Origin of the sequence: Catellatospora sp. NPDC049133 (assembly GCF_040648455.1) — a bacterium.
GTDB classification, from domain to species: domain Bacteria; phylum Actinomycetota; class Actinomycetes; order Mycobacteriales; family Micromonosporaceae; genus Catellatospora; species Catellatospora aurea.
Genome location: NZ_JBEZDT010000002.1, coordinates 1 through 115,343 on the forward strand (window position 1 = coordinate 1; position 115,343 = coordinate 115,343).

Annotated in this window: 90 protein-coding genes, 2 tRNA genes, 5 pseudogenes and 3 riboswitches; of the genes and pseudogenes, 36 read left to right on the forward strand and 61 right to left on the reverse strand. The window is 72.8% G+C overall.

The features are described from left to right. Window positions 1-208 (forward strand): annotated as a pseudogene (locus AB0B35_RS02290) (aminoacyl-tRNA hydrolase); the annotation flags it as partial. Window positions 209-210: 2 nt separating this feature from the next. Here AB0B35_RS02290 and AB0B35_RS02295 read toward each other — a convergent pair. The 4 genes and pseudogenes from AB0B35_RS02295 to AB0B35_RS02310 form a co-directional block, all read right to left on the reverse strand. After that, complete coding sequence (locus AB0B35_RS02295; RefSeq protein WP_361039685.1) at window positions 211-558, reverse strand: hypothetical protein; 348 nt, start codon at window positions 556-558, stop codon at window positions 211-213. Between the two features lie 107 nt (window positions 559-665). Further along, a complete protein-coding gene (locus tag AB0B35_RS02300) occupies window positions 666-1,631 on the reverse strand; it encodes a 2-oxoglutarate and iron-dependent oxygenase domain-containing protein (protein WP_361039688.1) in 966 nt (321 codons plus the stop codon). Window positions 1,632-2,814: 1,183 nt separating this feature from the next. Then, a pseudogene (locus tag AB0B35_RS02305) lies at window positions 2,815-3,273 on the reverse strand (SigE family RNA polymerase sigma factor); the annotation flags it as partial. 1,177 nt (window positions 3,274-4,450) lie between these two features. Next, window positions 4,451-4,909, reverse strand: a pseudogene (locus tag AB0B35_RS02310) (SigE family RNA polymerase sigma factor); the annotation flags it as partial. Between the two features lie 151 nt (window positions 4,910-5,060). Between AB0B35_RS02310 and AB0B35_RS02315 the strand changes: the two are divergent. Beyond that, window positions 5,061-6,707, forward strand: coding sequence for an FAD-binding dehydrogenase (locus AB0B35_RS02315; RefSeq protein WP_361039690.1), 1,647 nt, complete (start codon window positions 5,061-5,063; stop codon window positions 6,705-6,707). A gap of 213 nt (window positions 6,708-6,920) precedes the next feature. Further along, window positions 6,921-8,360: a carboxylesterase family protein gene (locus tag AB0B35_RS02320; RefSeq protein WP_361039692.1), complete on the forward strand. Its 1,440-nt coding sequence runs from the start codon at window positions 6,921-6,923 to the stop codon at window positions 8,358-8,360. Here the strand turns inward: AB0B35_RS02320 and AB0B35_RS02325 are convergent. Next, window positions 8,357-9,076: a helical backbone metal receptor gene (locus AB0B35_RS02325; RefSeq protein WP_361039694.1), complete on the reverse strand. Its 720-nt coding sequence runs from the start codon at window positions 9,074-9,076 to the stop codon at window positions 8,357-8,359. The genes AB0B35_RS02320 and AB0B35_RS02325 overlap by 4 nt on opposite strands. Before the next feature lie 10 nt (window positions 9,077-9,086). Next, window positions 9,087-12,095, reverse strand: coding sequence for an EAL domain-containing protein (locus AB0B35_RS02330; protein ID WP_361039697.1), 3,009 nt, complete (start codon window positions 12,093-12,095; stop codon window positions 9,087-9,089). A gap of 328 nt (window positions 12,096-12,423) precedes the next feature. Here AB0B35_RS02330 and AB0B35_RS02335 point away from each other — a divergent pair, with 328 nt between their 5' ends. Beyond that, a complete protein-coding gene (locus tag AB0B35_RS02335) occupies window positions 12,424-13,470 on the forward strand; it encodes a hypothetical protein (protein WP_361039700.1) in 1,047 nt (348 codons plus the stop codon). A gap of 108 nt (window positions 13,471-13,578) precedes the next feature. Further along, window positions 13,579-13,782, forward strand: coding sequence for a hypothetical protein (locus tag AB0B35_RS02340; protein WP_203694153.1), 204 nt, complete (start codon window positions 13,579-13,581; stop codon window positions 13,780-13,782). An 8-nt stretch (window positions 13,783-13,790) separates the two neighbouring features. Here the strand turns inward: AB0B35_RS02340 and AB0B35_RS02345 are convergent, their stop codons facing one another. Then, window positions 13,791-14,273 carry a MaoC family dehydratase gene (locus AB0B35_RS02345; protein ID WP_361039703.1) on the reverse strand — a complete coding sequence of 161 codons (483 nt, stop codon included), beginning with the start codon at window positions 14,271-14,273 and terminating at the stop codon, window positions 13,791-13,793. Window positions 14,274-14,459: 186 nt separating this feature from the next. On the opposite strand from AB0B35_RS02345, the gene AB0B35_RS02350 reads away from it, so the two are divergent. After that, the gene (locus AB0B35_RS02350) at window positions 14,460-15,233 is read left to right on the forward strand and encodes a helix-hairpin-helix domain-containing protein (RefSeq protein WP_361039706.1); all 774 of its coding nucleotides are present in this window, start codon (window positions 14,460-14,462) and stop codon (window positions 15,231-15,233) included. A gap of 2 nt (window positions 15,234-15,235) precedes the next feature. Further along, the gene (locus AB0B35_RS02355; protein ID WP_361039709.1) at window positions 15,236-16,273 is read left to right on the forward strand and encodes an OmpA family protein; all 1,038 of its coding nucleotides are present in this window, start codon (window positions 15,236-15,238) and stop codon (window positions 16,271-16,273) included. Window positions 16,274-16,353: 80 nt separating this feature from the next. Here AB0B35_RS02355 and AB0B35_RS02360 read toward each other — a convergent pair whose 3' ends face one another. Both AB0B35_RS02360 and AB0B35_RS02365 read right to left on the reverse strand, forming a co-directional pair. Then, window positions 16,354-18,021: a PQQ-dependent sugar dehydrogenase gene (locus tag AB0B35_RS02360; protein ID WP_361039712.1), complete on the reverse strand. Its 1,668-nt coding sequence runs from the start codon at window positions 18,019-18,021 to the stop codon at window positions 16,354-16,356. A gap of 125 nt (window positions 18,022-18,146) precedes the next feature. After that, window positions 18,147-18,635: a hypothetical protein gene (locus AB0B35_RS02365; RefSeq protein ID WP_361039714.1), complete on the reverse strand. Its 489-nt coding sequence runs from the start codon at window positions 18,633-18,635 to the stop codon at window positions 18,147-18,149. A gap of 350 nt (window positions 18,636-18,985) precedes the next feature. Between AB0B35_RS02365 and AB0B35_RS02370 the strand changes: the two genes are divergently transcribed. From AB0B35_RS02370 to AB0B35_RS02385, 4 genes are all read left to right on the forward strand, one after another. Continuing rightward, complete coding sequence (locus AB0B35_RS02370; protein WP_361039716.1) at window positions 18,986-21,499, forward strand: nitrate- and nitrite sensing domain-containing protein; 2,514 nt, start codon at window positions 18,986-18,988, stop codon at window positions 21,497-21,499. Continuing rightward, a complete protein-coding gene (locus tag AB0B35_RS02375; RefSeq protein WP_166382903.1) occupies window positions 21,496-21,924 on the forward strand; it encodes a roadblock/LC7 domain-containing protein in 429 nt (142 codons plus the stop codon). Before AB0B35_RS02370 ends, AB0B35_RS02375 begins: the two co-directional genes overlap by 4 nt. After that, complete coding sequence (locus AB0B35_RS02380) at window positions 21,918-22,892, forward strand: TAXI family TRAP transporter solute-binding subunit (protein WP_361039718.1); 975 nt, start codon at window positions 21,918-21,920, stop codon at window positions 22,890-22,892. Before AB0B35_RS02375 ends, AB0B35_RS02380 begins: the two co-directional genes overlap by 7 nt. Before the next feature lie 78 nt (window positions 22,893-22,970). Next, window positions 22,971-23,501: a DUF6790 family protein gene (locus AB0B35_RS02385; protein WP_361039721.1), complete on the forward strand. Its 531-nt coding sequence runs from the start codon at window positions 22,971-22,973 to the stop codon at window positions 23,499-23,501. 175 nt (window positions 23,502-23,676) lie between these two features. On the opposite strand, the gene AB0B35_RS02390 is transcribed toward AB0B35_RS02385, so the two are convergent. The 14 genes and pseudogenes from AB0B35_RS02390 to AB0B35_RS02455 form a co-directional block, all read right to left on the reverse strand. Continuing rightward, entirely contained in the window at window positions 23,677-24,012 is a 336-nt protein-coding gene (locus AB0B35_RS02390) for a (2Fe-2S) ferredoxin domain-containing protein (RefSeq protein WP_361039723.1), read from the reverse strand. Beyond that, a complete protein-coding gene (locus AB0B35_RS02395; RefSeq protein ID WP_361039725.1) occupies window positions 24,009-24,734 on the reverse strand; it encodes a CbtA family protein in 726 nt (241 codons plus the stop codon). Before AB0B35_RS02395 ends, AB0B35_RS02390 begins: the two co-directional genes overlap by 4 nt. 11 nt (window positions 24,735-24,745) lie before the next feature. After that, the gene (locus AB0B35_RS02400) at window positions 24,746-24,985 is read right to left on the reverse strand and encodes a CbtB-domain containing protein (protein WP_144125036.1); all 240 of its coding nucleotides are present in this window, start codon (window positions 24,983-24,985) and stop codon (window positions 24,746-24,748) included. A gap of 30 nt (window positions 24,986-25,015) precedes the next feature. Further along, window positions 25,016-25,212: riboswitch (cobalamin riboswitch) on the reverse strand. Window positions 25,213-25,279: 67 nt separating this feature from the next. Further along, window positions 25,280-26,176, reverse strand: a pseudogene (locus AB0B35_RS02405) (sirohydrochlorin chelatase); the annotation flags it as partial. A gap of 92 nt (window positions 26,177-26,268) precedes the next feature. Then, a pseudogene (locus AB0B35_RS02410) lies at window positions 26,269-26,862 on the reverse strand (precorrin-8X methylmutase); the annotation flags it as partial. Then, window positions 26,859-27,068, reverse strand: a complete 210-nt coding sequence (locus tag AB0B35_RS02415) for a 4Fe-4S binding protein (RefSeq protein WP_360522698.1) — start codon at window positions 27,066-27,068, stop codon at window positions 26,859-26,861. The pseudogene AB0B35_RS02410 and the gene AB0B35_RS02415, both read right to left, overlap by 4 nt. Then, window positions 27,053-28,774, reverse strand: coding sequence for a precorrin-3B C(17)-methyltransferase (cobJ, locus tag AB0B35_RS02420; RefSeq protein WP_361039728.1), 1,722 nt, complete (start codon window positions 28,772-28,774; stop codon window positions 27,053-27,055). The genes AB0B35_RS02415 and cobJ overlap by 16 nt, the downstream gene beginning before the upstream one ends. Next, window positions 28,771-30,162, reverse strand: a complete 1,392-nt coding sequence (gene cbiE / locus AB0B35_RS02425) for a precorrin-6y C5,15-methyltransferase (decarboxylating) subunit CbiE (RefSeq protein WP_361040258.1) — start codon at window positions 30,160-30,162, stop codon at window positions 28,771-28,773. Before cbiE ends, cobJ begins: the two co-directional genes overlap by 4 nt. Then, on the reverse strand, window positions 30,155-31,315 hold the full coding sequence (locus AB0B35_RS02430) for a cobalt-precorrin-5B (C(1))-methyltransferase (RefSeq protein ID WP_361039730.1): 1,161 nt from the start codon (window positions 31,313-31,315) through the stop codon (window positions 30,155-30,157). Before AB0B35_RS02430 ends, cbiE begins: the two co-directional genes overlap by 8 nt. A gap of 196 nt (window positions 31,316-31,511) precedes the next feature. Continuing rightward, window positions 31,512-32,309 (reverse strand): precorrin-4 C(11)-methyltransferase, encoded by a 798-nt coding sequence (gene cobM / locus AB0B35_RS02435; RefSeq protein ID WP_361039733.1) that lies wholly within the window; start codon window positions 32,307-32,309, stop codon window positions 31,512-31,514. Beyond that, the gene (gene cobI / locus AB0B35_RS02440; protein ID WP_361039736.1) at window positions 32,306-33,031 is read right to left on the reverse strand and encodes a precorrin-2 C(20)-methyltransferase; all 726 of its coding nucleotides are present in this window, start codon (window positions 33,029-33,031) and stop codon (window positions 32,306-32,308) included. The genes cobM and cobI overlap by 4 nt, the downstream gene beginning before the upstream one ends. Next, the gene (locus AB0B35_RS02445; protein ID WP_361039739.1) at window positions 33,022-34,425 is read right to left on the reverse strand and encodes a cobyrinate a,c-diamide synthase; all 1,404 of its coding nucleotides are present in this window, start codon (window positions 34,423-34,425) and stop codon (window positions 33,022-33,024) included. The genes cobI and AB0B35_RS02445 overlap by 10 nt, the downstream gene beginning before the upstream one ends. Window positions 34,426-34,456: 31 nt before the next feature. Then, entirely contained in the window at window positions 34,457-35,071 is a 615-nt protein-coding gene (cobO, locus tag AB0B35_RS02450; protein ID WP_361039742.1) for a cob(I)yrinic acid a,c-diamide adenosyltransferase, read from the reverse strand. Between the two features lie 22 nt (window positions 35,072-35,093). After that, window positions 35,094-37,277: a putative cobaltochelatase gene (locus tag AB0B35_RS02455; RefSeq protein ID WP_361039744.1), complete on the reverse strand. Its 2,184-nt coding sequence runs from the start codon at window positions 37,275-37,277 to the stop codon at window positions 35,094-35,096. A gap of 83 nt (window positions 37,278-37,360) precedes the next feature. Then, window positions 37,361-37,523: riboswitch (cobalamin riboswitch) on the reverse strand. 219 nt (window positions 37,524-37,742) lie between these two features. On the opposite strand from AB0B35_RS02455, the gene AB0B35_RS02460 reads away from it, so the two are divergent. The 3 genes from AB0B35_RS02460 (at window position 37,743) to AB0B35_RS02470 (ending at window position 42,308) form a co-directional block, all read left to right on the forward strand. Further along, a complete protein-coding gene (locus AB0B35_RS02460) occupies window positions 37,743-39,176 on the forward strand; it encodes a trypsin-like serine protease (RefSeq protein ID WP_361039747.1) in 1,434 nt (477 codons plus the stop codon). Between the two features lie 145 nt (window positions 39,177-39,321). Further along, complete coding sequence (locus AB0B35_RS02465; protein WP_361040261.1) at window positions 39,322-41,220, forward strand: M14 family zinc carboxypeptidase; 1,899 nt, start codon at window positions 39,322-39,324, stop codon at window positions 41,218-41,220. A 167-nt stretch (window positions 41,221-41,387) separates the two neighbouring features. Continuing rightward, complete coding sequence (locus AB0B35_RS02470) at window positions 41,388-42,308, forward strand: GNAT family N-acetyltransferase (protein ID WP_361039750.1); 921 nt, start codon at window positions 41,388-41,390, stop codon at window positions 42,306-42,308. 9 nt (window positions 42,309-42,317) lie between these two features. Here AB0B35_RS02470 and AB0B35_RS02475 read toward each other — a convergent pair whose 3' ends face one another. The 5 genes from AB0B35_RS02475 to cobN form a co-directional block, all read right to left on the reverse strand. Next, window positions 42,318-43,148, reverse strand: a complete 831-nt coding sequence (locus tag AB0B35_RS02475; protein ID WP_361039753.1) for a DUF6585 family protein — start codon at window positions 43,146-43,148, stop codon at window positions 42,318-42,320. Between the two features lies 1 nt (window position 43,149). Beyond that, window positions 43,150-43,506, reverse strand: a complete 357-nt coding sequence (locus AB0B35_RS02480) for a hypothetical protein (RefSeq protein ID WP_361039755.1) — start codon at window positions 43,504-43,506, stop codon at window positions 43,150-43,152. A gap of 17 nt (window positions 43,507-43,523) precedes the next feature. Then, window positions 43,524-44,324, reverse strand: coding sequence for a DUF6585 family protein (locus AB0B35_RS02485; RefSeq protein WP_361039758.1), 801 nt, complete (start codon window positions 44,322-44,324; stop codon window positions 43,524-43,526). 30 nt (window positions 44,325-44,354) lie between these two features. Next, a complete protein-coding gene (locus tag AB0B35_RS02490) occupies window positions 44,355-44,693 on the reverse strand; it encodes a hypothetical protein (RefSeq protein WP_361039761.1) in 339 nt (112 codons plus the stop codon). Window positions 44,694-44,792: 99 nt separating this feature from the next. Continuing rightward, window positions 44,793-48,464 (reverse strand): cobaltochelatase subunit CobN, encoded by a 3,672-nt coding sequence (gene cobN / locus AB0B35_RS02495; RefSeq protein ID WP_361039763.1) that lies wholly within the window; start codon window positions 48,462-48,464, stop codon window positions 44,793-44,795. Window positions 48,465-48,502: 38 nt separating this feature from the next. Further along, a riboswitch (cobalamin riboswitch) is annotated at window positions 48,503-48,692 on the reverse strand. A gap of 1 nt (window position 48,693) precedes the next feature. On the opposite strand from cobN, the gene AB0B35_RS02500 reads away from it, so the two are divergent. Beyond that, entirely contained in the window at window positions 48,694-49,080 is a 387-nt protein-coding gene (locus tag AB0B35_RS02500; RefSeq protein WP_361039766.1) for a DUF2784 domain-containing protein, read from the forward strand. Window positions 49,081-49,187: 107 nt separating this feature from the next. After that, on the forward strand, window positions 49,188-50,537 hold the full coding sequence (locus tag AB0B35_RS02505; RefSeq protein WP_361039768.1) for a DUF222 domain-containing protein: 1,350 nt from the start codon (window positions 49,188-49,190) through the stop codon (window positions 50,535-50,537). A gap of 163 nt (window positions 50,538-50,700) precedes the next feature. On the opposite strand, the gene AB0B35_RS02510 is transcribed toward AB0B35_RS02505, so the two are convergent. From AB0B35_RS02510 to AB0B35_RS02550, 9 genes are all read right to left on the reverse strand, one after another. Further along, window positions 50,701-51,261: a hypothetical protein gene (locus AB0B35_RS02510; protein WP_361039771.1), complete on the reverse strand. Its 561-nt coding sequence runs from the start codon at window positions 51,259-51,261 to the stop codon at window positions 50,701-50,703. Window positions 51,262-51,325: 64 nt separating this feature from the next. Beyond that, on the reverse strand, window positions 51,326-53,032 hold the full coding sequence (locus AB0B35_RS02515) for a sulfite exporter TauE/SafE family protein (protein ID WP_361039774.1): 1,707 nt from the start codon (window positions 53,030-53,032) through the stop codon (window positions 51,326-51,328). Further along, window positions 53,032-54,378, reverse strand: coding sequence for a hypothetical protein (locus AB0B35_RS02520; protein ID WP_361039776.1), 1,347 nt, complete (start codon window positions 54,376-54,378; stop codon window positions 53,032-53,034). Before AB0B35_RS02520 ends, AB0B35_RS02515 begins: the two co-directional genes overlap by 1 nt. Before the next feature lie 114 nt (window positions 54,379-54,492). Next, window positions 54,493-56,160 (reverse strand): DUF4331 domain-containing protein, encoded by a 1,668-nt coding sequence (locus tag AB0B35_RS02525; protein WP_361039778.1) that lies wholly within the window; start codon window positions 56,158-56,160, stop codon window positions 54,493-54,495. 235 nt (window positions 56,161-56,395) lie between these two features. Beyond that, on the reverse strand, window positions 56,396-56,788 hold the full coding sequence (locus AB0B35_RS02530) for a PPOX class F420-dependent oxidoreductase (protein ID WP_361039780.1): 393 nt from the start codon (window positions 56,786-56,788) through the stop codon (window positions 56,396-56,398). Window positions 56,789-56,825: 37 nt separating this feature from the next. Beyond that, window positions 56,826-57,104 (reverse strand): DUF6510 family protein, encoded by a 279-nt coding sequence (locus AB0B35_RS02535; RefSeq protein WP_361039782.1) that lies wholly within the window; start codon window positions 57,102-57,104, stop codon window positions 56,826-56,828. A gap of 11 nt (window positions 57,105-57,115) precedes the next feature. Continuing rightward, window positions 57,116-57,880 carry a ferredoxin reductase gene (locus AB0B35_RS02540; protein WP_361039785.1) on the reverse strand — a complete coding sequence of 255 codons (765 nt, stop codon included), beginning with the start codon at window positions 57,878-57,880 and terminating at the stop codon, window positions 57,116-57,118. After that, window positions 57,850-58,446: a sulfite oxidase-like oxidoreductase gene (locus tag AB0B35_RS02545; RefSeq protein WP_361040264.1), complete on the reverse strand. Its 597-nt coding sequence runs from the start codon at window positions 58,444-58,446 to the stop codon at window positions 57,850-57,852. The genes AB0B35_RS02540 and AB0B35_RS02545 overlap by 31 nt, the downstream gene beginning before the upstream one ends. Before the next feature lie 195 nt (window positions 58,447-58,641). Then, on the reverse strand, window positions 58,642-59,925 hold the full coding sequence (locus AB0B35_RS02550; RefSeq protein WP_361039787.1) for a citrate synthase: 1,284 nt from the start codon (window positions 59,923-59,925) through the stop codon (window positions 58,642-58,644). A gap of 210 nt (window positions 59,926-60,135) precedes the next feature. Between AB0B35_RS02550 and AB0B35_RS02555 the strand changes: the two genes are divergently transcribed. Further along, window positions 60,136-60,657, forward strand: a complete 522-nt coding sequence (locus AB0B35_RS02555; RefSeq protein WP_361039789.1) for a nucleoside deaminase — start codon at window positions 60,136-60,138, stop codon at window positions 60,655-60,657. A gap of 132 nt (window positions 60,658-60,789) precedes the next feature. Here AB0B35_RS02555 and AB0B35_RS02560 read toward each other — a convergent pair whose 3' ends face one another. The 5 genes from AB0B35_RS02560 to AB0B35_RS02580 form a co-directional block, all read right to left on the reverse strand. Next, on the reverse strand, window positions 60,790-61,791 hold the full coding sequence (locus AB0B35_RS02560) for an NAD-dependent epimerase/dehydratase family protein (RefSeq protein WP_361039792.1): 1,002 nt from the start codon (window positions 61,789-61,791) through the stop codon (window positions 60,790-60,792). 240 nt (window positions 61,792-62,031) lie between these two features. After that, window positions 62,032-64,299 carry an ATP-dependent RecD-like DNA helicase gene (locus AB0B35_RS02565; RefSeq protein WP_361039794.1) on the reverse strand — a complete coding sequence of 756 codons (2,268 nt, stop codon included), beginning with the start codon at window positions 64,297-64,299 and terminating at the stop codon, window positions 62,032-62,034. A gap of 186 nt (window positions 64,300-64,485) precedes the next feature. Beyond that, window positions 64,486-65,865, reverse strand: coding sequence for an FAD-binding oxidoreductase (locus AB0B35_RS02570; RefSeq protein ID WP_361039797.1), 1,380 nt, complete (start codon window positions 65,863-65,865; stop codon window positions 64,486-64,488). A 146-nt stretch (window positions 65,866-66,011) separates the two neighbouring features. Continuing rightward, the gene (locus tag AB0B35_RS02575) at window positions 66,012-66,296 is read right to left on the reverse strand and encodes a hypothetical protein (RefSeq protein WP_361039800.1); all 285 of its coding nucleotides are present in this window, start codon (window positions 66,294-66,296) and stop codon (window positions 66,012-66,014) included. Beyond that, window positions 66,290-66,598, reverse strand: coding sequence for a hypothetical protein (locus tag AB0B35_RS02580; protein WP_361039802.1), 309 nt, complete (start codon window positions 66,596-66,598; stop codon window positions 66,290-66,292). The genes AB0B35_RS02575 and AB0B35_RS02580 overlap by 7 nt, the downstream gene beginning before the upstream one ends. 150 nt (window positions 66,599-66,748) lie before the next feature. On the opposite strand from AB0B35_RS02580, the gene AB0B35_RS02585 reads away from it, so the two are divergent. Further along, the gene (locus AB0B35_RS02585) at window positions 66,749-69,559 is read left to right on the forward strand and encodes an AAA family ATPase (protein WP_361039804.1); all 2,811 of its coding nucleotides are present in this window, start codon (window positions 66,749-66,751) and stop codon (window positions 69,557-69,559) included. 12 nt (window positions 69,560-69,571) lie between these two features. On the opposite strand, the gene AB0B35_RS02590 is transcribed toward AB0B35_RS02585, so the two are convergent. Then, window positions 69,572-70,768, reverse strand: a complete 1,197-nt coding sequence (locus AB0B35_RS02590) for an LCP family protein (RefSeq protein ID WP_361039806.1) — start codon at window positions 70,766-70,768, stop codon at window positions 69,572-69,574. 158 nt (window positions 70,769-70,926) lie between these two features. Between AB0B35_RS02590 and AB0B35_RS02595 the strand changes: the two genes are divergently transcribed. Then, window positions 70,927-71,133, forward strand: coding sequence for a CsbD family protein (locus AB0B35_RS02595; protein ID WP_361039808.1), 207 nt, complete (start codon window positions 70,927-70,929; stop codon window positions 71,131-71,133). A 66-nt stretch (window positions 71,134-71,199) separates the two neighbouring features. On the opposite strand, the gene AB0B35_RS02600 is transcribed toward AB0B35_RS02595, so the two are convergent. Beyond that, window positions 71,200-71,382, reverse strand: coding sequence for a hypothetical protein (locus tag AB0B35_RS02600; RefSeq protein WP_360522599.1), 183 nt, complete (start codon window positions 71,380-71,382; stop codon window positions 71,200-71,202). A 130-nt stretch (window positions 71,383-71,512) separates the two neighbouring features. Here AB0B35_RS02600 and AB0B35_RS02605 point away from each other — a divergent pair, with 130 nt between their 5' ends. Both AB0B35_RS02605 and AB0B35_RS02610 read left to right on the forward strand, forming a co-directional pair. Then, a complete protein-coding gene (locus AB0B35_RS02605) occupies window positions 71,513-71,902 on the forward strand; it encodes a hypothetical protein (protein ID WP_361039811.1) in 390 nt (129 codons plus the stop codon). A gap of 75 nt (window positions 71,903-71,977) precedes the next feature. Continuing rightward, window positions 71,978-72,133 carry a DUF6131 family protein gene (locus AB0B35_RS02610; protein WP_166382865.1) on the forward strand — a complete coding sequence of 52 codons (156 nt, stop codon included), beginning with the start codon at window positions 71,978-71,980 and terminating at the stop codon, window positions 72,131-72,133. Window positions 72,134-72,191: 58 nt separating this feature from the next. On the opposite strand, the gene AB0B35_RS02615 is transcribed toward AB0B35_RS02610, so the two are convergent. Then, the gene (locus tag AB0B35_RS02615) at window positions 72,192-73,289 is read right to left on the reverse strand and encodes a hypothetical protein (RefSeq protein WP_361039814.1); all 1,098 of its coding nucleotides are present in this window, start codon (window positions 73,287-73,289) and stop codon (window positions 72,192-72,194) included. A gap of 166 nt (window positions 73,290-73,455) precedes the next feature. Beyond that, on the reverse strand, window positions 73,456-73,902 hold the full coding sequence (locus AB0B35_RS02620) for a hypothetical protein (RefSeq protein ID WP_361039816.1): 447 nt from the start codon (window positions 73,900-73,902) through the stop codon (window positions 73,456-73,458). Between the two features lie 94 nt (window positions 73,903-73,996). On the opposite strand from AB0B35_RS02620, the gene AB0B35_RS02625 reads away from it, so the two are divergent. Continuing rightward, complete coding sequence (locus tag AB0B35_RS02625) at window positions 73,997-74,677, forward strand: TetR/AcrR family transcriptional regulator (protein ID WP_361039819.1); 681 nt, start codon at window positions 73,997-73,999, stop codon at window positions 74,675-74,677. Here the strand turns inward: AB0B35_RS02625 and AB0B35_RS02630 are convergent. Together AB0B35_RS02630 and AB0B35_RS02635 are read right to left on the reverse strand one after the other, a co-directional pair. Further along, window positions 74,578-75,459, reverse strand: a complete 882-nt coding sequence (locus tag AB0B35_RS02630) for a diacylglycerol kinase family protein (RefSeq protein WP_361039822.1) — start codon at window positions 75,457-75,459, stop codon at window positions 74,578-74,580. The genes AB0B35_RS02625 and AB0B35_RS02630 overlap by 100 nt on opposite strands. Next, the gene (locus tag AB0B35_RS02635) at window positions 75,459-77,015 is read right to left on the reverse strand and encodes an FAD-binding oxidoreductase (protein WP_361040266.1); all 1,557 of its coding nucleotides are present in this window, start codon (window positions 77,013-77,015) and stop codon (window positions 75,459-75,461) included. The genes AB0B35_RS02630 and AB0B35_RS02635 overlap by 1 nt, the downstream gene beginning before the upstream one ends. A 56-nt stretch (window positions 77,016-77,071) precedes the next feature. Here AB0B35_RS02635 and AB0B35_RS02640 point away from each other — a divergent pair, with 56 nt between their 5' ends. From AB0B35_RS02640 to AB0B35_RS02655, 4 genes are all read left to right on the forward strand, one after another. Beyond that, window positions 77,072-78,658: a glycerol-3-phosphate dehydrogenase/oxidase gene (locus AB0B35_RS02640; protein WP_361039824.1), complete on the forward strand. Its 1,587-nt coding sequence runs from the start codon at window positions 77,072-77,074 to the stop codon at window positions 78,656-78,658. 59 nt (window positions 78,659-78,717) lie between these two features. After that, the gene (locus AB0B35_RS02645; RefSeq protein ID WP_361039827.1) at window positions 78,718-80,283 is read left to right on the forward strand and encodes an FAD-binding oxidoreductase; all 1,566 of its coding nucleotides are present in this window, start codon (window positions 78,718-78,720) and stop codon (window positions 80,281-80,283) included. Between the two features lie 156 nt (window positions 80,284-80,439). Next, entirely contained in the window at window positions 80,440-81,318 is an 879-nt protein-coding gene (locus tag AB0B35_RS02650; protein ID WP_361039829.1) for a DUF4132 domain-containing protein, read from the forward strand. Next, window positions 81,315-86,324, forward strand: coding sequence for a hypothetical protein (locus AB0B35_RS02655; protein ID WP_361039832.1), 5,010 nt, complete (start codon window positions 81,315-81,317; stop codon window positions 86,322-86,324). Before AB0B35_RS02650 ends, AB0B35_RS02655 begins: the two co-directional genes overlap by 4 nt. A 69-nt stretch (window positions 86,325-86,393) precedes the next feature. Here AB0B35_RS02655 and AB0B35_RS02660 read toward each other — a convergent pair whose 3' ends face one another. After that, window positions 86,394-88,073 carry an AbgT family transporter gene (locus AB0B35_RS02660; protein ID WP_361039834.1) on the reverse strand — a complete coding sequence of 560 codons (1,680 nt, stop codon included), beginning with the start codon at window positions 88,071-88,073 and terminating at the stop codon, window positions 86,394-86,396. Between the two features lie 96 nt (window positions 88,074-88,169). Continuing rightward, complete coding sequence (locus tag AB0B35_RS02665; protein ID WP_361039837.1) at window positions 88,170-89,705, reverse strand: leucyl aminopeptidase; 1,536 nt, start codon at window positions 89,703-89,705, stop codon at window positions 88,170-88,172. A gap of 138 nt (window positions 89,706-89,843) precedes the next feature. On the opposite strand from AB0B35_RS02665, the gene speB reads away from it, so the two are divergent. From speB to AB0B35_RS02685, 4 genes are all read left to right on the forward strand, one after another. Then, complete coding sequence (speB, locus tag AB0B35_RS02670) at window positions 89,844-90,878, forward strand: agmatinase (RefSeq protein ID WP_361039840.1); 1,035 nt, start codon at window positions 89,844-89,846, stop codon at window positions 90,876-90,878. Between the two features lie 195 nt (window positions 90,879-91,073). Next, window positions 91,074-91,691 (forward strand): class I SAM-dependent methyltransferase, encoded by a 618-nt coding sequence (locus AB0B35_RS02675; RefSeq protein WP_361039843.1) that lies wholly within the window; start codon window positions 91,074-91,076, stop codon window positions 91,689-91,691. Between the two features lie 338 nt (window positions 91,692-92,029). Further along, window positions 92,030-94,399 carry a glycoside hydrolase family 6 protein gene (locus AB0B35_RS02680; protein WP_361039845.1) on the forward strand — a complete coding sequence of 790 codons (2,370 nt, stop codon included), beginning with the start codon at window positions 92,030-92,032 and terminating at the stop codon, window positions 94,397-94,399. Between the two features lie 368 nt (window positions 94,400-94,767). Beyond that, window positions 94,768-95,676, forward strand: a complete 909-nt coding sequence (locus tag AB0B35_RS02685) for an MEDS domain-containing protein (RefSeq protein ID WP_361039847.1) — start codon at window positions 94,768-94,770, stop codon at window positions 95,674-95,676. Between the two features lie 38 nt (window positions 95,677-95,714). On the opposite strand, the gene AB0B35_RS02690 is transcribed toward AB0B35_RS02685, so the two are convergent. Further along, on the reverse strand, window positions 95,715-96,746 hold the full coding sequence (locus AB0B35_RS02690; protein ID WP_361039849.1) for a LacI family DNA-binding transcriptional regulator: 1,032 nt from the start codon (window positions 96,744-96,746) through the stop codon (window positions 95,715-95,717). A gap of 80 nt (window positions 96,747-96,826) precedes the next feature. Beyond that, on the reverse strand, window positions 96,827-97,327 hold the full coding sequence (locus AB0B35_RS02695) for a hypothetical protein (protein WP_361039852.1): 501 nt from the start codon (window positions 97,325-97,327) through the stop codon (window positions 96,827-96,829). A gap of 201 nt (window positions 97,328-97,528) precedes the next feature. Here AB0B35_RS02695 and AB0B35_RS02700 point away from each other — a divergent pair, with 201 nt between their 5' ends. Next, entirely contained in the window at window positions 97,529-98,788 is a 1,260-nt protein-coding gene (locus AB0B35_RS02700; protein WP_361039855.1) for an MFS transporter, read from the forward strand. A 79-nt stretch (window positions 98,789-98,867) separates the two neighbouring features. Continuing rightward, a complete protein-coding gene (locus AB0B35_RS02705; RefSeq protein WP_361039858.1) occupies window positions 98,868-99,167 on the forward strand; it encodes a DUF2795 domain-containing protein in 300 nt (99 codons plus the stop codon). Window positions 99,168-99,208: 41 nt separating this feature from the next. Here the strand turns inward: AB0B35_RS02705 and AB0B35_RS02710 are convergent, their stop codons facing one another. Next, window positions 99,209-101,248 (reverse strand): carboxypeptidase regulatory-like domain-containing protein, encoded by a 2,040-nt coding sequence (locus AB0B35_RS02710; RefSeq protein WP_361039860.1) that lies wholly within the window; start codon window positions 101,246-101,248, stop codon window positions 99,209-99,211. Window positions 101,249-101,479: 231 nt separating this feature from the next. Between AB0B35_RS02710 and thpR the strand changes: the two genes are divergently transcribed. Further along, window positions 101,480-102,064: an RNA 2',3'-cyclic phosphodiesterase gene (gene thpR / locus AB0B35_RS02715; protein ID WP_361039862.1), complete on the forward strand. Its 585-nt coding sequence runs from the start codon at window positions 101,480-101,482 to the stop codon at window positions 102,062-102,064. Window positions 102,065-102,077: 13 nt separating this feature from the next. Further along, the gene (locus tag AB0B35_RS02720; protein ID WP_361039864.1) at window positions 102,078-102,800 is read left to right on the forward strand and encodes a class I SAM-dependent methyltransferase; all 723 of its coding nucleotides are present in this window, start codon (window positions 102,078-102,080) and stop codon (window positions 102,798-102,800) included. A 48-nt stretch (window positions 102,801-102,848) separates the two neighbouring features. On the opposite strand, the gene AB0B35_RS02725 is transcribed toward AB0B35_RS02720, so the two are convergent. From AB0B35_RS02725 to AB0B35_RS02755, 7 genes are all read right to left on the reverse strand, one after another. After that, entirely contained in the window at window positions 102,849-107,828 is a 4,980-nt protein-coding gene (locus AB0B35_RS02725) for a carbohydrate-binding protein (RefSeq protein ID WP_361039867.1), read from the reverse strand. A gap of 13 nt (window positions 107,829-107,841) precedes the next feature. Continuing rightward, on the reverse strand, window positions 107,842-108,750 hold the full coding sequence (locus tag AB0B35_RS02730; RefSeq protein ID WP_361039870.1) for a cobalt transporter: 909 nt from the start codon (window positions 108,748-108,750) through the stop codon (window positions 107,842-107,844). Further along, window positions 108,747-109,457 (reverse strand): hypothetical protein, encoded by a 711-nt coding sequence (locus AB0B35_RS02735; protein WP_361039872.1) that lies wholly within the window; start codon window positions 109,455-109,457, stop codon window positions 108,747-108,749. Before AB0B35_RS02735 ends, AB0B35_RS02730 begins: the two co-directional genes overlap by 4 nt. A gap of 229 nt (window positions 109,458-109,686) precedes the next feature. Beyond that, a tRNA-OTHER gene (locus AB0B35_RS02740) sits at window positions 109,687-109,814 on the reverse strand. Between the two features lie 541 nt (window positions 109,815-110,355). Then, window positions 110,356-110,670, reverse strand: coding sequence for a helix-turn-helix transcriptional regulator (locus AB0B35_RS02745; protein WP_360522516.1), 315 nt, complete (start codon window positions 110,668-110,670; stop codon window positions 110,356-110,358). Further along, on the reverse strand, window positions 110,667-110,942 hold the full coding sequence (locus AB0B35_RS02750; RefSeq protein WP_361040270.1) for a type II toxin-antitoxin system RelE/ParE family toxin: 276 nt from the start codon (window positions 110,940-110,942) through the stop codon (window positions 110,667-110,669). The genes AB0B35_RS02745 and AB0B35_RS02750 overlap by 4 nt, the downstream gene beginning before the upstream one ends. A gap of 323 nt (window positions 110,943-111,265) precedes the next feature. Then, window positions 111,266-112,495: a radical SAM protein gene (locus AB0B35_RS02755; protein WP_361039875.1), complete on the reverse strand. Its 1,230-nt coding sequence runs from the start codon at window positions 112,493-112,495 to the stop codon at window positions 111,266-111,268. A gap of 360 nt (window positions 112,496-112,855) precedes the next feature. Here AB0B35_RS02755 and AB0B35_RS02760 point away from each other — a divergent pair, with 360 nt between their 5' ends. Both AB0B35_RS02760 and AB0B35_RS02765 read left to right on the forward strand, forming a co-directional pair. Beyond that, entirely contained in the window at window positions 112,856-113,506 is a 651-nt protein-coding gene (locus AB0B35_RS02760) for a helix-turn-helix domain-containing protein (protein WP_361039878.1), read from the forward strand. Between the two features lie 20 nt (window positions 113,507-113,526). Next, the gene (locus tag AB0B35_RS02765) at window positions 113,527-114,807 is read left to right on the forward strand and encodes an MFS transporter (RefSeq protein ID WP_361039880.1); all 1,281 of its coding nucleotides are present in this window, start codon (window positions 113,527-113,529) and stop codon (window positions 114,805-114,807) included. Window positions 114,808-114,963: 156 nt separating this feature from the next. Here the strand turns inward: AB0B35_RS02765 and AB0B35_RS02770 are convergent. Then, window positions 114,964-115,036: transfer RNA gene (locus AB0B35_RS02770), tRNA-Lys, on the reverse strand. Window positions 115,037-115,343: the final 307 nt, after the last annotated feature.

The window sequence follows — 115,343 nt, forward strand, 5'->3', positions numbered from 1 at the left end:
CACCATCGCCGCCAGCGAGCACCGCGCCCAGCTCGCCAACCGCGAAGCGGCCCGCGAACGCCTCGCCGCCCTGCTCCGCGAGGCCCTGGCTCCCCCGCCCCCACCCCGCCGCCCCACCAAGATGAGCAAGGGCGCCAAACAACGCCGCCTACAGGCGAAGAAACACCGCTCCGCCATCAAACAACTCCGCCGCGGCGCCCACGACTGAGGTCAGGCGCGGGTTTGGCGGACGTCGGTGTTGACGGGGGCTTCGACGGCGAGGCGGAGGAAGAGGTCGCAGGCCGTCTGGGCCTGGACGCGGCGCTGGTAGGCGCGGCTGGCCACGGCCACCGAACCGGGGCCGGTCTCCAGTCGCCAGGCCCAGGCCAGCCGGCTCACCCGGTGGATCACCGGTTCGGCCTCGGTCGCGGCCGCGCGGACCTCGTCCACGGCGCGTAGGCAGGCGTCGACGTCGGGGAAACCCACACCCGACCGGCCCAGGTCACGGTTGTTGCTGGACAGCAGCCGCCAGGTGACGCCGGCACACGCCCGCTCGTAGAACTCGAACCGAGCGGTCAACGTCATCTCCAGCGGTCGGTGAGCCGATCACTCGACCTTTTCCCGGCAAGATGGACGGATGCTGACTTTCCCGTGAACAGCACGTCCCCTTCTGGGCGAAGAGACGGTCACAGGACCTCGCCGCGCAGTTGCGGGAACACCTTGCCCACCTTGCCCAGCAGGTAGGCGCCGTACGTGCCGGTGAAAGCGCGCAGGTCCTGGCCGTCCCAGCGGGGGTGGCCGTCCGCGCCCGCCCGCGCCCGGCCCGGCAGCGGCGGCACCTCGGCCGAGAAGTCGGGGTCGAAGAAGAACGGGAACGACAGCCGCTCGTTGCCGCTGACGTTGCGCACCCGGTGCGGCGTCGAGCGGTACCAGCCGCCGGTCAGCCGGTCCAGCATGTCGCCGATGTTGCAGACGAACGTGCCGGGCACCGGCGGCGCGTCGACCCAGCCGGCCGGCGTACGCACCTGCAGGCCGCCGTTGCCGTCCTGGGCCAGCAGGGTGAGCAGCCCGTAGTCGGTGTGCTCGCCGACGCCCCAGCCGTCGTCCCCGGCGGGCGACGGCGGGTAGTGGAAGACCCGGAACAGGATCGTCGGGTCGGCCGTGTACCCGCTCGCGAAGTAGTCCTCGGGCAGGTCCAGGCTCACCGCCACACCGCGCATCACCTCCTGCGCGACCGCGGTCAGCGCCGCCAGGTACGCCGGCACCACCTCGGCCAGCTCCGGCACCTGCCGGGGGTACAGGTTGGACCCGTGCAGCGGCAGCCCGGCGACCACACGGGGGTCGTCGGCGGACAGCTCCGCGCCGAAGTACAGGCCCTCCTTCAGGTCCGGCCGCCCTGAGGTCAGCTCGCCGCCGACGGGGAAGAAGCCGCGCCAGGCCCGGCCGCCCCGGGCCATGGCGATCTCCGTCTTGACGTCCTCGGGCAGCGCGAAGAACGCCCGCGACGCCGCGTCGAGCCGCCGCAGCAGCTCGTCCGGCACGCCGTGCCCGGTCAGGTAGAAGAACCCGCTGTCACGGCAGGCCGCGCGGATCCCGGCGGCCACGGCGGCGCGGTCGGCGGACAGGTCGATGATCGGCAGAGAACCACCCATCCGATCATTCTGGCAGCCCGCCGCGGAACCGCGCCGCCGCTGCTCAGCCCTGCCGAATCGCGGTCTGGTCGCAGCCGGGCGGCCGGTAGCCGTACACCGGGTCGAGCGGCAGCCGGTAGCCCTCGCCGAACACGGCCTCGCCGTCGGTCCACAGCAGATTCGTGCCCCGGAAGCACAGCGCCTGGGCGTACCCGTCCGGCGACAGGTCGATCCGGTTCAGCACGCGGCCGTCCCCGGGCGAGAACCTGACCACGGCGACCACCGTGTAGTCGGGGGCCGCGGGGGACTGCACGATCTCGATTCCGGCCGTGCCGTCCGCGGCGGGCAGGACGAAGGGGATGAGGTCACGCTCACCGGTGTCGCCATAGGTGATCTCAAGGGAAACGGCGCTCTCGCCCGCCCGGAGCACACTTCCCAGCTCCACGGTGAACCTGCGGGTTGCCCAGGTCATCGGATCGACCCGGTCGAGGGTGACCGTGGTGTCGGTGATCCGGTCACCGAGCCGCAGCAGCTCCCCGCTGTCGAGCACCGCCGCGACGGGCCTGGCCCGCTCGGAGGTGGGCAGCACGTAGACGGTCCAGTCGGCGGTCCGGACGAGCACCTCGGCGCGATCGGTGAACCGTGAGACGAGCAGCCAGGTCCCGGACGGCGACCAGCGGGCCTCGCCGACGGGGTACGGCAGCTCCCGCACGGTGGTCGCGGTCAGGTCCCGGACCACCGTGCCCTGCGGCGACGACCAGGCTACCCACCGGCTGTCCGGCGACAGCACGGGTTCCATGGTGAAGCCACCGGTCGGCCGGGGCGGCAGCCGGTAGCGGACACCGTCGCCGCCGAGCAGCTCGTACACGGGGTCGTCCGAGACCCGCTTCGCCAGCAGCAGCGCGCCGCCCTGGACACCCCGGTCGGCGGGCAGATCGACCCGGGCCTCACCGGGCGGCACCCGGGTCGGCAGCGGCGTCACCGGCGAGCGCGACGGGGCCGGGGCCGACGGGCTCGGTGAGCTCGTCACCGGTGGTGGCAGGGCGGCGGGGCCGAGCAGGGCGAACCAGCTCACGGCCAGCAGCGGCACGGCCACGAGCGCCGTCGCCGCGCCCGCCAGCCGGGTCCGTCGACGGCGTGCCGTCGCCAGGGCGGCCGGCGCGTCGGCGTACTGCCCGGCCTCCTCGGCGACCAGCGGCAGCGAGCGCCGCAGGTTGGTCAGCGCGAGGTTGGTCTGGCTCTTCACGGTGCCGACCGAGCAGCCCATGAGCGCGGCGGTGTCCGCCTCGGACAGGTCCTCGTAGAAGCGCAGCACCAGCACGGCCCGCTGGCGTGGGGCGAGCGTCGCCAGCGCCCTGGTGAGCGCGACCCGCTCCACGACCCGGCCCGGCTCGTCGGGACCGGCCCGCTCGGGCAGTTCGGCCATCGGCCGCGCGGGCCGCCTGCGCCACCACGAGATCTGCTCGTTGACCATGATGCGCCGGACGTACGCCTCCGGCTGGCCGTACTCCCTGATCTGCCGCCACCGCGTCGCGGCCTTGGCCAGCGCGGTCTGCACCAGATCCTCGGCCGCGTGGTGCTCGCCGGTGAGCAGGTACGCCGTGCGCGACAGCGCCCCGCCCCGCGCGACGACGAACTCGTGGAAGCCGTCGTATCGGCTCATCCGTCACCTCCACCTCCCCCTACGTGGCAGCGGGCCGGAAGGTTGGGATCATCTCGCACGGCCGCGGTCACGGCACCATCGAGCTGAGCTGGGTGGAACGGCGGCAGCCCGCGGGCTCCGCGACGCGGTCGAGTTCCATCAGCACCGCCATGCTCTCGGGCACCTGGGCCCGGCGGATGCTCACGAAGTCCGTCCACAGCAGCTCCCCGCCGCGGAAGCACAGCGGGAACGCGATCCGGTCCGGCGGCAGCGAAATCCGGCGCAGCACCCGGCCATCGACCGTGGAGAACTGCAGCACCGCCACCACCTGGGCAGATCCATGCGGGGCAACGCCGACCACCTCCACCGCCGCCGAACTTCCGGGTGCCGAGAGGACCGACCACCTGTAGATCCATTCCTTGGCCCCGAGCCGGTCGGCCACCTCGACGGTGATCGGGCGCACCGCCCCCGCCCCGAGATCGACCACCTCCAGCGGCGCGGCCGTCGCGGTAGGATCGCCGGCGGGGCGCAGCAGCTCGCCGCTGTCCAGCACGACCTGCGCCGCCCTGCCCCGCAAGCCGGGCGGGACCTCACGAGCCGTCCAGTCGGGCAGGTGGTAGAGCGTCTCGCCACCGAGATACGCGGGCAGCAGGAACCACTCACCGCCAGGGGACCAGAGCGGGGCGCTCGACGTCGGCGACAGCTCACGCACCTCCGTCCCGGTGAGGTCGCGGACCATCGTCGCCGCGGTCGTCGACCAGGTCAGCCAGCGCCCGTCCGGCGACAGCGTGGGCGTGCTCACGTAACCCGCTTCCGGCGCCGGCACCGTGTAGTGGCGGCCGTCGACCGTGACCAGCACCGTCCAAGTGCTCGACGACGTCTGGTCGTGGTACACCTGCAGCACCGCCGGTCCGGTGCCGCGGTCGGCGGGCAGCGGCTCGGTCGCGGCCTTCGGGTCGAGCCGGGACGGCAGCGCCGGCAACGGCTTGGCCGGGGTCGGGACGCCGGACGGCGGGTTGGTCACCGGGGGCGGCACGGTGTCGGGGCCGCGCACCGCGTACCACATCAGGCCGGCCAGCAGCGGCACCACGAGCAGCGCGGCCGCCACCGTCCGGCCGGTCCGGCGGCGGCGGGCCAGGGCCAGGGCCGCCGAGCTGTCGGCGTACTCACCCGCCTGCTCGGCGTAGTGGGGCAGCGCCCGGCGCAGGCGGCCCAGCGCCAGGTGGGTCTGGCTCTTCACAGTGCCGACCGAGCAGCCCATCAGCGCGGCGGTGTCCGCCTCGGACAGGTCCTCGTAGAAACGCAGCACCACCACGGCGCGCTGCCGCGGGGTCAGCGTGGCCAGGGCCTGGCCGAGGGCGACGCGCTCCACGACCCGGCCCGGCTCGTCGGGACCGGCCCGCTCGGGCACCTCCGCGACCGGTCGCGCGGGCCGCCTGCGCCACCACGAGATCTGCTCGTTGATCATGGTGCGCCGGATGTACGCCTCCGGCTGGCCGTACTCCCTGATCTGCCGCCACCTGGTCGCCGCCTTGGCCAGCGCCGACTGCACGAGATCCTCGGCCGCGTGGTGCTCACCGGTCAGCAGGAACGCCGTGCGCGACAGCGCCCCGCCGCGCTCGACGACGAACTCGTGGAACCCGTCGTACCTGTCCATCCGCCACCTCCGCCCCCAATACGCGGCAGTGTGGCCGGGGGTTGGAGGTCATCATCCGGCAGTGCGGCGCGCCCCGGTGCCGAGCGAGGCGAAAGAGTTTCGCGTTCGCTATGCTGCCGGTCACATCGCCGTGAATCCAGGGAGTGGCAGCGTGGACGCAGACGTCATCGTGGTCGGAGCCGGGCTGGCCGGGCTCGTGGCCACCGCCGAGCTGGCCGACGCCGGCAAGCGCGTCATCCTGCTCGACCAGGAGCCGGAGGCCTCGCTGGGCGGGCAGGCGTTCTGGTCGTTCGGCGGCCTGTTCCTGGTCGACACCCCCGAGCAGCGGCGCATGGGCATCAAGGACTCCCCCGAGCTGGCCTTGCAGGACTGGCTGGGCAGTGCCGGGTTCGACCGCGAGTGCGACGCCTGGCCGCGCAGATGGGCGCAGGCGTACGTGGACTTCGCCGCCGGGGAGAAGCGGTCCTGGCTGCACGCGCAGGGGGTGCGTTTCTTCCCCGTGGTCGGCTGGGCCGAGCGGGGCGGGTACCTCGCCGACGGGCACGGCAACTCGGTGCCACGGTTCCACATCACCTGGGGCACCGGGCCGGGCGTGCTCGCTCCGTTCATCCGCCGGGTCCGTGCCGCGGTGGACATGGGCCTGGTCACGCTCGCGTTCCGGCACCGGGTCGACGAGCTGACGATGACCGCCGGAGCGGTCGACGGCGTACGCGGCGCGGTGCTGGAGCCCAGCGCGGCCGCCAGGGGCGAGGCCAGCTCGCGTACCGAGGTGGGTGAGTTCTCCTACCGCGCGCAGGCGGTGGTCGTGACCTCCGGCGGCATCGGCGGCAACCACGACCTGGTGCGGCGCAACTGGCCGCAGCGGCTGGGCACCCCGCCGCAGCGGCTGCTGTCCGGCGTGCCCGCGCACGTCGACGGCCGGATGCTCGGCATCACCGAGGACGCGGGCGGCAACCTGATCAACCGCGACCGGATGTGGCACTACACCGAGGGCATCGAGAACTGGGCCCCGATCTGGGACAGGCACGGCATCCGGATCCTGCCGGGCCCGTCGTCGCTGTGGCTGGACGCGACCGGCAAACGGCTGCCGGTGCCGCTGTTCCCGGGCTTCGACACGCTCGGCACGCTGGAGCACATCATGGGCACCGGGCACGAGTACACGTGGTTCGTGCTCACTCAGAAGATCATCGAGAAGGAGTTCGCGCTGTCGGGCTCCGAGCAGAACCCCGACCTGACCGGCAAGAGCGTGCGGCAGGTGCTCAAGCGGGCGCTGCCCGGCGCGCCCGGCCCGGTCGAGGCGTTCAAGCGCAACGGGGCCGACTTCGTCGTCGCCGACACCCTGGACGAGCTGGTCGCGGGCATGAACAAGCTGACCGGGCAGGGTCTGCTCGACCTCGCCGAGGTGCGCTGGCAGATCGAGGCGCGCGACCGCGAGTTGACCAACACCTTCACCAAGGACCTGCAGATCACCGCGATCCGCGGGGCGCGCAACTACCGCGGGGACAAGCTGATCCGGGTGGCGACGCCGCACCGGCTGCTGGACCCGAAGGCGGGGCCGCTGATCGCGGTCCGGCTCAACATCCTCACCCGCAAGACCCTGGGCGGGCTGGAGACCGACCTGTCCGGCCGGGTGCTGCGGGCCGACGGCACGCCCCTGCCCGGGGTGTACGCGGCCGGCGAGGTGGCCGGGTTCGGCGGTGGCGGCGTGCACGGCTACCGCTCGCTGGAGGGCACCTTCCTCGGCGGCTGCATCTTCTCCGGCCGCCAGGCGGGCCGCGCCGCCGCCGCGGCCGTGTGACCGGGCCGTGGCCGACCACACCCGGCCACGGCCCTCCTCCCCCGAACGCCGCGCCCGGCCGCCCCGCGGGCTCCGCTGCCCCGGCGACCCGGCACCCGGCGCGGCTAGCTCCGCCCCCGCGTAGCGCACCTGCTGCGTTAAGAAGGGCACCTTCTTCTACGCAAAGCGATAAGAATGTGCCCTTCCTTTCGTGCGGGGCGGGAGAATGCGGGGGTGACGGAGACAGCGGTGGGGGTCGTCGTGGCGACCCGGAGCGGGCGGGTGCGGGGGCGGGTCGACGACGGGGTCGCGGTGTTCCTGGGTATTCCGTACGCGGCTGCGCCGTTCGGGGAGCACCGGTTCACGGCTCCCGCGCCCGTGACGGCGTGGACGGGGGTGCGCGACGCGCTGGCGTACGGGCCGACCGCGCCGAAAGCGCCGTTCCCGCCGCCGATGGACCGGCTGCTGGCCGACCCGTCGATCCCCGGTGACGAGTGCCTGAACCTGAACGTGTGGGCCCCCGCGGGCGCGGCCGGGCGGCCCGTCATGGTGTGGATCCACGGCGGCTCGCTGCGCAACGGGTCGAGCTGCCTGCCCGCGTACGACGGCCGCAACTTCGCCCGCGACGGCGTGGTGCTCGTGTCGATCAACTACCGGCTGGGCATCGAGGGCTTCGGCGTCTTCCCCGACGCCCCCGCCAACCTCGGCCTGCGCGACCAGATCGCGGCGCTGACCTGGGTGCGTGACAACATCGCGGCGTTCGGCGGCGACCCCGGCAACGTGACCGTGTTCGGCGAGTCGGCGGGCTCGATCTCCATCGGGGCGCTGCTGACCAGTCCCCACGCGCAGGGCCTGTTCCATCGGGCGGTGCTGCAGAGCGGGGCCCCGGCCGCGCAGCCGCCCGAGGCCGCGGGCCGGTCCACCCGGCTCATCGCCAAGCGGCTGAAGATCCCGGCGACCGCCGAGGCGTTCGCGCAGGTGGACCGGGCCCGGCTGCTCGCCGCGCAGGTCTCGATCACCCGGGGCGGGCCGCCGATCGGCAACGGCAACGGCTTCACGCTGACCGTCGACGGCGACGTGCTGCCCCGCGACCCGATGGTCGCGCTGCACGGCGGCGCGGCCGCCGACATCCCGGTGCTGCTGGGCTACAACGCCGAGGAGTACCGGCTGTGGTTCGTGCCGACCGGCCTGGTCGACCGGATCAACCGGCTCACGCTGCGGCTGGCCCTGGCCAAGTTCCGGGTGCGGGCGCGCACCGCACGGGCCTACCGGGCGGCCCGGCCCGAGGCCACGCCGGGCGAACTGCTCGGCGTCATCGCCACCGACCGGCTGCTGCGCCGCCCGCTCAACCTGCTGGCCGACGCCCGACCGGGCGACACCTGGCTGTACGAGTTCGCCTGGCCGTCGCCGGTGGAACGGCTGGGCGCGTGCCACGCCCTGGAGATCGGCTTCGTCTTCGACACCCTGGGCACGCCCGACGGGCTCCCGCTGTCCGGCCCGAACCCGCCGCAGGAGCTGGCCGACGCCATGCACCGGGCCTGGGTGGACTTCGCGACCACCGGCGACCCTGGCTGGTCCCGCTGGGACCCTTCCCGCCCCGTGATGCGCTTCGACGCGCCCACCCCGCTGCTCGTCCGCGCCCCCAACGACGACGAGCTGCGTTCCTGGTCCTAGCGGCGGGTCCGGGCGAGCTGCGCGGCGAGCAGGGCGGGGGCCTCGGCGAGGGAGGGTCCGTACCAGGTGAGGTGGCGGCCGGAGACGAGGGCGCAGGGGGTGCCGGGGAAGGCCTCGGGGCCGTCGTCGCCGGTGAAGGCATAGGGCTCGTCGGGCAGCACGATCAGGTCGGCGGCCTGCGCATGCAGGTCGGCGACAGACGGCCGGGGGTAGCGCTCGGGGTCGTCGGCGTAGACGTTGGCCACGCCGAGGCGGCGCAGCACGTCACCGGCGAAGGTGCCGCCGCCCAGCACGATCCACGGCCGCCGCCACACCGGGACGACCGCCCGCCGGGTCGCGGTCGGGGCGGGCAGGGCCGCCCAGGCGGCGCGGGCCGCGGTCAGCCAGTCGGGCTCGCCGGGCGCGCCGAGGGCGGCGAGCAAACGGCCCAGCTCGTCGAGGGCCTCGTCGACGGTGCGCGGGTAGGTGACGTACAGCTCGACGCCCGCGGCGCGCAGCGCGTCGGCGTCCTGCTCGCGGTTCTCCTCGACGTTGACCAGCACCACGTCCGGGCGCAGCGCCAGGACCCGGTCGAGGTCGGGATACTTGCTGCCGCCCACCCGGGCCACGTCGAGCCCGGCCGGATGTGTGCACCAGTCCGTGGCCCCCACCAGGGCCCCGGGCAGCGTCGCCGCGACGGCCTCGGTCAGCGACGGCACCAGGGAGACGATCCGCATCCGCCCGACCCTAGTGCGCCGCCGGGTGCTCGAGGTCGTCGACCAGCCACGGGAACGTCTCCCCGCCGGGCAGCGGCTTGCTGAACAGGTAGCCCTGGCCGTAGGGGCAGCCGATGTCGGCGAGGATGTCGCGCTGCTCCTGCGTCTCGATGCCCTCGGCGATGACCTCCAGGCCGAGCGTGTTGGCCAGCTGCACGATGCCCTCCACCAGCGCGCGCTGCTGGGCCGAGAGGGCGATCTCGCCGACGAACGACTTGTCCAGCTTCACCACGTCCAGCGCCATCTGCCGCAGGTAGCTCAGCGACGAGTAGCCGGTGCCGAAGTCGTCGATGGCCACGCGCACGCCCGCCTCCCGCAGCTCGGCCAGGTCGGCCCAGACCTCCTCGTCCTCGTGCAGCAGCAGCGTCTCGACGATCTCCAGCATCATCCGGTGCGCGGGCAGGCCCGCCTCGTCCAGCTCGCGCAGCAGATCGGCGACCACGCCCGGGGTGCGGAACTGGCGGGCCGAGATGTTGATGCTGACGTACGGGCTCAGCCCGGCCCGGGTGGGCCAGCGGGCGGCCGTGGCCAGCGCCTGGCGCACCACCTGGGTGCCGATCGGCACGATCAGCCCGGACTCCTCGGCCAGCCCGATGAACTCGCCGGGGGCCAGGGTGCCGCGGCTGGGATGTTCCCAGCGCACCAGCGCCTCGAAGCCGACCGTGCCGCCGCCGGTCAGCCCGACGACCGGCTGGAAGCGCAGGCTGAACTCCTCCTCGGCGACGGCCCGGTCCAGGTCCGCCTTCAGCTGGAGCCGTTCGACCAGTGCCTCGTGCAGGGCCGGCTGGTACCGGCGCCACTGCCCCTTGCCCTCACCCTTGGCCGAGTACAGCGCCAGATCGGCGTGGCGCAGCAGCTCGTCGCCGTCGTGGGCGTGTTTGGTGGTGGCCACGCCGATGCTGGCCCCGGCGGGCACCCGCTGGTCGCCCACCGGCACGGGAACCGACAGCACCCGTACCACCCGTTCGGCCACCGCCTCGATCGCCCCGGTGCCGGCGGAGTCCTCGATCAGCGCCGCGAACTCGTCGCCGCCCAGGCGGGCGGCGGTGTCGTGCGGGCGCAGCACTCCTTTGAGGCGTTCGGCGACCGCGGTCAGCAACTCGTCCCCGACCGGGTGGCCCATCGTGTCGTTGACATCCTTGAAGTCGTCGAGGTCGATGAAGAGCACCCCCGCGATGGACCCGTTGCGGCGGGCCCGGTCCACCGCGAGCGTCACCCGGTCGATGAACAGGGCGCGGTTGGCCAGCCCGGTCAGCGAGTCGTGGAACGCCCGGTGGGTCAGCTCCCGCTCCAGCCGCCGGCGCTGCGTCACGTCCCGCAGGGTGATCACCAGCCCGGCGACGGCGGGGTCCTCGCGCAGGTCCCGGCTGGAGACCTCGACCTGCAACCGCCGGTCCCCGAAGCCCCAGACGGTCCAGTCCGTGGTCTCGCCGCGCCGCTCCTGGCGGGCCCGCATGAGGAAGCCCGCGCTGCGCTCGCGCTCCTCCGGGACGACGAGGTCGAGCAGGTGGTTGCCTTCAAGGGCCTCCCGGCCGAACATCGCCGCCGCGGACGGGCTGCAGTAGCGGATCTCGTCGTCACCGCCCACGATCATGATCACGTCGGCGGTGTTGTGCACCAGCGCCCGGAAGTAGGCCTCGCTGTCACGCCGGTTGACCTCGTCGTTCAGCATGATCCGGGACAGCGCCAGCGCCGCCTGCAGGGCGAGCACCTCCATCGTGCCCTGCAGCGTGTGCAGCACGTCCTCATCGGCCGCGATCAGCAGCGTGCCGATGCTGTGCCCACCCGAGGTGCCGTCGGCCGGCGCGAGCGGGCAGCTCAGCACGGTGTCGAAGCCAGCCAGCTCGTCGGCGTGCTCCGCGGGCAGCTCACCGGTGCGGCACAGCACCGCAGGCCGGGGGCCGTCGCGCGGCGGCTGCGCGACCGGGGCCTGCTCGTTCTCCTCGACGGCAAGGATCACCCGATGCTCGGCGTGGCTGGGCATCAGGTTGGTGGCGGTGTCGCGTACGACGTCGGAGACCTGGGCGATCTCGGTGGCCGCCACCATGCTCACACCGGCCTCGCGCAGCAGGCGCTCACGGGCCAGCGCCTGCCGGTGGATGCGCATGGCGTCCAGCAGCCGGATCAGCACCAGCACGAACATCGCGATGCAGAGCAGCGCGATGCCCTCGGCGTTGCGCACCGGCCCGCGCAGCGCCTGGAAGAGCAGCACCATCGGCGGGATGAACGAGGACAGCCCCAGCACCACCACGCGCCTGCCGCTGAGCTCGGCGGTCGGCGCGGGCCGGGGCTCGGTCAGCCAGACCATCGAGGGCAGCAGCGCGGCCAGCCCCCAGCCCCAGTAGAGCAGCATCCAGCCGACGTCGAGCGAGCCGCCGATGTGCCAGAAGCCGTCGAGGCGGGCGAACAGGTGCAGGTTGTCGCTGACGAACATGCCGATGCCGCCCGCGGCCAGCAGCGCCACCGGCGCGCTCCAGCGCGCGACCAGCACGATCCGCACCACCATGGCCAGCAGCAGCAGGTCGGCCAGCGGGTACGCGACCGCGGCGATCTGGTCCAGCGCCGTCAATCCGGGCGTACGGAAGCGAGGCTCGATGATGAACATCCAGGCGAGCAGGCCCAGGCCCAGGATCAGGGTCACCGCGTCGAGCACTCCGGCCCGGTCGCGCATCGCCCAGCCGGACCTGGCCAGACCCATCAGGCCCAGGCTCATCACGACGAACATAACCAGGTAGATCATGTCGACTATGAGGGGCACGTCGTAGGGCGCCATGTAGTCGCTGTTGAGCACGGCGGAGAACAGGTCCCCGACGGCGAACAGCACCAGCGCCGCGGAGAGCAGGTACCACGGGCGGGGCCGACGGGGCCGGTTGCGGCGCACGCCGTAGGCGATCGCGGCCGCGCCGCTCAGCCCGAGCGCGGCCCACAATCCCACCTGCCACGGCCTGATGACGTAATAAAGCACGCCAAACAGCACCATCCAGGCTGTGAAGAGCACTGAAACGGCGCGAGACGACACAATTCCCTCCGGATAACACTATTACGCGGCTGGTTCCCTGACGTGGCAACGCGAAAACCAACGATTCGGGCAAAGCGGCGCACGATCGTCGATCGTTTTGAGCGGCCCCCGCGAGACCGGGTACTCTGACCGCCTGCCCCCACGGCACCGAGGCTGTCTCACATAAAGATCTGCCGAAGCCACCGTCGCGCATCCCCGACGACGGCACGGCCGCCCGGCCCGCTGCTCCCCCAGCAGCGCCGCGGCACGCCGGTCCGTCCGCGCGGCAACGACGGAAGGAAGCACCTCCGTGACCCCCACCGCGCCCCGACAACGACGGCGACGCGCCGCCCACCTCACGCTGCTGCTGGCCGCCGTGTTCCTGGTGGTGAGCGGGCTGTCGCCGGCGGCGCCCGCGTTCGCGGAGCCCAACGAGGGCAGCTCCCAGTCGCTCAAGCAGCTGCGCGAGAACCTGGAGGTCGCGGCCAAGGGTTACCTGGAGGCGCAGGCGGCGCTCGACGCGGCCGAAGCCTCGCAGAAGGCGCTGACCACCGAGCTGCTCACCGCCGAGGCCGACCTGGAGCGGTTGCGGGTGTTCGTCGGCCAGTACGCGTCGGAGGCCTACAAGACCGGCCGGCTCGGCATGGTCAGCCTCATGGTCAACGGAACCGACCCGGGCTCCCTGCTGGCCAAGGCCAACGCCATGGACCGGATGACCCAGCGCGACGAGGCCCGCATGCGCGACTTCCGCACGCGCAAGCAGGAGGTCACCGCGAAGAAGGCCGCGATCGACATCCAGCTCAAGCTGCAGCAGGACGCGGTCAAGGAGATGGAGAAACGCAAGAAGGCCGCCGACCAGGCCCTGCGCGCGGTCGACGGGCGCAGCTCCAGCGGCTACATCAACCCGAACTCGCCGCTGGCCAAGCCCGCCCCGCGCAACTCCGACGGATCCTGGCCCAGCGAGGGCTGCACGATCAAGGACCCGACCACCAGCGGCTGTATCACCCCGCGCACCCTGTGGGCGATGAACCAGGCCAAGGCCAACGGCTTCAAGCGCTATGTCTCCTGCCACCGCTCCGGCGGCGGCGGCGAGCATCCCAAGGGCCGCGCCTGCGACTTCGCCTCGGCCACCGGCGGCTTCACCAACTACTCCGCCAGCGGCGGCGACCGCACCTACGGCAACAACCTGGCCTCGTTCTTCATCAAGAACGCCAGCCGGCTCGGGGTCATGTACGTGATCTGGTACTGCAAGATCTGGATCAACGGCGCCTGGAAGACCTACGACTCGGCCGGCTCCAACTGCGGGGACAACCCCGCCGGGGACCATACCAACCACGTGCATCTGTCCATGCTGTGATCGGCGCACAGGGGGCGCTTCTCGAAAGAGGAGCGCCCCCTGTCGTATGTCCGGCGGCTTGTCGCGGATCGGTGGCGTAGCCGGCCCGCGAACGGGCACAGTGATGACATGACGAACGTCGGAGATCCGCCGCAGTACTTCTGGTGCATCAAGCACAACCGGGTCGAGAGCGGCGACGGCAAGTGCGCGGCCAAGTTCCTGCTCGGGCCGTACCCCTCCCCCGCCGACGCCGAGCAGGCGCTGGCCAAGGTCAAGGAGCGCAACGAGGAGTGGGAGGAGGAGGACGCCCGCTGGCAGGGCGACCCCTCCTGAGGCGCTGATCAGCGCGGGACGGCCGCCGCCTCGCGGAGCAGGATGGTCAGGTCGGCGGTGGCCGCGCGCTGCCGCCGTCCGGCGTGCTCCAGCTCGAAGGTCAGCCGCACCACCACCTCGGCGAAGCCCTTCGGCCGGGAGCGCGTGGACAGCAGGTCGGCCCCCATCCGCACCAGCGCGCCCACCGGCACCGGGGCCCGCAGCCGCAGGTTGTCCAGACCCTGGTTGACGGTCATGTCCACGCCCTCGACCCGCCAGATCTCGGCCAGCAGGGTCGGCGTCAGCGACATGGTGAGGAAGCCGTGCGCGATGGTGCCGCCGTACGGCCCGGCCGCGGCCCGCTCGGGGTCGGTGTGGATCCACTGGTCGTCCCAGGTCGCCTCGGCGAACAGGTCCACCTGGCGCTGGGTGATCTCGTGCCAGGCGCTGTGGCCCAGGAAGCTGCCGACCACGTCGGCTAGGTCGCGCACATGCGTCACGGTCTCCGGCACGCCCGCGATCCTATGCGGACATCCCGCCTTTTGTGACCGGTGCAGGAGGCACAACCGGCCGATGCGCTGAGTCGGATGTCCGGGACGTGTGCGAAGCTGCCTCGGACTCGTCGGCTCGCGTCAGCGAGACGAGCAGCAATCCTTCCGACAGCGCGTTTCCCTCGCGCGTTCTTTTTGGAGGTCTTCGTGGCCTGGTTCATCGGCCAGTCGCTCCTCATGATCCTGACAGCGTTCCTGCTCGGCCTGCTGGTGGGCTGGCTGCTGTTCAGCAGGCGCGGCAAGTCCACCCCGGCGGAGCAGCCGGCCGCGGCCGGCGCGCCGTCCACCCCGGTCGTCGCGGAGACTCCCGCGCCGGTCGCCGCGGCCCCCGTGGCCGCCGAAGCCAAGGCGGAGAAGGCCAAGCCCGCCAAGAAGGCGTCGAAGAAGGCTGTGCCCGCCCCGGCCGCGCCCGCCGACGACGAGATCGAGGTGCAGCAGCGGCCCGTGTCGCTGGTCGCCCCGATCGCCAAGCCGGAGTCGGCCGCCGAGCCGGAGCCGGTCGCCGCCGAGCCGGTTGCCGAGCCCACGCCGGAGCCCGTCGCCGTGGCCGCCGACGAGCCCGACGACGCCGTGGAGGCCGCGGTCGAGGCCGCCCAGGACAAGGCGTTCAAGGTCGAGGCGTCGACGCTCACCCCCATCGAGAACATGCTGGTCGCCGCGGGTGACAACCTGCAGCGCATCGAGGGCATCGGGCCCAAGATGGAGGCCGCGCTGACGGCCGCCGGCATGGGCACGTACGCCGCGGTCGCCGCCGCCGACAACGCCGCCCTGCGCAAGGCCATCGAGGACGGCGGGCTCAGCTTCGCGCCCGCCCTGCTCACCTGGGCGCAGCAGGCCCAGCTGCTCGCCGACGGGGACGAGGAGGGTCTGGCCGACCTGCAGCGCCGCCTCGTCGCCGGCCGCGACACGGGACGGGAATGAGCATGGCGGACAACGCTCGCAGGTTCCACCCGGTGGTCGGGCTGGCGGTCGCGGTGCTCGGCCTGGCCGGCATCGTCACCGCGCAGCACCTGCCCATCCGCGAGACCGTCCAGGACGATCTCACGACCCGCTCCGAGCAGGCGCTGGCCGCCGCGGGGCTGTCCGCGGTGGAGGTCGACTTCATCGGGCGCGACGGCACGCTGAAGGCCGCCTCGGCAACCGAGGCCGATCAGGCGCTGGCGATCGTGCGCAAGCTGGAGGGCGTACGCGTCGCCGTGGCCGAGGTGCCCGCGGTGGCCGCACCGGCTCCGTCGCCGTCGCCGTCCCCGACCGCCGCGGCGACCCCGCCGACGGTGGTGCTCACGCTGTCCGGCGGGCGGGCCGTGCTCACCGGCACGGTGCCCACCGAGGCTGCCCGCACCCGCCTGGTGCAGGTGGCCACGTCGCTGGCCGGCACCGGACCGGTGGACGACCAGCTGAAGATCGACCCGAGCGTGACCGACGCCGGGATCGACGGCGTGGCGAACGTGGTGGCCGCGTACGGTCCGGGCGCCAAGGACGTGTCGGTGGAGCTGCGCGGTGGCAACCTGTCGCTGGCGGGCACGCTGGCCTCGCAGGCGGCCAAGGACGCCGTGGCCGCCGCTGCGGCCCAGGCGGGCTCGGTCGTGGTCGACCGCACCGAGGTGGCCAAGGTCCAGCAGGAGCTGGTCAAGCTGCCCGCGGTGACCTTCCTCGACAACAGCACCACGCTCACCCCCGCGGGTCGGGCGGCGCTCGGCCAGGCGGCTCGCATCCTCACCGCCAACCCGCAGGTCAAGGTGCGGATCGAGGGCCACACCGACAGCAACGGCACGGCCGCGGACAACCTGGCGCTGAGCCGGGCCCGCGCCAAGACGGTGCTGGACTACCTGGTCAAGCAGGGTGTCGCGGCCGACCGGCTGACCGCCCAGGGCTACGGCGAGAGCCGTCCCGCCCGCCCCAACACCAGCGAGGCCAACCAGGCGGTCAACCGCCGCGTGGAGTTCATCGTCCTGCCCTGACCCGCAGCTCACCGCTGGTCGGACGAAAGGAAGGGCACCTTCACAACGCTATGCGTTGTAGAAGGTGCCCTTCCTTTCTCTCATTCGGCCCCGGTGTAGCGGAGGCGGTAGATCTTGGCGGCGGGGGTGTCGGGGGACGTGGTGTCGGCGTCGGGGTAGAGGGCCGTGAAGTAGAGGCCGTCGGGGCCCGCGGCGAGGCCGACGACGCTGGCCTTGCCGGTGCCGTTGTACTCCAGCAGGGTCTTCGGCTTGCCGACCTTGTTGCCGTCGAAGGTGAACTCGACGATGCGCTTGCCGTTGTCCTGCGGGCCGCTGGCGAAGGTCGGGCCGCTCTCCGCGACGAACATGTGCCCGTGCTTGCTCTTCGGGAAGCCCGAGCCGTGATGCACGTCGGGGTCGATGAAGGCGATCGAGGTCGGCGCGGTCGAGGGCGACCAGATGTAGAGCTTCGGCTTGAGCATGCTGTCGCGGGTGCCGTCCCAGCCGTAGTCGACGCCCTTGTCCACCCGCGACAGCCGGTCGATCGCGGTGCCGTTCTCGACCTGGTAGTAGCTGCCGTCGGCGCGCCACGCCCCGCCGAACGGATTGCGGAAGCCGGAGGCGTAGACGTAGTCGCGGGCGGTGATGCCGTCCTCGGCGTCGTAGAACGGGTTGTCGGCCGGCGCGCTGCCGTCCAGGTTCACCCGCAGGATCTTCCCGCGGAACGAGTTCAGGTCCTTGGCCGTGTACGCCAGCATGGCGTCGCCCATGTGCACGTAGAGCTTGCCGTCCGGGCCGATGGTGAGCTGCGAGATCTGGTGCGCGGCCGACTGCGGCTCGGCGGGCATGTCCAGCAGCGTCGTCTGCTTCGCCGCGGTGAGCCCGCCGTCCTTGCTGGAGAAGCGCACCACCTTCGGGTAGTGCACGCCGCCGCGCTCGTAGAGCACCGAAGCCAGCACGTCGCCGTTGGCCGGGTCGACGGTGATACCGGTGACGCCCTTCTCGCCGGTGCCGGGGAAGGTGCCCCGCGGGTCGAAGTTGAGCAGGTTCTTCGCGTAGACGCCGGTGCTCAGGTCCCCCTTGACCACCTTGATCTGGCCGTACAGCTCGGTCACGTAGAACATCGGCTGTGCCGGGTCGCCGGTGTGCCCCGGGACCATCGCCAGGTGCACGGGCAACTGGAAGCCGCCGGCCACCTCCTCGACCCGGTAGCCGTCCTGGCGTACGTGCCAGGTGCCGGCCCCGGCCAGCGGGGCGCGCTGCGGCAGGGTCCGGAACGCGCGGTAGCCCCAGGGACTCCAGCGCTTTTCCTTGTCCTTGGTGTCGTCGCGGTAGCGCACCCGCAGGTCGTACTCGCGGTCGGGGGCGAGGTCGCGGCGGGCGGCGAAGGAGTTCTCGAACTCGCCGTCGCCGAGGTGGGCGTGGACCAACTGTGGGCCGTCCAGGCAGGGCGAGTGCCAGACCCGCTCAGCGGGATCGACGGACCAGAGCTCCCACTCGGTGCAGACGTGCTTGACCTTCTTGCCGTTCTTGCGGGCCGGCATCGGCGCGCTCTCCATGTGCACGTCGGCGCCGCTGACCAGGTGCCCGTCGGCGCGCGGCTCGGTGACCGCGGGCGCACCCGGCAGTGCCGCCCCGAGCGTGCGCACCGGCCGGGCGGGCTGCGCGGGAGCGCCACTGCTGTACGCCTGCTGGAAGGAGAGGTAACCGATGCCGCCCAGCACGACGGCCACCACGGTGGCGGTGATCAGAAAACGTCTGTTCTTCATCTCTTCCCCACATCGCGGACAAGTCGGCGAATCCGGGCAAGAGTACCGGCGCGACGCCGGGCGGCAGGTGTTACACGCCCGGGGTCGCGCCGGTTGGCAGTGAGCTCACAGCGGCGGCCGGACGGTCACCACTGGTACATGTCGCCGTTCTCGTCGAGCATGAACCAGGCCCCGTCCATGCCCTGGCCGTTGGCGTCACCCGGCCTGTCGGTGCCGAACCGGTAGAGCGGCAGGTCGCGGTAGGTGGTCTGCATGGTCCCGTCGGGCCGGACGTGGGTGGACAGCAGGAAGCCGTCGACACCCTCCCCGTTGACCGCGTCGCCGATCATCGGCGGCCAGGTCACCGCGCACTTGTCCAGGCACGCGCTCTTGCCCTTGGCGTCGCGGAGGAAGACGTAGAGCGTGCGGCCCTCCTGATCGACCAGAGCCTTGCGGCCGCCCACGTTGGCGATCCGCACCGCGGCCCGGGCGGCCGACGGGGAGGCCGCCACCGGAGCGGCGACCGCGCCCGTGGCCTTCGCGTCCCCGGCGGACGGGGTGGCACTCTCGGCACAGGCCCCGAGAGCGCCTGCGGTGATCACGGCGGCGAGCAGAGCGAATCGGCGTACGAACATTGGTGCCACCCCGTCAGCGGATCCGACATTGTCACAAAGCGTAATGACCAGGTGACTTCGCCATTGGCGAAACGCGCCAGAACACGCCCATCCGGAGGATATGAATCCAATTCGGATGTAACTAAGTTGAACCTGCAACGACAGCCGACAAACCCTGTCGAGGGCTGAACGTGTCGTTGTGTGACACCTATGTGTCCATCCGGTGGACGTTTCGGGGGTTGTGGTGAAGGTTGTTGCCCGTAACTCTCATGGGAGTCCCACCGAACAGTCGAGAGGCACAGGCGATGGCAGTCACCGGCGGCGGAGCACCGCCGTGGGCACCTCAATACGTCCAGGAAGCCGATGTTCCGATGGCCACGGCACGGCGCCGTCCCCGTCGTTCCATCGGCTTCCGCCTGCTGCTGCCCATCGCCGTGGCCACGATCGGCATCGGCGTGCTGGGCTGGGTGCAGACGTCGTCGGCCCTGGACGCCGCGCGTGAGGCCGAGTCCTCCGGTGCGGTGGCCCAGGCGCTGACCGCCACGGTCAAGCTGAACCACCAGCTCGAACAGGAGCTGTCGGAGACCGAGGCGCTGCTGCAGCGCGGCGGCAAGGCTGGCGAGCTGCTGCTCACCGCGCAGCGGCGGCGCACCGACGAGGCGGTGGCCCGCTACTGGGCCACGGTGCCCGTCGCCACGCAGGTCGCGCCGGAGATCCGCGAGCTGGTCGACCAGGCCGACGCCGCGTTGGCCGAGCTGCCCCGGCTGCGTGAGCTGGCCCAGTTCCCGCCCGAGGGCCAGCCGGCGGTGAAGACCTCCCCGGAGGCCGTCTACGACGAGCTGACCCACAGCATGTTCGCGGTCGGCGAGGCGCTGGCCGCCGCACCCGCCGACGCGCGGCTCAGCGCGCTGACCGAGACGGTCGCGGCGCTGAACGCGGTCGAGCACCACTCCGCCGAGCAGCGCGGGCTGCTGCGCACCGTCTTCGCCCGGGGCCGGTTCGAGCACGGCGAGCTGGCCGAGCTCGGCGAGCTGCACGGCGCCGAAACCGAACGGGTCGCGCAGTTCGAACGGGTGGCCGGTCCGCAGCTGGCGGCCCGCTACCGCGAGGTCGTCCGCGGCGCCGACGTGGACAAGGCCCGCGCGCTGCTCGCGGGAGCGCTCACCGCCGACAGCGCCCCCGCGGGCCTGGAGGTCGACCCGGACACGTGGTTCATCGCCAAGTCCAACGCGCTGCGCCGGCTCTACCTGTTCGAGCTGGAGGTCATCGACGCGCTGGAGGCCGAGGCCGCCCGGCAGCACACCGCTGCCGAGCAGGACGCGCTGGCCAGTGGTGGCGCGTCCGCCCTGATCATCCTGATCTCGCTGGGTGTGGCGGTGCTGCTGTCCGTACGCACCAGCCGCGGCCTGCGCCGGTTGAGCCGGTCCGCGATGGACATCGCCAGTGGCGAGCTGCCCGCCGCGATCGCCGAGGTCTCCTCCGCGCCCGGCGTCGACACGGTGCGCCGCCTGGTGCGCGCCTCCAACGAACAGGCGGAGAAGGCGCTGGCCGGCCCCAACGACGAGATCGGCGAGGTCGGCGCGGCACTGGCCAACCTGCACCAGCAGGCGCTGCGCCTGGCCGCCGACCAGGCCATGCTGCGCCACGACATCTCGCAGATGTTCGTGAACCTGTCCCGCCGCGGCCAGACCCTGGTGCAGCGCCAGCTGCACCTGATCGACGAGTTCGAGCGCAGCGAGACCGACCCGCAGTCGCTGGCCAAGCTGTTCGCGCTGGACCACCTCGCCGCCCGCATGCGCCGCAACGAGGAGAACCTGCTGGTGCTGGCCGGTGGCGAGCCGGGCCGCCGCTTCGTCAACGCCGAGCTGCTGGTCGACGTCGTGCACGCGGCCGCCGCGGAGATCGACCAGTACGCCCGGGTGGAGACCAACTCCATCGCGGACCTGTGCGTCGTGGCGCACGCCGTCGGCGACGTCGTGCACCTGCTGGCCGAGCTGCTGGAGAACGCGACCGACTTCTCCCCGCCGAACAGCCGTGTGCTGGTCACCACCCGGCGCGGGGTGGACGGTCTCACCATCAACATCTTCGACGCCGGCATCGGCATGCCGCCCGGGCAGCTGCAGGAGATCAACGAGCGGCTGATCCGGCCGTCCATGCTGACCAGCGAGCTGGCCCGCACCATGGGCCTGCTGGTGGTCGCCCGGATCGCCGCCCGCCGCGGGATCACGGTGCAACTGCGCAGCAGCCCCGGTGGGGGTACCGTGGCGCTGGTGCTGCTGCCGACCGCTCTGCTCGCCCCGTCGCACAGCGCGGTGAGCAGGCTGACGGTCCCGTCCAACGGCTCCCTGCCCGACGGCGAGACCCTGCGCACCCGGCGGCCCGGCGCCCGTCCGGCCGGCGCCCCGGTGTCCGCACGACCACCCATCCCCGCACCACCGTCCATTCCCGCACCACCGTCCATTCCCGCAGCACCGTCCATTCCCGCAGCACCGTCCATGCCCGCAGCACCGTCCATGCCCGTCCCGACCGTCCAGCCGTCCGCCGTCCAGTCCTCTGCCGTCCAGTCCCCCACCCCGTCCACGCCCGCCGCCGCCTTCGCGGTGGCCGCCGACGCGCCGACCCAGGTGATCCCTGAGGTCCGGCAGGCACCCGACCGTCCCCAGCTCCTGCCCTCCGGCCTGCCCCAGCGCCGCCCCGGCAACCTCTCGACGCCAGGCGACGCAGCCACCACCCCCTCCCGGACCAACAGCTCCGGACTGCTGGACCCCGAAGCGGTCCGCGCCCGGCTGTCCGGTCTGGCCGGCGGTATCGCGGCCGCTCACCGCGAACTGGCTCGTGAGCAGCGCCTGTCAGCCCCGCCAGCAACGAAGGAAAGCACTCGATGACTCAGAACCCCGCGCAGCTCGCCGGCGCCGACGAGGTCGGCGGCCTCGACTGGCTGCTGACCTCCTTCGCCCAACGGATTGCCGACGTCACCTACGTGCTGGCCGTCTCTGTGGACGGCCTGACGATCGCCCACTCGGACGGGCTTCGTCAGGACCTGTCGGACCAGCTCTCTGCCATCACGAGCGGGATGGCCAGCCTCACCATCGGTGCGGCGCGCTGCCTGAGCAGCGGCCAGGTGCGCCAGACCGTGGTGGACATGGACGAGGGCGTGCTCCTGATCATGGCGGTCCGCGACCGCGCGTTCCTCGCCGTGGTGGCCGCGCCCGGCTGCGACCTCGGCCAGATCGGCTACGAGACGGCGCTGCTGGCGCACCGGGTCGCGTACGCCCTGGAGCCGGAGGCGCGGGTGGACGGCCAGTGGTGAGGCGCCGCCGGCTGGCCCTGCTGCTCTGCGTGCTGCTCGGGCCGGCGCTCGCCGCCTGCTCGGCGGACGCCGAAGAGGCCGCACCGGCCTGGCACGGCGGCACCCTGACCATCGGCACCGGCCCCACCAACGGGGTGTTCAACCAGGTGGGTGGCGGTTACGCCGATCTGATCAACCGCCACCTGCCCGGCTACGAGGCGCTCGCCCCGCCGACCAACGGCGCGGGCGACAACCTGCAGCGGCTGGCCATCGACGACGTGCAGATCGCGTTCACCTTCGCCGACGTGGCCGCGGACGCCGCCGCGGGCAAAGGCCTGTTCGAGGGCAAGCCGGTGCAGTTCCGGGCGCTGGCCCGGATCTTCAACGGCCAGACCCACCTCGTCGTGCGCCGCAACGCGGACATCAAGTCGATCACCGACCTGCGCGGCAAGAAGGTCGGCACCGGCCCGCAGAACTCCGGCAGCGAGGAGGTCGCCGTCCGGCTGCTGACCGTCGCCGGGCTGGACCTCAAGCGCGACATCACCCAGGTCTCGGCGTCGCTGTCGCAGATGACATCCTCCATGCGGTCCGGCGACCTGGACGCCATGTTCTACTCGGCGGGCCTGCCGACCACCGGCATCCAGGGCCTGTTCGACCAGTCCCCGGGCGTGTTCACCCTGGTCCCGCTCGACAAGCTGGGCCAGGCCATCAGCAAGGCGCATCCCGACATCTACGCCCCCGGCAGCATCCCGAAAGGCATGTACGGCCTGGCCGCCGAGGTGGACACGATCGCGGTGCCGAACCTGATCGTGGTGCCGGTCGACATGCCCGACGACGTCGCCTACCGGCTCACCCAGCTGCTCTTCGACCACCAGTCGGAGCTGGCCGCGGTGCACCCCGAGGGCGGCAACTTCAGCCGGGACATCGCACCGCTGGTGTCGCCGTTGGAACTGCACCCCGGCGCGCGGCGATTCTACGGAGTGTCCTGAGCCGCCGGGACGGATTCGCAGGACCAGCCCACCTCCGGGCGGCCCCGGCGTAACGTCGGAGCCGCCCGGAGGTGTGTGATGCCGTTCTTCGCTGCCATCTGGTTCACCGTCGTCGTCGGCTGGTTGATCCACGTCGCCGTGGACAAACATCCCGCCCGCCGCAGCAAACAAAGGGTCGTCGAACTCGCCCTGCTCTGGATCATGGTGGTCGGCGCGGGGATCTGGGGCCTGCTCGGCGGGCTCAGCCACATCGGCCCGACGTCCGGCGACACCGCCGAGCAGATCGGCTACACGCAGTCGATGTTCCAGTGGGAGGTCGGCTGGGGCGACATCGCGGTGGCCGTACTGGCGATCGGCTGCGCCTGGCGGCGGCTGCGCGGCACCTGGCTGACCGCCGCGGTGACCGCGCTGGCCATCTCCTTCTGGGGCGACGCCTGGGGTCACTTCAACCAGTGGGTCTTCCACGACAACCACGCGCCGGCCAACGTCTGGGCGCTGCCGTCGGACATCCTGATGCCCCTGTTCGCGATCATCCTGCTGGTCATGTACCGCCGCGGCGCCCCCGCCCAGTCCTTCGAGCAGGCCGCGGCCGTGACCACTCGCCCCTGACGGACGGTATCCGACCCACCGCCGCGCCCGGCCCGTGCGGCCGAGCGGGGCGGGTCGCGCACCAAGGTCATTCGACTTGCCAGGCACATGGGCGAATACGGCCTCAAGATACGCACAGGTGCCTGGCAAGTCGGACGATCAAGGACCCCGGACGATCAAGGACGCCGGAGTGCCGTCAGGTCTGGCCGGGCGCCTCGATGACGTACGGGATGAGGGCGACCGGGAGGTCGGCGGAGCCGGGGCCGCCCGCGGCCGCCCAGGAGGCGACGTACTCGACCGTCGCCTCGTCGAGGATGCCGCCCAGCCACACCGGACGGCCGCCGTCGCGGCGACCCGACGGGCGCGGGTGCACGACCATCACGTTCGAGTGCTCGCAGACGTCCAGGCACTGCGCGATGCGCACCCGTACGCCCGCCTTCTCCAGTTGCCGCAGCTGACCATCGTGATCGGTGTCGGGGTGCTTGGCGGTGCCGCAACAGCAGTCACGGCACACCGTCACCCTGGCCTTCACGCGGCCGCCCGCACGGCGGCGGTGTTCGCGACCGCACCGGCCCGCAGCCCGGCCAGCCCGAATCCGACGCCGATCCCGGCCCACAGCACCACCGAGGCCAGCAGCGACAGCAACCGGAACGACCACAGCAGATCGGCCGGCGTGCTGATCGGATCACCCGACGACGGCAGCGCGAACAGCAGGGCGAGCCCCACCAGCACCACCCCCACCGGCGCCAGCTGACGCAGCGGCAGCGCCGCCCCGCGCTCGGCGAGCCGGCCTGCCAGCAGACCTGCCGCGCTGACCGTGGCCAGCCCGATCGCGATCGCGGCCAGCCAGGTCACGGTCCGCGCCTGCTGCGTCGCCTCGCTGCCCACCCCTGGCGGGTTCGTCGGGTATCGCAGGAACGGCAGGAACGCCACGCCCAGGAAACCCGCCCCGGCCAGGCGCAGTGCCCGGCCCCACGGGTCGGCCCCCGGGTCACGGCGGTGCAGCACCGCGTACACCAGGCCGAACAGCAGCCCGATCGCCATCCCGGCCAGGATCACCGAGACCAGCATGCCGACGTGCTGCGTGTCGCGGCTGAACAGCTCCGCGCCGTGGCCTTCACCGGCGTTGGCGTGTTCGAGGGCGATCGCCCGGTCGATGACCGGCTCGGCGAGCACCAGCGACACCACGGCAGAGAGGGCCCCGGCGCACGCACCGGCCAGCCCGCCCCGCCCCATCAGCGAGAGCAGGGACATGTCCGCCCCGCTCAGTGGCAGTTGGCGGCGAACAGGTGCCGCCCGTCGTGGGACAGCTCGTGCAGGTAGTTGGCGCTACGGGAGAGTTCCCCGTACACCGGGGACAGCAGCGCGCCCTGGTCCAGGAACACCGCGTAGAGGATGAACAGCGCCACCGCGACGAGCACTCCGGCGATGACCTGATCCCGCAGCCGCCCCGCGATTCCGGCCGTCTCCTGCGACGGCACCGCGGGCGTCGACAACGCACCCATGACAAAACCTCCTCCTCGGGGTTCACCGCCCCGAACTGGACAACGACGGGTCAGTGTCCTGACTCCCGGGTGGATGGAACTTCGTCGCGCTTGCCGCGCCTTCCAGCCGCTGCGGCGGCCGTGGCTCGTGCGGGGCGCTCCCCGGTCACAGTGGCGGGACCGTCCCGGATTCTCACCGGGTTCCTGCGCACCGTCGTCTGATGTGAACTTGTTGCCCTCACCATGCCAGCAACGCTCGCCGGCCGTCAAACCTCCTCAGGGGTGACGTCGGTGAATATCCGCATGGAGCGGTGCGTGATCGTGGGTGTGCGGGTGATCGTGACCGTGACTGTGCCCCGAGTCACCCGGGTGGTGGTGCGGGGTCTGCGGCAGCCCGACCCGGTCCTCGAAGCCCGGCAGGCTGACCCGGTACACACAGGAGTCGCAGTTCATCCGGATGTCGCCGGCCAGGGCCTCGCCGTAGCGTTCGATCACCAGGTCGGCCAGGGCGTCGGTGTCGCCGAGCACGTCCGCGCTCCGCACGTGCACGTCGGGGCGGCCCATGGCCCAGGCCGTGGCCTGCTCCGCCACCCGGCGCGGCAGCACCCCGGTGAAGAGGAAGTACGGCAGCACCACGATCCGCCGCGCGCCCAGCGCCGCGCAGCGGTCCAGGCCCGCGGGCACGCCGGGGGCCGCGAGCGAGATGAAGGCGTACTCCACCCCGGCCACCCCGGTCGTCTCGGCCAGCAGCCGGGCGGCCCGCGCGACCTCGGCGTTCGCGTCGGGGTCCGTCGAGCCCCGGCCGACCAGCAGCACCGTACTGCCCTGATCGGCTCCCGCCTGGTCCAGCCGCTCCCGCAGCAGGGCGAGCACCGTGGGGTGCGCGCCGAGCGGGCGGCCGTACGCCACCGCCAGGCCGGGATGCCGCAGCTGCTCGCGGGCCAGTGCCGCGGGGATGTCACCCTTCGCGTGCCCCGCCGCGACCAGCATCAGCGGTACGGCGGCCAGCCGGCGGTGCCCGCCCGCGACGAGCTCTGCCACCGCCTCGCCCAGCGGAGGCGGGGACAGCTCGATGAAGCCGCCGCCGACGGTCACGCCGCGCGGGGCGAGACGTTTGCCGACCCGTTCGGTGAACGCGCGGAACTGCTCGGCGCCGTCCGCGTCGGACGTGCCGTGCCCGGCGATGAGCAGCGCGGGCGGGGTGGTGGTCACAGTCTCTCCTCCAAGGATGTTCGGGGTGCTCCGGATGCCGGGACCGGCTCCCGGCGGGGCTCGGGGTGCTCCCGCGCGGGCAAGGGATCGCCGTAGAGCAGGGCGTTGACGGCCGCGGCGGCGACCGCCGATCCGCCGCGCGCGCTGACGTTGGACAGTTGCGGCAGCCCGGACGCGCGCAGCGCGGCCTTCGACTCGGCCGCGCCCACGTAGCCCACGGGCAGGCCGACCACCAGCGCCGGGACGACCTGCCCGGCCGCGGCCAGCCGCAGCAGTTCGAACAGGGCGGTCGGGGCGTTGCCGACGGCCCATACCGCGCCCGTGGGGTGTTCGGCCGCAGCCAGCCGCACCGCCGCCGCCGAGCGGGTGACGCCCTGGGCCGCGGCCAGCTCCGCCGCCCGCGCCGAGCCGACCAGGCAGCGCGACGGGTAGCGGGTGATCCCCGCGCCGACCATGGTCACGTCCACGACCAGGGGCGCGCCCGCCGCCAGCGCCGCCGCCCCGGCGGCCAGCGCCGACTCGTCCAGCACCAGATCGCCGACCCAGCCTGGGTCGGCTGTGGTGTGCACGATGCGCTCGGCCACGTCCCGGCTGTGCCGGGGCAGCCCGGAGGTGTCCACGGCCGCCCGCAGGATGCGGTAGGACTCCGCCTCGATCGGATGCACCGTCCTGGCAACGGTCGTCATCGCGCCTCCCGCTCGACCAGGGTCACCGCGTCGACCGGGCACACCTCGACGCACTCGCCGCAGCCTGTGCACAGGTCGGGCCGGGCGTACAGCCGGGCCGGGCCCGTCCCGCCGATCGGCCGGATCGCGTGCGTCGGGCAGGTCAGCAGGCACGCGCCGCACCCCTGGCAGCCGTCGAAGCGCACCGGGCTCACCGCGCCATCCACGCGTACCCCCGCGGGGTGACCATGCGCCCGGCGACCGTACGGGTCGTGCTGGCCCCGACGATCACCACCGTGTTCATGTCCACCTCGGCCGGATCGATCGCGTCGAGGGTGGTCAGCGCGATCCGCTCGCCGGCCCGGGACGCGTCGCGGACCAGCCCGATCGGCGTGTCCGGCGGCCGGTGTGCGCCCAGGATCGCCAGCGCTGCCGGGAGCTGCCGGGTACGCCGCGCGCTGCGCGGGTTGTACAGGCAGACCACGAGGTCCGCATGGGCCGCCGCCTCCAGCCGCCGCTCGATCACCTCCCAGGGGGTGTGCAGGTCCGACAGCGACAGGTACACATGGTCGTGCCCCAGCGGCGCGCCCAGCAGCGACGACGCGGCCAGCGCCGCCGTCACTCCCGGCACCGCGGTCACCTCGATGTCGTCCCCGGCGAACTCCAGCGCCGGAGACGCCATCGCGTACACGCCCGCGTCGCCGGAGCCGATCAGCGCCACCGCGTGCCCCTGCCGCGCCAGCTCGACGGCCGAACGCGCGCGCTCCTCCTCCGCGCCCAGTCCCGAGTCGACGATCCGGGTGCCGGGTCGCAGCAGGTGCCGGACCTGGTCCACGTACTGGTCGAGGCCGACGACGATCGAGGACGCGCGCAGCCGCTCCGTCGCGCGGGGAGTGCGCAGGTCCGCCGCGCCGGGACCGAGGCCGATCACCGCGAGCCGGCCCATCGGCACCAGCCGGGCCACCGCCACGGTCGCCATCGCCGACGCCGTCTTGCCCGCCACCAGCTCCGCCCCGCGGCCCCGGGCACCGGCGGCCAGCAGCGCCGCCGCCTCGGCCACGCTCGGCGTGCCCACAGCGGCCCGGACCACCTCGGACGGATTCGGCACGGTCACCTGCGCCAGCGCCGCCGCAGGGAAGGTCACCAGCGGTAGGCCCCGGCCTGCCGCGTAGGCCAGCAGCCCGGCCTCGTCGGCCTTCACGTCGGCGGTCGCCACCGCGCACACCGACTCCCCCGCCAGCCCCGCGTCCGCGAGCACCCGCGCGACCAGATCGGCGATCTCGCCGCCGGACACGCCCCGGCTCGCCCCGATCCCGAGCACCAGCGACGGCGGACGCAGCACCAGCACCGACCGGTCCGCGGCAGGCGCCACCAGGCGGTCGGTGATCAGCACCGTCCGCGTCGCCCCGGGGTGGTCACCGAGGTTCGCGGACAGCGCCGGCAGCGGCCACACCTGGTCGGACCGCAGGTGCACGGGCTCCCCGTCGAGCAGCGCTCGCGACACCGGCGCGACGGCGTCCGGGTTCGCGACGGCGAACCCGAGCGTGTCCAGGCCGGGCAGCCCGGCGGCGTCGGTGCCCGTGGTCACCACAGGCGACGCCCCCAGCACCTCGGACACGCGCGCGGCCAGCGCATTCGCTCCACCGCCATGCCCTCCGAGCAGCGCCACGGCCCACCGCCCCGCCTCGTCCACGCACACCACACCCGGCTGCGTGTGCTTGCCGTCCGAGTCGGTGGTGAGCAGGGGGGCGAGCAGGCGCACGGTGGCGCCGGTGGCGAGGAAGGCGACGATCGCGTCGGAGCCGGACCAGGCTTGGGTGAGCTGGTCGCGGACGGTTCCCTCGTGGACGGTGCACTCGCCCGGCCACGCGGCGGCCAGCCGCGTCGCGGCTTCGCGACCGGCGGCGGTGGCCCAGATCAGGCCGATGGTCATGGCAACTCCCCGGAGACGACGAAGACGGGATTGGTCGCGGCGAGCCGGTGACTGCCGCCGGGCAGCGGGCTCAGGCGCGAGGCCTGAAGCTGTACGCCCTCCGTCCGGTAACCGGCGTCGCCGAGCACGCCCAGCACCGGGCCGACGCGTTCGAGCCCGGCCAGCGCGGTCACGATCCGGGCCGGCCGCCGCGCGACGCACGCCGCGAGCACGGGCGGGCCGCCGCCGCCGACGAAGACCGCGTCGGGCTCGGGCAGCCCGGCCAGGCAGTCGGGCGCGCCGCCGCCGACGAGGCGTACGCCGAGACCGGCCGTGTTGGCGGTGATCAGGGGCAGGGCCGCCGGGTCGCGTTCGACGGCGAGCACCGCCGCGCCGAACCGGGCGCACTCGGCGGCGACCGAGCCGGACCCGGCTCCCACGTCCCAGACCAGATCACCGAGGCGCGGGCCGAGCCGGGCGAGCACGTACGCGCGTACCTCCGCCTTGGTGATCATCGAGTCGCGGTGGGCGTAGGCGGCTTCGGGCAGCGCCCACCCGGCGGGCCCGGGGCCTGCCCCGGCGATCCAACCGGGCCGTGGACCGAGCTGCGGCCGGTCCGGGTCCAGCACGAGCACGACGTTGGGGTCGGCCCAGGTCCCCGCGGCCGCGTCCGCCGCCTCGACGGTGACCAGCCGCTCCTGCGCCGTACCCAGCCGCTCCGCGACCACCAGCGTGCGCGGCCACCCGGCCAGGGCCGCGCCCAGCTCGGCCGGACCGCCGCCGGGCGCGGTCAGCACCGCCACCTTCGGGTACGCCCGGCAGACGTTGACCGCCCGCCGCAGCCCGCCGGCGGGTGATGATCCGTTTTTGTGGACGCCCGCTGCCCCTATCGGGGCGTCCTCCAGCGTCCACAAAAACGGATCATCGCGCAGCGCGGAGGCGGCAGCGGCGCCGTCGCGGCCATGCGCCGACACGACGAGCGCGTCGTCCCAGGGCAGGCCCGCACGGGCGAACGCGGCCGCGACGCTGGACACCGCCGGGATCACCACCGGCTCGACCCCGGCCCGGCGCAGCGCCGCGACGATGCCGAAGAACCCCGGATCGCCACTGGCCAGCACCACCGCCTCGCCGTCATGCGCCGCCACCCGCGCCACCACCGGCGCGACCGGTCCCATGACCAGGCACTCCGCGGCCACGTCCAGCCCGGACAGATGCCGCGCACCCCCGGCGACCAGCGTCGCCCGCGCCAGCGCCGCACCGGCGGCCGCGCTCAGCCCACCGCCGTCGTGACCCACGACCGTCACCCGCCGCATGTCGCCGACCCCGGGATCTGCTCGGCGGTCGCCGGCCGGCGAACACCGCCCACCCGAGCGGCGTGCCCGGCCGGACGCCGCCCACCCGTCATCCAGCGCATGAGACCCACTCCGGCCTGGTCGCCGCCACGACCGTCCTGCCCGTGAAGTCCACCATCGCGACCTCGGCCCGCAGCGCGCCCTTGCCGAACCGCACCAGCACATCACGCACCCGCCCGCACAGCACGTCACCGGCCGCGCGCAGCAGCCCCGCCGCCTCCCACAGCTCGTACGCATGCCTGGCCGTGTTCGCCCCGTCGACCTGCTCGGCCAGCTCCGCCGACCCGCCCACCGCCGTCGTGACCTGCCCCAGCAGCACGGTGTCCACCGCCGACCGGGTGTAGTGCGTCATCAGCACCCCGGCGGCGAGTTTGGTCAGCTTGCCGGCCATGCCGACGAACACCACCCCGGTCATGCCCCGCTCGGCAGCCGTCCGCAGCGCAGCCCCGGTGAAGTCGCCGACCTCGACGAAGCACACCTCGGGCAGGTCCGGCAGCAGCGCCATCGCACCCGCCTCGGTGCGCCCGCCGGTGCACAGCACGATCGTCTGCTCGCCCTGCGCGGCGGCGACCTGCACGGCCTGCATCACGCTGGCCCGCCACGAGGCGGTGGAGAACGGCCGCACGATGCCGGTGGTGCCCAGGATCGAGATGCCGCCGAGGATGCCCAGCCGTCGGTTGGTCGTCTTGCGGGCCATGCGCTCGCCGTCCGGCACGGAGATCACGACCTCGATCCCGCGTCCCCCGGCGGCCTCCGCCACCGCCTGGGTGATCATCTGACGCGGCACCGGGTTGATCGCCGGCCCGCCCACGTCCAGCCCCAGACCCGGCCTGGTCACCGTGCCGACGCCGTCCCCGCCGCGCAGAGCCACGCCCGCGCCGTCCTGCCACCGCACGGTCGCTGTCAGCCGCGCTCCGTGCGTCACGTCCGGGTCGTCACCCGCGTCCTTCACCACGACGGCACGAGCCACGTCACCGTCCAGCACCGACTCCGCTACAGCGAAGGTGACCCGCCGTCCCGACGGCAGCGCCACCTCGACCCACCGCGGGGGAACGCCGCCGACCAGCAATTCCGTGGCCGCCTTCGCAGCCGCGGACGCGCAGGTCCCGGTTGTCCACCCGGTCCGCAGCGCCGTCGGGCGATCTTTCGCGGTCCGGGGGAGATCGGGTTCCCGCAGCTCCGGCACATCTGTTCCCGTCTCGGCGGCCACGCGGCGGGTCCGGCCACGGGAAGCCGGCCCTGCGCCGGGCGACTTCCTCGGCAGCTCCGCTCCGTGCCGGTTCGTCGCGGCAGGAACGCCGGCCGCGCCCGGGGCGGCCGGCTCAGCCACCGCAGGAACGCCGGCCGTACCCGGGGTGGGCGGCTCAGCCACCGCAGGAACGTCGGGTTCGCCCGGGGCGGGCGGCTCAGTCACGGCTTGCTCGCAGGGCGGCGCGGGCGGCCGGGTCGGCCCGGCGGAAGCCGTGGAAGTGGCCGGGGTGGTAGAGGTGGCTGCGCGTGCCGCCCGCCTCGCCGAGCGCCGGCCCGACCAGGAACAGCGTGTGCTTCCAGAGCTTGTGCTCCTTGACCGCCGCCTCCAGGGTGCCGACCGTGCAACGCACGATCAGCTCCTCCGGCCAGGTCACCCGGTAGGCCACCACCACGGGCGTTTCCGCGGCGTACCCGCCCGCCAGCAGCTCATCCGCGAGCTGCCCGGACCGGGCCGCGGACAGGAACACCGCCATCGTCGCGCCGTGCGCGGCGAACGCGCGGACCGACTCCCGCTCCGGCATCGGAGTCTTGCCGCCCTCCAGCCGGGTCAGCACCACCGACTGCGCCACCTCCGGCACGGTCAGCTCCCGCTGCACCGCCGCGGCGGCCGCCGTGAACGACGACACCCCAGGGATCACCTCGGTCGGCAGGCCCAGCTCGCGGCACGCGTCGAGCTGCTCGCCGAGCGCGCCCCACAGCGCCGGGTCGCCGGAGTGGATCCGCGCGACGACCAGGTCGCGCTCGGCGGCCTCGCGGTACAGGTCGAGCGTCTGCTCCAGGGTCAGCGCCGCCGAGTCCACGATCCGCGCCCCCGGCCGGGCGTGCCCGAGCACGTCCGGGTGGACCAGGCTGGCCGCCCAGACCACCACGTCGGCGGCGGCGATCGCGGCCGCGCCACGCAGGGTGAGCAGGTCGGCCGCACCGGGCCCGGCTCCGATGAAGACGACCTTCACAGCTTTCCTCCTCGTGCGTCCCGGCGGCCCGGCACCAGCACCGCCGACAGGTACGGCGCCTCGACCGCCTCGGCCAGCGGGGCCACGCTCTCCCCCGGCAGCCCCAGCCGGGTGCCCAGCACCGCCTCGTCCAGCCGCCCGGCCTCCTTCACCGCGCTGACCACGTCCGCCAGGTGGCGGCCGCCCTTGTACGCGACCACCGTCCCGTCCTGCGCGTACGCCAGGGCGGCCGGCAGTGCCGTCGCGCCCCGGGCCAACGGCACCAGCACCAGTGGCTCCATGCCCTCGGCGAGCGGTACCCCGGCCGCGGCGGCGAGCGCCTGCATCGCGGTGATCCCGGGTGCGGTCTGCACGGCCACCTCGGGCAGCAGGGCGCGGACGGTCGCGGCGAGATAGCCGAAGGTCGAGTACACGTTGGGGTCGCCGATGGTGGCGAACGCGGCGGTGCCGCCGGTCTCGCGCAACCAGTCGGCGACGCGCTCACCGGCGGCGTCCCAGTGGGACTCGCGACGGCGCGCGTCGTCGCGCTCGTTGAGGGCGAACACCAGCCGCTCGACGCGGTCGTGGCCGGCGTGCGCGCGTACCGTCGCCTCGGCCCGGCCCTGCTCGGCCACGTCCATCACGGGCACGAACACCCGGCCGGCCTCGCGCAGCAGCCGCACCGCCTGCAGCGTCACCAGTTCCGGGTCACCGGGACCGACCCCCACCCCGATCAGGCGCATGCGGCACGCACCATCCGGCGCGCGAAGTCCGGGTGCCCCGCCCAGTGCAGGTGCAGGTACGACGCGTGCACCCCGCCCTGGACGAAGCCCTCGGCGGACCGGCCGCGCCACGCCCACGCGGGCGACGGCCCGGCCTCAGGGGTCACGGCGGTGCGGTGGAACTCGTGCCCGGTGACCCGGGTGCCCGCGTCGGCGAGCACGCTGCCGGACACCGCGACCGCGTCGCGGTAACCCAGGGTGAGCCGCTCGGTCATCACCGCCGCGGCGTCGAGCACCCCGCACATCTCGCGCCCGTCCAGCGACCTGGCCAGCCACAGCAGCCCGGCGCACTCGGCGGCCACCGGCGCGTTCGCGACGGCGAGTGCCCGTACCGCGTCGCGCAGCGGCTTGTTGGCGGCCAGCTCGTCGCCGTACACCTCGGGGAAGCCGCCGCCGACCACCAGCCCGGCGGTGCCCCGCGGCAGCGCCTCGTCGCGCAGCGGGTCGACGTGCACGACCTCGGCCCCGGCCGCGCGCAGCAGCTCGGCCTGCTCGGCGTAGCCGAAGGTGAACGCGGGCCCGCCCGCGACCGCGATCACGGGCCGGTCCCCGGCTGCCTCAGCCGACGGTCCGTCCGCTTCGAGCCCGGCCTGCCGGACTCCGGCCGCCTCGGCCGCTGCCCGAACGGCCTCGGCCGCCGACCACGGCGTCACCGCCAGTGGCGGCGCGCTGTGCGCCACCGCCAGCACCTCACCGAGGTCCACCCCATCCTCGACCAGCGCGCCCATGGCCCGCACCGCGTCCACCGCCGCGCCGCTGCGCTCGGCGGCCGGCACCAGCCCGAGGTGCCGGGACGGCACCGCGACCGCACCGGCGCGCCGCAGCACGCCGAGCACCGGCGTGCCGACCTCCTCGCAGGCCTCGCGCAGGATCTGCTCGTGGCGATCCGAGCCGACCCGGTTGAGCACCACCCCGGCCAGCCGCACCGAGCCGAACGAGCGGAACCCGTGCAGCAGCGCGGCGACCGACCGGCCTTGGCCGGTCGCGTCCACCACGAACACCACCGGCGCGTCCAGCAGCCGCGCCACGTGCGCGGTCGAGCCGAAGTCGCCCTCCCCCGACCGGCCGTCGTACAGGCCCATCACGCCCTCGACGACCGCCACCTGCGCACCGGTGGCCCCGTGCGCGAACAGCGGCGCGACCAGGTCCTCGCCGACCAGCGACGGGTCCAGGTTGCGGCCGGGCCGCCCGCAGGCCAGCGAGTGGTAGGTCGGGTCGATGTAGTCCGGGCCGACCTTGAACCCGGCCGCGGTCATGCCGCGCGCCGTCAACGCCGCCAGCAGCCCCGTCGCCACGGTCGTCTTGCCATGCCCCGACGCCGCCGCGGCCACCACGATCCGAGGTGTGTTCACCATGAACTGTCCGTTCGCGACTGCGGGGCTCGCTTCACCATTCGATCCCCGCCTGGCCCTTGCGTCCCGCGTCCATCGGGTGCTTCACCTTGCCCATCTCGGTGACCAGGTCGGCCAGTTCCAGCAACGGCGGCGCGGCGTACCGGCCGGTGATCACGACATGCTGGGAGCCGGGGCGGGTGCGCAGGGTCTCGACCACGTCGGCGGTGTCCACCCAGCCCCAGTGCATCGGGTAGGTGAACTCGTCGAGCACGTAGAAGCCGTACCGCTGCGCCAGCAGGTCGCGCTTGACCTGGGCCCAGCCTTCGGCCGCCTCGGCGGCGTGGTCGCGCTCGTCGCCGGGCCGGGCCAGCCACGACCAGCCCTCGCCCATCTTGTGCCAGGTCACCGACGCGCCTGTGCCGGACTCGTCGTGCGCGCGGCCCAGCGCCCGGAACGCGGCCTCCTCGCCGACCCGCCACTTGGGACTCTTCACGAACTGGAAGACCGCGATCGGCCAGCCCACGTTCCAGGCCCGCAGCGCCATGCCGAACGCCGCCGTCGACTTGCCCTTGCCGATCCCGGTGTGCACGGCCAGCACCGGGGACCTCCGGCGCTGCCGCGTGGTGAGCCCGTCGTCGGGCACGGTCTCCGGCTTGCCCTGCGGCATCAGCGGCCTCCACTCGTCTGCGTCATGCCGCCCTCCGGCGGTCCCGGCGGGCCACCCCGGCCAGCCCTTGCGCGGTCACCTCGGCCAGCGGCACATGCTCCGCGCCGAGCCGCACCGCCAGGCGGGCGGCGAGTCCGAGCCGCACCACCCCCGACTCGCAGTCCACGACCACGGCCGACACCCCGGTCGCGGCGAGCCCGCCCGCGATGCGCATGGCCTCGCCGACCGGGTCGGGTCCCGCAGTGGCCCGGCCGTCGGTCACCAGCACCAGCAGCGCGCGCCGGTGCGGGTCGCGCAGCCGCTCGACCCGCAGCGTGTGCGCCGCCCGGCGCAGTCCCGCGGCCAGCGGGGTACGCCCGCCCGTGGGCAGCTCGCGCAGCCGCGCCGCGCCGGCCTCCACGCTGGACGTCGGCGGCAGCGCCAGCTCCGCCTCGCTGCCCCGGAAGGTGACCAGGCCGACCTTGTCACGCCGCTGGTACGCGTCGAGCAGCAGCGACAGCACCGCGCCCTTCACCGCGCCCATGCGCTGCCGGGCCGCCATCGACCCGGAGGCGTCCACGCAGAACAGCACCAGGTTCGACTCGCGCCCCTGCCGCACCGGCTCGCGCAGGTCGGCCGCGACCAGCCGCAGCGGGCCGCCGGGGGTCCGGCCCCGGGCGTGCTGCCGCCCGGCCGCCGCCCGCACGGTCGCCGCCAGGTGCAGCGCGGCCAGGGTGCCGCCGGGCACCCGCGCGCCGACGGTCCGACCCATCCGGGTGTACGCGGGTGAGCGCCGCCCCGCCGCACCCTCCCCCACTCCCTGCACCGCGAACAGCCGCGCCCGCCGTGGCGTCGCCGCCTCGGCGTGCTGCTGCCCCGCCGACGCGTAACGCCCCTCGTCGGCCCCGTCCCGCTGCCGGGTGTCCCCCTGCGGCACCGGCCGCGGCGGCGTGCCGCCCTCGTCCGGGGCCGCACCGCGGGGCCCGCCCGGCCGCGGACCGCCGTCCGGACCGTCGTCGTCCGGGCCACCGTCGGGCCCGTCGTCCGGACCGGAGCCGTCCGGCCCGTCACCGTCCAGGTCGGCGTCACCGTCGAGATCGGCCTTCGGGGCGCCCTCGCCGCCCGCCGCACGGTCCTGGTCGCCGGGAGCACCTGGGCCGTCGTGGGAGCCGTCGGGTTCAGCCGGCGGGGGTGCGCTGTTCAACGCGTCCTCCAGGGCCTGCTCGTCGAGGTCCGGGGCGTCGAACGGGTCGCGCCGGCGGCGGTGCGGCAGCGCCAGCCGGGCCGCGTCCCGCACGTCCTGCTCGGTGACCCGGCCGCGGCCGTGCCAGGCGGCCAGGGCCAGCGCGGCGCGGGCCACCACCAGGTCGGCCCGCAGCCCGTCCACCTCGAACGCGGCGCACACGTGGGCGATGCGGGTCAACTCCGCGTCAGGCAGTTCCACCGTGGGCAGCCGCCGCCGGGCGGTGTCGATGCGCTCGGCCAGCTCGGCGTCCGCCTCGGCCCACCGCGCCGCGAACCCGGCCGGGTCGGCCTCGTACGCCAGCCTCCGCCGCACCACCTCGACCCGCTCCTTCGGCTCACGCGGGGCGCGCACCTGCACCGCCAGCCCGAACCGGTCGAGCAGCTGCGGGCGCAGCTCGCCCTCCTCCGGGTTCATGGTCCCCACCAGCAGGAACCGGGCGGCGTGGCGCACCGAGACGCCGTCGCGCTCCACGTACGCCTCGCCCATCGCGGCGGCGTCGAGCAGCAGATCCACCAGGTGGTCGTGGAGCAGGTTCACCTCGTCGACGTAGAGCACGCCGCGGTGCGCCCCGGCCAGCAGGCCCGGCGAGTACGCGGCCTGCCCGGCGGTCAGCGCCCGTTCCAGGTCCAGCGCGCCGACCAGCCGGTCCTCGGTCGCCCCGACGGGCAGCTCGATCAGCCTGGCGCGCCGGACAATGACCCCCTGACCGGCGGTCTTACCGGCGCTGTGCGGCCCGTCCGGGCACGCGCCGTACGGCGACGCCGGGTCGCAGCCGAACCGGCATCCGGCGACGACCTCGACCTGCGGCAGCAGCCCGGCCAGGGAACGGACCACGGTGGACTTGGCGGTGCCCTTCTCGCCGCGCACCAGCACCCCGCCGATGGCGGGCGAGACGGCGTTGAGCAGTAGGGCGAGCCTGAGGTCGGCGAGGCCGACGACGGCGGAGAACGGGTACAGCGGGGTCAAAGCCCGCTCAGGCACGAGCCCATGCGCGAGTCCTCTCCGCGGGTTTCCTCGCCCGCGAAATCCGGTGAAGTGACGCCGTGCGGCGTCGTGAGCGGCCGGAGTGTCCTGGCTCCCGGATCGACGCTTCCCCTCGGCCTTCCAACCGTGTCAACGGCCGTGGCCTGGTGCCGAAACGGCGCGCGTCGTGAGACGGAGCCGCTCGGGAGGGGTCGCTCCCCGGTGACAGTGGCGGGACCGCCCCGGACTCGCACCGGGTTCCTCCACTGCCGCTCACCGGCCATCGTGACGGACGCGGTGCGCCGCGTCAAAGCGGGTCGCCCGTACGGAGGCATGTGTCACGCCCCGGCGGGCCCGACATCAGCACGTAACAATTAACTTCGATATTGCTATGTATCGTTGTCTTCCGCTAGCTTCCAGGGAAACTCTCCGGCGATCCGGCGCCAGAAGCGCTCGGCGCCGGGTGGACCTTGGGAGGATCCTGTGCGGAATTCACTACGAACGGCGCTGCGCGCCGGCGCCATCGCGCTGGCCGGCGCCATGCTCGCCCTGGGCTCGGCCGCCGTCCCGGCGCAGGCCGCGCCGAGCCCGGACGGCACGATCACGCCTCAGGTCGTCGGCGGGACCCGGGCCGCGCAGGGCGAGTTCCCGTGGATGGTGCGCCTGTCCATGGGCTGCGGCGGCGCGATGTACACCCAGAGCCTGGTGCTGACCGCCGCCCACTGCGTCGGCGCGACCGGCAACAACACCTCGATCACGGCCACCTGGGGCGTCGTCGACCTGCAGGACCCGACCCGCACCACCCGCACCTCGAACTACGTGTACCGCGCCCCGGGCTACAACGGCACCGGCAAGGACTGGGCGCTGATCCGCCTGTCCAGCCCGATCACCACGGCCCCGCTGCTGAAGATCGCCACGGACACGTCGCTGCACAGCGGCAACTTCGACGTGATGGGCTGGGGCGCGGCCACCGAGGGCGGCGGCCAGCAGCGTTACCTGCTCAAGGCGCAGGTCCCGTTCATCACCGACACGCAGTGCCAGAGCGCCGGCGGCGACTACTCCGGCCTGGTCTTCAACGAGGAGATCTGCGCGGGCAACTGGAGCTCCGGCGGCGTCGACACGTGCCAGGGCGACTCCGGCGGCCCGATGGTCAAGAAGAACGCCTCCAACGAGTGGATCCAGGTCGGCATCGTGAGCTGGGGCATCGGCTGCGCCCGCCCGCAGAACCCGGGCGTGTACACCGAGGTCCGCTACTTCGCGACCGACATCTACAACGCGGCGGTCTCCCTCGGCGGGGCCCCGGGCGGCGTCTCCGTCACCGGCCCCGGCAACCAGTCGACCGTCGTCGGCACCGCCGTCACCCTGAACAGCACCGCCTCGGGCGGCACCGCGCCGTACAGCTGGTCGGCCAGCGGCCTGCCGGCCGGCACCTCGATCAGCGCCTCGACCGGCCAGATCACCGGCACGCCGACCACCGCGGGCACCTACACCGTGACCGTCACCGCGACCGACAGCGCGAGCAAGACCGGCACGGCCTCGTTCACCTGGACGGTCAACCCGGTCGGCAGCTGCGCCGCGGCCACCAACGGCACCGACGTGAGCATCCCGGACAACAACAGCACCGGGGTGTACAGCAACATCACGATCTCCGGCTGCACGGGCAACGCCGGTTCGTCGTCCAAGGTAGAGGTGCACATCGTGCACACGTACAAGGGTGACCTGATCGTGGACCTCGTCGCACCGGACGGCTCGGTGTACAACCTGCACAACCGGTCGGGCGGCAGCACCGACAACATCGACACCATCTACACGGTGAACCTGTCCTCCGAGGTCAAGAACGGCACCTGGCGCCTGCGCGCCCGCGACGCCGCCTCGATCGACACCGGCTACATCAACTCCTGGACGCTCACCCTCTGAGTCCGTCGCACCATCCCCGGGCCCGGCTCCGCGACCAGCGGAGCCGGGCCTGCTCCCGACCCGCCTCCACCGACCCCCTCGGAGGTAACCCGTGCGCAGACTCGCGCTCGTCCTCACCACCCTGGTCACCGGCGTGGCCCTCACCGTGCCCGGCCCGGCCGGTGGCGCGCCCGCCGACGACTTCACCCTCGCCGGCTCCCAGCAGTACCTGGTCACCGGCCCGCAGACCTTCGCCGACCGCGACGCGGTCGCCCGCACCGGAGCGGCGATCGACCTGATCGAGCACGGCAAGATCTACATCACCGCGAACACGACCGAGGCCGACCGCATCCGCCGCCTGGGCTTCGGCCTGGAGCTGCTGCCCCCGCCGTCCTCGCGGGTCACCGGGCCGAACGCGGTCCCGCTCGACTTCCCGTCGGCCGACGGCGGCTTCCACAACTACGCCGAGATGAACACCGAGATCAACCAGATCGTCGCCGACCACCCGACGCTGGTCCGCAAGTCCGTCATCGGCACCTCGTACGAGGGCCGCCAGATCGTCGCGCTGAAGATCTCCGACAACGTCGCCACCGACGAGAACGAGCCCGAGATCCTGTTCAACGCGCACCTGCACGCCCGCGAGCACCTCACCGTCGAGATGGCGCTCTACCTGGCCAACCTGTTCACCGACGCGTACGCCACCGACAGCCGGGTCAAGGCCGTGGTCGACTCGCGCGAGATCTGGATCGTGCCGGACCTCAACCCCGACGGCGGCGAGTACGACATCGCCACCGGCTCCTACCGCTCCTGGCGCAAGAACCGCCAGCCGAACTCGGGCAGCTCGGCGGTCGGCACCGACATCAACCGCAACTTCGGCTACAAGTGGGGCTGCTGCGGCGGCTCCTCGGGCAGCCCGTCGTCGGAGACCTACCGCGGCCCGTCGGCGTTCTCCACCCCTGAGGCGTCGGTGCTGCGCGACTTCGTGCTGTCCCGCCGCGTCGGCGGTGTGCAGCAGATCAAGGCGAACATCGACTTCCACACGTACGGCGAGCTGATCCTGTGGCCGTTCGGGTACACCACCGCCGACACCGTGAACCCGGGCATGACCACCGACGAGCGCAACACGTTCGCCACCATCGGCCAGCAGATGGCGGCGACCAACTCCTACACCCCCGAACAGGGCAGCGACCTGTACGTCACCGACGGCGACATCACCGACTGGCTCTGGGGCGACCAGCGCATCTGGACGTACACCTTCGAGATGTACCCGAAGTCGTCCAGCCCTGGCTTCTACCCGCCGGACGAGGTCATCGCGGCGCAGACCTCCCGCAACAAGAGCGCCGTGCTGCTGCTGTCCGAGTACGCCGACTGCCCGTACCGGGCCATCAACAAGCAGGCCCAGTACTGCACCGCGGCGAACGACTTCTCGATCGCGGCCTCGCCCGCCTTCGGCTCGGTCAACCCGGGCGGCTCGCTGACCTCGACCATCAGCACCGCGGTCACCAACGGCGTCGCGCAGACCGTGAACCTGACCGCGAGCGGCCTGCCCGCGGGCGCGACAGCCACGTTCAGCCCGGCCTCGGTCACCGCCGGCGGATCGTCGACGCTGACGATCGCCACCAGCGCGTCGACCCCGGCGGGCAGCTACGCGGTCACGGTGATCGGCACGGGCAGCGGGGCCACCCGGACCGTCAGCTACACCCTGACCGTGAACGGCGCGCCCGGCTGCACCGGCGCCAATCCGAACGACGTGACCATCGTCGACGTGGCCACGGTGTACAGCGACATCACCATCGCGGGCTGCAACCGCAACGCGTCGTCGACGTCGACGGCCGAGGTGCACATCGTGCACACGTACAAGGGCGACCTGGTGGTGTCGCTGCTCGCACCGGACGGCAGCGCGTACACGCTGCACAACCGGTCGGGCGGCAGCACCGACAACATCGACACCACCTACACCGTGAACCTGTCCACCGAGGCGGCCAACGGCACCTGGCGGCTGCGGGTGCAGGACGCGGCCTCCGGTGACGTCGGCTACGTCAACACCTGGACGCTGACCCTGTAGAGACCCCCTGTGCTCATGGGCGGTCCGCTTACGCGGCCTTAATCGGTGTCATCCCGGAGCGCAGCGCAGGGATGACACCGAGCGGCCCCGACACAGACCCCCGGTGGCGCCCGCAACGGCGCGGGCGCCACCGGTAATTCGCTTGCCGCCCCTGCTAGACAGGGACCGTGACGAGTGAGCTGCTGATCCGCGAGATGACCATCGAGGACGTGCCGGAGCAGGCGCGCATCCGCTACGCCGCCTTCCCGTGGTTCATCTCCAGCGTGGCGCAGCAGGAGGTGTGGTGGCGCACCAGCCGCCCCGAGGCCCGGCTGCTGCGGCTGCTGGCTGCGCGCGACGGGCAGGTCGTGGGCTGTGCCGTCGGCGGGTTCAACATCTCCACCGCCGAGCCGGGCGCGAGCTACCTGCAGGTAGAGGTACATCCCGAGCATCGCGGCCGGGGCGTGGGCACCGCGCTGCACGACCGCGTCGAGGAGCACCTGCGCGCCATCGGTGCCCGCCGGGTGCGCACCTTCGCCACCGACGACGCCGCCGACCAGCACTGGGCCGAGGCACGTGGTTACACGCGGGGCGCCCACGACCGCTACGCCCGGCTGGACACCGCCCACCTGCCGCCCGTGCCGCCCCTGCCGTCCGGCGTGACGGCGGTCAGCCTCCGCGAGGCCGGCCCGCAGGCGGTGTACGACCTGGACCAGGCCGCCTCCGTCGACGAGCCCGGCGACATGTCCTTCGACGGCATCCCGTTCGACACCTGGCTGGCCCGCTACTGGAACAGCCCCGACCAGCAGCTCGACGTCGGCACGATGGTGCTCGTCGACGGGGTGCCCGCCAGCGCCACGTTCATGGAGGCCAACCTCGAACTCGGCAAGGGCATCTCCACCGGCACCTGCACGCTGCGCGAGTACCGCGGCCGGGGCCTGGCGAAGATCGCCAAGGCGGTCGCCCTGCACCGGGCCGCGCAGGCGGGCATCCACACCGCGATCACCTGCAACGACTACACCAACGCGCCGATGATCGCGGTCAACGACTGGCTCGGCTATCAGCCCTTCGCCAGCGAGCACTCCTACCTCAAGCAGCTCGGCGGCTGACGGTCGACGTTACCGGCCGACGCCGCGCAGTTTAGCGAGGATCGCCTCGACCATCAGCACGAACGTGTACCCGTTCGCCATCAGGCCGAAGTTCACCCGCGCGCCCCGCGGCTCGCCCTGCGGGTCCACCAGCGACAGGTAACTCTGGTCGACGTGGTCGATCTCGACGCCGCCGATGTCCGACCAGGGCGTCAGAAAGCCTTGGAAGGCCACGCCGTCGTCGGTGATCGTCAGATCGCCGAAGGTGACCGGGTTGCCCTTGTCGAAGTACGCCATCGCCTTGGGCAGCTGCGCCTGCGCCACGCGTGCTGTCAGCAGCGGGCCGAACCGCGCCATGTCGACGTGCACCTGCCAGATCTCCATCCGGCGGCCGTCGACCATGGCGATCCGGATGCCGTAGGGCGTCCTGCTGCTGACCTCCGCGGTGAAGACGGCCAGGTTGGCGAACAGCGCCTGCACCTCGTCCCAGCGGTACGCCTCCGTGCCGCTGCGGCGGGCCCACACCCAGCCGTGCTCGAACACGTGCACCCGGAACTGCCGGGCCCGTTTCGACACCGCCGGGCTGCGCAGCAGCACCCACAGGAAGCCCAGCAGGCAGGGCGTGGCGAGTGACCAGAGGATGATGGCGGCGATCCAGACCGCCGGGTCGCCGACGATCGCGCCCCAGGTCGCGCCACCGGCGAGCACCCCGAACAGCACCGCGAACATGCCCGAGGCGAGCAGCAGCGGCTTGGGGGTGACCGCCGGGTAGCTCTCGCGGTGCTCACCGAGGTTGCGCATCGAGGCCGCGACGGTGACGTCCGGGGCGAGCCCGAGCGCGGATTCCACCAGCAAAGTCATGTCAGCCCACCCGCATCCACGCCGCCGCGGCCTCGATCTGCGCCTGATCCTTCTTGTTCTCCCGCGAGCCCGCCACCAGGAATCCACCCGCGGCCAGCACGAACAACCCGCCGAACCCGCCCAGGACGACGAGCAGGACCGGACGGCGCGCCTCCTGCTCGGCCTTGACCTCGTCGTACGTGTGATAGGTCTTGCGGCCGTCCTCGGCCACCTCTAGGCACACGTCACCCGGCCGCATCGCCTTGCCGTCGCAGCTCACCCCGCCACCGGAGCTGAACGCGGCGACGACGAAGAAGACCACGCCGATCACGGCCAGCACGGACGCGCCGATGACGACACCGGTCTTGGGCTTTACCATGGCTCTCCTCCCCCGAATCAGGCGATCTTCTTGAAGATGGTCTGCATCATGAGCAGGAACGTCATCGCGTTGGGGATCTGGCCGATCGCCGTCTGCGGGGACACCCGCTTGCCCTGCTCGTCGACGAGGCCCACCAGGCCGAACTCGACCTTGACGCCGCCGAGCTGCGACCACGGCACGAGCTTGCCCTTGCGGGTGGCCACGCCGTCGTCGGTCACCGTGAAGTCGCCGAAGCCCACCGGGTTGCCCTGGTCGAAGTAGGCCATCGCCCGGGGCAGCTGGGTCTGCGCCACCGCCTGCTGGAGCAGGGGGCCGAAGCGCGCCATGTCGGTGGCGAAGTTGCGCATGCTGACCTGCCGGCCGTCGTGGAACGTGATCCGGTAGTGGTAGGCGGTCTGGCGGATGCCGCCGCTGGTGTTCTCGGCGACCGACGCGTACAGCGCCTGCACCTCGTCCCAGCGGTAGACCTCGATGCCCTTGCGGCGCACCCGCACCCAGCCCTGGTCGAACACGTGCACCTGGAGCCGCCGCGCCTTGGCCGACACGAGCGGGCTGCGCAGCAGCACCACCAGGAAGCCGAGCGCGTTGACCACCGCGAGCACGATGAACGGCATCGCCATGGCCAGCGGGCCGTCCTCGTACAGCGTCGGCGAGCCGTTGGCGGCCAGCACCATGATCACGGACAGCGCCACCCACAGCAGCAGGAGCACGCCCAGGCCGATCAGCGGCATCTTCGGCGTCTGCGCCGGATAGCTCACCCCGGGGTTGCCCAGCCCGCGCGACGCCGCCGCCACGGCCACGTCTGCGGGCACGGTCACAGTGCCCGGCTTGGCGTTCACCGACATGGGTCAGACCGCCCTCGTCCACGCCTCGGCGGCGGCCGACTCCTCGTGCTGCCGCCTGCGGTTGCGGGCGCCGAACACGAGCGTGCCGGCCGCGCCGAGCAGGAACACCGCGCCGATGCCACCGAAGAGCAGGCCCTGGCGCTGCTGGCCCTCCTGCACCTCCTGGTAGGTGAGCCAGCGGGTGCCGGAGTCGGTGGACTCGATGCACTTGTCCGCAGGACCCATGGTGTCCGGGCCGCACTTGACGCTGGTGGACAGCCAGACCGCGAGGCCGATGCCCAGGAGCCCGATGACCCCGAACACCACGGCGTTCGCGATCGGATTCGAGCCGGATTTGGCCACGACGATCACTCCCCGTTGCAGAACATGAGGGCGTCACCATAACGACCTCAAGATCTGCGGAGAATCGCCCGATCGCCCGAACGCCGCGCCACCGCCGGATCAGCCCTCCAGGCTGCCCTCCGCCTCCAGATAGGCCTGGAGCAGCGCGTCCAGCGTGGCCGGATCGGGCTCGGCCCACAGGCCCCGGTCGGCGGCCTCGATGAGGCGTTCGCTGATGCCGCGCAGCGCCCACGGATTGGACCGCTCCAGGAACTCGCGGACCTCCGGGTCGAAGACGTACGCCGCCGCCAGCTTCTCGTACATCCAGTCGTCGACGACCCCGGCCGTGGCGTCGTAGCCGAACAGGTAGTCCACGGTCGCGGCCAGCTCGAACGCGCCCTTGTAGCCGTGCCGGCGCATCGCGGCGATCCAGCGCGGGTTGACCACCCGGGCCCGGAACACGCGCTTGGTCTCCTCGCCCAGGGTGCGCGTCTTCACGCTGTCGGGCAGGTGCGAGTCGCCGATGACCGCGGTCGGCGAAGCCCCGGTCAGCGAGCGCACCATCGCGATCATGCCGCCGTGGTACTGGAAGTAGTCGTCGGAGTCGACGATGTCGTGCTCACGGGTGTCCACGTTCTTCGCGGCGACGCTGACCCGGCGGTAGACCCGTTCCAGGTCCTCGCGGGCGGCCCTGCCGTCCAGGTCGCGGCCGTACGCGTAGCCGCCCCAGACCGCGTACACCTCGGCCAGGTCCTTGTCGTCGCGCCAGTTCCGGGCGTCGATGAGCGGGAGCAGGCCGGCCCCGTACGCCCCCGGCTTGGAACCGAAGATGCGGGTGGTGGCCCGCCGCCGGTCGCCGTGCTCGGCCTCGTCGGCGCGGGCGTGCGCGCGCACGAAGTTGTCCTCGTCGGCCTCGTCCAGCTCGGCCACCGCCCGCACCGCGTCGTCGATCAGCGCGACCGCGTGCGGGAACGCGTCCCGGAAGAAGCCGGAGATGCGCACCGTCACGTCCACTCGCGGCCGGCCCAGCTCGGCCGGCGGCACCACCGCGAACCCGGTCACCCGCCGCGACGCGTCGTCCCAGGTCGGGCGGCAACCCAGCAGGGCCAGCACCTCGGCGATGTCGTCGCCCTGGGTGCGCATCGCCGACGTGCCCCACACCGTCAGCCCGACCGTGCGCGGCCACTCGCCGGTGTCCTGCCGGTGCCGGGCCAGCAGCGAGTCCGCCAGTGCCACCCCGACGTCCCACGCGTTGCGCGACGGGATCGCCTTCGGGTCGACGGAGTAGAAGTTGCGCCCGGTCGGCAGCACGTTGACCAGGCCACGGGTCGGCGAGCCGGACGGCCCCGCCGCGACGTAGCGCCCGTCGAGCGCCTTCAGCACCGCGGTCACCTCGTCCACGGTCGCGTCCAGCCGCGGCACCACCTCGGTCGCGGCGAAGTGCAGCACCGCCTCCACGGCGTCGTCCGGGCCGCCCAGCACCTCGGCGACGACCGCCGGGACCTTCGACGGCTCCCAGCCCAGCGTCTCGTTGCCGATCACCAGCCGCCGGGCCACGCCCTCGATCAGGTCGACGGCGTCCGCGCCGGTGCGGGCCGGGCCGTCGGCGACGTCGGTCAGGTCCGCGGGCACGGCCGCCACGGCACCCGGCTCGGCCAGCAGGGCACGCTCGTCCAGCCCGTACCGGCGGCACAGTGCCGCCCGCAGTCCCGGCAGCGCCCCACGCACGCCGCCCCACACCTGGTTGGCGCGCAGCACCGCGAGCACCAGGTTGATCCGCGCCTCGCCTTCCGGCGCGCCGCCGAGGACGTGCAGGCCGTCGCGGATCTGCGAGTCCTTGACCTCGCACAGGTAGCCGTCGACGTGCAGGATGAAGTCGTCGAAGTCGTCCTCGCCCGGCATGTCGGCCTGGTGCAGGTCGTGGTGGAGCTGGGCGGCCTGGATCAGGGTCCAGATCTGGGCGCGCACCGCGGGCAGTTTCGTCGGGTCGAGGGCCTGCACGGTGGCGTACTCGTCGAGCATCTGCTCCAGTTTCGCCATCTCGCCGTACGTCTCCGCGCGGGCCATCGGCGGCACCAGGTGGTCCACGATCACCGCGTGCCCGCGCCGCTTGGCCTGGGTGCCCTCGCCCGGGTCGTTGACGATGAACGGGTACACCAGCGGAATGTCACCGAGCACCGCGTCCGGCGCGCACTCGCGGGACAGGCCCAGCCCCTTGCCCGGCAGCCACTCCAGGGTGCCGTGCTTGCCCAGGTGCACCACCGCGTCCGCGCCGAACTCCTGGTCCAGCCACCGGTACGCGGCCAGGTAGTGGTGGCTCGGCGCGAGGTCCGGGTCGTGGTAGATGGCGACCGGGTTCTCCCCGAAGCCGCGCGGGGGTTGGATCATCAGCAGCACGTTGCCGAAGCGCAGCGCCGCCAGCACGATCTCGCCCCGGTCCACGTACAGCTCGCCCGGCGGCTCGCCCCACGCGGCGACGATGCCGTCGCGCAGGCTCGCGGGCAGCGTGGCGAACCATCGGGTGTAATCGTTCAGCGGGACCCGGGCCGGGGCCGCCGCGAGCTGCTCCTCGGTCAGCCACTCCACGTCGTGCCCACCCGCCGCGATCAGCGCATGGATCAGCGCGTCCCCGTCCTCCGGGCTGTGACATGGCGCCAGAGGCGCGCCGTCGCCCAGGTCGTACCCCGCCTCGCGCAGCGCCCGCAGCAGCACCACCGCGCTGGCCGGGGTGTCCAGACCGACCGCGTTGCCGACCCGCGAGTGCCGCGTCGGGTAGCTGGACAGCACGATCGCAAGCTTCTTGTGCTCGTTCGGCACGTGCCGCAGCCTCGCCTGGCGCACCGCGATGCCCGCGACCCGGGCCGCCCGCTCCGGGTCGGCGGCGTACACGCCGATGCCGTCCGGGCCCGGCTCCTTGAACGAGAACGGCACCGTGATCAGGCGGCCGTCGAACTCCGGGATCGCCACCTGCATCGCCGCGTCCATCGGGCTCAGCGCCGCGTCCGAGTCCTGCCACACCGCCCGCGACGAGGTCAGGCACAGCGCCTGCAGCACCGGCACGTCCAGCTCGGACAGCGCCGCCACCGACCATGCCTCGTCGTCCCCGCCGCCGCTCGCGTCCGCCGGGGTGGTGCCGCCCGCCGCCAGCACCGTCACGATCAGCGCGTCGCAGCCCCGCAGCAGGTCAAGCAGCCCGTCCGACACCCCGCGCAGCGAACCGCAGTACACCGGCAGCGCGTTCGCGCCCGCGTCGTGCAGCGCCCCGGCGAGGGTGTCCACGAACGCCGTGTTCCCGGCCAGCTCGTGCGCGCGGTAGTAGACGATCCCGACGGTCGGCCGCCCGGCCTCGTGCGCCGGGCCGGGGCGCACGCCGAACTCCGGCGTGGCCCGCGGCGCCTCGAAGCCCTCGCCGGTCATCAGCAGCGTGTCCGACAGGAACCGGTGCAGCTCGCGCAGGTTGTCCGCACCGCCCTCGACCAGGTACGCCAGCGCCTCCCCGGCCACCCCGGCGGGCACGGTCGACTCGGCCTGCAGCGCGGCGTCGGGCAGCGCCTCCCCGCCCAGCACCACCACCGGCAGCCCGCCGGCGAGCACCGCGTCGAGCCCATCCGGCCAGGTGCGGCGGCCGCCGAGCAGGCGCACCACCGCGAAGCCGACGCCCCGCAGCAACTCGGGGACGTCACCGGCGTCGAGCCGGGCCGGGTTGCCGATGCGCCAGGGCGCACCCGACGCCCGGGCGGCGAGCAGCTCGGTGTCCGCAGTGGACAGCAGCAGACCTTGGACAGCCGTCATGGCCGCGTACCTCCTGTCGGGGTCCGCGCCCCGGTAGCAGAGTCGATGCGGCGGCCGGAGTCTCCTGACTCCCGGATCGACGCCCGGCCCCGGGCCTTCCCTTGCGGTGGCCTCGGATCTCTCCGACGGGGTGGGGACGGGCTCCCCGGTCACAGTGGCGGGACCGTCTCGGCTCTTCCCCGAGTTCCTCCCTGCCGCCGAGAGCGATCCTAGCGGCAGATAATGGAGCATGGCCTATCAGTGGCTCGCCGGGCTGACCATGGTGGTGCACTTCGCGTTCCTCGCGTACGTCGTCGCGGGCGGTTTCCTGGCCTGGTGGCGGCCGTGGCTGATCTGGCCGCACCTGATCGCCGCCGGCTGGGGTTTCGCCACGGTCGTCCTCGGCCTCGACTGCCCCCTGACCTACGTCGAGGACTGGGCCCGCCGCGAAGCCGGTGAGCAGGGCCTGTCCCGCGGCTTCATCGACACGTACCTGACCGGCGTGGTCTACCCCGAACGGTTCACCGTGCCGCTGCAGGTGCTGGCCGGGCTGGTAGTGCTGACCTCCTGGATCGGCTTCGCCCTCCGCCGCAGGCGCGGCCGGCACGGGTCCGCCACCTCGGCCGACGTGCCATAGAGTGCCGGGATGATCGAACAGCTCGCCTCTGGCGGTCGCCACCAAAGCCATCTGTTGATCGATCAACTTCGTGGATTTTTGTCGTACACCGGTTCTAAAATGGAGCCATGCGGGAGGCATTGGCGCAGGCGGGGCGATCGGTCGCCGCTTGCGTCGACTCGCCTGTGTGGCCCCTGACCGACGTCGAGCTGATCACCTCGCTCGACTCGGTACGAGCGTTGCGGGAACGCCTGGCGGCGGTGGAACTGTCGCTGGTCCGCGAACTCGACGCCCGTGCGGTCCCCGTCGCCCACGGTGCCTCCAGCACCGCGGTCTGGCTGCGTGAACACTGGCGCATCGGCATACGCACGGCCAAGCAGACCGTGGAACTCGCCCGCGCGCTGGACCGCCTCCCCACCACCGCCGACGCCCTCGCCGCCGGAACCGTCAACACCGAGCAGGCCGCTGTCATCGCTCAGGCTATCGCCGCGCTTCCCTCCGAGGTGGGCCTGGAGACCGCAGCGAAGGCCGAGACCGCGCTGATCGGATTCGCGGCCCAGTTCGAACCGTCCGTGCTCCGCCGCTTCGGCGAGCGCATTCTCACCCACGTCGCCCCCGACACCGCTGAGGGGCACGAACGCGAGACACTGGCCGCGCAGGAGGAACGCGCTTACGCCACCCGCACGCTGACCCTTGTCGCCGACCGCAGCGGGCGGGTGCGCCTGACCGGCTGGCTCGACACCGAAGCCGCCGCCGTGGTCACCGCCGCCCTCGACCCCCTCTCCCGCCCTGGTGCTGTCGACCACACCCGCGCCCACGTCACCCTCGGCGGTGCCATCGCGAGCGACAGCGACCCCGTCGAAGGCTCAAACGCCGCCGGGCACCGCGCGCCTGAAAGCGCTCGGGACATGCGCACCGCGGGTCAACGGCGGGCCGACGCCCTCACCGAGATCTGCCGCCGTGTGCTCGCCTCGGGCGAACTGCCCGACAACGGCGGCGACCGTCCTCAGCTCGTGATCACCGTCGACTACGACGACCTCGCGCAACGCACCGGAGCAGGGCTGCTCGACAACGGCACGACGCTCACTCCTGAGACCGTCCGGCGCATAGCCTGCGACGCCCAGGTCATTCCCGCGGTGCTCGGCGGCGACGGGCAGCTTCTCGACCTCGGCCGGACCCGCCGACTCATCAACGGGGCCCTGCGCCGAGCGCTCGTCCTCCGCGACCAGGGCTGCGCCTTTCCTGGCTGCGACCGACCGCCTCGCTGGTGCCAGGGGCACCACATTCGGCACTGGGCCGACGGCGGTCCCACCGACCTCGACAACGCCGTGCTCCTGTGCGGGCACCACCACCGCGTCGTCCACCACGACGACTGGCAGGTCCGGGTCGGCCACGACCGGCGGCCCGAGTTCATCCCGCCGAGCTACGTGGACGCCGCCCGGCTTCCTCGCCGCAACTCCTTCCACCTGCGGCCCTAGGCCGGGCCCGATCGCTGATCACACCGGGCCGAGCCGGGCCACCACTCGGAGAATCGGCACCGCCCGAGCAGATGGACGGCCGCCGCTGCGCAAACTGCTTGATCGGCACACGGCCGGCAAGGCAAGCAGCCCGCCCTCGGCATCCTTCTGGTCGGCGCGCACCCTAAGGCACATCGGCAGACCGACCGGCCCGGTCCGGAACGATCTCCCTGTAGGAGCGGTAGGGGCCCGCCTCCTCCCAGCCCAGGTCCCAGCCGGTCACCAGCTGTGCCGCCGCTATCGGCACGCGGTACCACGTCTCGGCATCCCCGTCCGGGCCGATCGTCGCCGCCAACTGCTCCAGGTCGTACGGCAACCTCTCGCTCGCGAGGGGGCGCTCGTCGAGTTCGCCCTCGAAGGACACCTCCCACGCGACGACCCCGTCGGCGCAGACCAGGGCGTGGCTGAACAACTCCCGCTCGATCACTTCCAGCCGCACCACCCGACCCGCCACCGACCATCGCCCCAGCTGCGCGTCGGAGTCACCGAGGGAGAAGTGCGGATCGATCAGCACCGTCCAGCCCACTGCGGCGGGCCCCACCGACGGGTAGGGCGCCGACTCGGCGGCGGCCTCCCGTTCCGATCTGAAGACGTCGGACAGGTGACCGCCCAGCAGTGCCGCCACCTCCGCAGGCGTCCGGTTCTCCAACAGCACGTAGCAGCAGGACCAGCTTTCGGCATTCACAACGTCGAGGATGCCGCCCCGAGCGCGCCTGCATGATTGGTTTGTCGGCGGCAGCGTGCCGCGATCAGACCACCAGCGTCGCGGCACGTGCGGCGAGGCCGACGCCGACGAGCAGCACCATCGCGCTCGCGGCGTACGGCCCGGCCAGCCGGAGCCGCCGGAACCGCTCGAATCGCGCCGACCAACGATCGCGGACCTTGAGCAGCAGCAGGCCCGCAACGGTGAGCGTGCCCGCCATACCCAGCCCGTAGGCGAGCACGAGCAGGATGCCGAAGCCCGTCCGGCCCAATGCGATCGCGCCCAGCAACACCACCAGGGCGGACGGGCTGGGCACCAGGCCCGCCGCCACCCCGATCGCGCCGAGCCCGAACCGGCCACGTCCCGTGCCCTCGGCAGCATGGGAGCCGCCGTGAGAGTGCACCCGGCCGAACAGACCATGCCGATGCACATGCCCGTGGGCATGGCCGTGGGCATGGCCGTGAGCATGGTCGTGGTCGTAGCCGTAGCCGTGGCCGTGGCCTTGGCCGTGGTCGTGGTCGTGGCCTTGGCCGTGGTCGTGGTCGTAGCCGGACGTGCCATGGGAGTGGGCATGGTCGTGGCCTTGGCCGTGGTCGTGGTCGTGGCCGGACGTGCCATGGGAGTGGGCATGGTCGTGGTCTGAGATGTCGTGGGTGTGGGTGTGACCGGGCCTGCGGCGCAGGGTGGCCAGCAGCATGGCGAGGCCTACGGTGATGACGATGGTGCCGCTGGCCAGGCCGAGCCAGCCGAGGACGGTCTGTCCGGTCAGGCCGGAGACGGCGGTGAGCAGCAGGCCCAGGGCGATGACGCCGCCGGTGTGGGTGGCGGTGACGGTCGCGCCGACGGTCAGCGCGTCGCGGGGACGGCCAGCGCGGCCGGCGAGGTATACCGCCATCACGGTCTTGCCGTGGCCGGGAAGCAGCGCGTGACCTGCCCCGAGCACCAGGGCGAGCAGCACGGCGAGCAGCCCAACCAGCGGGGTGAGCCGGTCCGCGCCGACCGTGTCGAGGACCTGCTGCTGCGCCCAGGCGGCCCAGCGCAGTGGCGCGGGGTCGTCGGGCCGGGCGGGCGCGCCCAGGTCCGGTGCGACCGCCGAGGTGAGGCCGTTCGGTGCGCCGGGTGGCACTGCGGCGGGACGGGCGGGCAGGCGGGCGTCGCGGACGTCGAGCGGGGAGCCGAGCAGGTCGACGGGGTAGTCGCGCAGTTCGTTCGTCGTGCTGCGGGCGGGCACGGGTGAGTCGGGCAGGTCGATGCCGACGCCGGTGGCGGTGATCTCGCGCCAGCCGACGCGGTCGGCGAGGTGCCCGTTGTGGACGGTGATCGCCGCCGGGCGGTCCAGCCGGGCGGGGACGCTCAGGGTGCAGGTGATCCGGCTGGTGGCCAGGCGGGCGGAGCCCGGTTCGAGGGTCATCCCCGCCGAGTGGACGGTCCAGGTCAGGGGGCGGTCGTCGAGGCGTACCACCAGATCCCGGGCGAAGGCGTCGCAGGCGGCCGCGGCGTGCGCACGCAGCTCGGGCGCGTCGGCGACGCCGTCGCCGGAGGTGTCGACCGTGCTGCGCTGCTGCAGCGTGGGCAGCTCGGCGATGTCGAGGATCGTGGTGGCGTCGACGGCGTCGGGGCGCAGGGTCAGCGCGACGAGCTGGTTGATGGACAGGTTGCCGAGCGGGTGCGCGGACGCGGGGGCGGGCAGCAGCGCGAGCGCGACCCCTGCCAGCGCCACGACGGGCAGGGTACGGCGGATCATGAAATTCATCAGGCACCTGCCGAGGCCAGGGCGCGCGCCGCGGCGGGTGCGTCGACCGGGGAGAAGTGGGGGTTGAGCCGCAGCGCCCGCGCGAGGTCGCGGCGGCCGGCGGCACGGTCGCCGAGGGCGAGTTCGATCATTCCCAGGTGGTACGCGTGGAGCGCGCTGCGCGCGCCGAGCGCCGCCGCGGCACGGGCCAGGGGCAGCGCCTCCCGGTGCCGTCCGGCCTGGTGCAGCGCCCAGGCGAGGGTGTCGGCGACGTCGGTGTGCTTGCGCCGCTGCCACTCGCCCGTGGCCAGGCGCACCGCGGTGGCATGGTCGCCGCGGGCCAGGGCCAGCTCGGCGGCGGCGAGGTCGTCCGCGCCTCCCCCTGCGGCCAGCAGGTCCAGGGCGGCCTGTGCCAGGGCCAGTTGCGCCTCGGCGTCGGCGGCGCGGCCGAGCGAGCGCAGCAGCAGCGCGTGCTCGACCAGCAGGGACGGGGTCGGCGAGGCCGCGGTCAGCGCGGCGTATCCGGCCAGCGCCTCGGCGGTGCGGCCGCTCGCCGCGTCGACGCGGGCGAGCCCGTGGCGCAGCGGCAGGTAAGCGGCGTCCGCGGCGAGGCCGGCCTCGTACGCGGCGCGGGCCGCGACCAGGTCGCCGCCGTGCCAGGCCAGGTCGCCGAGCTGGTGGTGGACGAAGGCCAGGTCGGCGGGCGCGATGGCGGTGGCGAGCGCCTGGGTCCACAGCTCGCGGGCCTCTTCGACCCGGCCGTGCTGTTCGAGGTCGTATGCCGCCCGGGACAGCGCGGGCAGGCCCGGCCGCAGATCGAGCATGCGCTGCGCCGCCTCGGTCGCCTCGGCGGGCCGGCCGAGCTGGGTCAGCGCGTCGGTCAGCACCCCGTACGCGTCGGCGCTGAACGGGTTGCCCGCGATCGCCTGCCGGGCCAGCCGCTCGGCCTGGGCGAAGTCGTGCCGCGCGTTGGCCAGCGCGCCCAGCCCGGCGAGCGCCGCGTCGTTGCCGCCGCCCGCGGTGCCCGACGCCGTGGCGTCCCGGTCCGTGGCATCCCGGTCCGCGGCGGACGGTCCGGGGTGCAGGCGCAGCGACTCGCGCAGCGCGCCCTCGGCCCGGGTGTAGTAGCCGGGGTCCCCGGTGATCCGGGCCCGCTCGACGTACGCGCTGCCCAGCGCCGCCCAGGTGGTCCAGTCGCCGGGCACGTCCCGCAACCGCGCCTGCGCCTGCTCGATCGACTCGACCAGCGGGTCGCCCTGGGCGTACGCGGACTCGGCGGTCCACGGCTCGGGCCCCGCGCCGAACGCGCCCCCGAGCCCGAGCAGCGCCGCGGCGGTGACACCCACCGCGATGATCCGTCGCCACATGTCTACCTCCCCTTTCACAAGATCAGCGATGGGAAGGGCACCTTCTACAACGCGGAGCGTTGAGCCGAACTGCTGCTCGTCTCGCTACGCGAGCCGACGGTGCCCTTCCTTTCCTCAGTGGGTGTGGGCGGGCTGGTCGGGGCCGTGGGTGTGGGTGTCGGGGCGGTTGCGGCGGCGCATCCACCAGCCCGCGAAGAGGAGCAGGCCGAGGCCGCCGGCGACGGAGGAGCCGACCATCGCCATGGCGCCTCCGGTGGACATGCCCCCTTCGACGCCGGAGGACGCCGACGCCGGGGAGGCGTCGACCGAGGCCGGTGCGGCCGGGTTGCCGCCGCCCGTGCCGGCCGTGTTGACCCCGACCGCGTTGGGCAGGGCCACGTACGGGAACGTGTCACCGAAGGCGTTCTCGTTGGCGTCGACCTTGTCCCCGGCGGCCAGCGCGTCCACGATCTGGCCGGTCTGGGCCGCGCCGACCAGGGCCTGCAGCTCGATGTCGACGACGTCGTCGGCCAGCCGCCGCCCGTTCGGGAAGCCCTGCAGGTCGCCGCCGATGACGCCGAGGCGGTTCGGGTCGGCGGTGATCGGCACGGACAGGTTCAGCCGCAGCATCTCCGACGGCCGGAACTTCGACGGGTTCACGTCGGCGTTGTTGAGCTGCGAGTTGAGGTCCGCCTTGATCGGACCGTCGGCCTTGGTGGTGATCCCGGTCAGGAAGATCTCGACCAGGTCGTTGCGCGGGGTGGCCGGTGCGGGGATGTTGTAGATCGTCTCGATCAGCTTGGGCACCTCGGGTTCGGTCACCCGCTTGACCAGCTGCGGGATCTTCGCGTCGCCGTCGGGGCGGGAGGCGTTGAACGCGTCCTTGAGCCCGGCGGGCACGACGACCTCGTTGACCAGCGGGTTGCCCAGCCGCGAGACCTGCACCCGGTCCCCGCTGCGCGGGTCGCCGGTGCGTCCGGTGATGCGCACCCGGGGCCGCTCGGTGGTGGTCCAGACGCCGATCACGGGGTTGCGCGCGCCGTCGCCGCGCAGCGCGACGTCCTTGAACGGCACCTCCAGCGCGATGGTGTTGACGTTGTACCCGGCCAGCGTGTCCTGCCCGGTCTCGCTGAGGTCGCCGCCGTACAGCAGGTCGAACACCCGCAGGTCCAGGAAGAACGGGTCGTCGGCCTGCCCGGCGAAGATGCGCCAGCCGCCGGGCAGCTTGACGGTGGCCTGCTCGCGCAGCGCGCCGTAGTCCGGCATGGACGCCGGGCCCACCCGCGAGGGTGCGACGGCGACGTTGCTGGCCCGGGTGCGGAAGGCCTCGCCGTTGAACGAGGACTCCAGCGTGTACGTCTGCTTGAACAGCAGGTTCTCGTCGTCGAGCGAGGTCACCGGCCCGTTGTTGAACAGGAAGGTGGAGTTGCCGCGCTTGTCGACGTTCTTGAACGTCCACCGGAAGCGGGCGTCGGGCCGCGCGTCCCCGTCGCTGTCCACATTGATCAGGTACTGCGCGTCGGTGGCGAACGGGTGGAAGTTCGGGCCGCCGTTCGGCTCCTGGAACGGGACCCAGTTCGCCACGAACGTGACGAAGCCGGGACGGTCCGGGCTGACGAAGGCGTACAGGTCGGTCGCGTCGACGGCGGGGTCGAGCGCGATGAGGGGCGCCTCGCGGTGGCTGGACGCGCCGGCCGTGCCGGGCCCGAGCGCGTACAGCCCGCCGGAGACGGCCAGGCAGGCCGCCACGGCGAGCGCGGCCCCGGTCCGGCGGCGGGCCGGCTGGCGCAGGGTGAGTCTCATGGTCGGGTCCTCCGGTACTGAGGGGCAGACGCGCCGACCGCGTCTGTTGCCGGAGCTTCGGACCCGCCCACCCGCATAGATGGGCGCCTGTCCACTTGCCGTCACCGACCCATCCGAACGCCCCTCCGGCACCGAACCACCCCCTCATGAAAGGAAGGGCACCTTCACAACGCTCCGCGTTGCAGAAGGTGCCCTTCCTAACGCCCGATAGGCGCTGAGCAGGCCGTATGAGCGGTCAGGCCTGGGCGAGCCGGACGGTCGGGGTGACCTTGACGATCACGCGCACCTCGTCGGCCTTGCGCCACGGGTAGCTGTCCTTGCCGAGGTACTTGTAGGCGAGCTTGTCGATGTGCGCGTCCGCGCCCTCCTCGACGAACTCGACGTCGCCCTTCACCCAGAGCGTGCGGTAGTCGTTCGCCTTGTCCACGATGGAGATGCCGACCCGCGGATCGCGGACCATGGCGTTGTACTTCACCCGGCCCTTGGCGGTGTTGAACAGGATGTGCTCGCCGTCGGTGTCGATCCACACCGGCGTGACGTGCGGCGAGCCGTCGAAGTCGACCACGCCCACGTGGGCGAGCTGGGGCTCGTTGAGCAGTGCGATGTCGTCTGCGGTCAAAATACTCATAACGCGCAATCTACCCGTCGAAGCGGGATCGAACCCGTCACTCCGCGGGCATCGGGATGCGCAGGGACATGGTGCCGCGCAGGTCGAGCCAGGCGCTGCTCGGGCCGCGGACCAGGCGCATCACCACCTCCTCGCAGGACGGGCAGCGGGCGACCAGGCCGGGCGCGTGGGTGTACACCTTCAGGCCGGCCACCGGCCCCTCGTCGCCACAGTTGACGCAGCGCCCCACGGCCTGGGTCATGTCCGTCGCGAAGATCTCGCGCAGCGGCCCGGCCAGGGCGTTGCCGTCGGTGAAGTCGTCGGAGAAGAGTTCCATCACAGCCTCCGTCAGGTGCCGCTCGGGCCGAAGCGCTCGGTCTTCACCCGGCGGGCGTCGTGGCCCAGCGCGATCAGGATGTCGGCGACCGCCTCGACGAAGCCGGTCGGCCCGCACACGAAGCAGGACGGCCCGAAGTCCGGCGGCCAGCCGCCATTGTTCACGTCGGCCACGCCCAGCCGCCGCGGCGGCAGCGGCCAGCCCTCAGGCGTCTTGCGGGTGTACACGTAGCTGACGTCCAGCCCGAAGTCGTCGCGCGCCCGGGTGCGCAGCTCGTCGGCGTAGTACCGGTCCTCCGGCGTGCGCGCCGAGTAGATCAGGCGGAACAGGGCCTTGCTGCCCGCCGCCCGCCGGGCCCGGATCATCGCCATCAGCGGCACGATGCCCGAGCCGCCGCCGATCAGCAGCACCGGCGCCTGGTCCGCGGACCGCCACACGAACCAGCCGCCCACCGGCCCGCGCAGCTCGATCACGTCGCCGACGGACAGGGTCTGGGTGAGGTACGGCGACACCTCCCCGTCCTCGACCAGCTGCACGGTCAGCGCCACCCGGGTGCCGTCGGCGGGCGTGGCGATGGAGTAGCTGCGTTCGGTGCTGTACCCGTCCTCGGCGGTCAGCCGCACGTCGACGTGCTGACCGGGCAGGTGCCCCGGCCAGTCCGGCACGTCGAACACGAGGGTGCGCGCGCTGGGCGTCTCGTCGCGGAACTCGACCAGCCTGGCCGCCCGCCAGACCAGCCGCGGGCTCAGTCCCCCTGGTACCGCTGCTCGCGCCATGGGTCACCGTAGTCGTGGTAGCCGGCGCTCTCCCAGAAGCCCGGTTCGTCCTCGTCCATCAGCGTGATGCCGCGCACCCACTTCGCCGACTTCCACAGGTAGAGGTGCGGCACCAGCAGCCGGGCCGGGCCACCGTGCTCCGGCGTCAGGTCCTCGCCGTCGAACTTGTAGACGATCCAGGCCTGCCCGTGCAGCAGGTCCTCGTACGGCAGGTTCGTGGTGTAGCCGCCGTACGAGTGGACCATCGCGTAGTCGGCCGCCGTGTCCACGCCCTCCAGCAGCACGTCCAGGCTGACGCCCTGCCAGCGCGTCTGCAGCTTCGACCACTTGGTCACGCAGTGCAGATCGACCGTGGGCCGCTCGCTGGGCAGCGCCATCAGCTGCTTCCAGTCCCAGCGGTGCTTCTGCCCGGCCTCCGTGACGATCACGAACTCCCACGTGTCCGTCGGCACCCGCAGCGTCGGCCCCGCCGTCAGCACCGGGAAGTCCTCGGTCAGGTACTGCCCCGGCGGCAGCCGCACCTCGCCGCCCTCAGTCCCCCGCCGCCCCCGGAATCCCGGCGACACAATCCCACCCATCCCCCACAACTACCACCCCACCCCGGCCCCACCAACCCCCTTTGCCACGTTGATCATGAACTTATGGCACGGCTCGACGGCGAGTCGTGGCCACAACTTCATGATCAACACGGGAGGGCGGACCGCCTGAGACGCGAAAGCGCGCCCGCGGGTGCGGGCGCGCTTTCGCGGGTGAGGCTGGGGTCAGCGCTGGGCGACCGGGACGAAGTCGCGCTCGGGGGCGCCGGTGTACACCTGGCGCGGGCGGCCGATCTTGGTGGCCGGGTCGCTCATCATCTCGCGCCACTGGGCGATCCAGCCGGGCAGGCGGCCCAGGGCGAACAGCACCGTGAACATCTTCGTCGGGAAGCCCATGGCCTTGTAGATCAGGCCGGTGTAGAAGTCCACGTTCGGGTAGAGCTTGCGCGACACGAAGAAGTCGTCGGCCAGCGCGATCTCCTCGAGCTGCATCGCGAGGTCCAGCAGCGGGTCCGGCTTGGCCATGCGGCCGAGCACGTCCTGCGCCATGTTCTTCACGATCGCCGCGCGCGGGTCGTAGTTCTTGTACACCCGGTGACCGAAGCCCATCAGGCGTACGCCGTCCTCGCGGTCCTTGACCTTCTTCACGAACGCCTGCACGTCGCCGCCCTCGGCGCGGATGCGCTCCAGCATCGACAGCACGGCCTCGTTGGCGCCGCCGTGCAGCGGGCCGGACAGCGCGTTCACACCGGACGACACCGAGGCGAACAGGCTGGCCTGGGCCGAGCCGACCAGGCGCACCGTCGACGTGGAGCAGTTCTGCTCGTGGTCGGCGTGCAGGATGAGCAGCAGGTCGAGCGCCTTGGCGAAGACCGGGTCGACCTCGTAGCCGGTGGCCGGCACGCCGAAGGTCATGCGCAGGAAGTTCTCCACGTACCCGAGGGAGTTGTCCGGGTAGAGCATCGGCTGGCCGATCGACTTCTTGTACGCGTACGACGCGATGGTCGGCAGCTTGGCCAGCATGCGCACGGTCGAGATCTCGACCTGCTCGTTGTCGAACGGGTCCTGGCTGTCCTGGTAGAAGGTGCCCAGGGCGCTCACCGCCGCCGACAGCACGGCCATCGGGTGGGCGTCGCGCGGGAAGCCCTCGAAGAACCGCTTCATGTCCTCGTGCAGCAGCGTGTGCATGCGCACCCGCTCGGTGAACTCCGACAGCTGCACTGCGGTGGGCAGCTCGCCGTACATCAGCAGGTACGAGACCTCCAGGAAGGTGGAGTGCTCGGCCAGCTGCTCGATCGGGTACCCGCGGTAACGAAGAATGCCCTCGTCACCGTCGATGTACGTGATCGCGGAGGTGCAGGCGGCGGTGTTGACGAAGCCCGGGTCGTACGTGACGTATCCGGTTTCCTTCAGCACCTTGCCGATGTCGAGCCCGGACGGGCCCTCGACGGCCGGCTGCACTTCCAGGGAGAGGTGTCCACCCGGGGTTTCCAGGTTCACATCCGCCACGACTTCCCTCGCTTTATCGGGAGCTTGTCTTACCAAAAGTTAAGTTTCAGGGTAAGCACTCGACGGCGGCATCCGCCCCATCCCGTGCTGAGGGGAGAATCACGGTCCCCGGCTTGTTTTAAGGCGACTTACCCTCTTTTCTGCCGAATTAACAGGGGTTGTGTGTCCAGAGCGACTGCCCCGCGCGGCCTCGCGTCTTAGGCTGGACCCGTGGCGACGGAGCCCCTGGCCAGCGTGGACATGTCGGGCGAGGAAGCCGAAAGATGGCTGGCCCTCGCGGTGAAGTTCGCTGTCGCCAACGTGGAATCGGGCGGCGGCGGGCCCTTCGCGTCGATCATCGTGCGCGGCGGCGAGGTCATCGGCCGGGGCGTGAACCGGGTCATCCGCGACCTGGACCCCACCGCGCACTCCGAGATCGTCGCCATCCGTGCCGCCTGCCGCCAGGCCCTGCACTTCCGCCTGCCCGGAGCGGTGCTGGTCTCCACCTGTGAGCCCTGCCCCATGTGCCTGACCGCGGCGCTGTGGGCCGACGTCGGCCGCATCGTGTACGCCGTCGACCGCCACGAGGCCGCCGCGGCCGGATTCCCGCAGGTCGAGCTGTACGACCTGTTCGAGGACCCGCAGCACAAGTGGACCGTGCCCGTCGGCAAGATCTCCATCGCCCAGGCCCAGGACCCCTTTGAAGCCTGGCAGCGCACCAAACCCCAGCGCCAACAGCAAGCGCGCCCCTGACTGACCCCGGGCCGAGCCGCTCACGCCCGGTCGCGCCGGATCGCGGTTGCAGTTTCGGGGAAAGTGCAGCTATCGACGAGCTGATACCTGCACTTTCCCCGAAACTGCAGGAGCGGGGCGGGGGCGGGGCGGTCAGGCGGGGTGGGTGGCTTTCCAGGTGGTGAGGAGGGCGGACTCGTCGTCGCGGGTGATGCCGGCCCAGGGTTTGCGGGTGGGGCCGGTGGCGAGCCAGGCGAGGGTGTCGCGCGCGGTGTCGGCGACCGGGCGCGGCGACAGGCCTGCCGCGAGCGCATCGCTGACGTCGCGGGACAGGAAGCCGGCCCACTCCGGCAGGGGCAGCCACATCGGCAGCGAACGCTCGCCCGCCCACGTCTCGACGCCCTGCTCCGTGAGGAACTCCTGGTCGACCCAGGTCAGCTGCGATGCGGTGCCGACGCCTTCGGCGATGCCGGCGAGCATGTCCGCCCGGCCGACCGGCGCGCCGATGCCGTCGTACACGCCGGCCAGTCGCTGCTCGGCGGCCTGCACCAGCCAGGCGGCCAGGTCGCGTACGTCGATCCACTGGACGGCGTCGCCGGGTGTGCCCGGGGCCAGCACCTCGCCGCCCTCGGCCAGCCGGGACACCCAGTAGTCGAAGCGTCCCGTCGGGTCCTCGGGGCCGACGATGAGCCCGGCCCGGCACAGCATCGCGCGCTCCGGCCCGACGGCGTCGAGCAGCGCCTGCTCGCAGGCGACCTTGGCCGGTCCGTAGTTCTCCCCGGTCGCGTCGTCGGTCTCCAGGGGCAGCGGTTCGAGGAGCGGGGCCTCGGCGGCGCGCTGGCCGGGGGTGCCCTGGTCGGCGTAGACGGAGCAGCTGGACACGTACACCCAGTGCGGGATGCGCGCGCCCAGGTCGGCGACCGCGTGACGGACGTGGCTGGGCCGCCGTGCGACGTCGATCACGGCGTCGAAGTCGCCGTCGAGGCCGGCCAGGCCGCCGGGCACATCACGGTCGGCGGTCACCAGGGTGGCCCCGGCCGGGATCGCCCCGGACACGCCCCGGGTGACGCAGGTGACATCGTGGCCCGAGGCCAGCGCGTGGGCGGCCACCGCGCGCCCGAGGAAGACGTTGCCGCCGAATACGAGCAGTCGCATGGGCCCCAGCATCGCCGACCCGGCACGCTATTCGCACACCCGTTCGCCATCGGCGTACCCGAGCCGCCCAGCCGTAGCGGCGTCGCGTCGCCGTGTCCGACCGGCGGCGGCCACGGGCAGGTGCCGACGGGGGTGCGCGGGCGGCAAGATCGTCCGACTTGCCTGGCACCTGGGCGAAAGCGAGCTCAAGATACGCACAGGTGCCAGGCAAGTCCGATGATCATGCGGGGCGCCGCGGGGTCAGGAGGGTGGGATGAGGCGGTGGTCGAGGGCGGTGTGGCGGCGGCCGGCGCCGAGGGTGCGCACGGCGACCGCGAGGGCGCGGGTGGACCCGGCGAGCACGACCAGCTTCTTGGCCCGGGTGATCGCGGTGTAGAGCAGGTTGCGCTGCAGCATCATCCAGGCGCTGGTGGTCAGCGGCACGACCACCGCCGGATACTCCGAGCCCTGCGAGCGGTGGATGCTGATGGCGTACGCGTGTACCAGCTCGTCCAGCTCGTCGAAGCCGTACTCGACGTCCTCGTCCTCGTCGGTGCGCACGATCAGCTTGTGGTCGTCGGGGGCCATGCCGGTGACCACGCCGACGGTGCCGTTGAACACCCCGGCCGTGCCCTTGTCGTAGTTGTTGCGGATCTGGGTGACCTTGTCACCGACCCGGTAGACCCGCCCGCCGTAGCGGCGCTCGGGCCGGCCCTCGACCGCCGGGGTCAGCGCCTGCTGGAGCAGCTGGTTGAGGTTGCCCGCGCCGGCCGGGCCGCGGTGCATCGGGGTGAGCACCTGGATGTCGCGGCGCGCGTCGAGGCCGAACTTCTTCGGGATGCGCTGCGACACCAGATCCACCACCAGCGGCGCGGTGGCCTCGGTGTCGTCGCACTCGAAGAAGAAGAAATCGGGGAAGCCCTTGAGCTGTGGAAACTCCCCGGCGTTGACGCGGTGCGCGTTGACCACGACGCCGGACTGCTGCGCCTGGCGGAAGATCTGGGTCAGCCGTACGCGGGGCACGACGTCGGCGTTGAGCAGGTCCCGCAGCACCTCGCCCGCGCCGACCGAGGGGAGCTGGTCGACGTCGCCGACCAGCAGCAGGTGCGCCCCGGGCGCGACGGCCTTGACCAGTTTGTTGGCGAGGATCAGGTCGAGCATCGAGGCCTCGTCGACGACGACCAGGTCCGCGTCGAGCGGGTTGTCCCGGTCGTAGCTCGGGTCGCCGCCGGGCTGGAGTTTCAGCAGCCGGTGCACCGTGGTCGCCTCGTGGCCGGTCAGCTCGGCGAGGCGTTTCGCGGCCCGGCCGGTCGGTGCGGCCAGCACGATCTTCGCGCGCTTGGCGCGGGCCAGCTCGACGATCGACCGTACGGTGAAGCTCTTGCCGCAGCCCGGACCGCCGGTGAGCACCGCGACCCGCTCGGTGAGCGCGAGCCGCACCGCCTGCTCCTGCTCGGGGGCCAGCTCGTGGCCGGTACGGGTCTTGAGCCAGGCCAGGGCCTTGGCCCAGTCGACGCCGTCGAACACGGCCAGCCGGTCCCGCGAGGTGTTGAGCAGGGTCAGCAGGCTGCCCGCGAGGCCGCGCTCGGCGCGGTGGAACGGCACCAGGTAGATCGCGGGCACCAGGCCGTCGGCGCCGGGCACGTCCTCGCGGACCACGCCCTCCTCGTCGATCAGCTCGCGCAGGCAGGTCGTGATGAGGTCGGCGGGCACGCCCAGGTCGGCCCCGTCCTTGTCCGTGACGGCCAGGATCTTCGCGGCGGCGGTGGTGAGGTTCGGGGCGGGCAGGAAGCAGTGGCCGTTGTCGGCGGCCTCGCTGAGGGTGTGCTGCAGGCCGGCCTTGACGCGCTGCGGGCTGTCGTACGCGATGCCGACCGCGCGGGCGATGGTGTCGGCGGTGCGGAAGCCGATCCCCCACACGTCGGCGGCCAGCCGGTACGGCTCCTCGCGGACCACCGTGATGGAGCCGTCGCCGTACTGCTTGTAGATGCGCACGGCGAGCGAGGTGGACACACCCACACCCTGCAGGAAGATCATGACTTCCTTGATCGCCTGCTGCTCCAGCCAGGCCGCGGCGATCAGCTTGGTGCGCTTCGGGCCCAGTTTCGGCACCTCGATCAGGCGCTGCGGCTCGGACTCGATGACCCGCAGCGTGTCCACGCCGAAGTGCGCCACGATGCGCTCGGCCAGCCGCGGGCCGATGCCCTTGACCAGGCCGGAGCCGAGGTAGCGCTCGATGCCGACGATGGTCGCGGGCAGCACCGTGGTGTAGTTCCACACCTCGAACTGGCGGCCGTAGCGCGGGTGCGAGGTCCACCGGCCGGTCAGCCGCAGGCTCTCCCCCGGCTGCGCGCCCAGCAGCGCGCCGACCACGGTGAGCAGGTCGTTGCCGGACTTCTCGGTCGCCACCCGGGCGATGGTGTAGCCGGTCTCCTCGTTGGCGTAGGTGATCCGCTCCAGCACCGCTTCGAGCACGGTGCCCGGCGGCCGGCTCGGCGCGGCGGCCGGGGGCGAAGTCGACGCGGTCACTCCGACATGGTGCCGCAACGGTGCGTCGAAACGGCGGCCGCGCCCCGGCCGATCGCGGCCGGCGAGCCGGCTCTGCGCATCCGCGCTGCCCAGCATGGGTGAGGCGTTAAGAAGGTGCCCTTCCACTACCAATAGCGATGGGAAGGTGCCCTTGCTTCAGCCGATCGCGGTGGGAAGGCGCTTGCTTCAGCGTTCGGGGCGGATGTTGGGGTTCAGGTGGAAGGTGTTGTCGGGGTCGTAGGCGGCTTTGATGCGGGACAGGCGGCGGTAGTTGTCGAGGCCGTAGGAGGCGACGACGCGCTCCTGGCCCTCCTGGCCGATGAAGTTGCTGTAGACCGCGCCGGTGGACCAGGGTTTGACGTCGGCGCGCAGGTCGCGGGCCCAGCGGATGGCACGGTCGTCGTCGTCGGCTTCGGTCCACAGGCCCAGCGGGTGGACGACCCAGGGGGCGCGCCGCCACGGGACCGGGTAGGTGCTCGGACCCGCGGCGACCGCGCCGCCGTACGGGAAGAGCACGTGCTGCGACGGGGACGGGACCACCATGTCCTCGGCGCGCGCGCAGAACAGGTCGATCGCCTTGTCGGGCAGGGTGTCCAGGTGCTCGGCCGACCAGTAGTTGCGGTAGCCGGGCGGGTCGTCGAACATGCACTGCAGCTCGGCGTAGGGCACCTCGGCGATCAACTCGCCCTGGTGGCCCAGCCGCAGCAGCGGGCCGATCACCCGGCGCGCCCGCGCCAGGTCACCGGCGTACGTGACGAGCATGGCGCAGGCCAGCCTGCCCACCAGGTGCGCGGGCGTGAACGGCTCGGCCGGCCCGGTCAGGTAGATGATGCCGCCGCCGACCTCCTCGGGCGCGTCCTCCATGAAGTCGCGGTAGGCCCGGGTCACGTCCGGTCCCGCCTCGGGCGGCCACAGCAGCAGCGCCACCGAAGCCGTGGGCAGCGGGTAGAGGCGCAGCGTCAGCGAGGTGACGACGCCGAAGTTGCCGCCGCCGCCGTGCAGCGCCCAGAACAGGTCCGGATGGCTCTCCTCGCCGGCCACGACGGTGTTGCCGTCGGCGGTGACCAGCTCGGCGGCGACCAGGTTGTCGCAGGCCAGGCCGAACTTGCGCTCCAGCCAGCCGGAGCCGCCGCCGAGCGTGAAGCCGCCGACCCCGGTCGTGGAGACCCGGCCACCGGTGGTGGCCAGGTCGAAGGGCTGGGTGGCGCGGTCGAGGTGGCTCATGGTCGCGCCGCCGCCGACGCGTACGACCCGGCGCTGCGGATCGACCGTCGCCTGGTTCATCCGGCGCAGGTCGATGACGAGGCCGCCCTCGGTCGACGCGGTGCCCGCCACGCCGTGGCCGCCGCCGCGCACCGCGATCTCCAGGCCCTGCTCGCGCGCGAACTCGATGGCCCGGGACACGTCCGCCCCGGTGGCGCACTGGGCGATCACAACCGGCCGTTTGGCGATCATCGAATTGAACAGGGTCCGCGCGTCGGCGTACGCCGCGTCGTCCGGCCCGATCACCGACCCGGCGAAGCCCGACCGCAGATCGGCCACCGCCGTCGCACCGAGGACGGTCATGAGAACTCCCCACGCAGGTAGACGGCGCACCAGGGTCCGCAGTCCAGCCTAGTGAGGCTCGGGACGAGCCACCGCGAAAAGGGAGTTCTCGTCCTGCCGCCCGACGTCCTGCCGCCCGACGTCCTGCCGCCCGCGCGGACGGCAGGTCAGCAGAACCAGCCGTCCTGCACCCAGCCATTGCGGTTGACGTGTCCATAGGCGAACCCGTAGATGTATCCGCCCTGCCGGGGACCCTTGACCAGGAAGGTCTGACCGGCGTAGAGGGTGCCCATCCAGGCGCCGAGCGGCTCGGTGCGCACGAACAGCGACTCGGCGCAGACGGTCTCCCGCACGCCGACGGTCCCGTTGGCCGCCTGGGCGGCGGACGGCACGGCCAGCAGGGCGAGGGCGGTCACGGCCGCGGCGGCCGCGCGCAGGGTTCCGGTCACCACGAGTCGTACCCTCCGATGCACTCGATCCGCATGTAGCCCCAGTCGTTGGGCCCGAAGTCGAAGGTCGCCGCCCAGCCGTTGTAGACCGGGTGCGCGCCGGGGGTGTGGCCGACCTTGTTGCCGTACTCCAGCACGCGCTTGAGGCCGTGCGGGCCGGAAGCCGAGTCGTAGTTGTCGTAGAAGCTGGCGCTCTGGCAGACGTTGATCGCGTGGCGGGGCACGACGACGGCATGGGCCGGGCTCGCGGTGGCGAGCACACCCACGGCGGCCAGGGACGCGATGACTCCCGTGGAGATTCGCATATCCACTTTCCTCACTCGATGGAGATCGAGGCAAAGCTATCAACGGTGAAGTTTCTGCACAAGATTCGGGCCGATACTGAAACTTTCCTTTGTCCGGTGGATCCGGACTTTCGCGGTCATGAGGCACGCCGCGCTCACTAGGCTCAGGGCATGGCGCCGGTCTCTCCGGTTTTCGTGGGCCGGCAGGCCGAGACGGGGCGACTGCACGCGCTCGCGCGGCAGGCGGCGGGCGGGCACGGCGTGGCGGTGCTGGTCGAGGGCGAACCGGGCATCGGCAAGACCTCGTTGCTGGACCGGGTCGCCGCGGACTGCGCCGACCTCGGCATGCGGCTGCTCACCGGCGCCGCCGAGGACCTGGAGCAGCAGCTGCCGTTCTCCGCGATCGCCAACTGCCTGGGCATCGGCGCGGCCACCAGTGATCCCGAGCTGGCCCGGGTCTCCGGGCTGCTGCGCGGCGAGCAGGCCTTCACGCAGAGCCTGGCCGCCGTCAACCACGACTTCGTCATCACCGAGGCGGTCCTCGACCTGTTCGACGAGTGGTTCGCGCAGGGTCCGGTCGCGCTGCTGCTCGACGACGCGCAGTGGGCCGACACGCAGAGCCTCGTGGTGGCGCACCGGCTGGGCCGGGGCATCGAGCAGGAACCGATGCTGCTGGTCGTGGCCACCCGGTCCGCGCCCCGGGCCGGAGCGGTCGACGCCCTGGAACGCAGTCTCGTGGCCCGCGGCGGGCATGTGATCGAGCTGGCGCCGCTGCCGCCGGACGAGGTCGAGGCGCTCGCCCACGACCTGCTGCACGCCGACGCCGGCCCCCGGCTGAGCCGGCTGCTCGGCACCGCCGGCGGCAACCCGATGTACGTCACCGAGCTGCTGGCCGAGCTGGCCGAGGAGGGCGCGCTGGCGGGCCGGGACGGCCGGATGGAACTGGTGTGGGACACCGACGAGCGGGCCGAGGGCTGGGTGCCGCCGCCGCTGGCGGAGGTGATCCTGCACCGCCTCGGTTTCCTGCCGCCCGCCGTACGCGACGCGCTGCAGACCGCGGCCGTGTTCGGGCGCACCGTCGAGCTGACCGAGCTGTCGCAGGTGCTGGGCCGCCCGGTGGCCGAGCTGGCCGACGTGGCGGCGAGCGCGGTCGAGGCGGGCATCCTCACCGACACCGGCACCCGGCTGGAGTTCCGGCAGCCGCTGATCCGGGAGGCGCTCGCGGCCCGGGTGCCGCCCTCGGCGCGGGCGGCGCTGCACCGGCGGGCGGCGCAGGCGCTCGACGCCGAAGGCGCGGGCGTCGAGCGCATCGCCGAGCACGTGATGGCCGGTGAGGGCGTCGACGACCGGACCACGCAGTGGCTGATCGGCGTGGCCGACCCGCTCACCGCCCGCGCGCCCGAGCTGGCCGTGGAGCTGCTGCAGCGGGCCCTGCCGGGAGCGCCCCGGCGGCAGGCGGCCAGGCTGCGCCTGCAGCTGATCCGGGCGCTGCTCTGGCGGGGCGCGCACGCCGAGGCGGAACGCCTGGCCCGCGACGCGGTCGCGACGGGCGACGATCCGGCCTGCGACGGGGAGCTGCGCTGGCTGCTCGCGCAGACCTGCTACCGCCGCGGGCACCTGCGGGAGTCGCTGGAGGTCATCGAGCAGGCCCTGGCCGAGCCGGGGCTGAGCGAGACCGAGCGAGGACGCTTCCACGGCTTCGCGGCCGTGTGCCTGTTCTTCCTGACCCGCTTCGACGAGGCGCGGGCGGCCGCGCGCCGGGCGGTGCGGGCCGGTGAGGCGACCGGGGACGCCCGCTGCATCGGGATCGGCGACTTCGCCCTGGCCATGACGCTGGCCATGGACGGGGACCTGGAGCAGGCGCTGGTCGTCAACGACCGGGCCTTCGCCTCGCTCACCGAGGGCGTGCAGCCGGACCTGCAGGTCGACCCGTACACGCTGCGCGGGATGTGCCTGCTGGAGCTGGACCGGCTGGCCGAGGCCGAGCGGGCGCTGTCGGCCGCGATCGCCGCCAACCGCGAGTCCGGTGGGGCGTACCTGCCGATCGCCCACACGCTGCGGGCGCGGCTGCTGTTCCTGGACGGCCGCTGGGACGACGCGCTGGTCGAGATCGAGGCCGCCGCCGAGCTGCCGGACCTGCTCGGCAGCGAGGTGCGGCTGCGCGGCATGGCTGATCTGATCGCCGTGCACCGCGGGACGACCGTCGACCCGCCCGCAGGGACGGGCGCGTCCTATCCGCACCACTTCAGCCGCTGGGCGCGAGCGCTGTGCGTGGAGTCCCAGCAGGGTCCGGCGGCCGCCTTCGAGTTGCTGGCCCCGGCCTGGGAGAAGGCGCACGGGCTGGAGCCGCGGCGGCTGGTGTACCGCGTGTGCGCCGACCTGGCCCGGCTGGCGGTCGCCGCGGGTGACCGGGACCGGGCCGGCGCGCTGGCCCGGGACGTGGACGCGCTGCTCGCCGGGCGCGCCCACCCGAGCCTCGCCGCGACCGCGAAGCTGTGCCACGGGCTCGCCGGCGACGACGCGGAACTGCTGCTCGCCGCGGCCGCGGACTACCGCGAGGCGGGGTGGCCGCTGTACGAGGGCAACGCGTACGAGAACGCCGCCGAGGCGCTGGCCCGCCAGGACCACCCGGCACGGGCCCGCCGGGCGCTGGACAAGGCGCTGGAGCTGTACGGCGCGCTGGAGGCGACCGCCGACACCGCCCGCGCCGAGGCCCGGCTGCGGGCGGCGGGCGTGCGCCGGGGCGTACGCGGCCCGCGCAAGCGCCCCAAGCACGGCTGGGAGGCGCTCACCGCGACCGAGCAGCGCGTCGTCGCGCTGGTCGCGTCCGGCCTGTCCAATCCAGACATCGCCGCGCAGATGTTCCTGTCCCGGCGCACCGTGCAGTCGCACGTGTCCAGCATCCTCGGCAAGCTCGAACTCAACTCGCGGGTCGAGCTGGCGGTGCAGGCCGCCGAGCGCAGCACGGTGCAGGCCGGCTGACCTGGCGGCGGCTCACCGCCGGTTCGCCTCCGCCGGGCTGTCGATCGGCGCTTCGAGGTCCGCCGCGTCGCCGATGACGGACTCGGGGTGGGCGGCGACGTACTCGTCGAGCGTGCCGTTCGCGGCCGCCTGGAACATCAGCAGCGTCTGCGGGCTGAGCGCCTGGGTGCCCTTGACTTTGGCCCGGTTGTACATGCCGTTGTTGGTCTTGAGCATGACCAGGTCGCCGGGGGTGAGGCCGCGCAGTGTCCAGATGTAGTCGAACAGATCGGCATGGCCGGTGTCGAGCTTCAGGGTGCTGCCCGCGGCCGTGAGCAGAGAATTGATCTTGATGGGGTTGGTGATGATGCCGGCCGAGGTCACCTTGTCGCCGATCGCCTTCAGCAGCTGCTGCTGGTGGCGCTGCCGGTCGTAGTCGCCGTACGGGCCGCTCTTGCGCTGGCGCACGTAGTCCAGCGCCTCCCAGCCCGCCATGTCCCGGCAGCCGACGTGGTGCACGTAGGTGTTGGGCAGGAACACCCCGGACTTCTTGCCGTAGGCGTACTTCGGCTTGCCGTCGACCACGACGAAGTGGTCCGAGCGGGTCTCCTGGTCGACGCACATGTGCACGCCGTCCAGCTCGTCGACGACGTTCTTGAACGCGTCGAAGTCGACGACCGCGACGCCGTCGAACTTCAGGCCGGTCAGCTCGTGCACCATGTTCGCGGTCAGCGCGGCCCCGCCCTGCCAGCCCTGTCCGTTGCGCGAGCCGTAGGTGTAAGCGGCGTTGGCCCGGGTCCTGGCCCCGTAGAAGTTGGCCTTCGGGTAGGCCGGGATGTGCACCAGGGCGTCGCGCGGGATCGACATCAGGTAGGCCCGGTCGTGCCCGGCGGGCACGTGCAGCATGATGATCGTGTCGGCCCGGCCGCTGCCCTCGACCCAGCCGTCGCGGGTGTCCAGCCCCAGCAGCAGGATGTCGATCGCGCCGCGCAGCGTGCGCCCCTCGACCTCCGGCTCCTTGCGGGCCTCTCCCTCCAGCACCGAGCCGGTCTCCACCGCGCTGGTCAGGCTGTGCAGGTAGGACTGGGTGACCATGGCGCCGCCGAAGCCGAGCGCCAGCACGAGCACCATCACGCCGAGCATCAGCACCGCCCACACCGGCAGCCGTCGGCGGCGGGGCTGGATCGGGGTGATGTCGGGCAGGCCGCGGGGGCTTTCGAGCGGGGTCATCTGTCTCTCCGTGCCGGGGTCTCCTGGCGAAGGACCATACCAGCCACTAACTGGTCATTAGCGAGTTTTGTCTCGTTCGCACATCCCGGGAGGTTTCAGACCGGCTGCGCTGGGTACCCCGACGGTAGAGATATCCGCTATCTCGGAGGAGTTTCGACATGGGTATCAAGGACAAGATCAGCAATGAGGCCGAGAACGTGACGGGCAAGGCCAAAGAGGCCACCGGCAAGATGACCGACAACGAGCGCCTCGAGGCCGAGGGCAAGATGGACCAGGCCTCGGCGAAGGTGAAGAAGGCCGGCGAGAAGGCCTCCGACGCCATGAGCGACGCCAAGGACGCGGCCAAGGATGCCATCCGCCGGTAGTCGTCGCCGCCCATGACAGCGCCGCCCCCGCGATCCGATCGCGGGGGCGGCGCTTTTGTCGCCGGGTCAGTGTTCGGAGCCGGAGAACGGCTCAGGCGGGTTGCGGGGATCGCGGTTCTCCTCGGTCAGCCGCTCGGTGTCCTCGTGCCGGCGCTGCTCGTCGCGGTGCGCCTCGTCCCTGGTGTGCTCCAGGTCGGTGCCGCCCGCCGGCTCGATCGGCTCGTACTCCTCGGGGCTGTGATCGGTCATGCCGGACTCCATACCCGCGTAGCGACCTGCACAAACGCCTGCGGAGACGGTGCCGGGTGTATCCTGATCATCTCGGCGACATCTCGTGTTGTGCCCGCCGCGGGCATATCGCGGCCCTATGATCTGCTTCATGACCGTCAGTGAACAGCTCATCACGGCTAGCGACGAGGAACGGGCGGACCTCCGCGCCGAGCTGATCACTCTGCTCGACCGCTGGCAGGCCTGGCGCAACGATCCGGCGTACCCGGGCACCGGCCGGGTCGGACCGGCCTGGCAGGCGGGCCTCGACCGCGCCATCGCCGACACCCGGGAGTCCGTGCACGCGCTGCCGCCGGACCACGACCCCAGCGCGCTGGCCGACCTGACCCAGCCCCTGCTGAGCACCTTCTGGGCGCACCGTCCCGGCCCGATGGCCGAGGTCGTCACCCAGGTGGCGATGTTGCGGCTGCGGGCCGTGGCCATGCACGGCCGGGTCGCCCGGCGGCTGGCCCAGGAGCCGGTGGGCACCGCCGCGAATTGATCGTCCGGTTTAGCCCGCCTGAGCACCGGGTACCTCAACGACGATGGGGAGCGTTCCTCGAGTGGGGAGACCGAAGTGCTTGTTCTGGGCCTGATTCTGTTGCTGCTGGGATATTTCCTCCACATCAGCATCCTGTGGACGATCGGCTTGATCCTGCTGATCGTCGGCGCGATCCTGTGGATCCTGGGAGCGGTCGGCCGCCCGGTTGGCGGACGACGGCATTATTGGTGACAGGCTGAGATGCGAAAGGGCGCCCCTCGGGGGGCGCCCTTTCGCTGTCCGGCGGCGGCTACTCCGCGGTTACGGCGCCTGGCCGGGCCGTCGCGGTCAGCACGACCGCCACCAGCAGGCCCGCCAGCGCCTGCACCACTGGGATGCCGGTGTAGAGCTCGGGCAGCGCCGCCGCCGCGAGCTCCGCCGACGGCCCGGCGGGCGACGCGAACAGGAACCCGATCGCCAGGTAGATCGCCCAGGTGAAGAAGCCGGCCAGCGCGGCGACGGCCCACAGCCGGCCGCGGTCGCCCGGAGCGGGCCGCAGCCACAGCACGGCCAGGTCGGTGAGCACCCCGGCGACCAGCAGGCCACCGATGAGTTCGAGGTTGCCGAATCCGGTGATGGCGGCGCAGAGCGCGCCGATGACCGCGTAGACGACAGTGACGCTGCCGGGCGGCAGCGCCCACCGCCGGGCCAGGGCCAGGATCGGCAGGATCAGCACCAGGTTGGTGACCAGGATCGAGGTGGCCATGTCGGAGCTGAGCCGCTCGTCGTCGTTGATCAACGAAAGCATGATCCGGCCCGGCGAGTACACCAGCGCGTTCGCGTACTGCAGGAACAGCAGCACCAGCGTGGCCCCCAGGGCGATGGACAGCACCGCCGGCAGCAGCCCCAGCAGCCCGCGGGCCGGGTCGGCGCGGCGCGCCCACGCCGTGCGCAGCGGCGTCGTCACGATGATCATCATCGCGCTGACCAGGCCCAGGTGGGTGGGGCTGAACAGGATGTCGATGGTCTGCTCGACGCCGAAGACCACGTGCCAGAGCATGTCGCCGAGGCCGGCCAGGGCGAACCCGCCGATCGCGAACACGGCCGGCGGGTAGCCGGCCGGCATGGCGCGCAGGTCGGGCAGCCGCCCGCCGCGGAACGCGGCCCGGCAGGTCCACAGGATCCAGCCCGCGGTCACGATGAAGCCCCAGTAGAAGACCGCGTGCCAGGGCGTGAAGAACGTCTCCAGTTCGGGCACGTTGTTGTGCGCCCAGGCGTCGACCATCAGGCCGATGGTGAACCAGGTGCCCAGCAGCACGGTCACCAGGTCCGTGCGGTAGGACGTCACCGGCCGGTCCGGATCGGAGGCCACCGCGGGGGCGGCCTGTTCGGGTGCGGTGCTGACCATGTGGATCCCCATCCTGCCGTGCGCCGACTCGTGGCGGGACACAGGATATCGCCGACGATCACCGTACGCCGACCGCAGGAGTGCACCCGATCGGCGCCCGCTGCTATCGACGCAGCTCAGCATGGGGACGGGCGGCTCGCCTTTCGGAAGCCGCCCGCTGTACGGATCAGGGGGTCGCGGTGGGCGCGGCCGAGGCGGTCGGCGCGGGCACCGGTGCGTCCGGCAGCGTCTTCGGCGGCAGCGGCCAGGGCATCGGCTGCCCGTCGAGCCCTCGCTGGCGCAGCCGCTCCCGCAACAACTGCCGCATCAGCTCTCCGTCCCGCAGCCGCTCGGGGCGCACCCGCTCGTCGCGGTCGCGCTTGCCGCCCCACGGACCGCGGTCGCCCCGGTCGGCGCGGTCGAAGTCGTGGCCGTGGTGGCCGTGGTGGTGCCCGGCCATCAGGCCGACCGCGAGGCCCAGGCCGCCGCAGACCAGGCCGCCGAGCAGGAACGCGATCAGGACCGCGGCCAGCGTCCCCCCGGACGGCCGGGACCAGGTGCGGGCGCGCGGCGCGGGCCGCGGGTCCGGTTCGGAGGTGTCGTCGTCGACCGGCTGCTGCGGCTCGGTGGTCATGCGGGGCTCCCAGGCTGAGGGGGTACGGCGGGCCGGGTACCACTGTGACACCGCCGAGCGCCGGGCGGTAGCCGGGCGTGGTACACATGGGCCGGTGGACGCTGAGGAGGAGCCGAGCGGGCGGCGCGTGGAGGACCTCGTGCTGGACGCCGCCCGTGACTGCGTGCTCGCGTACGGCGTGCGCCGCACGACGGTGACCGACGTGGCGCGCCGGGCCGGGGTGTCCCGGATGTCGGTGTACCGCCGCTGGCCCGACGTGCAGAGCCTGGTCGCCGACCTGATGAGCCGCGAGTGGCACCGCGTGATCGTGGACGCGGCGCGGCAGGCCGCCGCGGCCGACGGCCCGCTGCGGGCCCGCCTGGTGACGCAGTCGGTGACGGCCGCCGCGACGCTGCGCGTGCACCCGCTGCTGCGCAAGATCCTGGAAGTGGACCCCGAGATCCTGCTGCCGTACATGCTGGACCGGCGTGGAGCGGGGCAGGAGGAGATGCTCGGCTTCCTGATCGAGATGATCGCGGCGGGACAGGCCGAGGGCTCGGTGCGGGCCGGGGACCCGGCCCGGCTGGCCCGCGCCGTGCTGCTGACCGCGCAGTCCTTCGTGCTGTCCGTGGCCACCGTCACCGACGGCCACACCCCGTCCGACCTCGACGCCGAGCTGACCCTCCTGCTCGACCGCTACCTGTCCCCCGCCGGCGGAGCGAGCACTGACAGGGCGCCGGGGAGCACCCGTACGCGCAGCTCGCCGAGCGTGGTGAGCGGGTCGCCGTCGGCGTAGGCGGGCACGGGACGGTCGGCGGCCACGGTGACCGTCGCGCCGCGCAGCACGGTGACCTCGGGGCGGCGCACGTGCACCCCGCTCCGCATCTCGCGCAGGACCAGCGGGAACAGCAGTTTGGACACGCCGCCCAGCACGATCACGTCGAGCAGCCCGTCGTCCACGACGGCACCGGGCGCGACGTGCAGGCCGCCGCCGTAGTAGCCGGAGTTCGCGACCACCACCGAGTACGCCCGCGCCGACAGCTGCTGACCGTCGACGTCGAGCCGGTAGACGGTGGGCCGCCAGCCGAGCAGCGCCCGTGCCCCGGCCAGCGGGTAGACCAGCCCGGCCGGGGTGAACCGGGCGCGATTGGCGCGCTCGTTGGCCGCCGCGTCCACCCCGGCGTACACGCTGCCCAGCACGGTCTCGCCGCCCGCGTCGAGCGCGTCGACACGGCGCGGCCGCCCGTGCAGCAGCAGCTCGGCGACGTCCTCGGCGCGGTGTGGCAGGCCGAGCTGCCGGGCCAGGTCGTTGCCGCGCCCGGCGGGCACGACGCCCAGCACGCCGCCGGTGCCCGCCAGCGCCGCACCGAGGCAGCGCAGTGTGCCGTCGCCCCCGGCGGCCAGCACCACCTCGCCGTCGGCGGCACAGCGCCGGGCGATCTCGCGGGCCTGCCCGACCCCGCCGGTGTACTCGACGCGCACCCGCGCCCCGCCCGCCCGCAGCAGCTGCGCGACCGGCATCAGCCGGGCCAGTCCCCGGCGCGCGGCCGGACCCACCACCGCCGTGAACGACCTCATCAGGGCACCAGGATGCCAGGGTTGAGCACACCTGCCGGGTCGAGTTCGCGCTTGACGGCCCGCAGCACGTCGACCCCGAGCGGGCCGATCTCCTGGGCGAACCAGTCGCGGTGCTCGGTGCCGACGCCGTGGTGGTGGCTGATGGTCCCGCCGGCCGCGATGATCGCGTCGTTGGCCGCCGCCTTGGCCCGCTGCCACCGCGCCACCGGCTCGTCGCCGTACGCGGTGACGACGGTGAAATACAGGGAGGCTCCGGTCTCGTAGACGTGCGAGACGTGGCACAGCACCATCGACGGCACGGGCAGCGCCGCGAACAGCGCCTCGCGCACGGCGTCGTACAGGCCGGGCAGCGCGGACCAGAACGCCGCGGTCTCCAGCGTCTCGGCGAACGCGCCCGCGTCGAGCAGCGCGTCGCGCAGGTACGGCGCGTCGAACCGGTGCGCGGCCCACTGCTCCCCCGGCTCCGGGCCCAGCTCCTGCCCACCGCACTCGCGCAGCACCGCCGCGGTCTGCGCCACGGCGTGCTCGACGGACGCGCCCTCGTGGCCGACCACGAGCAGGCAGCCGCCGTCGCCGCGGCCCCGCCCGGCCGCCCCGAGCATGGTCTCCACCTCGTCGGACAGCCGCAGCACGGTCGGCCGCGGACCGTCCTGGGCGAGCCGTCGCGCGGCCGCTGCGCCGTCGGTGAACGACTCGAAGCGCCAGCCCTCGTAGTGCCGCTGCGCGGCGAGCGGACGGACCCGCACGGTCACGTCGATGATCACGCCGAACGCGCCCTCCGAGCCGAGGAACAGCCGGCGCAGGTCGGGCCCGGCCGACGAGGCGGGGGCGCGACCGGTGCTGATCGTGCCGCGCGGGGTGGCCACGGTCAGGCCGACCACCATGTCGTCGAAGCGGCCGTAGCCCGCCGAGGCCTGGCCGGAGGAGCGGGTCGCGGCGAAGCCGCCGATGGTGGCGTACTCGTACGACTGCGGGACGTGGCCGAGGGTGAAGCCGTGCTCGGCCAGCAGCTCGTCGGCGCGCGGCGCGGGCAGCCCGGCCTGCAGCACGGCCGTGCGCGACACCGGGTCGACCGCGACCAGCCGGTCGAGGCGGCGCAGGTCGAGCGTGAGGTATCCGTCCGCCTCGGGGGCGAGCCCGCCGACGACCGAGGTGCCGCCGCCGAACGGCACCACCGCGAGCCGGTGCTCGGCGCAGACGGCCAGCACGGCCAGCACCTGCTCGTGGTCGGCGGGGGCGACCACGGCGGCAGGCAGCGCGGGCAGCTCGCCCGTGCGCTGGTGGAACAGGTCGGGAGTGGACTTGCCCGACGCGTGCAGCGCCCGCTCGGCCGCTTCGGTGCCGACGTGCTCCGCGCCGACCACCGCGACCAGCGCGGCGAGGGCCATCTCGGCCAGGGCCGGAGCCGGGGCGCTGACGGCGTCCAAAACGGTCACCGGTCCGGGCGGCGTCACGTCGAAGACCTGCTTGAGCAGCCCCGCCACGGCCTCGGGCAGCGGCTTCGCCTGCTCCGGTGTGCCCCAGCGCGCCCAGGTCGCACGCCGCTCTTCCCGCATCGCATCCATGTGTGACAGAGTTACATCCAGTGTCACTTCGGCGCAAGGAGGCGACCGTGTCGGACGCTGCCCGCACCTCTCTCAACGCGTCACGCCGGGAGCGCGAACTGGCTGAGCTGGCTGCCGGTGAAGTGGTGGACGTGCTGGTGGTCGGCCTCGGCGTGACCGGGGCAGGGGTCGCGCTGGACGCCGCCTCGCGCGGGTTGTCGGTCGCCGCGATCGACGCCCACGACCTGGCTTTCGGCACGTCGCGGTGGAGCTCCAAACTGGTCCACGGCGGGCTGCGCTACCTGGCCAAGGGCGAGTTCGGGGTGGCGTACGAGAGCGCCGTGGAGCGCGGCGTGCTGATGGCCCGCACCGCCCCGCACCTGACCCGGGCGCTGGCGATGGTGCTGCCCGCGACGGCGTACACCGCGCCGCTGACCGTCAGCCTGGCCGGGGCCGGGCTGCGCGCCGGTGACCTGCTGCGCGCCGTGGCGGGCACCCGGCGCGCGATCCTGCCCGGGGTGCGTTCGCTGTCCGCGGCCGAGGCCCGCGGCATGGTGCCCGCGCTGCGCTCCGGTGGACTGCGCGGCGCGCGGTTGTCCTGGGACGGGCAGCTGTGCGACGACGCGCGCCTGGTCACCGGCCTGGCCCGCGCCGCGGCCGGGGCGGGCGCGAAGATGCTGACCCGCTGCCGCGCCACCGAGCTGACCGGCGACGCGGCCGCCGTGACCGACACGCTCACCGGCGACCGGCACACCGTCCGGGCCCGCGCGGTCGTCAACGCGACCGGCGTATGGGCCGGGCAGCTCGCCCCCGACATCACCCTGCGGCCTTCCCGCGGCACCCACGTGGTGCTGCCGTCGTCGCTGTTCGGCGGCCTGTGGGCGGGACTGACCATCCCGGTGCCCGGCGAGCTGTCCCGTTTCGTCATCGTGCTGCCGCAGGCCGACGGTCTGGTCTACGTCGGCCTGACCGACGAGCCGGTCGACGGCCCCGTCCCCGACGTGCCCGAGGTCCCCGAGTCGGATGTGGACTTCCTGCTCGACGTGCTCAACTCGGCCCTGGAGACCCCGGTGCGCCGCAGCGACGTGCTCGGCGCGTTCGCCGGCCTGCGCCCCCTGATGGCCGCCGGCGGCCGCACCGCCGACATCTCCCGCCGCCACGCCGTCGTGCGGGGCCGCGACGGCGTGCTGACCGTCGTAGGCGGCAAACTCACCACCTACCGGCGCATGGCCGAGGACACCGTCGACGTCCTGGCCGCCCGCCGCGGCGTGCACGCCGGCCCCTGCCGAACCCGCGACCTGCCCCTACCCGGCGCGGCCCCCCGCGACCTGCTGACCCGCGTCCCCGCCCCCGCCCGCCTCATCGCCCGCTACGGCACCGAGGCCCCCGCGGTGCTGGCCGAAGCCCCGCCGGAGCTGCACAGCCCGATCACCCCCGGCAGCCCCGTGACCGGGGCCGAACTCCAGTGGGCGGTGCGCCACGAGGGCGCGCTCACCGTCGACGATCTACTCGACCGGCGTACCCGCCTGGGCCTGGTCCCCCACCACCGCGCCGCCGCCCTCCCGACCGCCGAACACGTCCTGAACGAAGGAAGGGCATCGTCGGCTCGCGTCAGCGAGACGAGCAGCGGCTCTGCACAACGCTCCGCGTTGTAGAAGGTGCCCTTCCCATCATCACAGCGCTGTGAGCAGCGACGACACGAGTGGAGAACGGTATGGGCGACGGAACCGGCCGGGAGCGGTCGTGGTGGGGCTGGGGCTGGGCTGATCAGGCGGTGGACGCCGAGGGATGCGCGAAGCTGGCGCGGCGGGTGGGCCCGTTCCTGCCGCTGGACGGGGAGCTGATGCCGGTCCCCGCGGTGCCGGAGTTGCCGCCGTCGCGGCTGCGGCCACCCGCGCGCGTCGCCACGCTGTGCCGCGACGACGCGCGGACCCGGGCCGCGCACGCGTACGGCCGCGCGTACCGCGACGTGGTCCGGCTGCTGCACGGCGTGCTGGACAACCCGCCGGACCTGGTCGCCTACCCGCGTGACGAGCAGGACCTGATCGCGGTGCTCGACTGGGCCGCGGACGCGGGCACCCCGGTCGTGCCGTTCGGCGGCGGCACCAGCGTCGTCGGCGGCGTCGAGTACCGCGGTGGCGGCCCGTGGCTGTCGCTGGACCTGGCCGGCCTGTCCGGGGTGGTCCAGGTCGACGAGGTCAGCCGGGCCGCGCTGATCCGCGGCGGCACGTTCGGCCCCGACCTGGAGGACGCGCTGCGCCCGTACGGCCTCACCCTGCGGCACTTCCCGCAGAGTTTCGAGTTCTCCACCTTCGGCGGCTGGCTGGCCACCCGCGCGGGCGGCCACTACGCCACCGGCTACACCCACATCGACGACCTGGTCGAGGCGATGCGGGTGGTGACCCCGGCCGGGATCGCCCAGTCGCTGCGCGTGCCCGCCTCCGGCGCGGGCCCGTCGCCGGACCGCTTCTGGCTGGGCTCCGAGGGCATCCTCGGCGTCATCACCGAGGGCTGGGCCCGCGTCCAGCAGCGCCCGACGTTCCGCGCCGGGTCCGCGCTGCGATTCATCGAGTACGCCGACGCCCTGCGCGCCGTGCGGGCGGTCGCCCAGTCGGGCCTGCGCCCGGCGAACTGCCGCCTGCTCGACCCGCTCGAAGCGATGCTCGGCGCGGCGGCCGCGGACGGGTCGAGCCGGCTGCTGCTGGGCTTCGAGTCCGCCGACCACCCGGTCGACGCGCTGCTCGCGCGGGCCGTCGAGCTGTGCCGCGAACACGGCGGCGTCGTCGAGGACGCGGCGCAGGACAGCACCGGGCGCTGGCGGGACACCTTCGTCGGCGCGCCGTACCTGCGGGACGGGCTGGCCCGGCTCGGGGTGGTGGTGGAGACGTTCGAGACGGCGTGCACGTGGGAGACGTTCGAGCCGCTGCACGCCGCGGTGATCGAGGCGGTCGCGTCGGCGGGCGAGTCCGAGACGGGCAGCCCGGCGCTGGTCACCTGCCGGTTCACGCACGTGTACCCGGACGGCCCGGCACCCTATTTCACCGTGTACGCGGCCGGCCGGCGCGGCGGCGAGGTGGCGATCTGGGACGCGCTCAAGCGGGCGGCCGGTGACGCCATCGCGGCGAACGGCGGCACGATCACCCATCACCACGCCGTCGGCCGCGACCACCTGCCCTGGTACACGGGGCAGCGGCCGGAGCCGTTCGCGCTGGCGCTGCGGGCCGCGAAGTCCGCTGTGGACCCTGCGGGCGTGCTCAACCCGGGCGTGCTGCTGCCCTGATCAGGGCAGTAAGAAGCCCGCTTCGGCGATCACGGGGGAAACCGTCGAAGCGGGCTTGCAAGCGAAGGTACCTCGTTTTCCCGCTCGACGCCATCCCTGTCTTCAGGAATTTCTGCGTAAGCAACTTGTCAGTCGGCGGTGGCACAATCCCCGCTCGTGAACGGGGATACGGCGACGGGCTGGCTGCCCGCCGGCTCGGGCTACGAGGTGGCGCTGAGCAGCGGACGGATCGTGGCGCGCAACGCGCAGGGGGCACGCCTCAAGAGCATGCCGCCCGTGCTGAAGGACGATCCGGCCGTGGCCGGACTGCGGCAGCTGCGCGACTGGCTGGCCCGGCACGAGGCACAGGTCCGCGCCGACGTCGAGCGCTGGATGGTGCACAGCCTGCCGGTCACCGCGCGACTGCTGGCCACCGTCTGGGCCGACGACGCCTGGCGCGCCGAACTGCGCGACCTCATCGTCACGCCGTACGGCCAGGACGGGCCCGACCTGGACCGCGCCGGTTTCCTGCGCGACGTGGACCCGGCCCGGGGCATCGGCGTGGTCGACCTCGACGGCGAGTCGGCATGGCTGTCCGCCGAGCGGTTCACCATCCCGCACCCGGTGCTGCTGGCCGACCTCGACGAACTGCGCGAGTTCGCCGTCGAGCTGAACATGGGGTCCTCGCAGCTGTTCCGGGACGTGCACGACAAGCCCGCCGACGCCGCCGGGCAGGCCGCGGCCATCGCCCGGTACGAGGGCGCGCACTACGCGCAGCAGCGGCTCCTGACCTCGCGGGCGATCGCGCTCGGCTACCTGGTGCGCGCCGGCACGGTCCGCTGCCGGATCCGGGAGGACGGCCACACGATCGACGCCACGGTGTGGGCGGGCGAGAGCTACCCGGGCGAGCCCGCCTGGACCGGCGCGCTGCAGTTCGCCGACGCGCAGGGCCGCGCCATGCCCACCGCTGACGTGCCGCGTATCGCCTGGTCCGAGGGTGTCCGGCTGGCCGCCGCGCTGCACGCCGGCCGCACCGTCACCGAGGAGGGGTCATGACCGAGCAACTGCTCGACGCCGGTGCGGTGCTGCCCGGCTCCGGTCCGCGCGTCCCCGGCGTCGCCGTGCTGACGGGGCGCTCCTACACGCACCCGGCGCTGCCCGGCCGGACCGTGGTGCGCCTGGCCGGCGAACCGCTCGGCCCGGCCGAGGACCAGAGCATGGAGTACCTCGGCTTCACCCAGGCCGGGGCCGTGCCGGTGGGGCACGCGCGGGTGCGGGCGCTCGGCTTCCCCGATTGGGTGCTGGTCAACGACCCGGCGCGCGGCGGCGAGGCGCTGGCCCTGGTGAAGGACCTGGAACGGTTGGCCCGGCTCGCGAAGTCCAAACCGGGCAACGCCCGCGACGGATATGACACCATCGCCCGCCGCCTCGCCGCGACCGCACCGCACTTCCTGCCGACCTTCTGGGAGCAGGCCGGGCGGGCGTACCTCGCCGCGGAGAACCTCCGCCAGGCGGCGACCTGCTTCGGCCTGGCCCGCCGCGCGGAGCGGGAGCACGGGCCGGCCGTCGACGAGGACCGGCTGCGCGACGTGCACCTGGAGTTCGCGCTCGCGGGTGCGCTGACCGTCAAGGCGCTCACCGAGTACGCCCGGGACCTGCGCCGACGTCGGCCCGGCGGGGAGGCGTACCGGCTGGTGCGTGAGATCGCGGTGCGGCGGGTCGCGGGCGGGCTGCCGCCGGGCGCGGGCTTCGCCGGGGAGCTGCGCGCGCTGGCGAAGGCGGCCGGGCTCGACGCCGCCGCCGAGGACGAGGCGCTGCTCGGCGACCTGCTTCCGCTGCCTGCCGTGGCGCAGGCGCACGCGGGCTTCTGGAAGGCGTACCGCCCGGTGCTGCAGCGGCTGGCCCGGCGCGACCCGGACGTGCCCGCCCGGCTGCTGGCGCTGCTCCCCGCCCGCGAGGACGCGCAGTTGTGCGAGCAGTGGCTGGAGCTGCTGGAGTCCACCGGGGCCGTCGCGCTGCTGGCCGCCGCGGACGGGCCGGACGCCGCGTCCTGGCTCGAGCGGTTCGTCCAGCACCGCGACAGCGGCTACCAGCACCCGCTCACCCGCAGCCCGCGACTGGCGGCACTGATCGAACGGCTCGCGCCGCGGCTGCGCGCGGCGGGTCATCCTCTGCGTCTCACCCCGCCTCTGCAGTCGTTCCGCATCGACCTGGACCTGCTCGACGCCTGCCGGGCGCAGGGAATCCCGGTCGAGGTCGACACCGACACGCTGCCGGTGCGGCGCTGGGCCGAGACGGTTGGCGACGGACGCCGGGATCTCGCCGCGGTGGCGGCCGACCCCGCACTGCTGCCCGCGCTCACCCGCGGCGCGTGGGACCTGCTGGGTCTAGGCCTGGACTCCGAGCCGTTCGGCCAGGGCCGGCTGCGCCGCCTCCCGCTGGTGCTGGAGATTGCCGGGTTGGCCACCGCGCTGCGTGACGGCCTCGCCGTCTTCGCGGCGCAGGCGCAGGGCACCACACTGGCCGGGCTGGAGGCGGTGACCAGGTCCCTAGCTCCGTTGTGGAACGCGCAGGGCGTGACGGTCGCGCCGGGCGACCTGCGCCGGCTGGCCACCCTGGACATGGCCGGGGTATTGGCGCGCACCCTGCGTGCGGGCCTGGTCAGCGAGCTGGGCTGGCCGGCGTACGAGACGGCGGCGACCCCACTGAAACGGGTCGAGCCCACCGACAGCTGGCCCGCGCTGGTCCTCACCGACCAGACCCGGCTGGTCCGGGTGCGCCCCGACGGCCGATCCGACGAGCACGACGTGCAGGTCCCGGCCGACTCGGCCTGGCACCACCGCGCGATCGACGGCCGCGACCTCGACGGGCGCCTGCTGGTGACCGGGGCCCGCGAGAACGGCGAGCGCTGGGGCTACTGGGCCGACAACCCGCACGACGTGTTCCCGGCCCGTCTCGGCGAGCGCGACTGGTCGGGCGCGCCCATGCCGCAGCTGCCGTTCCCCGGCGGCGTCACCACCGGCGGGCGGCCCTGGTCCGGCGGCCACGAACCGCACGTCTACCAGGTGAGCAGCGACGGCTCCACGTACTGGCGCAACGAGCGCGAACCGCGGGTGCCCGGCCAGGTGCACACGTGGCGGTGGCGCGAGTACGACCCGGCGACCGGTGTCGGCGGCCGGGTCGGCCTGCCCGCGTTCTTCGAGCGGGACGCACCGTTGGACGGCCGTCTGGTGACGCGGTGGTCCTGGGTGCGGCCCGCGCCGGAGGCGTTCGCCGGATCGCCGCTCGGCTGCGCGGACGGGCTGCTGGGCTGGCGGCTGTTCCAGCTCGACGACGGCACGCAGCTGGGACAGGCGACCGACGGGCGCACCGTGCGCTGGCGGCCCACCGTGCACTCGGGGGACCAATACCTCGTCGGCGCGCTGCGGCTGCCCGGTGACGAACGCCCCCGTCCGGTCACCGCCCGCGTGATCAGCTACCCGCGCGCCGCCGACCTGACCGTCACGGTCTGGGACGCCGACGGCGCCCACCCGGTCCAGCAGTGCGCCGCCTCGCACACCCGGCCGCCGTTCACGTACTGGCACGGGCTGCGGCCGCGGGATGAGCGCGGCTCCGCGGCGCTGCGGGCGGTCACCCCGGAACTGGCCGCTGCGCTGCTGGCGGACGTGTCGGGCGGGGTCAACGCGCGCCTGGACGAGCTGATCCGCGTCGCGATCCGCCGGCACCTGCCCGAACTCCACGACGAGGTGCTGCGCCGGGCCGTCCGCGACACGATCCGCACCACCGTCCGGCTCCGCGACCACCTCGCCACCCTGTCCCGCCTGCTCGACCAGCACGCCCCGCTGGGAACGCCGGGCATGACCGCCGGTAGCGAACCTGTCGACGGGCCATCCGCCGCGCCGCAGGAACCGGCCGAGCGCCTACCCGCAGTCGGCCCTTCGTCGGCTGCCACAGCAGACACTCGCGGGCCGGAAGCCTCGCTGTCGACGCCCGAGGCCGACTCGGCCGGGCCCGGCTCGATCACCCGCACACCAGCCTCCGCGCCCGACACGACCGACCGCGCGCTGGCGGACGCGCTCGGCGCACTCGTCGACTGGAAGAGCCGCTACTACTACGGCGCTCAGGAGGCGAGGACCGCGGTCCTCGGCCAGCTCGCCGCACTGACCCGGGCATTGTCCGAGGCTCCCGGCAAGAGCACCGGCACGACGGAGGAGGCCGCCGCCGGGGCCGCCGCCGCGTCGGTCGCCATGCCGAACGCCGAGTCGCCGTGGCCGAAGCTGCTGCCAGGGCTGGGCGCGGTGCTGACGGTCGCCGCGTCCCCGACGACGACACCGGGTCGCCGGGCCGCGCTCGCCCGGCTGCTGCGGGCGTTCGCGGACTCGCCCTTCGCCGCGCCCGACCCGCGCCTTCGCTTCGTCGAACTGGCGGTCACTGACGACTACCGCTACGCCGACGAGGTCCATGCGGGTGAGCGCCGGATCGTGTTCCTGTCCGGCAACCGCCACCGCCTCACCGTGGACGGCCGGGTGCAGATGTCGATCCGGTACGCCGTCGACCGGTGCCCGGAGGCGGCCTTCGCCCCGATCCACGGGCTGGAGGTCCGCGCCGCGATCCACCGGGCGGGCTGGGGCGATGCGGCACGACTGCGGGCCGCCGGCGACCTGCTCGACGGCACCGGCTCGGGTGGCGCGCCGTGGCGGCCCGAGCCGGCCGTCCGGCTGGCCGAGCTGACCGGTCTGACCCGGGCCGAGGCCGCGCTGCTGCTGGCAGGGTTGCCGATCAGCGACGACGAGCCCGCGCTCGCCCCGGCGCAACGGGAGGCGCTGGGTTTGTCCGCGGCGAACGCGCGGCTGGCCGTCGACCGGTGGCGGAAGGTCGCGCACGAGCACCGCATCGCGCTGCTGGACGCGGCCGTGCCCGCCGACCCGGCGCGGCTGTGGGAGCACGGGCCTGACGTGGACGCGGTCGCGGCGGCGTGGGTCGCGCGGTTCGGGCGGCGTACGCCGATCACGGAGGAGCTGCTGATCGAGGCCGACCGGGTGATCCCGGGCGGGAACGGGGCCGACGTGCTGCGCGCGGTCATCGACCCGGAACCTGATGGCTGGCTGCACACCGACGGGGCGAGTGAGGCGTACGAGTGGCACCTGGCCACGAAGGCCGAGCGGGGTGACTCGTTCGACGAGAAGCGGCTGACCGCGGTCGCGGCGGCGCTGGCCTGGCTCGCGTACCGGCTGCCGGCGGGCGACCCGCACCGCGGTCGGCTTGCCCACGCGCTGGGCCTGGTGCGGCAGCGGCTGGCCAACCCGAGGCTGGCCGTCGGCACGGCGGTGCACTCACGCGCGCTGGTGCCCGACGACCTGCCGGGGCTGTGGCGCAGCCACGACCACGGCACGCGCGGGGCGTACCACCTGCTGCCCTCCGCGATCGCCACGCCGGACGCCCCGGCGCTGGCCCTGGGCCAGCCCGACGTCGCCGCGGCACTGCGCCTGCTGCGCGACCCCGCCCTGGCTGCGGCCATCAGCGCCGACACGACGCGGCCCGCGGTGGGCGGTGACGGCACGGGGCCCACGGAAGGCGGCGGCGCGCGATCCGCGGAATGCGGTGACGGAGCGCGCGCCGGCGGAGGGAAGGAACCCTCCCCGGTGGCGTACCTGCAGGATCCGAGGGTGAGCGTGCCGGACCTGGTGGCGGCCGTGGCGGCGGCACACGGGTTGGCGGCGGAGGCTGCCGCGTACTACCTCCAGCTGCTGGCACTGCCCGACCCGACCGACGCCAACGCGGCCCGCTGGCTGGGCGTCACCACGGCGCGGCTGAAGCCGCTGCGGGCGGCTCTGGTCGCGGCGGGGCTCGTCGTCGAGGCGCGGCGCGAGCGGGCGGGCCGCGCGGTGTTCCTGCCGGGCGGGTGGCTGAACCTCAAGGCCCCCGCGCTGCCGCTCGAAGCGTCGAAGGCCCCGCTGCTGGGGCTGCGCCCCGACACCGCACCGCCGCTGGGCACGGCACTGCTCGGCCGCCCGGTCGCCGACCTGTTCCGCGACGCGTGGGCGGCGCGGGCAGGTGCATGATCACTGTCTCAGGTCAGGAAGCGCGGTCGGACCGCGCTTCCTGACCTGAAACGACGGTCACCAGCCCGGCTACCCCAGCTCGACCGGCGCGCCCGGACCGAGCGGGATGCCCAGCAGATACCAGACGACGAAGAACAGCGTCCAGGCCACCGCGATGATCAGCATGTACGGGATCATCAGCGAGATCACCGTGCCGACCCCGGCCTCCTTCTTGTACTTCTGCGCCAGCAGCACGATGAACGGCAGGTACACCATCAGCGGGGTGACCACGTTCATCGGCGAGTCGGCGACCCGGTAGGCGGCCAGCACGGTCTGCGGCGCCACGCCCAGGCGCAGGAACAGCGGCACGAAGATGGGCGCGAAGATGGCCCACTTCGGGATCACGCCCGGGATGATGATGTCCAGCACCAGCACCACCAGGATGAACCCGATGAGCAGCCACAGCGGTCCGATGTTGGCGCGCTCCAGCCCATCGGCCATCTTCACCGCCGCGACGGTGGCCATGTTGGTGTAGTTGAAGTACGCGATGAACTGGGCGATCACCAGCAGCATGAAGATCAGGCCGCCGAGCCCGGCGAACGTCTTCGTGATCGCGTCCATCGCGGCCGCGCTGCCCTTGAGCGTGCCCGCGCCCGCGCCGTAGCACAGGCCGCAGACCAGGAAGACCAGCATGATGATGAAGATCAGGCTGTCCATCAGCGGCGAGTCCTCGACCAGGCTGCCGGTGACCGGGTTGCGCAGGATGCCCCACGGCTTGGGCGGCACGGACAGCAGCAGGAGCACCGCCAGCACGGCGAGCAGACCCCAGAACGCGTACCGCAGCCCGCGGGCCTGGGCGGCCGGGGGCGCGTCACCCTCGACCGGCGCCGCTTCGGGGATGTCGGTGGCCTCGTGCGACACGGCTCCGGTGTACTTGCCCAGCCGCGGCTCGATGACCTTCTCGGTGATGAAGGTGATCAGGAACGCCAGGAAGATGGTGGAGCCGATGGCGAAGAACATGTTCGCGGTGAGGCTGATCTTCCGGGCCGGGTCGGCCAGCGCGACCGCCTCGTTGGTGATCTCGGTGATGATGCCGTCGGTCGGCGTGATGAGCACGTTCACCATGAAAGTGCCGCCGACCGCGCCGAACGCGGCGGCGAGCCCGGCCAGCGGATGCCGCCCGACGCTCATGAAGGCGACCGCGCCGAGCGGGATCAGCACCAGGTAACCGGCGTCGGAGGCGATCGACGACAGGATGCCGACGAGCACGATGATGAAGGTCAGCGACCACGGCGGGGCGACCGCGACCAGTTTGCGGATCAGCGCGCCGATGAGCCCGGCCCGTTCCGCCAGGCCGACGCCGATCATGGCGACGAGGATGACGCCGACGACGCCGAAGTTGGTGAAGTTGGTGACCGCCGAGGTGAAGATGAACCGGATGCCGTCCGCGGTGAGCAGGCTCTTGATCGCGGTGGTCTCGGTGTGCGTCTTCACCTCGGGGTGGTAGAACTCCTCCGGCGGGATGTCCAGCGAGGGCTGCTGGGTGCCGCCGGGATAGGTCTCCTGCGCCACGATCGGCGCGGGCGCGGCCGACTCGTAGGTGACCTGCACGCCCATCGCCGCGAAGATCGCGGACAGCACGATGATCACGCCGATCAGGATGAGGAAGATCATCACCGGGTGCGGCACCTTGTTGCCGACCTTCTCGACCCCGTCCAGCATCCGCTGGGTGAACGGGCGCTTGCCGGCGGACGCGGTCGCTGCGGTCATGCCTCCTCCTCGCTGCGCTCGTCGTCGGCATGAGCCAGTGCTGCCATGGCTCGCTCGCTGCGCTCGCTCACGCCTGTTCTCCCATGGTTCGCCCGCTCATGCCCGGCCCGCGGCGGTCGGCGGGTCCGATTCGGGGCGCCGGAAGGCCAGCGCGAGGTCCAGCAGCAGGCGCGCGCCGAACCCGGTGCAGCCCTGCGGGAGCCAGCCGCGCGCGGTGTCGTTCTGCGCGGTGCCGGCGATGTCGAGGTGCGCCCACGGGGTGCCCGCCACGAACTCCTCCAGGAACAGCGCGGCATGGATCGCCGCGGCGTTCGGGCCGCCCATGTTCTTGAGGTCGGCGACGTCGGAGTCCAGCTCGCCGCGGTAGCGGTGCGCCATCGGCAGCTGCCAGACCGGCTCGCCGACCCGCGTCGCGGCGGCGCGCACCTGGTCCACCAGGCCCTGGTCGTTGCCGAACACCCCGGCGATCTGCGCGCCGAGCGCCCGCAGGCAGGCCCCGGTCAGCGTGGCGATGTCGACGATCGCGTCCACCGGCTCCTCGGTGGCCAGCACCAGCGCGTCGGCCATCACCAGGCGGCCCTCGGCGTCGGCGTTGACCACCTCGACGGTGGTGCCGCCGCGGATGGTGAGCACGTCACCGAGCTTGGTCGCGCTGCCCGAGGGCATGTTGTCGGTGCACATCAGGTAACCGGTGACCGCGACGGGGCAGTCCAGCTCGCGCAGCAGCGCCATCGCGGCGAGGATGGCTGCCGCGCCGGACATGTCGTTCTTCATGGTCGCGTGGACCGCGTCGGCCGGCTTGAGGCTGATGCCGCCGGAGTCGTACATGATGCCCTTACCGACCAGCGTCAACCGGGGCACGTCGGGGTCGCCCTCGGGGCGGTAGCGCAGCTTGATCATGCGTGGTTCGTCGACGCTGCCGGCGTTCACCCCGAGCAGGCCGCCGCAGCCCAGCTCGACGAGCGCGTCCCGGTCGTACACCTCGACGGACAGCCCGCTGTCCGCGCCGAGTTGCACGGCGACGCCGCCCAACCGGTCCGCGGTGAGCAGGCTCGGCGGCGAGTTGGCCAGGTCGCGGGCCAGCGCGGCGGCGCGGGCGTACGCGAGCCCGCGGCGCACCCCGTCCCGCACCGCCTGGACGTCGTCCGCCGCGGCCACCAGGGTGAGCGCCGTGACCGGCGGCGCGGGTTCCTTCTTGAGCACCTCGAAGCGATACCGGGCGAGCAGCACACCCTCGACCGCGGCCTGACCGGCCGTCTTCGGTGCCACGCCGGTCATCGCGTCCAGCGCCAGCACCAGCCGTCCGGCGGTGCCCACGGCGCGGGCGAAGGCGGCGGCCGCGTCGCGCAGCCCGTCGCCGTCGAGCTTCGCCGGGTCCCCCGCACCGACCGCGACCAGGGCCGGTCCGCCCGGCTGCGGCAGGGCCAGCGCCTGTCCGATCCCGCCGGTGAACCCGGCCCCGGCCAGGGCGTCCCGGTCCACACCCAGCGCCTGCGGCACCGCGCCCGAGGTGGCCACCAGCACGCCCCTCGGCGCGTCCCCCGCGTCGAGGTCACCGGCGGCGACGACGGCGACCTCGGGAACACGCGTCCAGGAGGGGACGGGGTCGAAACCTGTCGCCGTCGCTGTCATCCCACCGCTCCTTCATGCCGACGGCGTCCCACACCGGTCCATCGCAGTCCTGAAGCACAGCATCACGGCTCTCGGGAGAATTTGAGGCCGTTTTGCAGGGATTGGTCGGTCGGCCGGGCCACCGGCGAGAATGGAGGCGTGACCCGCTACGGCGCGCAGTACGGCCCGGACTTCACGTTCCTCGGGGTGCCCCGCTGCGACTGGGCCGACCCGGCCACGTACGCCGAGGCCGACGTGGTGATCCTGGGCGCGCCGTTCGACGGCGGCACCTCGCACCGACCCGGCACCCGGTTCGGGCCCAACGCCATCCGGGGCACCGACTACCTGCCGCACGACGGGTCGCGCCCGCACCTGGCGCTGCGCGTCGACCCGCTCGGCCCGGACCTGACCGTGTACGACGCGGGCGACCTGGAGCTCTACAGCGGCGAGGTGCTCCGCAGCTGCCAGAGCATCGAGGACGCGGTCGCCTTCCTCACCGGGCACGGGGTCATCCCGCTGGTGCTCGGCGGCGACCACACCATCACCTGGCCCGACGTCACCGGCGTGGCGAGGACGCGCGGCCACGGGCGGGTCTCGGTGATCCATTTCGACGCGCACGCCGACACCGGCGACATCACGTTCGGCTCGCTCTACGGCCACGGCCAGCCGATGCGCCGGCTGATCGAGTCCGGCGCGGTGCGCGGCGACCGCTTCCTCCAGCTCGGACTGCGGGGGTACTGGCCGGAGCCGCCGACCCTGGACTGGATGGCCGACCAGGGCATGCGCTCGTACCACATGAGCGAGATCGGCGCCCGGGGCCTGGACGCGGTGCTCGACGAGGCGTTCGCGATCGCCCTGGACGGCTGCGACGCGGTCTTCCTGTCCGTCGACATCGACGTGTGCGACCCGGCGCACGCCCCCGGCACGGGCACCCCCGAACCCGGCGGCCTCACCGCCCGCCAGCTGCTCGACGCCGTGTCCCGGATCTGCCGCACGCTGCCCGTGGCGGGCATGGACGTGGTCGAGGTGTCCCCGCCGTACGACCACGCCGAGATCACCGCGATGCTCGCCAACCGGGTGGTCCTGGAGGCCCTGTCCGGCCTGGCCCGCCGCCGCCACGACACCCGCACCGGCACCACCTGGGACCCCGCCACCCCCCTGCTCGACGGCCGCGGCTCCACCACCTCCGACTGACCGCCCGCCGCCTCAAGATCGTTCGACTTGCCAGGCACCTGTGCGTATCTTGACCGTCCATTCGCCCACCTGCCTGGCAAGTCGAACGATCAAGGACGCGCGGCGCGGGCCGCCGTGCGCGGGGCGGGGGCGCGGGCGCGGGCAGAACGGCGATCATGCGGCGGCCGTGCCGTCCGGGGCGGTAGGTTGGCGGCGATGGACGCCGAGGACTGGAACCGCCGCTACGCTGCCGCCGACCTGGTGTGGAGCCCCGAGCCGAACCGCTTCGTGGCCGCCGCGCTCGATGCGCTGCCGCCGGGCCGGGCGCTCGATCTCGCCTCGGGCGAGGGCCGCAACGCGCTGTGGCTGGCGGGCAAGGGCTGGCGGGTGACCGCGATCGACTACGCGCAGGTCGCGGTCGACAAAGGACGCGAGCGGGCCCGGCAGGACGGGCTCGACGTGGACTGGGTCGTCGGCGACGTGCTGGCGTACCGGCCTCCGGCGGAGGGCTTCGACCTGGTCCTGATCGCCTATCTGCAGCTGCCGCCGGATCAGATGGCGCAGGTCTGGGCGCTGGCGGCCCGCGCGGTCGCACCCGGCGGCACGCTGTTCGCGATCGGCCACGATCGCACCAACCTCACCCACGGCACCGGCGGCCCGCAGGACCCCGACCTGCTCTGGGCGCCCGAGGAGCTGACCCACCACCTGGCCGCGGACGGTCTCACCGTGGACCGGGCCGAGCGGGTGCAGCGCGAGGTCGCCACCGACGAGGGCGTACGGCAGGCCGTCGACGCCCTGATCCGGGCCCACGCCCCGATCCCCGACCTGCCCTGACAACTCGTTCCCGGAACGCCGCCGGGCGGATCTTGCCAGGTCATCATACGTCTTAGTTGTACGACCCGACTTTGTGCCAGATCCATCGACACTCATTGCGGTCCTGTTGCGACGGTGTGAAACTGCCATCACGCGTGCAGGGAGCCGAACCGCGCGACACGGCACCGAGGGCCCCGGTTCTCCGGGCGGCGCCGCGCACCGCTGTTACAGCTCGTCCGGGCTGTCCATTCCTTCCTGCGCCGGAACGTGCCGCCCGCCCGGTGGCCGCGTGCCCGCGCAGGCCCCGCACCGGTCCCACCACCATCGGACCGGTCCGGCCTGGCTCAAGGAGTACCCAAGTGAGGATTCCGATCAGATCCGCCGGACGCCGCCTGACGGCGCTGCTCGGCGCGAGCGCGCTGGCGGCCATTGGGCTGGTCGCCGTGGCCACGCCCGCACAGGCCGCCGTGTCCTGCCAGGTGACCTATACGAAAGCATGGGACAACGGCAGCGGCTTCGGCGCGAACATCAACATCACCAACACCGGCGACCCGCTGACCAGTTGGTCGCTGACCTGGACCTGGCCCGGCAATCAGGGCGGCATCCAGGGCTGGTCGGCCAACTACAGCCAGTCCGGGCAGAACGTCACCGCGACGAGCCTGTCCTACAACGGCAACCTGGCCACGGGTGCGTCCACCGGCATCGGCTTCAACGGCACCTACAGCGGCACGAACACCAACCCGAGCAACTTCGCGATCAACGGGGTCTCCTGCGGCGGCACCACGCCGACGGTGAGCCTGGTCGTGTCGCCGACGTCGCTGAGCGTGCCCGAGGGCGGCACCGCCACCTACGCCGTACGTCTGTCGGCCGCGCCGAGCAGCAACGTCACGGTCACCACGACCGCGGGTTCCGGTGACTCCAACCTCACTGTGTCGTCGGGCACCAGCCTGACGTTCACGTCGAGCAACTGGAGCACCAACCAGAACGTCACGCTGGCCGCGGCCGAGGACTCCGACACCACGAACGGCACCCGGCCGTTCACGGTGGCGTCGTCCGGGCTGACGTCGGTGACGGTCAACGCGACCGAGGCCGACAACGACGGCACCACGACCCAGTCGCTGGTGGTCTCGTCGACCAGCGTCAGCGTGCCGGAAGGCAGCACGGCGACATACACGGTGCGCCTGGCCGCGCAGCCGTCCGGCAACGTGACGGTGACCAACACGGCCGGCTCCGGTGACACCAGCATCACCGTGTCGTCGGGTGCGAGCCTGACGTTCACCACGAGCAACTGGAGCACCGCCCAGACGGTGACCCTGGCCTCGGCCGAGGACTCCGACACCACCGCCGGCACCCGGCCGATCACGGTCGCCTCCAGCGGCCTGACCTCGGTGACCGTCACCGCGACCGAGGCCGACAACGACGGCGGCACCGGCGGCCCGCGGGCCGACAACCCGTACGCCAACGCCGGCGTCTACGTGAACCCGCAGTGGCGGGCCAAGGCTCTCGCCGAGCCGGGCGGCAGCCGGATCGCCAACCAGCCCACCGGTGTGTGGTTCGACCGGATCAGCGCGCTGACCGGCAACGGCAGCCCGACCACGGGCACCATGGGCCTGGCCGACCACCTCGACCAGGCGGTCACCCAGGACGCGGCCAACGGCTCCACGCCGATGGTGATCCAGATCGTCGTCTACAACCTGCCCGGCCGTGACTGCGCCGCGCTGGCCTCCAACGGCGAGCTGGGCCCGACCGAGCTGGCCCGGTACAAGTCCGAGTACATCGACGTGATGGCGGGGATTCTGGCCCGCCCGGCGTACGCGAACCTGCGCATCGTGGCGATCATCGAGATCGACTCGCTGCCGAACCTGGTGACCAACGTCGGCGGCCGGGCGACCGCGACCGCGATGTGCGACACCATGCTCGCCAACCGCGGCTACGTCGACGGCGTCGGTTACGCGCTGAACAAGCTCGGCGCGATCCCGAACGTCTACAACTACATCGACGCGGCCCACCACGGCTGGGTCGGCTGGGACGACAACTTCGGGGCGACCGCGAACATGATGTTCACGGCCGCGACCGCGTCCGGCAGCACCGCCGCCAACGTGCACGGCTTCATCACCAACACCGCGAACACCTCGGCGCTGACCGAGCCGTACGTGGGCTCGGTGACCGAGCAGCTTCGCCAGACCACCTGGATCGACTGGAACCGGTACAACGACGAGCTGACGTTCGCGCAGGCGTTCCGGTCCCGGCTCATCCAGTCCGGGTTCTCGTCCAGCATCGGCATGCTGATCGACACCTCCCGCAACGGCTGGGGCAGCTGTGTCCAGACACCGTGCCAGCCGACGCAGGCCACCCGGCCCACGGCGGCGAGCACGTCGACCGACCCGAACACCTTCGTGAACCAGTCCCGTATCGACCGTCGTATCCACAAGGGCAACTGGTGCAACCAGGCCGGCGCCGGCCTCGGTGAGCGCCCGCGCTCCGCGCCCGCGACGGGCATCGACGCGTACGTCTGGATCAAGCCGCCGGGCGAGTCCGACGGCTCCAGCAGCCTGATCCCGAACGACGAGGGCAAGGGCTTCGACCGGATGTGCGACCCGACGTACCCGGGCAACGCCCGCAACGGCAACAGCATGTCCGGCGCGCTGCCCAACGCCCCCGTGTCGGGGCACTGGTTCTCCGCTCAGTTCCAGCAGCTGATGGCGAACGCGTACCCGCCGTTGAGCTGACCGCTACCGAGCGACGGTCCCGCATCCGCGTGGGTGCTCAGGATCGGGGCCGTCCTCGCGTCGACCGGCTGGCCCGGTCGACGGGAACCCCGCCGCCCCGGGCGCACCGGCGCGGCGGGTCTGTAGGGAGTGCCGCTGGGGCGGAAACTTGGGCCCCGCCGGCAGCGGCACGGCCGCCGGCGTCGTGAGAGCGACGCCGGCGGTCCGCGCCTTTCGCGCCGGTACGCCGCGAATCTTTTCCGCGAACCCGCGTTTAGCCGCCCACCCGTTGGGGTAACGCCCCCGCTATGGCATGGCAAGAGGTGCCCCCATGGCACGTGCCCCGCGCCGGCACGCCCATCGCACCACCGCTCCCGGCCGCGTGACGCATGTCCGCACCTGCACCACGCGAGCACGTCGGCTTCCCCTACCGCGGGGTCGCCGAGTACGTCAGCGGCACGCTGGCCTTCATCCACACCGCGCTGGACGCCGGACACCCGGTGCTGGTCGCCGTGCCCAGCGCGAAACTGGAGATCCTGCGGGACTGCCTCGGCTCGCACGCCGAGCGGGTGCGCTTCACCGACCTGACCGTCGCCGGCCGCAACCCCGGCCGCATCCTGCCCGGCGTACTGCTGGCCTTCGCTGACGAGTTCCCCGGCCGCCGGACGGCGGCCGTCGCCGAGCCGCTGTGGCCGGGCCGCAGCGCGCTGGAGTACCCGGCCTGCGTCGCGCACGAGGCGATGGTCAACCTCGCGTTCGCCGGTCGCGACGTGGCGCTGCTGTGCCCGTGCGACGCGGCCAATCTGGACCCGCACATGGTCTCCGACGCCCACCGCACCCACCCCGAGCTGCTGCTGCGCGGCGAGCGCCGGCCGAGCCCCGCCTACGGCGACCCGCGCCGGACGGCGGCCTCGTTCCATCCGCCGCTGCCCGCTCCCCCGCCCCACGCGGCGACGATGCGGTACGACGCCGTGCACGACCTGGCCGGGCTGCGCTCCTTCGTGACCGGTCACGCGGCCACCGCCGGGCTGAAGCCGGAGCGGCGCGACCTGCTCGCCGACCTGATCGAGGAACTGGCCGCCGGCACCCTCGCGCGCACCGACGGACCCGGCGCGGTGAGCATCTGGCCCGAACACGACCTCGTGGTGTGCCAGTTGCGCGACCACGGCCAGCTCACCGACCCGCTGGCCGCCCACGGTGCCGCCCTGCTGACCGCCCACCTGCACTGCGACCTGGTACGCGTGCACGCCCGCCCCGGCGCGACCACCATCCGCCTGCACCTGACCGCCCACGAGTGACCCGTCACCCGCGCCCGTCGTGCTGGCCAAGACGCGGGTCAGGCGGAGTCGCGGATGACGAGTTCGGTGGGCAGGACGGTGGCGAACTCGCCGGGCGGGTCCCCGGCTGCCGCCGAGAGCAGGCCCCGCACGCAGGTCGCGCCCATCAGCTCGACCGGCTGGCGCACCGTGGTCAGCGCCGGGCGCACCTGGGCGGCCAGCGCGTGGTCGTCGAACCCGACCACGGCGACGTCGTCGGGGATGCGCCGGCCGGCCTGGCGCAGGTAGCGCACCGCACCCGCGGCCATCACGTCGGACGCGGCGAACACCGCGTCGAGCTGCGGGCGCTGTTCGAGCAGCCGCTGCATGGCGTGCGCGGCGGACGCCTGGCTCCAGTCGCCGTACGCGACGGGCAGGTCGGTCAGTCCCGACGCCTGGATCGCGTCACGGTATCCGGCCAGCCGGTCCGCACCGGGGCCGGTGTCCGGCGGCGCGGCGATGTGCCCGATCGACCGGTACCCCTTGCCGAGCAGGTGTTCGACCGCCGCCCGCGCGCCGCCGCGGTTGTCGGCGTCCACATAGGGCAGCTGGTAGGGGTGCAGTGGCCGGCCGACCACGGTGATCGGCAGCCCGAGCGCGGCCAGCGAGCCGGACAGCGGCAGCGGGCCGTGATCCGACACGATGATCACTCCGGCCACGTTGCCGGCCCGCAGATAGCGCCCGACGGTCTCGGCCAGCGTGCCGGACACGTTCGTCACCAGCAGCGGCAGGTCGTAGCGGGCCAGTTCGGTCTCCACCGCGCCCAGGAAGCGGGCGAAGAACGGCTCGGTGAACACCAGCCGGTGCCCGGCGTGCACCACCGCCGCGACGGCCCGCGCCCCGGCGGACGTACGCCCCCAGGCGGCCCGGCGGCGGCGGTAGCCGAGGCGGCTCGCCGCGTCGCAGACCCGCTGGTACGCCTCGGCGCTGACCTGGCTGGAGTTGTTGAGCACCCGCGAGGCGGTCGCGATGGAGACACCGGCCGCGCGGGCCACCTCGGCCAGCGTGGCCGGCCCGCCCGGGTGCGGCGTGGAAGCGCTCCCGTCCGTCATTGGTGCACCATAACCCGCAGTTCCGGGGCGGCGGTAGGGTTCGCGCGGGCCATCGTCCGCAGTGGCCGGACGGGGCCGGTTCAGCCGGCGTAGACCAGGTCCATCGTGTCGGTGTGACCGGGCCAGCTCAGATACACCCGCCAGCAGCCCGCCCGCGGCAGGTCGATGATGGACGGTCCCGGCCCGCCGGAGACCTCGCGGAGCACCGGCTCGCCCGTGCCCGCGAGCCGCGCCTTGATCGTCAGGTCGCCCGGCTCGTACTTCTCCCGGGCCACCCAGAGGATCTTGTTGCTCACGCCGTCCTTGCGGTCGTGGGTCAGCGGGTGCCCGAACAGCACCGCGGCGATCTCGCCCTGCACACCGAGCACGTGCACGGCCCGCGCGTCCCCGCTGAACCCGGCACGCGCCCACTCCGGCAACGGCCCGTTCTCGATCTTGGTGGCGGAGCACCCCGGCGCGAGCGAAGGGGCCACCGGCGACGGGCTCGGCGCGGCGGACGGCGAACCCTGCTCCGTGCACCCGGCGGCGAACACGCCACAGGCGGCCAGAACAGCGGCGGAGCGCCTCAACAAAACGGTCATGGAAGTCTCTCCCGGATCCGGGGCGGGCGGTCACCGAAACGAGTCACGACACCCCCACCCGGTTCCACCCCCACCCGCGTCGATCATGAACTTATGGGTCATGTTCGACGGCGTGTCGCCCTCCTAACCTCATGATCGACCGCGCACCCCCGCCGTCGGGCAGCTTGACCTCAACCCTGGTTGAACTGGCAGGCTGTGCCGATGCGTGTGACGAAACGCCTGGTCCCGGCCGCCTACCGGGACGTCCTGCAGGTGACCGGGTTCCGTCGGCTGCTGTCTGGCGAGGCGGTCTCCTACCTCGGCGACGGCCTGAGCGTGGTCACCATCTCGCTGCTGGCCATCCGTATCGCCGCACCCGAGCAGGAGGCGCTGGTCGTCGGCGCGGCCGTCGCCGCGTACACGCTGCCCGCCGCGCTCGGCGCGCTGGCGCTGGCCCCGTGGCTGCGCCGCGTCGACGCCCGCACCCTGGTCACCGCAAACGCGCTGCTGCGGGCCGGCGGCCTGGGCGCGGCCGCGGTGCTGCACCTGCTCGGGCTGCTCTCCCCCGCCGGGTACGTCGCCCTGCTGGCGGTCTCGTCACTGCTCGTCGCGTGGGGCTCGGCCGGCACCTACACCCTGGTCAGCCGGCTCGTGCCGGACGAGCACCGGCTGCCCGCCAACACCCTGCTCGGCACCAGCCAGACCACCGCCATCATCGTCGGGCCACCGCTGGCCGGGCTCCTGGTCGCCGCCACCGGACCCGGCGTCGCCCTCGCCATCGACGCGCTGACCTACCTCGTGCTGGCCGCGCAACTGCGCCGCATCCCCGCCGGGGCCGCGCACGCCGAGCCCGAGGCGGCGGGCGCCACCGGCGGCTTCCGCCTGCTGGCCCGGCGACCCGAGCTGCTCGGCCTGCTCGCCCTCACCGCGGTCTTCTTCTTCCTGTACGGCCCCGTCGAGGTGGCGCTGCCGCTGTTCATCGTCGACACGCTGGGCCGCTCGGCGGGCTTCCTCGGCGTCTACTGGGCCGTGTTCGGGGTCGGCGCGCTGCTCGGCGGCCTGCTCGCGGGCGCGCTGCGGCGGGTGGCGCCGTGGCCGTTCACCATCGCGGTCATCGCGGGCTGGGGCGCGGCCCTGCTGCCGTTCGGGTTCACCACCTCGACCTGGATCACCCTGGTCGGGCTGGCCGCGGGCGGGATCATCTACGGGCCGTTCCCCGCGTTCAACATCACGCTGTTCCAGTCCGCGGCCGGCCCGGCCGACCTGCCCGCGGTGCTGGCCGCCCGAGGTTCGATCACCGTGGCGGCGGCCCCGATCGGGGCCGCGTTCGGCGGGCCGCTGGTGCACTGGCTCGGGCCGGGCGGCACGCTGCTGGCCTCGGGCGCGGCGACGGTGGCGCTGGCCGTGGTCGCGGGCGGCCTGCGGCTGGCGGGCACGGCCCGGCGGCGGCCCGCGCCGGTGCCCGCCCCGACCGCGGGCTGACCATCACGGCAGGCGCGCCCGGCGCAGGATTTTCCGGGAACAGGCCGTGTACGGCACGGCGACGGATCAGAGTCGAATGATGGAGAACCAAGCGTGGCTGCAGATGCAGCAAGCACTACGCGATATCGACTTTCCGGCTGATAAGCACGCAATCTTCGCGCACGTCATCGAATACACCAGCGATGGCGACGTGCTGAAGCTGGCGCGGACGCTGCCGCCGGAGGTCTACCGGAACATGTCCGAGGTGCGCAGCTCGGTCCGGCTCGACCCGTCGGTCGAGGAGGGCACCACGATCACGCAGAAGGCGGCACAGGCGCGCTCGCACAACAAGAAGGTCGCCTCGTACCTGCGCGAGGTCCCGAACACCGAGCTCAGCTGACCGGCGGAGCCGGGGCGGGCGAACCCGCCCCGGCGCACGCGTCATCGGGTGATGTTCACCGTCAGGGTCCCGGTCGCGGGGACGGTCACCGAGGTGGCGGTGGCGAAGTCGCCCCCGCCGTACCAGAAGTCCTCCTCGCTGCCCCAGACCTTGAAGCGGACCTTCTGCGTCCCGAGCACCAGCATGTCGCAGGTCATCGCGGGCCAGGTGCTGCACCGGCCGCTGGTCTCGCCGGTCGCCGCGTGGTACGCCACGTAGTAGCCGCTGTCCGGCGCGGTGACGGTGACCTTGGTGCCCTTGAGCAGCTGGATGTCGTAGACGACCGTCTTGCCGGCCCGTACCTTGACCTTGGTCGCGCCGGAGCGGCCGCCCGAGTTCCCGCTCCACTGCGGAGCGTGGTCGTCGGCGTAGAAGTGCAGCGGCCACAGGTACGGCCCGAGGAAGTCGACGGTGTAGGTGCCGTCGGCCGCCGCCGGGAAGGTGATGCCGCCGTCGCCGCTGTGGTAGTGGAAGTTGCCGAAGCTGACGTAGGCGTTCTTGGCCGGGGTGCCGTCGGCGGCCCGGACGGTGCCCCGGATGACGCCGCGGCGGTCCAGTTTCACGGTCGGCGCGACCACGGTCTGGCCGGGCACCGCGGTGAGCAGCGTGGCCAGGGTCTGCGTGCCGGTGCCGCCGTCGGCGGTGACCCACTGCGCGCCGTACGGCGTCGAGTACTCGCCCCACGGCAGTTCGTAGGCGAACAGCTGGTAGGTCCCGGCGCCCAGCCAGTCGATGAGGACCTTGCCCGCACTGTCGCTCTGCTTGCAGCTCGTGCCGAGGGCCAGTTCCGTGGGCACGACCGGCTGCACGCAGAAGCCCTCGACCGGCGCTCCGGTGACCGCGTCGACCACCGTCGTGGCGATCTTCGCGACGGGGGTCAGCGTCACGGCGATCTCCGCGGTCGCGCCCTCGCTCACCACGACCCCGGTCTGAGCGGCGCTCCGATAGCCGTCGGCGCTGACGTACAGCCGCTGCGCGCCGACGGTGACGCCGTCGAGCGTCAGCGAGCCGTCGACGCCACTCCCGCTGATCATGCCGACCTCGCCGTAGAAGGCCGGGATCGGCGCTCCGGTGAGCGCGTCGGTCACGGTGAGGTGGACCGAGCTGGTCGGCAGCAGCGTGTCGTCGACCCGGGTCACCGCGTCAGCGGTCACGGTGAACAGCGTCGCGGTGGCGCGGTCGAGCTTGCCGTAGGCGTGCTGCTCGAAGTGGCGGTCCCAGTGGGAGAAGGAGACCTTGTAGTCGTCGCTCTCGAACACGCCGTCGATCCGGTAGTCGCCGTTCGCGTCGGTGTTCACCCAGTAGTACGGGCCGGCGTCGCTCTGCACCGACACCTGCACGTCCGCGATGCCCGTCCCGTCCCGGTCCACGAAACGGCCGGCGACGGAGCCGGTCGGCAGCAGCGTGTCGTCCACCGTGACCGTCTGGCCGACGCTCACCGGGTAGACCGCCGCGTCGGCATATCCGATCTTGCCCGGGGCGTACTGGTAGACGCCTGACACGACCTCGAACTGGATCCGGTACGAACCCGGCAGCACATGCAGCGTGTAGTGGCCCTCCCCGTCGGTGTAGCCGGTGACGCTGTCGCCGTCGGTGCTGTCGGCCCGCACGTACAGCCCCGCGGTCCCGTTGCCCGCGCGGTCCCGGAACGTGCCGGTGATCGTCCCGGTCGGCAGCAGCGCGTCGTCGACGGTCACCTGACCGCCGGCGGGCACGGCGATGATCGTCGCCGCTGAGTGGTCCGTCGTCCCGTAGGCGAACTGGGTGGGTCTGCCCTCCACGTGGTACTGGACCCGGTAGGACCCGGCCGGCAGGTCGGTGAGCTGGTAGTGGCCGTCGGCGTCGGTGCTGGCGTAGCCCCAGCCGTCGCCGTCCACGGCGGTGGCCTGCACGGACGCGCCGTTGACGGGCTGCCCGCCGTCGGTGAGCTGCCCGACGATGCTTCCGGTGTCGGCGGCCTGCGCGGGTGCGCCCAGGCCGAGGGTGCCGATGGCGAGGGACAGGGCAAGCACGCCCAGCCGTCTCGCTGAGGTCTTCAACATGACGTCCTCGAGGGGTACGCGAAGCGTCGCCGCGATTCGCATTGGTGGAGCCGCCCCGTGATCAAATGCGGCACAGGCGATTGTCCACGAGGGACGCATTCCATGCGCGTCCCCCGAACGTCGCCGTGAGTCATCCGAACGGACATCCGAGCAGCTCGGAGCAGGGTCACCGGCCGCCGATCCCGGCACCCGGCCGACGGGCCGCGTGCCGGCTCGCTACCGTGTTCTGCCGTGCCACCTACGCAGCGCCTGTTCGTCGCGGTCTACCCGCCCGCACCGGCGATCACCGACCTGGCCGGCCTGGTCTCCCGGCTGGCCTTCACCCGGCCGCACCCCGAGGGCCTGTCGCTGCGGCCGGTGCCGCCCGAGCAGTGGCACGTCACCGTGGCCTTCCTCGGCGAACTCGACCCCGCCCAGCTCGACGCGACGATCGCGGCGATGAGCGCCACCGCCGCGGCGACCCCGCACGCCCCGCGGCTGCGCCTGTCCGGCGGCGGCCGTTTCCCGAACGGGCGGGCGGCGGCGATCTGGGCCGGCCTGCACGGCGACCTCGACGAGCTGCACGAACTCGCGAACCGGCTGCGCAGCGCGCTGACCGAGGCGCGTGTGCCCTTCGACCCGCGCCCCTACCAGCCGCACCTGACCCTGGCCCGGCCCGGCGACCGCCTCGGCCCCGACGAGCTGCGCGAGGTCCTCGACCAGCTCGGCGCGTACGCCGGACCGGTCTGGGCCGCGCCCGCGCTCGTGCTCATGCGCAGCGACCACCCGGTGAGCAACCACTACACCGAGGTGTTCAGCGCACCTCTTCCCTACTGACCGAGGAGCCCCGTTGGAACGCGACATCCGCACCGTCGACGACGTGCTGAGACTCATGGACACCCTGTTCGCGCCGGATGCCGACCGGTGGACCGCCGACGGCGGCGCGACCTGGTGGGACGGCTTCTACGCGGACCGTTCGCGGGAGGTGCCGTTCTTCGTCGCGAAGCCGGACGAGAATCTGGCCTCGTACGTCGAGCGCGGCCTGGTCGCCCCCGGCCGGGCCCTCGATCTGGGCTGCGGGCCGGGCCGCAACGCCGTGCACCTCGCCGCGCTGGGATTCGAGGTCGACGCGGTGGACCTGTCGCCGGCCGCGCTCGCCTGGGCGCAGGACCGGGCCCGGGAGGCCTCGGTCGATATCCGGTTCCTGTGCGGCGACGCCTTCGCGCTGGACCTGACCGGCCCGTACGACCTGATCTACGACTCGGGCTGCTTCCACCACCTGCCGCCGCACCGGCGCATCAGCTACCTGCGGCTGCTCGACCGGGCCCTCGCGCCCGGCGGACACTTCGGCCTGAGCTGCTTCGCCGTGGGCGGCATGGGCTCCGAGGAGTCCGACGTGGACCTGTACCGCCAGGGGCGGCTGCAGGGCGGCCTCGCCTACACCGCGGAGTCGCTGCGCGGCATCTTCGCCGAGCTGACCGAGGTCGAGCTGCGCCGCATGCGCGACGAGCCGCAGGACTCCCCGCTGTTCGGCGAGCCCTTCCTGTGGACGGCGCTGTTCCGGCGGCCCTAGGTGCACGCAGGGCCGGGACCGGGACGGTCCCGGCCCTGCGCGTTCCCGCTACTTGATCAGCTTCCAGGGGCTGCCGGACGCGGTGCTCGGCGCCTGGTTGCGGGTGTACCACTTCGCCTCGTAGACGTGGCCCTGGTACGACACCCGGTCGCCGGCGTTGTACACCGTCGTGGGCGTCCAGGCGGCGGGGCTGCCGTCGGGTGACGGCGGGGCCTGCTCCTCCCAGGGACCGTTCGGGTCGCCCGGGGCCTGGTTGCGGGTGTACCAGCGGGCGCGGAACTTCTTGTCCTGGTGGACCACGACGTCACCGCCGTTGAAGATCCGCGACGCCGTCCAGACCGTGCTGCCGTCCTCGGTCATGGCCAGTTCCTGCCACGGACCGTTCGCGTCGCCCGGCTTCTGGTTCTGCGCATACCAGGAGGCCTTGTAGACCTTGCCCTGGTAGGAGACACGATCCCCTTCCTTGTACGCCTTCGACGCGACCCACGCGGCCGGCAGGTTCACCGTCACCGTGCCGCTGCCCTGGGCGGGTTCGAGCTGCTCGCTGCCCGCGTAGGACGCGGTCAACGGGTGGCTGCCCGCGGCGAGGCCCACCGGCAGGATGAACGTCGCGGCGCCGTCGGTCGTGGTGACCGAGCCGCGCACCTTGTCACCCTCGCGCAGCTCGACGGTGCCGGTCACGGGCAGGCCGCCCGCGGCGACCTTGACCGTCACCTTCGCCGCCGTGCCCCAGTCCGTCGAGGCCGAGGTCACCGTCACCGCCGGCTTGCCCTTGCCGGTACGGAACACCGCGGGCTGCGCCACGGCCACGCCGTCGTCGGCGCTGCGCGCCGTGACGATCCAGGCGTACGACGTCACGGGCTTGAGCCCCGGCCAGGTCACCGCGGCGGTGCCGTTGGCGGCCACCTCGTCGGAGCCGATGACGCCCGTCGGCACGTACACCGCCAGGGAGTCGGTCGAGAACGACGTCTTGCGGCTGGTCAGGTCGACGGGCAGGGTCAGGTTGTCCTCCGCGCCGTTGTAGCGCGGCTTGGTCTGGCTGCCGTCGGCACGGATGTCGAACTCGGTCGCCCCGAAGGTGTCGAGGAACGGCGAGTACGTGTCGATGTGCATCTCGGCGTTCTTGACGTCGAACTGCATCAGCCGCAGGAAGCTCGCCCCGAACTGGAGCCGGTCGGCCGCCTTGTGGTCGGTCACCCCGTCGCCGTTGAGGTCGATGTTGCCGTTGGCGTCGACCTTGTCGGGCCACAGGTCGCTCGCGGGCACCGTGTAGAACTGGTAGTCCGCGAGCAGCTCGACGACGTCGTGCGACACCGTCACGCCGACCTTCGACTTCAGGTTGATGCCCACGCCGTGCTCGTGGCCGGCGAGGATCAGGAACACGTTCGGGTTGTTCTCGACGACGCCCTTGTACAGGGCGGAGCCGTCCGGGTCGGAGAACGCCGCCCCGCGGCCGTCGGGGTTGACCGACGGCTTGAGGTAGTCGTGCGACAGCAGGATCCCGTTGCGGTCCTTGTACCGCTTGAAGATCGAGTCAGCCCAGCGGGCCTCTGCCGGGGTGACGCCGTACGACAGGCCGACCGCGACGAAGTCCAGCCCACCCGCGCTGAACAGCACGTAGTTGTTCTGGTTGTCCTTGCCCGGGGTGACCGTGCCGTCGGCGTTCACGACCTCGTCCCACGCGTGGTACGACGCGCCCGCCGGCCACGACTTCGCGACACCGTAGTACCGGTCGGCGCTGAACGTCCTGCTGAACCGGGAACCCGGTCCCGTCTCGGCACCGAGCTGGTTGTCGTGGTTGCCCGCGATGACCTGGTTGACGACCTTGCCGTCGTCCAGGATCTTCTGGTACTCCGACGAGACCGCCAGCTCCTTCTCGACCTGCTCGTGCAGGCCCGGCCGGACCAGCGTGCCGTCGGCGTTCTTGGCCAGCGGGTCGTAGTAGTCGTTCTCGATGACGTCGCCGGTGTGCGCCGAGTACGCGATCTTGCGGCTGGCCGCGTTGTCCGCGATCCACTGCGTCTCGGCCCGGTACGCCGCCTGCCAGATGGCCTGCTCCGCCGCGGTCTGCACGTCCGAGGGCTCGGCCTTGCCGTCCCAGTCGTCGTACGTGCCGCCCGCCGCACCCTCGGTGATGTACTGCGTGTCGGTGAAGTGCGAGATCGCGAAGTCGTACGTGCCCGGCTGCTCGAAGTGGTTCTTGTCCGCGGCCGCGGACGCGTCCCGCGGCGACAGGTCGTCGGCGAACGGGTCCTCACCGGTGACCAGCACGTGCACGGTCGTGCCGTCCCGGTACCCGGCGGCCAGCGGCGCGGTCAGCACCGTGCTGCGCCCGACCTGCCCGCGCGAACTGGTGAGCACCGTCCACTGCCCGGCCGCCTTGTCCCACACCCGCAGCGCCACCAGGCGCTTCGGGTCGATGGTGCCCTCCCACCGCAGCGTCGGCGACGCCGCGGTCTCGGCGAGGGTCAGGTCGTAGCGCTGGAACACCACGTCCCGGCCGGACGGCGTGTCGACCGTCTGCCCGTCGAGCGGCCGCAGCGACTCGACCTTGACGTTCGTGTCGTGGGCGACGTCGAGCGCGGTCGGCACCGCCAACGCCTCGCCCTGGTAACCCGAGGTCGGCGTCACCACGTCGGCCTTGGTGAACGTGGCCGTCAGCGGCACGCCCTCCTCGCCGGGAATCCGCGCCGTCAGCCGCGCCGACGGCGCGTTCGGGTCGGACACCGTCGCGGTCAGCTCGGTCGGGACGTCCGGGATGCTCGCGCTGGTGAAGCGGATCTCCCGGGTGCCCGTGTTGCCGAGCGTGTCGGTCGCCGTGACCGCGATCGTGTGCGCCCCGGCGGGCAGGCCGTGGCCGATCTGGTCGCCCTGCTGGACCGGCTTGCCGTCCAGCGTCATCACCGGCGTGCCCACGACGCCCGAGGCGTCCTTGACCTTGACGTTCAGCGCCACGGTCGCCACGAGCTTCTGCCCCTGCGCCGGCACGCTGCCGTCGATCTCCGGCGCGGTGTTGTCGACGGTGAACCGCCGCGTGGCGGTCTTGCCGCCGACCACGGCCGTGATGGTGTGCGCCCCGTCCGCCAGCTTCGTCGTGTCGACGTCGGCCCGCGTGCCGAGCACCGGCAGCGCCGCCCCGTCCGCCGCGGTGACGTCGAACAGCAGCACCTTGACCAGCGCGCTGTTGAAGCTGCTGCCGCAGGTGCCGTCACCCATGTGCACGGTCACCGGCGAACCCGCCGGGTAGCTCGCCGACCCGATGGTCACCGTGGTCTGCGCGAGCATCCTGGTCAGCGGCGTCGCCTTCGCCCCCGCCGGGAGCAGCTCGAAGTCGCGCAGCGTGAAGTCGTCGAAGTTGTCGCAGCCGCCCGGCTTCGCGCTGCCGTGGTCGCTGCCCGCGACGAACTCCAGCACGTTGACGCCCGGCACCAGCCACTCGTTCGGGAACGAGACGTCCGCGGTCTCCTTCTCCCACACCCCGAGGTCCAGCGGGATGCCGTTGATCAGGACCTTGTTGTCGTATCCGTTGTCGGTGCCGTTGCCACCGATGAACATCCGCAGGTGCGCGTCGCCACCGCTGCCGAGCGTGCCGACGGTGCGGGCCGTCGGCGCGCCCGCGATGTCAAAGTGGAACTCGGCGTCCTTGTTCGGCCCGCAGGTCCCGTCGCCGAGCGCCAACGACGCCGCCGTCGTCTCGACCTTCGTCTCCGTCGTGCCCGTCGTCGTCACCAGGTACGTCGTGCCCGCCGCCACCGTGCCCGGCAGGCTCAGCGCCAGCTTCGCCGAAGCCCGGGTGACCTTGAAGTCGTCGTGGTTGGCGCAGGTCGCGCCGTTGGCGGTGCCGTTGTAGTCACCGGTCCGGACCTGGACGACGTTGTCACCGGACCGCAGGAACCGGGTCGGGAAGCGCAGGCTCACGTCCTCCGCGCCCAGCGCCCCGAAGTCGCCGCCGAGATCCACCCGGTTGCCGTTGACCAGGACGAAGTTGTGGTACTTCGCCTCAGCCGAGTTGCCCGCCTCGACGGTGAAGCCGAACGTCGCCGTCCCCGCCGCGAGCGTCTCCGCGTTCTCGACCGGCTTGCCGTCGATCGCCAGCGACTCGACCGTGTCACCGCTGCCGTTCGGCAGCGCCGCGGTCACCAGCTGCGTGCCGCGCGCGAGCGCGCCGTCGGCGGGCGTCACCTTGGCCGCACCGGCCGGAGCGTTGTTGACCTCGACGGTCACGCTGGTCCGCGCGCCCGACTCCGTCGTCGCGGAGACCGTGTGCGAGCCGTTGGTCAGCTTCGTGGTGTCCAGGTCGGCGCTCAGCCCGGCGGTGCTGCCCGGCTCGCCGGAGACGACGAACGTCAGCGGCTGGCTCAGCAGGCGCTTCGAGCTGCCGCAGGTGCCGTCGCCGAAGCTGTAGCTGAACGCGTTCTGCTCGCCGTCGGCCACCACCCCGAGCAGGCCCAGGCCGATGCTGCTCAGCGCGAAGTCGTCATAGTTCGGGCAGCGCAGGCCCTCCCCGTACGGCAGCTGCTCTACCCCGACCGCGGTCGCGTTCGTGGTGTCGACCCAGTTCGCACCCGCCTTGACGGTCACCGTGTTGGTGCCCGCCCGCAGCCACGAACCCGGGAACTCCAGCGTGCCGCGCGTGCCGCCGACGACGTCGGGGAAGAAGATCCGGTCGGCGTCGGCGGTGTGCCCGTTGACCACGAGGTAGTTGTGGTAGCGGGCCTCCGTGCCGTTGCCGCCCATGTCGAAGCTCAGGCGCGCGGTGCCCGCGGTCTTGTCGGCGTCGACCGTGACGCCGTCGACAGTGATGGAGACGACCGAGTCGTCCTCCGCGACCGGCCCCGCGTCAATCTGCACGGTGCCTTCGAGGGTCTGGCCCTCACGCAGGTCGAGGGTCGGTCCGCTGCTCGACGCCGCGGCCGGCGAACCGTCCGCGGCGACCGAGACGATCGCGGTGCCCGCACCGGCGACCAGCGCCAGCGCGAGCGCCGGCCCGAGCAGGCGTCGCCGGCTCGGGCGCAATCGGTGGATCATGAGGGGTGTCTCCTTAGGTGACATTCGTGAGCTGCACCGCTGCGACAGCGGTGACACCGACGCCGAACAACGTGATGCCGGCGGCGGCGAGAACAGGGGCCACCCGGGTGGCCAGACGCAGGACCCCGCTCGACCGGGCACCCCGGACGACCACGGAACTGCCGGCGATCGCGAGCAGGCCGACACCGAACAGCACGACGGCCATCCCGACGCCGAACGTCATCACCAGCAGCAGCGCGAACCCGGGCCGCCCGATGAACAGCCCGGTCACCAGCACAAGGAACGCGGCCGGGGACGGCGTGAGGCCGCCGGAGATCCCGAGCAGCACGAGACCGGGCCGCCTGCCGGAGCCATGACCGTGGCCGTCCACGTTGTGGGGATCGGCATCGTGGACGCGGCCGGAGTCGGCGGTGTGCGCGCGGTCAGGGCCATGCTCGTCGTCAGGGCTCTGCGCGTGGTCAAGGTCGTGCGAATGAGCGTGGCCGCGCGAATGACTGTGGCTGTGCGAATGGCCGTGGCCGTGACTGTGGCTGTGCGAGTGGCCGTGGCCACGGACGTGGCGACGCACCAGGGCGAGGCCGGTGGCCAGGACGAGCAGGCCGGCGAGCAGTTGCAGCCAGCCGGTCAGCTCCTCCATGCGCAGCACGTCCGAGAGGGACAGGAACGTCCAGGCCAGGCCGATGAAGAGGACCGAGACGGTGTGCATCACGGCCACCGAGCCGCCGAGCCAGGCGGCGTCGCGGATTCGGCCACGCGACCCGATGAGGTACGCCGCAGCCAGGCTCTTGCCGTGCCCCGGAGCCACCGCGTGCACCGCGCCCGCGACGAACGCGAGCCCGAACGCGAGCGGCGGCACCCCCGGCGACTGGATGATGCTCTGCAACTGGTCCGCAATGGACGCGGTGGGTATCGCGACGGTCATCGCGCGACCCGCCGACGGCGACGGCCCGACCAGCGCCACACCAGCAGCGCGGCGACGGCGGCGACCAGCACGCCGCCGACCACTGCCGTGATCTGGACGGCGGCGCTGCGGCCCAGGTCCGGGGCGGCCTGCGCAGGCGCGTCGCCGAGCACCCAGTCATGCGAAGCCTGGTCGGACGCGTAGACGGCGCGTGCTCCGCCGGGACCAGTGGCCAGTGTGCGGTACGCGGGGTTGAGGTCGGTCAGGGTCCGGACCGCGACCGCCACCGTGCCGACCGGCCCGGCGCAGGTGTAGTCGATGGTCACGCCGGTCCGGGCCAGATCGTCCGGCGGGGCGACCGCCCCGGCACACGCCCGACCGTTACTGGTGACCGTGATCTGCTTCAGCAGGTAGGCGGAGAACTCGGTCGCCGGGCCGATCGCCGCGGCGTCGGAGTCCTCGTAGAACACCGCGCCGTCGAGCATGACCCGGTCCTGCGGGAGCAGGCCGAGCGACACCCCGAGCAGCGTCAGGTCGTCGACGCCGCCGACCTTCCAGCGCACGTGCACGACCTCGGGGCGTACTGCGTCGGCGGCGATGGCGACGGTCTGCGGATCCCCGAACGGGTGCGCTTGCACCGGGGCGGGTGCGAGCAGGGTGGCGGTGAAGGCCGACAGCGCGAGGACGATCGTCGCGCCGCGACGCGGCCGATGTGCGTATGGGGGCAAGGGAGGACGCTCCGGATCCCTGAGGTGCTGTGGCGCGCTGGGAGCGCAACCAGCCAGGGACACTGCCGAGCGTTCGAGAACTCACCGGGTGACAGCGGTGATCTGCGGGGATCGTCCACATGAACAGTCAGTTGATCAATCACGGTGCGGAAGCGGACGGCAGCCGAGCGTGCAGAACGCTGGAGCCGGGACTCGCCCCACCGGGCTGACCCCAGCCGGGGTCGACGCGCGGACCGAAGGGGATTCGAACCCCCGGTGGGGCTTGGCACGCCAGCGGCCCCACGCGTCTTCGAACCGCCCGTGCGTGCCCGGCGTCCGGCTCTCGGCGCTGCAATAACCCGGCTCTGCCACCGGTCCGACCGCAGTATCGCCCGATCTCATCGGCAACGCATCACAGTTCCCGACGCGATGCCGACCGCGGCGACGACTGCCGCACCCTCAGCCGGTCCTGGCTCGCCGCCCGCGACGAACGCGGAGTGGTCAGTCCAGCTTCCGCACCTCGGGCGGCTCGATGCCCAGGCGCCGCAACGCGCTCGCCCGCACCGTGCAGACCCAGGAGCAACCATGGGTCCCGTCAGCGCGCCCCACCGTGTAGTGGGTGAGACGCATCTCGTCAGCGGTGAACGGGTCCCAGTCCATGCCCCACCGGAACAGTCAACGCTCCCAGGCCCGGTGCCACACCCGGGCCTTGATGCTGCTGAAGTAGAACACGGTCACCCACTCATCGGAGTCCGCTGCCATGCCGCGACCCTAACCGCGCCGGGCCGCGGCGTCATTCGCATTGCGTGCTCGATGACTGGGCCGACATCCGAATGCAGACGGTGTACGCGCTGCCACCACCCGCCTCGCATCGACTGCGAGCAACCGTCTACCTCAACCATCAGGGCCGTGCGGGACGTCAGGCGATCTGCCGCAGGTCGTCGCCGTAGTCGAAGATGATGCGCATACGCGCGCCCAGCGCCTGGGCATACCGGCTGAGCGTCGCCACCTCGTTGACGTCGAGGTCACCGTTCTCGATCTGGCTCACCCGGCCAGGGGTGACGTTCATCAGGCGAGCCACGTCGCGTTGGGTCAGCCCGAGCCGGCGACGCTCCTCCGCAAGGTGATAGGCATGCGCCCAGGCGAGGGTACGGGCCCGCTCGTTCTCCAGCGCAGCGTCGTCGCCGTCGTGCAACTCGGCCCGCACGTCTTCCCAATCGTGGAAGTCGGTCATAGCCCCTGCCTCCTCTTCTGCTCGAACTCGAGCCACGCTCGGTAACCAGTCTCAGCCTTGGGAATCGCCTGCCTGTACCAGCCGTCCCAGTTCCCGGCCTTGTTGCCGGCGACCAACAGAACCGCCTGGAACCACGGGTCGAAGACGAACAGGATCCGAATGGACACGTCGCGGCCTGATCGTGGCCGAAGCTCTTTGAGGTTGGCCAGGAAGGAGCCTTTGAGCGTGTCGACGAGTGGTCTACCGAGCGCCGGCCCGGTCTCGGCCAGCATGTCGATCGCGACGTTGACACTGCGGTAGGAGTCGGCGTCGTCCTTGCGCAAACTCACGCAGCCACTCGCGCACCTCTGCGCTGGTACGCACGTTCCAACGGCGTTGCTCCGCAGGGCTCACAGGCGCAACTATAGCTCAAGCTATACCCCGAGATCGACGGCCATACGGTGCCATCGGCGAGCAGGCTGCGGCCTCAGCCTACTTCGGCATGCCCGACACCTTCGCCGTCCGCCGTCGCTGCCCGCCCCCCGGTCGCTGAGCGGCCCGCCGTCGCCGACCGGGTGACGGCTCCGGTCGGGGGCGGCGGCCGTCGCTGGGGTGATCAGATCGTGGCGCGGCGGCGGCGCTGCTCGTACATGGCGTCGAGCGCGGCGGCGTCGACCCGGTCGAAGAACTTCCGGGTCTGCTCGTGGGAGCCGTGGGACTTGATGTCGAAGTCGCAGGCGACCCAGCGGTCCCGGATGACGTCGTCGGGCAGGAAGCCGGTGCTCACGTCGCCGACGACCCACGCCTCGTCGCGGCCCGCCGTCTCCCAGCAGCTGTAGAGCCGGCCGTCGGCGTTGACGACGGCGCCCCGGGTGCCGCCGAAGGCAGAGCAGTACTGGCAGGCGGTGAGCGGCTTCGACAGCGGGATGTACATTCCGTGGCCGATGGCCTGGTCGTGCAGCGCGACGACCTTCTCCAGGTAGTCGTCGGTGTAGGCGACCTTGTTGTCGTAGCCCAGACCGATGTCGTCGATGAGGGCCAGGTGCAGGCTCGCCCGCTCGGCCGGCACCGCCGCGGCGAGATCCTCGACGAGCGCGCCGAGCGAATCGACGGTGCGGTGCGAGATGTTCACCCGGAAGTGCCAGCTGAGGTCGGTGGCCTCGGCGGCGTTGCGGACGTTGCGCAAAATCGTGTCGTACGTGCCCTTGCCGTTGCGGGTCACCCGGATCGTGTCGTGGTTGTGCCGAGCGCCGTCGAACGTGATCTGCACCCGCCTGAGCCCGGCGTCGGCAAGCTCGACAGCGCGCCTCCTGGTCAGCGGCACCCCATTGGTGATGATCTCGGCCTTGTGCAGGCCCAGCGGCTGCATGGCGCGCAGCATGTCCAGCGCGCCGGCCGGGTTGAGCAGCGGCTCGCCGCCGAACAGCAGCAGGCTCGACTCGGTGAACCCGTAGCGGGCCATCTGCCCGCGTACGAAGTCGGCGATCCGGGCCACGCCCTCGCCGGACAGCACCGCCTTGGGCATGCGCGGCGGCGCGAACGAGCCCTCCGCCGGTAGCGCGGTGTTCTGGAAGCAGTACGAGCAGCCGAGGTTGCAGGCCGTCGCGGTGAGCACGGTGATCGCGTACGTGGTCTGCACGGGCGCGGCGAAGAAGTGCTGGCCCTCCAGCGCCGCGCGGGCCTCGTCGACGAGTTCGGGCCCGTGGGCGGTCTCCCGCGCGGCGTGCCCGGGCAGGCGGGCCACCCGGTCCTCGTGCACAGCCCACCAGCCGTCCCTGCCCGCCAGCAGGCGGCCGGGCCGGTTGACGGAAGGCATGTCGGGTGCGGCTTCGATGGTCATGGTCATGGTGGGTCCCCCGCTGGACGGTCGATGAGAGCAGACACGCCAGTGCACCGGTTCGAACTGGCCCGAAAGGGCGGTCGTCATCCGGTGCACTGGCGCGCTGTTGGCGAAGGAGGCCGACGTGGCGACCTCCGGGAGCCGGCTCACCGGCTCCGGGGCGTCGGGCGGATCAGCCCTTGACGACGCAGACGTCGCGCTCGGCGAGCTCGAAGACCTCGATGAACATGCTATTCACCTCCCCGTGATCGTTCTTCCTTCCGGAAGAGCTGCCATCGACCCTAAAGTCCACGCGAACATTTGCGCAATAGCAGTCGCGCAATAGAGGATGTACAAATTTTTTTGTGGATCTGATAGAATGGAGCCATGGCGAAGGAACCACGCGCGACCGCGGCGAAGACCACGGCGCGCATCACCGATCTCCGAACTCTGCGCGCCATCGCGCATCCGGTCCGGCTGAGGCTCTACGAGGTGCTGGCCACGGGCGGGCCGGCGACGGCGTCCAAACTGTCCGCGTACGTGCCCGGCGCGCCGGGATCGCTCAGCTATCACCTCCGCCAGCTCGCGGAGCACGGCTACATCGAAGAGGCGCCCGAGCTGGGCAAGGACGGGCGCGAGCGCTGGTGGCGTGCCATCCCAGGCGGCGTGCGCTGGTCCAACGCCGACTTCGAGGGCCAGCCCGCCGGGCGCGAGGCACTCGCCTCCGCGCAGCAGGTGCTGGTCGCGCGCCAGCTCGAACGCCTGCACGCGTGGCAGGCGGCCGGGGCCGAGCAGTGGGGTCCGGACTGGGCCGGCGCCGCGGTGGCCACCGACACGGTGCTCCACCTGAGCCTGGACGAGCTGCGGGAGTTCGCCGCGGATCTGCACGCCGTGATGAACAAGTGGGGCGAGGCGTCCCGGGCGGCGACCCAGGGTGCCCGGCGCGGCGACGACACCGACCGCGAGCAGGTCTTCGTCTTCACCCACGCGTTCCCGTTCGACGACCGCCCCGGCCCGTCCCGCGGCAGCCCGGCCTGACCCCGCGGAGCGGAGGACCCGTGACGACCACCCCCCAGGCCGCCACCGGCCCTGTCGACGTCCCCGAGGCGGCACGGGCCGACGCGCCCCCCGCCGTGTGGCGCGACCACGGCTTCCTGCGCTACCTCGCGGGATTCGGTCTGTCGCTGCTGGGCGACCAGGTCTGGTTCGTGGCCCTGGCCTGGGCGGCCACCCGCCTGGACAACCCCGCCCAGGCCTCGTTCGTGCTGGCCGCGGGATCGCTGCCCCGGGCGGTGCTGATCCTGTTCGGAGGCACCCTCGCCGACCGCTGGGGTGCGCTGCGGGTGACCCTCGTCAGCCAGGCGGCGCGGGTGGTCACGATGCTCGCCGCGGTGGCGCTCGCGGTCGCGGCGGAGCCGCGGCTGTGGACGCTCGCCCTCGTCGCGATGGTCTTCGGTGCCGTCGACGCCGCGCACATGCCGGCCGCCGCCGCACTGCCGCCGCAGCTGCTCCCCCGCGACGCGCTGCCGGCCGGGCAGGGGCTGGTGCAGACCCTGGAGCGGGTCACCACGATCGTCGGGGCCCCGGTGGGCGGGCTGATCGTCGCGCTGGGCGGGCTGAGCGCGGCCGCCGCGGCCAACGCGCTGCTGTTCGTGGCGGCGCTGGTGATCCTGCGCGCGTTGCGGCTGCGCCCGTCCGCCGACCACGCCCACCCGGCCGGGCCGAGCGAGCCCGAGGGCACCTGGCGGGCGCTGCGCGGCGGCCTCGCGTACGCGATCCGCGAGCCGGTGCTCGGGCCGGTGCTGCTCGTTGTCACCGTGCTCAACCTCGCCATCGCCGCACCGCTCAACGTCGGGGTGGCCCTGCTGTCAGACGCCCGGGGCTGGCAGGCCGCAGGATTCAGCGCGATCATCGCCGGCTTCGGCACCGGGGCGACCGTCGGCGCCCTGTCGGTGGTCCGCTTCCGGCCCCGGCGGCGACCGGCCGCCGTCGGCCTGATCTGGGTGATCGCGGGCAGTCTCTGCGTCGGAGCGCTGGGTTTCAGCCCCAGCCTGCTGGTCGCCGTGGGAGCCGCCGCCGCACTCGGCGTGACCTCCGGCCCTGCCTCGGCGCTGCTGCTCGGCCTGGTCCAGGCCAGAACCCACACGAGATACCTGGGCCGGGTCATGGCACTGGTGACCTTCTCAGCGCTCGGCCTCGTCCCGGTGTCCTACACGGCGTTCGGCGCGCTGGTGGAGGCCACGTCGCTGCCCGCGTCCTTCGTCATCTGCGCCGCCGCCGAGCTGTTCACCGCGCTCGCCGCGCTGGCCGTCACCCCGCTGCGCAGGGCGGCGCTGTGACGGCCGGCGGCGCGCTCACTCCTCGCTGCTCGCCTCACCGGTGGTCGGCGAAGCGCAGCTCAGGGGCCTACAGTCGGATCATGAACCCGGCCCCACGCGGAGCACATAAAGATCAAGGGCGTATAGCTTGTCAGCTATACGCCCTTGATCTTTATGTGCGCCGCCAGGGACTCGAACCCCGAACCCGCGGATTAAGAGTCCGCTGCTCTGCCAGTTGAGCTAGCGGCGCTCGTTGGCAACGGAGAGAACCTTAGCATGACGATCCGGGGGTTCTCCAATCGGTTAGCGGACTCGCGGTGCGCATCCCCAAACCACCCCAAACCGCCCTCCAGAACGTCGCATATCACCCCACAACGACGCGCCACACCGCCCGAACCTCCTCACCACGGAGCGTCACAACCCCGCCCTGTGAGCACGCTCACGCAAAGATCATCCGTGTCGCCACGCCAGATCCCGAGATTCCGTCAGAACCGCCCACACGCCCCACCCGCCTGCGGCAATATGTGAACCGGGACATATCGGCGGTAACGGGTAGG

What these genes read in the sequence shown, in the direction of transcription:
- AB0B35_RS02605 (WP_361039811.1), top strand. Translation starts at nt 71,513, where the DNA reads ATGACCGTCAGTGAACAGCTCATCACGGCTAGCGACGAGGAACGGGCG.
- AB0B35_RS02665 (WP_361039837.1), bottom strand. Translation starts at nt 89,705, where the DNA reads ATGACAGCGACGGCGACAGGTTTCGACCCCGTCCCCTCCTGGACGCGT.
- AB0B35_RS02690 (WP_361039849.1), bottom strand. Translation starts at nt 96,746, where the DNA reads ATGACGGACGGGAGCGCTTCCACGCCGCACCCGGGCGGGCCGGCCACG.
- AB0B35_RS02445 (WP_361039739.1), bottom strand. Translation starts at nt 34,425, where the DNA reads ATGGTGAACACACCTCGGATCGTGGTGGCCGCGGCGGCGTCGGGGCAT.
- AB0B35_RS02630 (WP_361039822.1), bottom strand. Translation starts at nt 75,459, where the DNA reads ATGAGGTCGTTCACGGCGGTGGTGGGTCCGGCCGCGCGCCGGGGACTG.
- AB0B35_RS02600 (WP_360522599.1), bottom strand. Translation starts at nt 71,382, where the DNA reads ATGACCGATCACAGCCCCGAGGAGTACGAGCCGATCGAGCCGGCGGGC.
- AB0B35_RS02580 (WP_361039802.1), bottom strand. Translation starts at nt 66,598, where the DNA reads ATGCGAATCTCCACGGGAGTCATCGCGTCCCTGGCCGCCGTGGGTGTG.
- AB0B35_RS02375 (WP_166382903.1), top strand. Translation starts at nt 21,496, where the DNA reads ATGACTCAGAACCCCGCGCAGCTCGCCGGCGCCGACGAGGTCGGCGGC.
- AB0B35_RS02385 (WP_361039721.1), top strand. Translation starts at nt 22,971, where the DNA reads ATGCCGTTCTTCGCTGCCATCTGGTTCACCGTCGTCGTCGGCTGGTTG.
- AB0B35_RS02540 (WP_361039785.1), bottom strand. Translation starts at nt 57,880, where the DNA reads ATGGCGCGAGCAGCGGTACCAGGGGGACTGAGCCCGCGGCTGGTCTGG.
- AB0B35_RS02505 (WP_361039768.1), top strand. Translation starts at nt 49,188, where the DNA reads ATGCGGGAGGCATTGGCGCAGGCGGGGCGATCGGTCGCCGCTTGCGTC.
- AB0B35_RS02500 (WP_361039766.1), top strand. Translation starts at nt 48,694, where the DNA reads ATGGCCTATCAGTGGCTCGCCGGGCTGACCATGGTGGTGCACTTCGCG.
- AB0B35_RS02585 (WP_361039804.1), top strand. Translation starts at nt 66,749, where the DNA reads ATGGCGCCGGTCTCTCCGGTTTTCGTGGGCCGGCAGGCCGAGACGGGG.
- AB0B35_RS02705 (WP_361039858.1), top strand. Translation starts at nt 98,868, where the DNA reads ATGGAGAACCAAGCGTGGCTGCAGATGCAGCAAGCACTACGCGATATC.
- AB0B35_RS02475 (WP_361039753.1), bottom strand. Translation starts at nt 43,148, where the DNA reads ATGACTTTGCTGGTGGAATCCGCGCTCGGGCTCGCCCCGGACGTCACC.
- AB0B35_RS02615 (WP_361039814.1), bottom strand. Translation starts at nt 73,289, where the DNA reads ATGGTCAGCACCGCACCCGAACAGGCCGCCCCCGCGGTGGCCTCCGAT.
- AB0B35_RS02325 (WP_361039694.1), bottom strand. Translation starts at nt 9,076, where the DNA reads ATGCGGATCGTCTCCCTGGTGCCGTCGCTGACCGAGGCCGTCGCGGCG.
- AB0B35_RS02635 (WP_361040266.1), bottom strand. Translation starts at nt 77,015, where the DNA reads ATGCGGGAAGAGCGGCGTGCGACCTGGGCGCGCTGGGGCACACCGGAG.
- AB0B35_RS02710 (WP_361039860.1), bottom strand. Translation starts at nt 101,248, where the DNA reads ATGTTGAAGACCTCAGCGAGACGGCTGGGCGTGCTTGCCCTGTCCCTC.
- AB0B35_RS02620 (WP_361039816.1), bottom strand. Translation starts at nt 73,902, where the DNA reads ATGACCACCGAGCCGCAGCAGCCGGTCGACGACGACACCTCCGAACCG.
- cobJ (WP_361039728.1), bottom strand. Translation starts at nt 28,774, where the DNA reads ATGACCATCGGCCTGATCTGGGCCACCGCCGCCGGTCGCGAAGCCGCG.
- AB0B35_RS02645 (WP_361039827.1), top strand. Translation starts at nt 78,718, where the DNA reads ATGGGCGACGGAACCGGCCGGGAGCGGTCGTGGTGGGGCTGGGGCTGG.
- AB0B35_RS02395 (WP_361039725.1), bottom strand. Translation starts at nt 24,734, where the DNA reads ATGTCCCTGCTCTCGCTGATGGGGCGGGGCGGGCTGGCCGGTGCGTGC.
- AB0B35_RS02655 (WP_361039832.1), top strand. Translation starts at nt 81,315, where the DNA reads ATGACCGAGCAACTGCTCGACGCCGGTGCGGTGCTGCCCGGCTCCGGT.
- AB0B35_RS02355 (WP_361039709.1), top strand. Translation starts at nt 15,236, where the DNA reads ATGGCGGACAACGCTCGCAGGTTCCACCCGGTGGTCGGGCTGGCGGTC.
- AB0B35_RS02360 (WP_361039712.1), bottom strand. Translation starts at nt 18,021, where the DNA reads ATGAAGAACAGACGTTTTCTGATCACCGCCACCGTGGTGGCCGTCGTG.
- AB0B35_RS02340 (WP_203694153.1), top strand. Translation starts at nt 13,579, where the DNA reads ATGACGAACGTCGGAGATCCGCCGCAGTACTTCTGGTGCATCAAGCAC.
- AB0B35_RS02755 (WP_361039875.1), bottom strand. Translation starts at nt 112,495, where the DNA reads ATGACCATGACCATCGAAGCCGCACCCGACATGCCTTCCGTCAACCGG.
- AB0B35_RS02725 (WP_361039867.1), bottom strand. Translation starts at nt 107,828, where the DNA reads ATGATCCACCGATTGCGCCCGAGCCGGCGACGCCTGCTCGGGCCGGCG.
- AB0B35_RS02530 (WP_361039780.1), bottom strand. Translation starts at nt 56,788, where the DNA reads ATGAGTATTTTGACCGCAGACGACATCGCACTGCTCAACGAGCCCCAG.
- AB0B35_RS02560 (WP_361039792.1), bottom strand. Translation starts at nt 61,791, where the DNA reads ATGCGACTGCTCGTATTCGGCGGCAACGTCTTCCTCGGGCGCGCGGTG.
- AB0B35_RS02570 (WP_361039797.1), bottom strand. Translation starts at nt 65,865, where the DNA reads ATGACCGTCCTCGGTGCGACGGCGGTGGCCGATCTGCGGTCGGGCTTC.
- cobO (WP_361039742.1), bottom strand. Translation starts at nt 35,071, where the DNA reads ATGCCGCAGGGCAAGCCGGAGACCGTGCCCGACGACGGGCTCACCACG.
- AB0B35_RS02745 (WP_360522516.1), bottom strand. Translation starts at nt 110,670, where the DNA reads ATGACCGACTTCCACGATTGGGAAGACGTGCGGGCCGAGTTGCACGAC.
- cobN (WP_361039763.1), bottom strand. Translation starts at nt 48,464, where the DNA reads ATGACGGCTGTCCAAGGTCTGCTGCTGTCCACTGCGGACACCGAGCTG.
- AB0B35_RS02520 (WP_361039776.1), bottom strand. Translation starts at nt 54,378, where the DNA reads ATGTGGCGACGGATCATCGCGGTGGGTGTCACCGCCGCGGCGCTGCTC.
- AB0B35_RS02595 (WP_361039808.1), top strand. Translation starts at nt 70,927, where the DNA reads ATGGGTATCAAGGACAAGATCAGCAATGAGGCCGAGAACGTGACGGGC.
- AB0B35_RS02590 (WP_361039806.1), bottom strand. Translation starts at nt 70,768, where the DNA reads ATGACCCCGCTCGAAAGCCCCCGCGGCCTGCCCGACATCACCCCGATC.
- AB0B35_RS02515 (WP_361039774.1), bottom strand. Translation starts at nt 53,032, where the DNA reads ATGAATTTCATGATCCGCCGTACCCTGCCCGTCGTGGCGCTGGCAGGG.
- AB0B35_RS02700 (WP_361039855.1), top strand. Translation starts at nt 97,529, where the DNA reads ATGCGTGTGACGAAACGCCTGGTCCCGGCCGCCTACCGGGACGTCCTG.
- AB0B35_RS02760 (WP_361039878.1), top strand. Translation starts at nt 112,856, where the DNA reads ATGGCGAAGGAACCACGCGCGACCGCGGCGAAGACCACGGCGCGCATC.
- AB0B35_RS02750 (WP_361040270.1), bottom strand. Translation starts at nt 110,942, where the DNA reads ATGCTGGCCGAGACCGGGCCGGCGCTCGGTAGACCACTCGTCGACACG.
- AB0B35_RS02400 (WP_144125036.1), bottom strand. Translation starts at nt 24,985, where the DNA reads ATGGGTGCGTTGTCGACGCCCGCGGTGCCGTCGCAGGAGACGGCCGGA.
- AB0B35_RS02675 (WP_361039843.1), top strand. Translation starts at nt 91,074, where the DNA reads ATGGACGCCGAGGACTGGAACCGCCGCTACGCTGCCGCCGACCTGGTG.
- AB0B35_RS02480 (WP_361039755.1), bottom strand. Translation starts at nt 43,506, where the DNA reads ATGGTAAAGCCCAAGACCGGTGTCGTCATCGGCGCGTCCGTGCTGGCC.
- AB0B35_RS02535 (WP_361039782.1), bottom strand. Translation starts at nt 57,104, where the DNA reads ATGGAACTCTTCTCCGACGACTTCACCGACGGCAACGCCCTGGCCGGG.
- cobI (WP_361039736.1), bottom strand. Translation starts at nt 33,031, where the DNA reads ATGCGCCTGATCGGGGTGGGGGTCGGTCCCGGTGACCCGGAACTGGTG.
- AB0B35_RS02330 (WP_361039697.1), bottom strand. Translation starts at nt 12,095, where the DNA reads ATGGTGCTGTTTGGCGTGCTTTATTACGTCATCAGGCCGTGGCAGGTG.
- AB0B35_RS02695 (WP_361039852.1), bottom strand. Translation starts at nt 97,327, where the DNA reads ATGACCGTTTTGTTGAGGCGCTCCGCCGCTGTTCTGGCCGCCTGTGGC.
- AB0B35_RS02300 (WP_361039688.1), bottom strand. Translation starts at nt 1,631, where the DNA reads ATGGGTGGTTCTCTGCCGATCATCGACCTGTCCGCCGACCGCGCCGCC.
- AB0B35_RS02365 (WP_361039714.1), bottom strand. Translation starts at nt 18,635, where the DNA reads ATGTTCGTACGCCGATTCGCTCTGCTCGCCGCCGTGATCACCGCAGGC.
- AB0B35_RS02730 (WP_361039870.1), bottom strand. Translation starts at nt 108,750, where the DNA reads ATGACCGTCGCGATACCCACCGCGTCCATTGCGGACCAGTTGCAGAGC.
- AB0B35_RS02370 (WP_361039716.1), top strand. Translation starts at nt 18,986, where the DNA reads ATGGCCACGGCACGGCGCCGTCCCCGTCGTTCCATCGGCTTCCGCCTG.
- AB0B35_RS02685 (WP_361039847.1), top strand. Translation starts at nt 94,768, where the DNA reads ATGTCCGCACCTGCACCACGCGAGCACGTCGGCTTCCCCTACCGCGGG.
- AB0B35_RS02660 (WP_361039834.1), bottom strand. Translation starts at nt 88,073, where the DNA reads ATGACCGCAGCGACCGCGTCCGCCGGCAAGCGCCCGTTCACCCAGCGG.
- AB0B35_RS02525 (WP_361039778.1), bottom strand. Translation starts at nt 56,160, where the DNA reads ATGAGACTCACCCTGCGCCAGCCGGCCCGCCGCCGGACCGGGGCCGCG.